Origin of the sequence: Mesorhizobium sp. CC13 (genome assembly GCF_039907765.1) — a bacterium.
GTDB lineage: Bacteria > Pseudomonadota > Alphaproteobacteria > Rhizobiales > Rhizobiaceae > Aminobacter.
The window spans coordinates 1-109,506 of sequence record NZ_JARDJI010000018.1; the positions used below are offsets into that span (position 1 = coordinate 1).

Here is a 109,506-nt window from a genome sequence, read left to right on the forward strand (position 1 = left end):
ACCCAGCCAGCATCTTGAATCACAATCTGCTCAAAACAGGAATCCCAAATGATTCAATCAATCAGAAATCCGCTCTAGGCGCCGGAAGGAAGCAGCAGCGTCCCTCCGGGGGCGCCGCTACATAGGCAAGGTCGACTCAGCAGACGGCATGAGCACGATCTGGTAGGACGCGTCTGCGGATAGTTGCCAAGCGACCAGTCGCGAAGCCGGCATTGTCCAATACGAGGCCAGTTCCATAAGATAGATTATGCGGCAAGTGCCGCTCGCATTCGGTTGCCTAGGGGCAATCGTGGGCTGTCGGCATTCCGACAGCTCCTATTCACATGTGCGTCTGAGCAGCCTCGGGTACACGCCAAATCCCCGGCCTGGCATCGGTTCCGCTTTGTCTGCTCTGGCGATGAGCTACCGTTCCGCCTACTCCTCAAAGCGGCCCGTGGCGTCACGATCGTGCTCGTATCGTCTTGCGAGCGGAAACGGCGGCAACCAGGACTCGCGACGGACGGTCCAGAGTTCGTAGGTTGGCATCAGTTGGTCAGGGGCATCCAGGGATCCCAGGTTCACTTCCATTTCGTCTGCAGTGCGTGCGAAAATGGACGAGCCGCAGCGGGGACAGAAAAACCGCCCGGCGTAGTCGCGTGTTTCGCCATCGATCGTCACCGCATCCTGTGGGAACACCGCGGAAGCGTGAAAAAGAGCCCCGTGATGCTTGCGGCAGTCGAGACAGTGACAAAGGCCGACTCGGTATGGGCGGCCCAATGCCACAATTCGGACGTTGCCGCACAGGCAACCGCCGGTGAAACGGTCCATGCCGCGTTTCCTCCAAGATCAGCGGTCGGAACGTTAGCAACGAACCTCGTCGGGCGTCCATGGAAGATGCGCCCAGCCTTGCCTGCAGCAGCGTTGCGGCGTCGAGAAGGAGCGTCCTGACCGCGACGGAAGCGCCGATCGGGCGCAAGCGGGTCGGGGCGCGCAAGCCTGATCGGCGGCGGTCCTGTAGGTGTTCGATCCCGGTATCTGCTGGAGCGGTTGCGGTTGAAACATTGCAGGTGAAGTTGTTTCTGCGATACCAATCCATTGCTGTAGTGTGGTCGTGTTTGCCGACCAAAGGTTATGGTGAATTCGAGTGAAGCCGGCTGCGAGTGCTTCGGTAATTGCTTACAGTCGCTCCCTGAAACGTACGATGCACTGTGCGGTCCTGCTCTCACGAAGTTGTGATGAAGCGCTAACGGATGAAAAACTGTCGGGGACCAGACTGTCTTTCATGAAGTCCATGTATCTGGCTCGGTCGTTGTTGGGGCTGGTCGTCGTACTGGCGCTGTCGCTGCATCTTGCGGTGCCAGCTTCGGCCGCGGTCCTGAGTACGGTTCAAGCCAAGCACGCAGTGATCGAGACGGGCGGATGCGGTCAGGCCGGGCCCTCCAATCCCCTGCCCGCTTCGGGATGCCATTCCGTGCATGCCTTCACCGGCATCGTCCAGTTCGGCGCGCCCGTGCAGATCCGCCAACATAGCCAACCGACGGCAGCATTGACGCTCGCCGGCATCGACCCTGTCAGAGACGATCGACCACCCAGCGACGAGGCGATCTCCTAGCCCTTTTCGCAAAATTCTCTCTCACAGGTGCATCATGATAAATCGTCGTTCCCTCATGCTCGGTGTGGCCGCCCTGTTTGCGGCGCCGTCCGTGGCCACAGCACAGAAGGCGAAGGCCAAGGCCTTCGTCCTCGATCCGAAGTTCCAACCGCAACTCGTGGATTTCGAACCGCAATATTCTCCGGGAACGGTCGTGGTCGATCCCAAGAACCGGTTTCTCTATCTGGTGGAGGAAACTGGGGTCGCCCGCCGCTACGGGGTTGGCGTCGGCCGCGCCGGCCTGGCTTGGTCGGGAACGGCCGAAGTCGCCCGCAAGGCGAAGTGGCCGACCTGGACACCGACCAAGAACATGATCAAGCGCAATCCGGAGAAATACGCCAAATATGCCGATGGCGTCCCGGGCGGACAGTCCAATCCGCTGGGCGCACGGGCCTTGTATCTCTACCGCAATGGCCGCGATACCTACTATCGCATCCATGGCACCAACGAACCCTGGACGATCGGGCGGGCAGTGTCGAATGGTTGCATCCGCATGACCAACGAGCACGTCCAGGATCTCTACGAGCGCGTGCCGGTCGGGGCTACCGTCGTGGTGCTGAGTTGAGGCTTTGCCAACGCCAGCCCGCCGGTGCTGATGCCGCGGGCAGGCCCGGCGTTACCTGTCGGTGACGACGGCATCCATCGGAATGTCGTGGGCCTGCGGGTAGATGGTGCGAATGCGGCTTTCCGCATAGCCGATGCCAATCGCCAGCGGCCGCTTCGGCGCGGCCGCGAGCGTGCGGTCGAAGAAGCCGCCGCCATAACCCAGCCGGTAGTTTGCCGCGTCGAAGCCCACGACCGGGGCGATGACGACGTCGGGTTGCACGGCAGAGCCATGCGCGGGGACGAGGATGTTCCAGACGCCGCGCTCGAGCGGATCGCCCGGCGACCAGCCACGGAATTCCAGCGGCCATGCCTTCCTGATGACGACCGGCAGGGCGATGCGGCCGCCCCGGGCGATGACGCTGACGGCCCAGTTGCGAAGATCCGGCTCGCCGCGGAACGGCCAATAGACGCTGATGAGCCGCCCGCCCACCTTGCCGATGGCCAGGTCGAGCGCCGAAGCGATCCTTTCCGACCTGGCCTTTCGCTCGTCCGCGCCGACGGTCAGGCGCTGTTCGATCAGGCGCGCTCTTTCCACCTTCCGCCAGCCTGCAACTTCGGGCCAGTTGTCCTTATGGACCGACGCGGTGCCCGGGTCCGGCTCGAATTCGTGCATGTAGCATGGCGGGGACGCATATTCGGCTGGCTCATGGGGCGGATCGTTCTTGTCCGACATCGTGTTCCCTCTCCCGTCGCAGCACGACGATGGCGTCGCCTCGAGAGGCTGGGCCGATCCAGGCCGGAAGGCAAACGGAATTAAATGCTGGATTACTGCAAAAATTTTGCATTCAATTGATGCCATGGATATCGACCGCGCCCGCACTTTCCTCGAAATCGTCCAGGGCGGCAGCTTTCTCAAGGCTGCCGAGCGCCTGCATGTGACGCAGACCACGGTCAGTGCGCGGATCCGCACGCTCGAGCAGGAACTCGGGCGCCAGCTGTTCGTCCGCAATCGAAGCGGTGCGCAACTGACGGCTGCGGGACGGGACTTCGAACGCTATGCGCAGTCCTTCGTGCAGGTCTGGGAGCGTGCCCGCCATCAGCTTGCCGTCCCCTCGGGGCGAACGAGCCTGCTGGCGGTCGGCGGCGAGCTGAGCCTGTGGAATCCGCTGCTGCTCGACTGGCTGGTCTGGATGAGGCAGGCGAACCCCGAGATTGCCATCCGCGCCCATGTCGGGGTCCCGGACCAGTTGCTCGACCAGCTGCGTACGGGCGTGCTCGATATCGCCATGCTCTACGCACCGAAGCTGCTGCCCGGCTTCAAGGTCGAGATCCTGCAGGAGGAGCAACTCGTGCTGGTCAGGACCACCCCGAAGGAGGGCAGGCGGGATCCGGCGGAGAACTATGTCTATGTCGACTGGGGCCCGACATTTGCCGCCCAGCACGATGCCGGGTCCAATCCGTTCGGCGAGCCCGGCCTGTTCGTCGGCCTCGGCCCGCTCGGCCTGAACTACATCCTCAGGGCCGGGGGCATGGGCTATTTTCGCAGGGGCGTTGTCGCGCCGCTGGTCGCGGCGGGCGAACTCGAGCGGGTCGAAGGCGCGCCGGAATTCACCTATCCGGTCTATGCCGTCTATCCCGAGGCGATGGAGGCGCGGCCCGATCTGCAGGCTGCATTGCTCGGTCTGGGGCGGGCCATGCACGAGGCCGCCTGAGGCGCCTGTCGCCTTCGGGATTCTGAGCGATGGAGGTGCCGCATCCACAGACGCCGGACGGGGCTCCAATCGGCGCAGTTGAATTGTGGCGCGCTGGCCCGGCTCTATTCTGCCAGCAGAACCCTGGTCAAAGGATGCCTTTCATCCATCAGTCCGTCGATGACGCTGAAATGATGACGGTCGGGCTCGACCACCGCTGACGTCGTGGCGCCGAGGCCGGTCCAGATATTGGCGAGAAGGTCGTTCTGGCGCAGGAACTCGGCGCGCTCGCCGCCGCCGACCCAACAGGTGATGCGGGTGCCGGCAACCGGCCGCAGCAAGGCCGGGCTTTCGGCCAGGGCCTCGGTCTCGTCGATGTGGAGCGTCTTGTTCATGCCGGTGTTCATCAGCGGCCTGAGGTCATGGACGCCGGACAGCGAGACGACATGGCGAATGCGCGCCAGGACTTCTGACGCGAGCGGCGAGCCCGATGCGGCCATGCGCGACACCAGATGCCCGCCGGCGGAATGTCCGGTCAGCATGATGGGTCCATCGATCAGTGTGGCCGCCTTGCCGATGGCCGCACCGACTTCGCGGACGATGTCGCCGATCCGCGCCTCTGGGCACAGCGTGTAGGACGGTATGGCGACCGCATAGCCGCTGTCGACCGAGCCCTTGGCGAGATGCGACCAGTAGCTCTTGTCGAGCGCCATCCAGTAGCCGCCATGAACGAAGACGACGAGGCCCTTGGCCTTGCCCTCGGGCAGGAACAGGTCGAGCCGGTTGCGGGCCCGCTCGCCATAGGAAATGTCGAGGTGCTGCCGGCCGGCAGCCGCGAGGCTGTCGCGGAACGCATTCGCAGGCTCCACCCAGGCCGCCGGCCAGCGGTCGCCGCCGGCGATATTGGCGCCGTTGGTGTAGGCGTTGTCCCAGTCGGCGATATGACGTTCGAGCACCGGCGCCCTCCTATGGCGGTATCGTTCGTGGAGCACAGACATGGCGGGCGTGCCGGCCGGCGTCAATGTACCAGCGGCCAAAAACTTTAGGCTTGAAATAAATTTTGTCTGATGCGATGCTTGGCCATCAGTGAGAATGGGAGGTCTCGCTGCGCCGAAAGCCGGTCAAATCGTCGACTGTGCGAAGGTGTCGCCGGAAATGCGGCCTGACTGGAACCGGTGCTCGACCTCCCCTCTAAAATTCAAGAACGCAAGCGCGGCGATGCAGTCGTTGCGATGGGCATAGGGGGCAGAATGCTTGGACCGTCAGCGCATACCGACACGTTCACGCGCGACAACCTGCCCCCTCAGGAGCAGTGGCCAGATTTCCTCCTCGACAGCTTCCAGTATCCCGACCATATCAATGCGGGCGTCGAACTAACCGATCGCCTGGTCGAAAAAGGCTTCGGCGATCACACCGCCCTTATCGGCAACGGCCGGCGCCGCACCTACAAGGAGCTGTCGGACTGGACCAACCGTCTGGCGCATGCGCTGGTCGAGAATTACGGCGTAAGACCAGGTAATCGCGTGCTTATCCGTTCGGCCAACAACCCCGCCATGGTCGCCTGCTGGCTCGCCGCCACCAAGGCCGGCGCCGTGGTGGTCAACACCATGCCGATGCTGCGCGCCGGCGAACTCGCCAAGATCGTCGACAAGGCCGAAATCTCGCTGGCGCTGTGCGACACGCGCCTGATGGACGAAATGGTGGCCTGCGCCAAGGACAGCAAGTTCCTCAAGAAGGTCATCGGCTTCGACGGTACGGCCAACCACGACGCCGAGCTCGACCGCATCGCCCTCGACAAATCGGTGATCTTCGAAGCCGTGAAGACCGGCCGCGACGACGTCGCCCTGCTCGGCTTCACCTCGGGTACGACGGGCGTGCCGAAGGCGACGATGCATTTCCACCGCGACCTGCTGATCATCGCGGACGCCTATGCCAAGGAAGTGCTCGAGGTCACACCCGACGACGTGTTCGTCGGCTCGCCGCCGCTGGCCTTCACCTTTGGCCTGGGCGGCCTTGCCATCTTCCCGCTGCGTTTCGGGGCGGCCGCGACGCTGCTCGAGCATGCGACGCCGCCGAACATGATCCACATCATCGAGACCTACAAGGCGACGATCTCGTTCACCGCCCCCACCGCTTACCGCGCCATGATGAAGGCCATGGACGAGGGCGCTGACCTGTCTTCGCTGCGCGTCGCCGTCTCCGCTGGCGAGACCCTGCCCGGCCCGGTATTCGAGGAATGGACGGCAAAGACCGGCAAGCCCATCCTCGACGGCATCGGTGCTACCGAGATGCTGCACATCTTCATTTCCAACCGCTTCGAAGACCGCAAGCCCGCCTCCACCGGCAAGCCGGTGGGCGGCTATGAGGCGCGCATCGTCGACGCTGACATGAACGAGCTGCCGCGCGGCACGGTCGGCCGGCTCGCCGTGCGTGGCCCCACCGGCTGCCGCTATATGGCCGACGACCGCCAGCTCGAATATGTCCGCGGCGGCTGGAACCTGACCGGCGACGCCTTCTTCCAGGACGTGGACGGCTTCTTCCATTTCGCTGCCCGCTCCGACGACATGATCGTCAGCGCCGGCTACAACATCGCCGGCCCCGAGGTGGAGGCGGCGCTGTTCTCGCACCCCGATGTCGCCGAATGCGCCGTCATCGGCGCCGAGGACGGCGAGCGCGGCCAGATCGTCGAGGCCTATGTCGTGCTGGTCGAGGGCGTCGCCCGCGACGGCGCGACGATCAAGCGTCTGCAGGACCATGTGAAAGCGACGATCGCTCCCTATAAGTACCCGCGATCGGTGAAGTTCATCGACGCCCTGCCAAAAACCCAGACCGGCAAGATCCAGCGCTTCCGGCTGCGTGCGGAGAAGGCAAATTGAGCAAGCCCTACGATCCCTCGGCCGAGGGTGCGCAGATGTCGTTCAAGGACCGCATGTCCTACAGCGACTACCTGCACCTCGAGAAGGTGCTGGACGCGCAGGCGCCGCTGTCGGCGGCCCATGACGAAATGCTGTTCATCATCCAGCACCAGACATCGGAGCTGTGGATGAAGCTGGCGCTACACGAGATCGGCGCCGCCATCCGCTCGATCCGCGCCGACAAGCTGGAGCCTTCCTTCAAGATGCTGACGCGTGTGTCGCGCATCTTCGAACAGCTCAACAGCGCCTGGGATGTGCTCAGGACGATGACGCCGAGCGAATATACCGAGTTCCGCAACTCTCTCGGCCAGTCGTCGGGCTTCCAGTCCTGGCAGTACCGCGCCATCGAGTTCATGGCCGGTAACCGCAACCTCGCCATGCTGCGCCCGCACGCGCACGAACCGGAACTGACGGCGCGGCTGGAGGCGATCCTCGCCCAGCCGTCGCTCTACGACGAGGCAATCCTTTTGCTTTCCCGCAACGGCTTCGATGTCGGCGCCGAGGCGAAGAAGACCGACTGGCGCGAGACGCGCAGCGAAAGCGAGGAAGTTCTGGCCGCCTGGCAGACGATCTACCGCGAGCCGCAGCGCTACTGGATGTTCTACGAGCTGGCCGAGAAGCTGGTCGATTTCGAGGACTACTTCCGCCGCTGGCGCTTCAACCACGTCACGACGGTCGAACGCATCATCGGCATGAAACGCGGCACCGGTGGAACGTCCGGCGCTTCGTATCTCAAGAAGATGCTGGAGGTTGAACTGTTCCCCGAACTCTGGAAAGTTCGCACCCGGCTCTGAAGCTTTTTGAATTTCAAATAAAACACTGGGAGGGAGAACCCGATGAAGAAGATTATTGCGGCCGGCATCTTCGGCCTTTCGCTGGCGACGTCCAACCTCGCCTATGCCGAGCCGGTGAAGATCGGCGTCATCACCACGCTGTCGGGTGGCGGCGCCGGCCTTGGCGTCGACATGCGCGATGCCTTTACGCTCGCCATGAAGAAGTCGGGCAACAAGGACGTCGAACTCGTCATCGAGGACGATGCACAGAAGCCCGAGATCGCCGTGCAGCTGGCCGAGAAGATGATCCAGAGCGACAAGGTCGACCTGCTCACCGGCATCATCTGGTCGAACCTCGCCATGGCGGTGGTGCCGAACGCGGTGGCGCAGGACATCATCTACCTGTCGCCCAATGCCGGCCCGTCGGCCCTTGCCGGCGCCAAGTGCAATCCGAACTACTTCAATGTCGCCTACCAGAACGACAACTTCCACGAGGCGATGGGGCAGTACGCCAACAAGGACTACAAGAAGACCTTCATCCTCGCCCCGAACTATCCGGCCGGCAAGGATTCCTTGACCGGCTTCAAGCGCTACTACAAGGGCGAGCTGGCCGGCGAGATCTACACCCAGGTCGGTCAGACCGACTATGCCGCCGAGATCGCCCAGATTCGCGATTCCGGCGCCGACTCGGTGTTCTTCTTCCTGCCCGGCGGCATGGGCATCGCCTTCATGAAGCAGTACGCCCAGTCGGGCGTGAAGATCCCGGTCATGGGCCCGGGCTTCTCCTTCGACCAGGACATCCTGCCGGCGGTGGGTGACGCTGCGCTCGGCGTCAAGAATTCGGCCAGTTGGTCCAAGGATCTCGACAACGCCGCCAACAAGGAATTCGTCGAAGCCTTCAAGGCCGAATACAACCGCCTGCCGTCGGTCTATGCTGCCCAGAGCTGGGACACGGCCAACCTGATCCTGTCGGCGCTGGGCAAGGCCAGCGTCAAGGACAAGGACGCCTTCCGGGCAGCACTGAAGGCCGCCGACTTCAAGTCGGTGCGCGGCGACTTCACCTTCAACACCAACAACCATCCGATCCAGAACATCTATGTTCGCGAGGTGGTGAAGGAAGGCGACGTGCTGACCAACAAGATCGTCGGTACCGCATTCGAGAAGCGCGGCGACGCCTACGCCGAGCAGTGCAAGATGTGAGTTAGGCGATCCTGCCGATAGCAAGGTAGTCTTAGACGGATTGTCAGCCCCCCACTCCGCCTCGCTGCGCTCGGCACCTCTCCCCTTCAAAAGGGGAGAGAAAAGGTGCCAAGTCCAGGCTGGCTTCCTCTCCCCCGTCGACCGGGGGAGAGGTGGTTTGCGAAGCAAACCGGAGTGGGGGTCGACTTCCCAAAACCGCCCTAACTTTCACAGGCATTACGCCGCATCACCCCCACACCAGCCAGCGAAAGTATCCGCTTGTCCATTGCACTGCTCATCGAGCAACTCCTCAACGGCCTGCAGCTCGGGGTGATGCTGTTCCTCATGGCCGCCGGTCTGACGCTGATCTTCGGCGTGATGGGGCTGATCAACCTCGCCCACGGCTCGCTCTACATGGTCGGCGCCTTTGCCTGTGCGGCCGTGGCTGCCGCCACCGGTTCGTTCTGGATCGGCCTTGTCGCCAGCCTCATCGCCGCAGCCGCGGCCGGCGCGATCGTCGAGGTGACCGTCATCCGCAGGCTCTACGACCGGGACCATCTCGACCAGGTGCTGGCCACCTTCGCGCTGATCCTGATGTTCTCGGAAGGCACGCGCTGGCTCTTCGGCTCCTTCCCGCTCTATCTCGACATCCCGCCGCTGCTGCAGGGCGCGGTGCCGCTACCCGGCGGCGGACAGTATCAGCTCTATCGCCTCGCCATCATCGGCGTCGGCATCGTGGTCGCCGTCGGGCTGTACTTTCTGATCTCGCGCACCCGCCTCGGCATGCGTATCCGTGCCGGCGAGTCCGACCGCGAGATGATCGCAGCGCTCGGCGTCGACATCCGCACGCTCTACACCGTCGTCTTCGCGCTTGGGGCGGCGCTCGCCGGCCTCGCCGGCGCCATGGTCGGCGCGCTGCAATCGGTGCAGGTCGGCATGGGCGAGCCGGCGCTGATCCTCGCCTTCGTCGTCATCGTCATCGGCGGCATCGGCTCGATCAAGGGCGCGCTGTTCGGCGCCATCCTCGTCGGCATCGTCGACACGATGGGCCGCTTCCTTTTGCCCAAGGTGCTGGCGCTCGGCATGCCGGCGGCCGAAGCCGGTCCCATAGGTGCCGCCCTCGCCTCCATGCTGATCTACATCGTCATGGCGCTCATCCTCGCCTTCAGGCCGAGCGGCCTGTTTGCGGCGCAGTCGTGAGGCGGCCATGACCAACGCACCCTTCATGACCCGCGAAACCACCGTCAATTCGGCGCTGGCGCTGCTGCTGCTCGGCTTCCCGCTGGCCGCGCAGGCGATGGGCGAACCGTTCTACATCACGCTCGCCACCCGCATCGCGGTGTTGGCGCTCGCAGCGGTCGGCCTCAACATCGCGCTCGGCCTCGGCGGGCTTGTGTCCTTCGGCCACGCCGCCTTCTTCGGCCTCGGCGGCTATGCCGCCGGCATCCTGGCGACGCACGCCTTCAACGCCGAGCCAGTGCTGTTCGGTTTCGAGGGCACTACCTCAATGCCGATGATCTGGCTGGCAGCAATCGTCGTCTGCGGGCTCATCGCCCTGCCCATCGGCGCGATCAGCCTGCGCACGGCGGGTGTGTACTTCATCATGATCACGCTCGCCTTCGCGCAGATGATCTACTATTTCGCCGTGTCCTGGCCGGCCTATGGCGGCGAGGACGGGCTGTCGATCTATGTGCGCAACGAGTTCCCCGGCCTGAACACGGCGCAGCCACTGCCCTTCTTCCTGATCTGTTATGTCCTGCTGCTTGCGGCACTCGCGCTCTTCTGGATGCTGCGCGGCTCGCGCTTCGGCGCCGCACTGGAAGCCGCCCGCCAGAACCCCGTTCGCCTGTCTGCCGTCGGCATCGCCCCCTTTAACATCCGCCTCGTCGCCTTCGTGATATCGGCGATGGTGACGGGCGTCGCGGGCGCGCTCTTCGCCGACCTAAACAAGTTCGTGAGCCCGTCGATGCTGTCCTGGCAGATGTCGGGCGAGCTCATCGTGCTGATCATCCTCGGCGGCAAGGGTCGGCTGTTCGGCCCGGTCGCCGGCGCCATGCTCTATGTGCTGATCGAGTATGTGCTCGGTGGCATCACCGAGCGCTGGCAGTTCTTCCTCGGGCTGATCCTTCTCGCGGTCGTGCTGTTTGCGCGCGGCGGCTTGCTTGGCCTCCTGGCCGGAAAGGCGCGTCATGGCTGAGCCGGTCCTCGAAATCCGCGAACTTCGCAAGACCTTCGGTGCGCTGAATGCTACGGACGGCGTCAGCCTGAAGCTGATGCCCGGCGAGATCCATGCCCTGATCGGCCCCAATGGCGCTGGCAAGAGCACGCTGATCCACCAGATCTCCGGTTCGATCCGCCCTGACAGTGGCTCAATCCGCTTCCTCGGCCAGGACATGGCCGGGCTCGACATGGCCGCCCGCGCCCGCCTCGGCCTCGGCCGCAGCTTCCAGATCTCGTCGCTGGCGCCGGAATTTTCGGCGTTGCGCAACGTCATGCTGGCGGCACAGGCGCGGCAGGGCTCGAGCTTCCGCTTTTTCAAGCCCGTGATGGGCGATGCGAGCCTGACCGGGCCGGCCATGGCCATGCTCGAACGCGTCGGCCTGGCCTCCCGCGCTCACTTGCCGGCGGCGGAGCTGTCGCATGGCGAGCGCCGGCAGCTCGAGATCGCCATTGCGCTGGCGCTGGGTTCAAAGGCGTTCCTGTTCGACGAGCCGATGGCCGGCATGGGGCCTGAGGGCTCCAAGGCGCTGACCGGGTTCCTCGACGGCCTGCGCCGGGAAGCACCGATCCTTTTGGTCGAGCACGACATGGATGCCGTCTTCGCGCTCGCCGACCGCATCTCGGTGCTGGTCTATGGCCGCGTCATCGCCACCGGCAGCGTCGACGAGATCCGCAACGATCCCGAAGTCCGCCGCGCCTATCTCGGAGAAGCCGCGTGAGCCTGCTCGAACTCAAGGGCGTCGAGACCTTCTACGGCGCATCGCAGGCACTGTTCGGCGTGACGCTCGACGTGCGCGAGGGCGAAGTCGTGGCGCTCATGGGCCGCAACGGCATGGGCAAGACCACGACCATCGGTTCGGTGCTCGGACTGGTGCGTCCGCGCGGTGGTTCGATCCGCTTTGGCGGCCGCGAGATATCGGGCCAGCGGCCGCACCGCATCGCCCGCCTTGGGCTCGGACTGGTGCCGGAAGGGCGGCGCTGTTTCCCCAACCTCACAGTGTTCGAGAACCTCGTCGCCGCCGCGCGCGGCAGCGACTGGACCTACGACAAGGTGGTCGACCTGTTCCCCCGCCTCGGCGAACGCCGTGAACAGTATGCCAACACGCTCTCGGGCGGCGAGCAGCAGATGCTGGCCGTCGGCCGCGCGCTGATGACCAATCCAAGCCTTTTGATCCTCGACGAGGCGACCGAAGGGCTGGCGCCCGTCATCCGCCACGATATCTGGGCGGCGATCCGCAAGCTCAAGGCCGCCGGCCAGTCGATCCTCGTGGTCGACAAGACGCTGTCGGAACTGCTGCCGGTGGCTGACCGCTGCTTCGTGCTGGAAAAGGGCGTGACGGTGTTCGAGGGCGCGCCCGAGGCGCTCACGCCCGACATCCAGGACCGTTATCTCGGCGTATGAAAAGAGGGCGGCAATGCCGCCCTTTTTTGATTTCCATTCGACCTGAGGTCAGGTCACCGCCGACTTTACGGCAAAACGCGCGTCCTTCCAGGCGCCGGTGCGCAGGATTTCCTCCAGCACCCCGACCGCCTGCCAGACGTCCTTGTAGCCGATGTAGAGCGGCGTGAAGCCGAAGCGGATGGTGGCCGGCGCGCGGAAGTCGCCGATCACGCCGCGCTCGATCAGCGCCTGCATGACCGCGTAGGCGTTCTCATGCTCGAACGACACCTGGCTGCCGCGCTTCGTGCCGTCGCGCGGGCTTTCGAGCTTGAGCCCATGGCCGGCGCACCTGGTCTCGACCAACTGGATGAACAGGTCAGTCAGGGCGATGCTCTTCTTGCGCAGCGCCTGCATGTCGACGTCGTCCCAGATGTCGAGCGCGCCCTTCAGCGCGCGCAGCGACAGGATGCCCTGCGTGCCGCACTGGAAGCGGCGGATGCCGGCGTCACCCGCGTAACCCTGCTCGAAGGCGAAGGGCCGGGCATGACCCCACCAACCGCTGAGGGGCTGCTCGGCCTTGCCGAGATGGCGCTCGGCCACATAGATGAAGGCCGGGGCCCCGGGGCCGCCATTGATGTACTTGTAGGTGCAGCCGATGGCGAAGTCGGCATTCGCGCCGTCGAGATCGACTGGCAGCGCGCCCGCCGTGTGGCAGAGGTCCCAGACCACCAGCGCGCCGGCGTCATGCGCACGCCTGGTCAGCGCCGCCATGTCGCGCAGTTCGCCCGACTTGTAGTTGACGTGGTTGACCAGGACCACTGCGACATGATCGTCGATCAGCTCCTCGATGGTCGGCGCATCGACGCCCTCCAGCCGCAGCACGGCCCCCGGACGGGTCGAGACCACGCCTTCGGCCATGTAGAGGTCGGTCGGGAAGCTGCCGGCCTCGGCGACGATGACATTGCGGTCCGGGCGCAGGCCCATGGCCGCATGCAGCGCCTTGTAGACGTTGATCGAGGTGGTGTCGGTGACCACGGTCTGGCCGGCAGCCGCGCCGATCAGGCGACCGATGCGGTCGCCGAGCGCGACGGGCATGTCGAACCAGCCGGCCTTGTTCCAGCTGCGGATGAGGTCCTGTCCCCATTCCTCCCTGGCGGCCTTTTCAACCTCCGCATAGGCGGCCGGCGAGGCCGCCCCCAGCGAATTGCCGTCGAGATAGATCACTCCTTCCGGCAGGACGAAGCGGTCACGCATCGAACGCAGCGGATCGGCGGCATCCATCGCCTCGACGGCGGCGAGATCGGGAATTCCAGTCATTTCGAGCAATCCTGGTCCTGGTTATTCGCGGACGGTTTCGCGGGCTGGCAGCGGGCCACGGCTGCGCTTGAGGCTCGGCAGAGCCAGCATGGCGAGCACGAACAGGCCGGTCGCGAGCTTGAGATCGGGGGGCGGCATGCCGGCGGCAAGGCAGAACGAGACCAGCTGGTAATAGACGATGGCACCGACGAACGGGGCCGCGAGCTGGCGGAACACGGTCTGCTTGCCGACGATTGCCTCGCCGATCATCAGCGCGGCAAGGCCGTTGATGAGGATACCGAGGCCCATGTTGACGTCGGCAAAGCCCTGCGACTGCACCATCAGCGCACCGCTGGTGGCGGAGAACGCGCTGGCGAGGCCGACGCCGCTTATGGTGGCGACCCAGACGTTGATGCCCTGTGCTTCGGCCATGTCGGGGTTGGCGCCGACGGCGCGGATGGCCGTGCCCTTCTCGGTCTTGAAGAACAGGTTGAGCAGGATGAAGACGACAGCGCCGATGATGCCGGCGATGATGATCTTGGCCGCCGGGAAGCCGGGCTGGACGAAGGGCGCCCAGTCGAAGACGGTGGGCTCGCCGAACACCGACAGGTTGGACTTGCCCATGATGCGCAGATTGATGCTGTAGAGCATCGTCATCATCAGGATGCCGGCCAGAAGCGTGTGGATGCGGAAGCGCAGGTGGATGAAGGCCGTGCAGCAGCCGGCGAGGAAGCCGGCGAGCAGCGCAACCGCAAGCGCGGTCAGCGGCGAGGCGCCGCTTGCCAGCAGCACGCCGCAGACGCAACCGCCCAGCGGGAACGCGCCTTCGCTGGTGAGGTCGGGGAAGTTCAGCGTGCGGAACGGGATCATGATGCCCAGCACGACGAAAGCCAGGATCAGGCTCTGCGCCAGCGTGACGGGGATAAGCGAGACGAAGCTCGAGAATATGGTCTGGATAAAGTCCATTGGTCAGCTCGCCAGCAGCATGCGGTCGGTCTTGACGGAGAAATGGCCGATCAGGTCTGGGACCGTGACCTTGGCCTTCTCCTCGCCGGTGATCTCGAGGCGGAGCTTGCCGGCATCGAGCATGATGACGCTATGGCCGAAATCGACGGCGTGCTGCATGTTGTGGGTCACCATCAGCGTGGTGAGTTTCAGCGCATCGACGGCGCGCACGGTCGCCCGCATGACGATGTCGGCGGTGCGCGGGTCGAGGGCCGCGGTGTGTTCGTCGAGCAGCAGGAGTTCGGGCTGGCCGCCGACCGCCATGATCAGCGACAGCGACTGGCGCTGGCCGCCGGAAAGCAGTTCGACGCGGGTGTCGAGACGGTTTTCGAGGCCGAGGCCGAGCAGCGACAGCCGCTCCTTGTAGTCGGCGAGGCGCTTGGCGTTGAGGCCCTGCCGCAGGCTGCGCTTCTTGCTGCGCAGTTCGGCCAGCAGCATATTCTCGGCCACCGTCATGGAGGCGGCGGTGCCCTTCATCGGGTCCTGGAACACGCGGGCGAGCCGCATGGCGCGCTTGTGCACCGGCATGTCGGTGACGTTGTCGCCGTTGATGATGATCTGGCCGGAATCGAGCACCAGCGCGCCTGAAATGGCATTGAGCATGCTGCTCTTGCCGGCCCCGTTGGAGCCGATGACGACGCCGAATTCGCCGGTGGCGAGCTTCAGGTTGAGGCCGTCGAGGGCAACCTTCTCGTCGGGTTGTCCCTTGTAGAATACCTTGCGTGCAGATCGGATTTCGAGCATCCGTCCCTCCCGAAATGGCGACGGCGCCTGGAGCGCCGCCACCTGTTTGACGAAGCCGAAGATCAGTCGACGATGCAGCCGCAGTCGGCCATCGACTCGGGGATCTCGATACCGAAGGCAGCCATGGCCTTCTTCGAGATCGTCGCAGCGTGGTCCTCGTACGCAGGACGCGACGGAGCGATGGTCTTCGGGTCCTTGCCCTTCAGTACCTCGGCGGCGATCTTGCCGGCGTTGACGCCGACCTGCTCGTAATTCACCGCGAAGCTCGCCGGCACGACGCCGTCGCGCACGGCGTTGTCGTCGGCGTTGACGACAGGGATGCCGGCCTGGCGGGCGGCGGCGGCGACGGCCGGGATGGCCGGCTGGATCAGGTTCGAGGTCGGGCCATAGATCACGTCGACCTTGCCGGCGAGCGAAGCGATGCGCTGCTGGATGTCGTTGACGTTGTCGATGCCGACTTCAACCACCTCGAAGCCGGCGGCCGGTGCCGCTTCCTTGATCTTCTCGATGAGGGCGACGTCGTTGGCTTCACCCGGGTTGTACGGCACGCCGAAACGCTTGGCGTTCGGCAGCAGCTTCTTGGTAAACTCCATGACCGCCTTGACGTCCTGCAGGTCGGTGGCGCCGGTCATGCCGTCGTCGCCAGATTCCCACGACGGCACCAGCTTGGCGGCGACCGGGTCGGTGACGGCGGCGAAGACCACCGGGATGCCCGAGCCGGCGAGCGCCTTCTTGGCGATCTGCGAGACCGGAGTGGTGATGGTGTAGAGCATCTTCGGGTTTTCGGCCTGCAGCTTGGCGATCATCTGCGGCACCAGCGAGGCGTCGAAATTGGTGTGGCTCTCGGTGTAGACCACGTCCTTGCCCTCGACGAAGCCGTTTTCGGCCAGCGCCTTCTTGAAGCCGGCGATCGAGGCGTTGAGCTGTGGGTGTTCGCCGAAATTGGCGATGCCGATCTTGATCGGCTCGGCAATGGCGGCGCCGAGGCTGGCAGCGAGCGCGCCGGCCAGCACCAGGCCCGACAGCAGGCCGGACTTCAGGTTTCTCATCTATTCCTCCCAGATTTGACAAGGCGCCGCACATCCCGGCGGCGGCTGGCGCGGATCATGCGCAGTCCGGGGGCTCCTGTCAAACGATTATATATAATTCTTGCCATGGCCCGGCATGATATATAATCCTGAGTCTCAAGCGGTGCTGCGGAGGACAGCGATGCAGGATGACGAAGACCATTCGACAAAGACGGAAGCGGCCTACCGGCTGCTGCGCCGGGACATCCTGACCACGCGCCTGTTGCCGGGCGCCCCGCTCAAGCTCAGCACATTGCGCCAAACCTACGGCGTCGGCTGGACGCCGCTGCGCGAGGCGCTGTCGCGCCTCGAGGCCGAGCGCCTGGTCACCGCCATTTCCAACCGCGGCTTCACCGTGGCCCCCGTTTCGCGCCAGGAGCTGGAAGATCTCGCCCGCGCCAGGATGGTGGTCGAGCTGCCGCTCCTGCTGGAATCGATCGACAAGGGCGGCAGCGACTGGGAAGACGCACTTGTGACCGCGCATTACCGCCTGTCGCGCTGCAAGACCGCCGTCGAGGACCCGTCCGACGAGGCGGTCGACGCCTGGGACGAGAAGCACGAGGCCTTCCACGCCGCCCTGCTCAGCGCCGCCGATTCGAGCTGGCTGCTGCGCTTTCGCGCGACCATTTCCGACCAGCTGCGACGGCATCACCGTTTCCTCGGCCTCGCCCCAACCCTGCGCGCCGCCGCCGGACAGAAGGACGGCTTCGAGGAAGCCATGGCCGCGCTTCAGGAGGCGCAATCGATCGGTCCGCACACGGCCCTCATGGAAGCCGCGCTCGACCGCGACCTCGAACGTGCCAAGGCGCTGATGATCGACCACATCGGTTACACGCTGCATGTGTATGTGCACACCGAGGACTACAGCGGCAGCCGCCACGCCGCCCGCCCCGGCAGCCTCAGGTCCCGGTCGGCGGCCGAATGAGCATGCCCCATCGTCCGTCGCTGGACGAGATCGCCACTGCGCGCGCTCTGATCGCGCCCTACGTTCCGCGCACGCCGCTGGTGCGCCTCGATCTCGGCCTGCCCGACCGGCAGATTTTCCTCAAGCTCGAAACACTGTCGCCCATCGGCGCCTTCAAGCTCCGGCCGGCGCTCAGCGCGCTTCTTTCGCGGAACCGAGCAGCTCTTGAGAAGGGCGTCGCCACCCCGAGTTCCGGCAACATGGCCTATGGCATGGCCTGGGCCGCCAACAGGCTCGGCGTGCCGATGGCCGCCTACATGTATTCGAGCGCGCCACAGACCAAGATCGACGGCGTGCGCCGCCTCGGCGGCGAGGTGCGCTTCATCTCCATGGAAATGTGGTGGCAATACATCATCGGCGCCGATCGGCCCGATTTCCCGGAATTGCTGATCAATCCGGTAACCGACCAGGCGGTTCTTTCCGGCAACGGCTCGATCGGTCTGGAGGTCGTCGAGGACCTGCCGGAAGTCGATGTCGTACTGACGCCCTATGGCGGCGGGTCGATGACCACGGGTGTCGCCAGCGCCGTGAAGGCGCTGCGCCCCATGGCAAAAGTGTACGCCGTCGAAGACGAGAATGCGGCGCCGGTGACTGCGGCATTGGCCGCGGGCCGCATCGTCGACATCGAACCGAGACCTTCCTTCATCAAGAGCATCGGCGGGCCCTCGCTGGTGCCGCAGCTTTGGCCGGTGGCGCGCGATCTGATCGACGGCGCTGTGACAGTCAGCCTCCAACAGGTCGCCGACGCCATGCGCTTTTTGTTCGCCAAGGCCAAGGTGGTGGCGGAGGGCGCGGGAGCAGCTTCGCTCGCCGCGGCGCTGACCAGCGACCACGCCAGGGGCAACGTCGTCTGCGTGATCTCCGGCGGCAACATCGACGCCGATGCCTATGCCGAGATCCTTGCTGGAAACATTCCCGAGCCGTGAACCTTCAAGCTTGTAATAACCGGCGAAACGGCACTACAACTGCCGGGTCGAACCGGACCTTGCGGTTCGCGAGGTGAGGAATGACCGGGCACAAGATGGACGAGCTCAAAGAAACGGCGAACGCCGGCGGATGGGTCGACGGCGAGACCAAGGTGCTGGAAGCGCCTGCCGATCACGGCACCGAGCTGCGCCTGTGGCTGCGGCTGCTCACATGCTCGACGCTGGTCGAGACCGAGGTGCGGCGCCGCCTGCGTGAAGAATTCGATTCCACCCTGCCCCGCTTCGACCTGATGGCGCAGCTCGAGCGCGCGCCCGACGGCATGGTGCTGGGTGAGGTGTCAAAGCGCATGATGGTGTCGCCCGGCAACATCACCGTTCTGGTCGAACGCCTGGCCGAGAGCGGCCACATCAGCCGCACCACCTCGCCGACCGACCGCCGGGTCCAGATCATCGCGCTGACGCCCTTCGGCCGCGCCGAATTCGAGAAGATGGCGGCCGCACATGCCGACTGGATTGGCGACCTGTTCGGCACCCTTTCGGCCAAGGACGGCGGCATCTTGCTCGACGAACTCGGCAAGCTGAAGCGCTCGATCGTCGCGTCGCTGGCCAAGGGCAGCTAGCGCATCTCGATTCCGGACGGTGTGGCACCCTACGCGCGGAACCGGGCGCGATAGTCGCTCGGCGTCAGGCCGACGATGCGGGCAAAGACCTTGCGGAACGCGCCGGGGTCGCCATAGCCGACCTCCCACGCCACCTTGTCGACCGACTGCGTGGTGAACTGCAGAAGCTCGCGCGCCTTGCCGACGCGCAGCCGCTGTCCGTATTCGGTGGTCGTCAGCCCCGTCGCCCTCTGGAAGCGGCGCAGGAAGGTGCGCTCTTCCAGCCCGGCCAGCGCCGCCAGCGTGGCGAGGTTCAGGTCCTTGCCCTCGCCCGCCTGCAGCCAGTGCTGCACCTTGAGGATCGCCGCGTCGCCGTGGCTGAGGCGCGGCGCGAAGGCGCTGTAGTAGCGCTGCTCCCGGCCGGGTGGGTCGAGCGCCAGGATGCGGGCGGTCTCGATCATCACGGTCGGCCCGAGGAAGCGGTCGACGAGCTTCAGCCCGAGATCGGTCCAGGCCATCAGGCTGCCGGCGGTGATGATGTCGCCGTCGTCGATGAGCAGCCGGTCGGTGTCAAGCCTCGCCTCGGGAAAGCGCGTCCGGAACGCCTCGTCATACACCCAGTTGGTCGTCACCGCCCGACCGGCCAAGAGCCCGGTCTCGCCAAGCACGAAGGCGCCGGCGCAGACCGAGGCCAGCACCCCGCCGCTGGCATGGCGCTGGCGCAGCCAGCCGGCCACGGGCGCGGCATGTTCGGGCGAGATCGGATCGCCGAGCGCCGGCGGCACGACATAGACCTCGGGAACCCCGGGCGCCTCGGGGTGCGTGTCGAACACCCTCGTCGGGGCTCGTCCCGTTTGCTCCGCCCGCCAGTGGCTGACGCGCAGGACGGAAGGAGGCGCACCAAGGCTCTTGCGCCCGGCGGTGCGGTTGGCGAGCTCGAACAGGTCGGTCATGCCGAGCACCGCCGACATCTGCGCACCCGGATAGAACACCAGCCCGATTTCGTTGACGCCGGCCCTCGCCATTTGTCGAAATCACCCCTTGTTATGTCGATATCGCCAATGGGCCGGCACCATAATCCATTGCATCTTCCGTGCAACATCCATCCCCACAGCAAAGGCATAAGGGACATGAGCAAGCGCGCGGTGATCGCCATCGACATCCAGAACGAATATTTCCCCGGGGGCCGCATGCCGCTCGTCGGCATAGAGCAGGCAACGGCCAATGCCGCCCGGGTCCTCGAGGCGTCGCGCGCCAAGGGTGACACCGTCATCCATGTTCGCCACCTCTCCAAGGCCGCCGACGCGCCGATCTTCGCGCCCGGCACCCCGGGCATCGAGATCAACGCCGCCGTCGCCCCGGCAGCCGGCGAAAAGGTCATCACCAAGAACTACGTCAACTCGTTCCGCGAGACCGATCTCAAGGCAACGCTCGACGCCGGCGGCATCGACGAGGTGGTGATCGTCGGCGCGATGAGCCACATGTGCGTCGAGGGCGCCACCCGCGCCGCCACCGACTTCGGCTACAAGACTGTTGTCGTCCACGATGCCTGCGCCACCCGCGACCTCGAGTTCAACGGCAAGACCGTGCCGGCAGCCCAGGTCCACGACGCCGTCATGGCGGCAATCGCCTTCGGCTATGGCGAACTCGTGGATACGGCGACCTATCTGGCGCGATAGCACGCCCACTTCTTCTCCGCCCCGGTCGCGCCGACGCCGACCGGGGTGTCTCTGCGTCCGGTTCCAAAAATAACTTTAAGCTTGAAGTTTTTTTGGAATGCGTCCATGGTGCCCGCATGGTCAGGGTCGGGCACGCATGTCCTTCTGATCGTACGGCTTCAGGAGGAGGACGGCATGCGCATTGTCTGTATCGGTGGCGGACCGGCCGGTCTCTACTTTGCCCTGCTGATGAAGAAGCAGCATCCCGGCCATCACGTCACCGTCGTCGAGCGCAACCGTCCCTTCGACACTTTCGGCTGGGGCGTGGTCTTTTCCGACGCCACCATGCAGTCGATGCGCCAGTGGGATCCGGCGACCGCCGAGTCCATCGAGGACGCCTTCAACCACTGGGACGATATCGAGCTGGTGTTCAAGGGCCGCAAGATCCGCACCACCGGCCACGGCTTCGTCGGCATCGGCCGCAAGAAGATGCTGAACATCCTGCAGGAGCGCTGCATCGAGCTCGGCGTCGAGCTGGTGTTCGAGACGGACGTGCAGGGCGACCAGGAATTCCCCGACGCCGACCTCATCATCTCGTCTGACGGCGTCAATTCGCGCATCCGGCACAAATATGCCGACGTGTTCAAGCCCGACATGGTGATGCGGCCCAACCGCTACATCTGGCTTGGCACCGACAAGCGTTTCGACGCCTTCACCTTCGATTTCCAGCGCACCGAGCACGGCTGGTTCCAGGCCCACATCTATCGTTTCGACGACAACACCTCGACCTTCATCGTCGAGACCACCGACGACGTGTTCAAGGCGCACGGCATCGACGAGATGGACCAGGACCAGTCGATCGCCTTCTGCGAGAAGCTGTTCGCCGAGACGCTGGACGGCCACAGACTGATGACCAATGCGCGCCATTTGCGCGGCTCGGCCTGGCTGAATTTCGGCCGCCTGATCTGCGACAAGTGGAGCCATTTCAACGGCAACAGCCATGTCGTCTTGATGGGCGACAGCGCCCACACCGCCCATTTCGCCATCGGCTCGGGCACCAAGCTCGCCATCGACGACGCCATCGAGCTGACCCGCCAGTTCGACCTGATCGGCCACGACAAGGCCAGCATTCCGGCCGTGCTCGACGCCTATGAGGAAATCCGCCGCGTCGACGTCGCCCGCATCCAGAACGCGGCGCGCAACGCCATGGAATGGTTCGAGGTGGTGGGCAAGCGCTATGCCGACACGCTGGAGCCGGAGCAGTTCATGTATTCGATGCTGACGCGCTCGCAGCGCATCAGCCACGAGAATTTGCGCCTGCGCGACAAGGATTGGCTGGAGGGCTACGAGCGCTGGTTCGCCGAGCGCGCCGGCGTCAACCCGGCCCCCAACGGCTCGGTGCCGCCGCCGATGTTCACGCCCTTCACCATTCGCGGTATGACGCTGAAGAACCGCATCGTGATGTCGCCGATGGCGATGTATTCGGCGACCGACGGCCTGCCCGACGATTTCCACCTCGTCCATATCGGCGCCCGCGCCATGGGTGGCGCGGCACTCGTATTCCCGGAGATGACCTGTGTGTCGCCTGACGCGCGCATCACGCCCGGCTGCCTCGGGCTGTGGAACGACGAGCAGGCCAGGGCCTTCAAGCGCATGGTCGACTTCGTCCACCAGCAGACGCCGGCCAAGATCGGCATCCAGATCGGCCATGCCGGCCGCAAGGGCGCGACCAGGGTGCCGTGGGAGGGAATCGACCAGCCGGTCGAACAAGGCGGCTGGCCGCTGATCTCGGCATCCGCCCTGCCCTATCTCAAGCATTCCGACATGCCGCGCGAAATGACCCGCGCGGACATGGACCGGGTGCTGGCGGATTTTGTGAGCGCTACGATGCGCGCGAGCGACCTCGGCTTCGACATCCTCGAACTGCACGCAGCGCACGGCTACCTCTTGTCGTCCTTCCTGTCGCCGCTGACCAACCTGCGCGACGACGAGTATGGCGGCAGCCACGAGAACCGGGCGCGCTATCCGCTCGAAGTGTTCCGCGCCATTCGTGGCGTGTGGCCCGAGGACAAGCCGATCTCGGTGCGCCTGTCGACGCACGACTGGTACGAGGGTGGCAATACGCCCGAGGATGCCGCGATCTTCGCCCAGATGTTCAAGGAAGCCGGCGCCGACATGATCGACTGCTCGTCGGGCCAGGTGGTCAAGGAAGAGCAGCCGGTCTATGGCCGCCTGTTCCAGACGCCCTTCTCCGACAAGATCCGCAATGAGATCCAGGTGCCGACCATTGCCGTCGGCGCGATCTCGGAGGCCGACCACGCCAATTCGATCATCGCCGCCGGCCGCGCCGACCTCTGCGCGGTTGCCCGCCCGCATCTCGCCGACCCGGCCTTCGTGCTGCACGAGGCGGCGAAGATCGGCTACGACGAGCAGGAATGGCCGAAGCAGTACCGCTCGGGCCGCCAGCAGTATGTGACCAACCTGCAGCGCGCCCAGCAGGCCGCCGCCCCCACCGGCAAGGCCTGAGCATGGCAAAGCGTCACGCCCTAGTCACCGGCGCCGGCAGCGGCATCGGCAAGGCCATCGCCCTGGCGCTGGCGGCCGAAGGCCGTGGCGTCAGCCTGTGCGGCCGCAGGGCCGCCCCGCTCGAAGCCGTGCGCGACGAGATCGCCAAGGCAGGCGGCGAGGCAGTGGTACTCGACGGTTTCGACGTCACCGACCCGGCCTCCATCGAAGCCGGTGTCGCCAAGGCGATCGAACGCTTCGGCGACATCGCCGTGCTGGTCAATTGCGCCGGCGAAGCGCCGTCCGCCCCCTTCGAAAAGACCGATCTTGCGCTGTGGAGCAGGGTGATCGGCATCAACCTCACCGGCACGTTCCTGGTGACCCAGGCAGCGCTCGCCTCGGTCAGGCGCGCCGGCAAGGGCCGCATCGTCAATGTGGCGAGCACCGCCGGCCTGACCGGCTATCCTTACGTCTCGGCCTACTGCGCCTCCAAGCACGGCGTGGTCGGAATGACCCGGGCGCTGGCACTGGAGCTTGCCCGCACCGACGTCACCGTCAACGCCGTCTGCCCCGGCTTCACCGACACGCCGCTGCTCGATGGCGCGGTCGAAACCATCACCGGCAAGACGGGCCGTTCGGCGGAGGAAGCCCGCGCCACGCTCGCCCGCGCCAACCCGCAGGGGCGGCTGGTGAGCCCTGAGGAAGTGGCAAACACCGTGCTCTGGCTCGCCTCGGAAAAGGCGACCGCAATCACAGGCCAGGCGATCCCGGTCGCCGGCGGCGAAGTTCTGGGAGGATGACGATGACCAACCCGATGCAGGACAAGAAGCGTCCCTTCCAGGGCTATCAGGCGAAGCACTTCAAGTTCGAGACCGATGTCGACGGCAAGGTCGCGACGATCACGCTGAAGCGCCCCGAAAAGAAGAACCCGCTGACCTTCGAAAGCTACGAGGAATTGGGCAACCTGTTCCGCGCCCTGCACAGGGCCAGCGACGTGCGCGCCATCGTCATCACCGGCGCCGAGAACAATTTCTGCTCCGGCGGCGACGTGTTCGAGATCATCGAGCCGCTGACCCGCATGCCGATGCCCGACCTGCTCGACTTCACGCGCCTCACCGGCGACCTGGTGCGCCAGATGCGCGCCTGCCCGCAGCTGATCATCTCGGCCGTCGACGGCATCTGCGCCGGCGCCGGCGCGATCATCGCCATGTCCTCCGACTACCGTGTCGCCACCCCCGAAGCCAAGACCGCCTTCCTGTTCACCCGGGTCGGCCTTGCCGGCGCCGACATGGGCGCCTGCGGCATCCTTCCGCGCATCATCGGCCAGGGCCGCGCCGCAGAGCTTTTGTTCACCGGCCGCGTCATGACGTCGGCCGAAGGCCATGCCTGGGGCTTCTACAACGCGCTGCACGAGCGCACAGCACTGCTCGCCGAGGCGCAGAAATTCGCCCGCAACCTGGCCGACGGCCCGTGGTTCGCGCACGCCATGACCAAGAAGATGCTCGACCAGGAATGGGCGATGGGCATCGATCAGCTGATCGAATCGGAAGCCCAGGCACAGGCGATCTGCATGGCGACCGGCGATTTCCGCCGCGCCTTCGAGGCATTCGCCGCCAAGGCCAAGCCCGAATTCAAGGGGAACTGAGCCATGGCCGCGCATCTGATGCCTGCCAGCGCGCCGGACCGCGACCACCTTGACTGGCCGTTCTTCGCCGACAGCCACCGGGCGCTTGCGGCCGAACTCGACGGCTTCATCGCCAGGGGCGGCCTGGGCGAGATCGACCATGCCGACGCCGACAGCGCCTGCAAGAAGCTGGTCAAGGCGCTGGGTGCTGCCGGCTTTCTGCGCAACTGCGTGCCGGCGGCCTATGGCGGCGTGTCGGAGGTGATCGACAGCCGCTCGCTCTGCCTGATCCGCGAAACGCTCGCCTATGCTGACGGCCTCGCCGACTTCGCCTTTGCCATGCAGGGCCTGGGAACCGGCGCGATCAGCCTGTCGGGCTCGGACGCGCTCAAGCAGGCGATCCTGCCGAAAATCGCTCGCGGCGAGCTGATCTCGGCCTTCGCGCTGACCGAGCCGGAAGCCGGCTCCGATGTCACCGCGATGGCGACTTCCGCCCGCCGCGACGGCGACCACTTCGTGCTCGACGGCGAGAAGATCTTCATCTCCAACGGCGGCATCGCCGACGTCTACACCGTCTTTGCCCGCACCGGCGAAGCGCCAGGCACGCGCGGCATCTCGGCCTTCGTCGTCTATGCCGAAACGCCCGGCTTCTCGATCGCCGAACGCATCGAGACGATTGCACCGCATCCGCTGGCCCGCATCCGTTTCGACAATTGCCGCATCCCGGCATCCCAGCTTCTCGGAGAGCCGGGCGAAGGTTTCAAGATCGCGATGCGGACGCTCGACATCTTCCGCCCGTCGGTGGCGGCAGCCGCCCTTGGCTTCGCCCGCCGCGCGCTCGATGAGGCCGTCGCGCACGCCAAGTCGCGAAAAATGTTCGGGGCGACGCTGTCCGACCTGCCGACGGCACAGAGCACGTTGGGCGAGATGGCAACCGCCATCGACGCTGCGTCGCTGCTGACCGTGCGCACCGCCTGGCGCCGCGACGTGCAGAAGCTGCCGATCACCCGCGAGGCCGCCATGGCCAAGATGACGGCGACGGAAAACGCCCAATGGGTCATCGACCAGGCGCTGCAGCTGTTCGGCGGCCGCGGCGTGCGCGTCGGCGAGATCACCGAGCGGCTCTACCGCGAGATCCGCGCGCTGCGCATCTATGAGGGCGCAACCGAAGTGCAGAAGCTGATCATCGGCCGCGAGCTGATGAAGGCCGCGAAGTAGGAGCGCTGCCGTGCCCTTCCGCACCTCACGGCCGCTGCGTTTCGGGGACTGCGATCCCTCGGGCATCGCCTTTTTCCCGTCCTACCTGAACATCCTCGTCGGTGTTCTCGAGGAGTTTTTCGCATCGGTCGGTGCGCCGTGGAAAGAGCTCGTCGGCGAACGCCGCATCGGCACGCCGACTGTCAGGCTCGACCTCACCTTCACCCATCCGGGCTTCCACGGCGACATGCTCGACTTCGAGCTGTTCGTCCGCCGCGTCGGCCGCTCGTCGCTCGACCTCGAGCATAAAGTTTCGGCCGCCGGCGCGCTGCTGTGGAGCGCCCGCCACAGCGTGGTTGCCACCTCGCTCGACACCCACAAATCTCTCGCCTGGCCGGATGACCTCCGCGCCGCGCTCGAAAGCCGCCTGGAGACATCAGATGCATGAGATCCTGCAACCCGAGGGCTGGGCCAAGCCGATCGGCTATGCCAACGGCGTCGCGGCCAGCGGCCGCACCATCTTCGTCGGCGGCCAGATCGGCTGGAACGCGCAGTGCCAGTTCGAGACCGACGACTTCGTCGGCCAGGTGCGCCAGACGCTGGAAAACGTCGTCGCCGTGCTGAAGGCCGGCGGCGCCGAGCCGCACCACATCACCACGATGACCTGGTACTTCACCGACAAGAAGGAATACACCGAGAACCTGCGCGGGCTCGGCCAGGCCTATCGCGACGTGATCGGCCGCCACTTCCCGGCCATGGCTGCCATGCAGGTGGTGGCGCTGGTCGAGGACCGCGCCAAGATCGAGATTCAGGCCACCGCCGTCGTTCCGGAATAAGCGATGAGCACGATACGGTTTTCGGAGAGCGTTTCGGGCAGCATCCGCGGCGGCGTGCTCGTCGTCACCATCGACAATGCGCCCGTCAACGCCACCTCTGCGCATGTCCGGCAGGGGCTTGTGAAGGCGCTCGAACATGCGACAGCCCTCGGCACGGTGACCGGCATCGTCATCACCGGCGCCGGCCACACCTTCGTCGGCGGCGCCGACATCAAGGAGTTCGGCAAGCCGCCCGTCGAGCCGACGCTGCCCGAGGTCATGGAGCGCATCGAGAATTGCGGCAAGCCGGTGGTCGCGGCCGTCAATGGTGCTGCCCTCGGCGGCGGTTGTGAGATCGCACTCGCCTGCCACGGTCGCATCGCCGGCGAGGCCGCGAGCTTCGGCATGCCTGAGGTCAAGCTCGGCATAGTGCCCGGCGCCGGCGGCACGCAGCGTTTGCCGCGCCTCGTCGGCATCGTCGCTGCCATCGACCTGATCGGCAGCGGCCGTACGGTGAAGCCGGCCGAAGCCCTCAAGCTCGGGCTGATCGACGGTATCGCCGCCGACCATTTGTCCACAGCAATCGCGCTGGCGCGCGGCATGGCCGCCGATCCGCTGCGGCGCACGGGTGGCATCCAGATCGCTGGGGCTGATGCTGCGGCGGTCGAGATTGCCACGAAGAAGGTGCTGGCCAAGGCGCGTGGCCAGGCCGCGCCCGCCGAGGCCGTGCGCCTGGTCCGGAAGGCATCCGAGGCGAGCCTCGAGGACGCCCTCGCCGACGAGCGCGCCACCTTCATGCGGCTGCGCGATTCCCGCGAGGCCGCAGCCCTGCGCCACGTCTTCTTCGCCGAGCGGCAGGCCGGCAAGGTCGGCAAGCTCGACGGCGTCGCCCCGCGCAAGCTGGAAACGATCGGCATCGTCGGCACCGGTCTGATGGGCGCCGGCATCGCGGTGGCGGCGTTGACAGCTGGCTGCCGCCTCGTCGGCGTCGAGCAGACTGAAGATGCCGCCGCAAAGGGGCGCGAGCGCATTTCGGAAACGCTCGACAAGGCCGTGCAATCGGGCCGCCTCGCCGATGCTACCCGCAACGAATGCCTGGCCCGGCTCGACGTCACGTCAGAAATCAGCAGGCTCGCCACGGCCGATCTCGTCATCGAGGCCGTGTTCGACGATCTCGCCGTCAAGACCGAGCTGTTCCAGCGGCTCGACGGTATCGTCCGGCCCGACGCGATCCTCGCTACCAACACCAGCTATCTGAACCCCGACGAGATCGCGGCGGCGACCGCGCATCCCGGCCGCGTCGTCGGCCTGCACTTCTTCTCGCCCGCCAACATCATGCGGCTGGTCGAGGTCGTCGACTGCAAGGCGACATTACCCGACGTGCTCGCCACCGTGCTCGCCTTTGCCAGGAAGCTCGGCAAGCTGCCTGTGGTCTGCGGCGTGACAGAGGGTTTCATCGGCAACCGCATCTTCTCGGCCTATCGCCGCGAGGCGGAGTTCATGGTCGAGGACGGCGCCTCGCCGGCCGACGTTGACGCAGCGCTCGAAGCCTACGGCTTCCCGATGGGCATCTTCACCGTCTACGACATGGCCGGCCTGGAAATCGCCTGGGCCCGGCGCAAGCGCCAGGCAGCGACGCGCGATCCCAACGCGCGTTATGTCGAGATCGCCGACAAGCTTTGTGAAGCCGGCCGCTTCGGTCGCAAGACGGGCAAAGGCTGGTACGACTATTCGTCGGGCGAAAAGGCCGTTGATCCTGAGGTTGCGGCGCTGATTGCGGAGGCGCGGACGGCAAAGGGAATTGTCCCGCGCGGCTTCACGCCGGAGGAGATCGTCCGCCGCCTGCTGCGCGCCATGGCCGAGGAGGGCAAGGCCCTGCTCGACGAGGGTATCGCGGCGCGGTCGAGCGACATCGACCTGGTGATGATCAACGGCTATGGCTTTCCGGCCCACAAGGGTGGGCCGATGTTTGCCGCGGAAGGCAACGCGTAGCCACTGCGGACGCGCTTCCTCCGTCTTGAGATCAGGTGCGCGGTGCCGCGTCTCCGCCCGGCTGCTGCCGCCGGCTGGCCTTGGCGTGCCAGTCGAAGTCGATCGACCCCTCCTCGGCCTTGTGGAAATACTGCGAACAGACCAGCCAGCCCTTCAGCGGCCGCAACAGCGCCATGCAGCTCAGTATGGTCAGCGGCAGGGTGGTGAACAGGTGCACCCACAGCGGCAGGCCGAAGGTCATCTGGAACCAGACGCCGAAGCCGAGCGCGGGCACTGCGGCGATGGTCATGGCGAAGAAGGCCGGGCCGTCGGCGGGATCGGCGAAGGAATAGTCGAGGCCGCAGACTTCGCACCGCGGCGCAAGCTTCAGAAATCCCGAGAACAGGTGCCCCATCTGGCAGCGGGGGCAAAGCCCTCTGATGCCGGTCTTCATCGGGTTGTCGGTGGGCGTGAAGCCCTCAGCGGAAAATTGCGATTTTGACATCCTCGCCTCCTGTGCAGGGATCTCGAATTTGTTGCCGTCGCCCGGGCGGGCTTCTGCCTGCCGTATACATAGGGCCCAACGCACTTGCGCGCAAGAAGCATTATGCATATAATTAGCATACACTCCATTCAATATTGATTGAGTGAGTGGATTGTATGGATATCCAGCATGCCGACGCCTCCATGGGTCAATATGTCCGCGTCGACTTTTGGTGCCGCCGCGATCAGGATGGCGCAATTGTGGGAGGATGAATACTATCCGCCGGAAGGCTGCGGTACTTTCGGCGCCGTCCAACCGTGGCGAGCAGCGTATTTGTGCTTGCAGAGAGGTCCTAGATGTTTGGCCTGACAGCGCTGGAACTGGCTCGCATTCAGTTCGGCTTCACCATTTCCTTCCACATCATCTTTCCGGCCATCACCATCGGCCTTGCGAGCTACCTTGCGGTGCTGGAAGGGCTGTGGCTCTGGAAACGCGACACCGTCTATCGCGACCTCTACCATTTCTGGTCGAAGATTTTCGCCGTCAACTTCGCCATGGGCGTCGTCTCGGGGCTGGTGATGGCCTACCAGTTCGGCACCAACTGGAGTTACTACTCGGCCTTCGCCGGCAGCGTGACCGGCCCCCTGCTCGCCTATGAAGTGCTGACCGCCTTTTTCCTCGAGGCCGGCTTCCTGGGTGTCATGTTGTTCGGCTGGAACAAGGTCGGGCCGGGCCTGCATTTCTTTTCGACCGTCATGGTGGCGATCGGCACGCTGATCTCGGCCACCTGGATCCTCGCCTCCAACAGCTGGATGCAGACCCCCCAGGGCTTCGAGATCGTCAACAATGTCGTCGTGCCGGTGAACTGGTTCGAGGTGATCTTCAATCCCTCCTTCCCCTACCGCCTGGCGCACATGACGGTGGCGGCGTTCCTGGCGACCGCGCTCTTCGTCGGCGCCTCGGGCGCCTGGCACCTGCTGCGCGGCAACGACAACAGCCGCGTGCGCACCATGCTGTCCATGGCCATGTGGATGCTGCTCTTCACCGCGCCGGTGCAGATCGTCATTGGCGACCTCCATGGGCTGAACACGCTCAAGTACCAGCCCGCCAAGATCGCCGCGATAGAGGGTCATTGGGAAAACAAGCCCGGCGAGGGCGTGCCGCTGATCCTGTTCGGCTGGCCCGACATGAAGAACGAGACGACGCGGTTTGCCCTGGAGGTGCCAAATCTCGGCAGCCTCATCCTGACACGGAAGTGGGACGGCCAGTTCCCCGGCTTGAAGGAATTCGCGCCGGAGGACCGGCCGAACTCGACCGTCGTCTTCTGGAGCTTCCGCATCATGGTCGGCCTCGGCATGCTGATGCTTCTGCTCGGCGTCTGGGGTGCGTGGCTGCGCTGGCGCAACCGGATGTACGAGGCCAGGTTCTTCCTGCGCTTCGCCATCTGGATGGGACCGGCGGGGCTGATCGCCATCCTTGCCGGCTGGTACACGACCGAGATCGGCCGCCAGCCCTGGATCGTCTACGGCGTCATGCGCACCGCCGACGCGGTCTCGAACCAGTCCGCGCTGTCGATGAGCGTCACGCTGATCGTCTTCATCGTGGTCTACTTCATCGTCTTCGGGACCGGCGTCCGCTACATGCTGAAGCTGGTCGGCAAGGGGCCGGAGGACCACGAGCAGGAGTCGCCGGACGATACCGGCCGCCCGGCCCGGCCGCTGTCGGCGGCGCCGGATCAGATGGACATGTTTGCGGCCGCGCATCAGGACAAGAGAGGCTGACACGATGGGCATCGATCTTCCCGTAGTCTGGGCCGTCATCATCGCCTTCGGCCTCATGATGTATGTCGTGATGGACGGTTTCGATCTCGGCATCGGCATCCTGTTTCCCTTCGTGCGCGATCGCGAGGACCGCGACGTCATGGTCAACACAGTGGCCCCGGTGTGGGACGGCAACGAGACCTGGCTGGTGCTGGGCGGTGCGGCGCTGATGGCGGCCTTCCCGCTGGCCTACGCGGTCGTGCTCAGCGCGCTCTATCTGCCGCTCGTGCTCATGCTGCTCGGCCTTATTTGGCGCGGCGTCGCCTTCGAGTTCCGCTTCAAGGCCGACGAGCACCACAAGCCGTTCTGGGACAAAGCCTTTGCGGGCGGATCCTACGTCGCCACGTTCTTCCAGGGCGTGTCGCTCGGCGCCTTTCTCGACGGCTTTCCTGTCGCCGACGGTGCCTATGCGGGCGGTGCGCTGGACTGGATCACCCCGTTCAGCCTGTTCACCGGAGCCGGCCTGATCGTCGCCTATGCGCTGCTCGGCTGCACCTGGCTCATCATCAAGACGGAAGGCGCGCTCTACCAGCGCATGGTGAGCCTCGCGCGCCCGGTTACGCTCGCCCTGCTTGGCGTCATCGGCATCGTCAGCCTGTGGACGCCATTCGCTCACCCGGACATCGCCGAGCGCTGGTTCAGCTTCCCGAACATCGTCTTCTTCTCGCCGGTCCCGGTCCTGGTTCTGGTCAGTGGCTGGCTGATCCTGCGCAGCCTGCAGGGGGCGCCGCATGCGGGACCCTTCATGCTGGTTCTGTTCCTGCTGTTCCTCGGCTACAGCGGGCTCGGCATCAGCCTCTGGCCCAACATCATCCCGCCGGACATCACCATCCGCGAGGCGGCAGCCCCCGTTCAGAGCATGGGCTTCGCGCTCGTCGGGGCGCTTTTGATCATCCCCTTCATTCTCGGATACACGGCCTGGTCCTATTACGTCTTCCGCGGCAAGGTGAAGGCCGGGGAGGGATATCACTGATGGCGGTTCCGTCTCAGGCACCGGCCTCCTGGCCGAAACGGATCAGCTGGCTGGTCTTCATCTGGACCGCGAGTGTGCTCGCCCTCGGCGCAGTGGCGCTGGCGTTTCGCCTGCTGATGAACCTTGCCGGACTGACCGTCTGATCCCGAGGGAAAGCCTCATGTACACGAACGTCCAGCCGGCGTTTTCGCCGCGCGACTTCCACGACCGGGTCTATGCGGGCGAGGTGCTCCGCTTCGCCACGCTTCGGCCAATGCGGGACCTGGCCGAATTCACGCGGGGGTTCCTGGAAGATGCATTCGCGCCCTTCAAGCCGGTCGAGATCCACCGCCACCTCAGCCACGAAGAGCAGGCCGAGAGCTTTGCGCAACGGCAGCGCGATTTCGCGCGTCTGCCGGAGGTCCGGCGACTTTGGCGTGCCGTGTTCGAGGCGATTGGGCTCGACGCCGGGGGGTTGGCGCGCGATAGCCTCTATCTGCGTTTCCAGCCGCATCAGGATCCAGGCGCGGTCGTGCCGCGCGCCCGCGCCACCGCGACGATCGCCTTCCACCGCGATACCTGGGGCTCGAACCTCTACGCCCAGACCAACTGGTGGGCGCCCATCTACGACATCACCGAAGGCCGTACCTTTGCCATCTATCCGTCATTGTGGGATCGGCCGGTGGCCAACACGAGCGCCGACTTCGACCTGGCCGCCGTCCTCGATCGGTCCAGGACCGGAGGACGCAACGCAAACGATGCCGATGCGGCGATCCCGCATCTGACCGAACAGCTCGAAGTCGCCGATGCCACGCCGGTGGTCATCGCCCCCGGCGAGCTGATCGCGTTCTCCAGCGCGCATGCTCATGCCGGCGTCCCCAATTCGACGGGCCTGACGCGTATTTCGCTCGAGACGCGCACGCTATGGATCGACGACCTGCGCTCGGGGCGCGGCGCCCCCAATGTCGACGGATTTGCAAAGTGGATGTCGCCCGGCATGTTCCGGCGCGTCAGCGACGAGGTGGCGCTCAATGACCTGCTAGGGTTGAAGCGCCTGGAGCCCTTTGCCGGCCCCTTCGCGCCGGCGCGTCAGACCACCATAGCCGACAATGCCGACCGCTGATTGATGAGGCTGGCGATGGCCTGGAGGCTGGCCTCCAGCGCAGCGTGATCGGGCGCGGCGCCGAGCCCGAGACGCACAGCCTCGGGAACCTGGTCGGCACGTGAAAAGGCATCGCTGGTGACCACGCCGACGCCGGCCGAACGCAAGCGTGCGGCGAACTCGCTGCGGTTCCAGTGGCCCGGCAGCCGCAGCCAGGCGTGAAACCCTTCGGGGTCGGCCTGGACCAGCTCGGCCGGCAGGATGTCGGCCACCATTGCCTGCCGTTGCCGCGCGTCGGTGCGGATCGCGGCGAGCACTGCCTGGGCGATGCCTGTCTCGATCCAGCGGGTCGCGATCGCGGCGGTGAGCGGCGACGCCATGCCCGAGGTGGCGCGGACGGCTGCCGTCAGCTGTGCCGTACGGCGTGCCTCCGGGGTGACCAGATAGGCAACCCTCAGCGATGGAGCCACGCACTTGGCGAGACCCGCCACGTGATAGACGATGTCGGGCGCAAGCGCGGCGAACGGCGCCACGGGCTTGGCCGGCAAGGCGCCGTAGGCGTCGTCCTCGATGATCGGCACGTTGTGCTTGCGGGCGATCGAGACGATCGCTTCCCGGCGTTCCAGCGGCAGCGTCGCCGTCGTCGGGTTGTGAAGCGTGGGATTGCTGTAGAGCGCCTTGGGCGGCGCCTTGCGGCAGATCTCGGCGAAGGCTTCGGGGATGATTCCGGCCGAGTCCATCGCGACCGCGCTGACGCGGATGCGCAGATGCTCGGCGGCGGCAAGCAGGCCGGGATAGGTCAAGGCTTCGGCGCAGATCGTCTCGCCCGGGCCGGCCAGGGTGCCAAGCAGGGAAAGCAGCGCGCCCTGTGCGCCGGGGCAGACGAGCAGCCGGCCCGTGGCGATCTCGCCGAGGCGCGGCGCCAGCCAGGTGCCACCGGCCGCCCGGTCGCGCGAGGTGCCGCCGGCCTCCTGGTAGCGCATCAGGAGTTCCAGCCCGTTGTCGCCCCTGAGGTCGCTGATCTCGTCCCACATTCGGGTAGCCAGGTCGAGCTCGTCGAACCGGGGCGGCAGGTTCATGCTCATGTCGACCAGGCCGCTCGGGGTCGATGCCGTACCGGCAGGCCGCCGGGAACGGACATAGGTCCCCTGCCCGACCCGGCCTTCGATCAGGCCACGCCGACGCGCTTCGGTGTAGGCACGGCTCACGGTGGTGAAGTCGATGCCGAGCTGTTCGGCCAGGGTTCTTTGCGGTGGCAGGCGCGTCCCGGCCGGCAGGCGCCCGGACGCGATGTCGACCGCCAGCGCATCGGCAATGGTGAGGTAGAGCGGTCCCGATGCCTTGGAGATCGAGGGTGACCAGGTTGACGCGGTCATGAGCCTATCGCGATACAGTTTTCCATATATATGGATAATGTATGCTCCTTGCGGCAAATTCAAGCCCACAATGGCCGGTTGGGCAGCGCCATACGGCTTTGCGAGACCAAATCCCGGAATGCCAGCAATTTGGATCGAGAAGGGAGCATCCGCGGCCGTGGCCCTGACCGCGGATGATTTTCGACGCCTAGAAGCTCACGGCGAGCTTTGCGTCGATGCCGTGGTCGGACACGCCCGAGGCGAGCTGCCCGGTATAGCTGATGCCGAGCGTCGCCTTCGGGGCGATGTCGAAGTCGATGCCTGCGCCCAGAACCGCCGCATCCCTGGCAATCGGTGCGCCGGTGATGTCGAACCCGCCGCTGCCGTCGAAGGCGAAGGACGAGGTTGGCGCCACGTCGCCGAAGGCGTGCCGCCAGCCGAGCGCTCCGTGGATCGTGGCGCTGGCCGTGCCCAACCCGAGATCGGTCGAGCCGCGCACGCCGAGGGTGGTGAAGGTCACGTCGCTGCTCGTCGCCGCGCTGGACAGCGCGGCAGCGCCTCCCGTTTCAGTGAAGGCGTCGGTGCGCAGGTTCACATAGGTTAGGTTCGAGAAGCCCTCGACGGTGAAGCGTCCGGCATCCAGCCTGTAGCTGGCTTCGCCGAAGACTTGGGCCGTGCCGCCGTCATATTTGGCCGACAGCGCGTCGCTGAAGCCGGCAAAGTCGACCGCACGAGACGTGTCGAAACGGTGCCAGACATAGCCCGCCCCGACCGTCAGGCCGAAAGGTCCGGCTCTCGTGCCGGCATGGATGCCGACATGATAGTTGTCGCTCTCGCCGCTGGAGCCGCCATTGGACGTCTCGAAGGACGAACGGCTGTAGCCGCCGATCACGCCGACGCGCCAGGCATCGCCCACCAGCGCATCGCCGCCGACCAGGAGGCCGCCGGTGCTGCGGTCGAAGCCGACACTACCGGCATCCGCCTTGCTGTCGCCCCATGAGCCAAAGGCGCGGGTCCACAGTACGAAGCGGTCGGTGTCCGCTGGCGCAAGCTCGAGGCCGTCGTCGCCATAGGCCATGACCGGCATGCTCGCCGCACTCGCCTCGCCGAAGGCTTGGCCGATGCGGCTTGCCGCGACGTCCAGCATGATGTTGCCATCCTGGATCATCATGCCCTTGGCCGAAGAATGCACCTCGCCCGACATCTGCTCGAAGGCTTGCTGCGCGCCGGCTTCGTCGAGGTTGACCACCGCGGCGTAAGCCGCGTTGCCGAAGCCCAGGCCTTCGAGCGCCGCAGCCGTGGCCGCCTGGTTCGGCGTCGCTCCGACGTCGGCGAAGCTGATGTCGTTGCGGCTGAGCGTCAGCGTCACGTCGTTGGCGCCATAGGCGAGCGTCGGGTCGAGGAAGGCGAGGCTGGAGCTCACATCCGCGAAGGTGCCGGTCACGCCGCCGTCGGCGGTGACGATCCTGTAGCTGGTCTGCGGCGCATAGTCGTTGCCGCTCGCCAGCGTCAGCACCGAACCGCCCGCGAGCATGGCCTTGCCGGTTGCCGCGACCTTGTCGCTCTCGCCCTTGTCGTTGGCTTCCACCTCGAAGCGTGAGCCCGCCTCGAAGGCGATGTCGCCGGCGATGTTGATGGTGCCGATCGAGTTGCCCGGCTTCAGCGTGCCACCGGAGGCGACGACCGTGTTGCCGAGCGTGCCGGACCCGCCGAGTACTGCGCCCGAGCCGATCGTCGTCAGCTTCGACGAGGCGATCGAGCCGTTCACGGCCAGCGTGCCGGCATTGACGGTCGTCTCGCCGGTGTAGCTGTGGGTGCCGTCGAGCACGAGGCCGCCGAGGCCGATCTTGGTGAGATTGCCGGTGCCTGAGATCTCCTTGCCGATGACGACGACATTGCCGGCGTCGGCGATGTCGAGCGAGCCGCCGCCCGCTTCGAGCATGACGTTGCGGTTGAGGCTCGTCATGTCCTTGCCGACGATGCGCAGGCTAGCGCCATCGAGCCGGAGCTTCGCCTGTTCGCCGCCGAGGGCCGCATCCTCCTCGACGACGACGGTGCCGCCATCGGCCACCTTGAGCTCGCCGATGAAGCTGTGGTCGTCGATGCAATAGTCGCGGATCGCCTGCTGGAAGCGCGGGTCCGTGCTCTTGCAGTCGAGCAGGGTCTTCTTCTCGGCGTCGGTGAGGCCGGCCAGGATCGGCAGGCCGTTTTCGTCGGAGATCTGGCCGAGATAGATGTCGTCGCGCATGTTGTTGCGGGTGAGGAAGAACTCCTTGCCTTTTTCGGCAAAGGTCGAGGCATCCTTGCCCCAGACGACGCGCGTCTTCTGCGTCCCGTTGTCGTCATAGGTTTCGAGCTGCGGCCCGACCCAGCGCACTGTGTGCGCCACCGGTTCGTGGTCGGAGAGCGGCTTCCTGGTCCCGTCGGGCAAGGTGACGTAGCTCACGTCGGTGATGACGCCGAGATAGGGATCGTTCTCGTCGTCATTGATCTGCCACCACTTGCCGAAGGGGCGCGAGGCCAGGAAATGGTCGATCTTGACGCGGTGCCAGGAGGCCCAGGTGTTGGTGGCATCCTCGCCATGCGAGGGCCAGGTCACGCTGCCGTCGTTCAGCGCGTGCGGCGAGAACTGCTCGCGTTCGCTCGGCAGCTGCAGCAACTGGTACTGCTTCTTCAGGATGTTCATGGTCTGCGGCAGGTTGCCGGCCACCGGATATGTCTCGTCAGCGAACAGATCCGGCGGAATTGGCGCCGCGGCGATCTCGGCGGCCGTCTTGCCCTTCCACTGGGCGATATAGGCATCGAGTGCAGCCTGGTCCTTGGCGTACTGGCGCAGCAGGCTGAGATAGAAACTGTTGCTCGCGGTCCTGACGTAGGTCCTCAGCAGCAGCTGCTGCTGGCTGATCGAATGCAGGCCGCGCTCGGACACGTCACCGGCATTGAAGTCGCCGGTCAGGATGATCGGCGCCGAGGCGGACGCCGCCCACTGGTTCAAACCCTTGGCCTCGTTGATGCGATTGGTGGACGGATCGTAGTAGTTGAGGTGGGTCGTCGCGACATAGCTCTTCGGCCGGCTTTTCGTGGCGTCCAGCAGCACATAGCTCGCGGTGTCGCCCAGCCTGTTGGCGCCATATGTTCCGGGCAGGCGCGAGAACAGGCCGACGTCGCCGTCCTGTCGCGTCCCATAGGTGCCGAGCCCGGCTCCGCTCAGGATGCCGGGAATGTCACGGACATAGGTGCTGTTGGCCCCAAGCTCCTGAAAGGTCAGGATGTCGTAATTGCCCTTGATGAAGAAGTCCGACATCACGCTCGGATTGGCCTTGAACCTGTCCACCCAGGTGTTGAGCGTGAGGATTCTCAGCGAATCCTCGGCCGCATGCACTGCTGTTGCCGAGATGGCAAGCGCGGTGCCGCACAGAAGGCCGGCCACGGTGTCGCGCAAGCGGCTGCGCGGCTGGCGGCTTTTTGAGGGCGGGGCTCCTGCAGTGCAGCCTTCGGGGGTCGTCATCGCGTAACTCCTTTTGTGTGCGATGCGACAGCAACTGTCACGAAACGGCCAAGGCAGCCGTGCGAATGACATGTTGTTGTCGTCAAAAAGTACGGAATCGGACATTAGTGACTGCAGATGTCACTTTTACAACATTTTCCCCAGAGCCGATTTCATCGCGGCGCATCTCCTGAATGGGGTGAACACGGTGCGTGAATTTGCTAGCAGGGCTACAAGAGGGTGGGGATTTCAGGCAGGGGCGGCGAGCAGGCTCGACATGGCGAAAGACAGCAAGAAGTCGGGTCGGCAGGCGCACCTGCTCAGTCATCTCGAGCAGAACCATTACGTCTCGATCGAGGAGATCACCGCGCTTTACGGGGTGACGACGCAGACGGCGCGGCGTGACATCATGGCCCTCGAAGAGCAGGGCAAGGTGCGCCGCCTGCACGGGGGGGCGACGATCTCGACGCCGGTCGAGCCTTCGGTGCTGCGCCAGAGGCGAGTCGACAACGCCACCGCCAAGGAACGCATCGGGCTGCTCACGGCCGAGCTCATTCCCGACGGCTCGGCCGTCTTCATCGACACCGGCACCACCTGCGAGGCGGTGGCGCGCGCACTGGTCAAGCGGCGAGACCTGCGCGTCGTCACCTACAGCCTCAGGGTCGCGACCACGCTCAGTGAAAGCACCGACTTCGCCATTGCCGTGCCCGGCGGCTTCGTGCGCCAGGTCGACGGCGGCGTCTTCCGCGAGGAGACCGCCGAATACATCAGGCGCTTCAAGTTCGACGTCGCCATCATCTCGGTCAGCGGCATCGACCACGAAGGCGACATCGGCGACGACGACCACGCCGAGGTCGCTGCCGTCTCGGCGGCCATGGCGCAGGCGGGCCGGGTGATCCTGGCCGTCGACAGTTCCAAGTTCGGCCGGCGTGCGCTGGTGCGGCTCGCTTCGCTCCGCGACATCCACACGCTCGTCACCGAGACGCTGCCGCCGGAGCCCCTGCTGGGGCGTCTGCACCGAAGCAACGTGCAGATCCACACATAGTCCCGTTTGCGCCGGGTTCCGGCCGAAAGGCCCTTGACCTTCCCGTGTGGGAAGGCCGCATGGTCCGCCTCGTGTTTAAGGGCAAACAGGAGGTCCACTATGTGCTCTAGTCACCAGCATCACGACGACGTCGCTGCCGACGCCTCGGTCAAGGGCGTTACCTTCAAGGTCGACGACATGACCTGCGGCCACTGCGCAGGCACGATCAAGAAGGCGATCGAGCACACGCTGCCCGGCGCTGCGTTCTCGATCGACCTGGAAAACAGGAAGGTGACCGTCGCCGGCGACGCGGCGATTGCCGAGAAGGCGATCCAGACGGCCGGCTACCAGCCCGAGCGTCTCGCTCACTAACTCTACTGCGCCGGTCTTTTTGGGGCCGGCGCAGCCTTTTTCCTGGCTACGGTATCCACCTTTGCCATCCGTTGGACCCGCATGCAGCAGGCCGACGCGATGGGTTGCGCCGCTTGTTCCCCTGCCCGTCAGTTTCTGGTGATGTTGCCCAGGAACGCCTTGGCCCGGTCGGTGCAGGGGCAGTCGAAGAACTCGCCTGGCTCGCCCGTCTCGATGATGCTTCCCTTGTCCATGAACACGACGCGGCCGGCGACCCGCCGGGCGAAGCCCATTTCGTGGGTCACGACCACCATGGTTGTGCCGGAGCGCGCGAGGTCGATCATGACGTCGAGCACCTCCTTAACCGACTCCGGATCCAGCGCCGATGTCGGCTCGTCGAATAGCAACACGTTCGGCCGCATCGCCAGCGCACGCGCGATCGCGACGCGCTGCTGCTGGCCGCCGGACAGCGCCGACGGTAGCTTGGCGGCGTGCTGGGCAACGCCGACGCGCTCCAGCAACTGCATCGCGTGCTCTTCGGTCTCCCGCCGGCTACGGCGGCGAACGATGCGCGGCGCGAGCGTGACGTTGTCCAGCACCGACAGGTGCGGGAACAGGTTGAAGCTCTGGAACACCATGCCCACGTCGCGGCGCAACCTGCGCAATTCCCGCGCCTTGTAGCCGACCGCGACCCCGCCGATCGCGACGTCGCCCTCCTGCCACTCCTCGAGACCGTTCAGGCACCTGAGCAGGGTCGACTTGCCCGAGCCCGACGGGCCGCAAAGCACCGTGCAGGTGCCGCCGTCGATGTCCAGCGACACGTCGCGAAGCGCCCGCCAGGAACCGTACCATTTGGACAGCGAGCGGACGGCGATGGATGCGTTGGCTGTCATTGTGCTTTCCTTCCGCCATTCGGCGCACGCGATTGTGCCCGCTCGGAATCGCGCTCCATTCGGGCGCTTACCTGGGACAGGCCGAAACAGAGGCTCCAAAATACCACCCCGACGAAGACATAGCCTTCGGTTGCGAGCCCCAGCCAGGCTGGGTCCGACAGGGCTGCGGTGACGATGTTGAGCAGGTCGAACAGGCCCACCACCATCACGTAGGTGGTGTCCTTGAGCAGCGAGATCGCCGAGTTGACGATGCCCGGCAGCACCGCGCGCAGCGCCTGCGGCATGATGATGTAGCCCTGCATCGCCCAGAAGCCGAAGCCGAGCGCGTTGGCGGCCTCGCTCTGGCCGCGGCCGACGCTTTGCAGGCCACCGCGGGCGACCTCGGCCAGGTAGGCTGCCGAATAGAGCGTGATGCCGGTCATGGCGAGCGTCAGGCGCGGGAACTCGACGCCCGGCGGCAGGAACAGCGGCAGCATGATCACCGACATGAACAGGATGGCGATGAGCGGCATGCCGCGCCAGGACTCGATGAAGCCGGTGGCGATCAGCCGGATGGCCGGCAGCTTCGAGGCGCGGCCGAGCGCCAGCAAGATGGCGATGGGGAAGGAGAACACGAAGGCTCCGATGCCGACCACCATCGTCAGCAGCAGGCCGCCCCACTTCTCCGAAGGAACGGGCGCAAGACCGAGCACGCCGCCGGAGAGCAGGATGAAAGACGCGACCGGATAGGCGCAGAAGCCGCCGACCAGGAGCTTGCGCCGGCCCGGAAAGTCCGGTGCCATTGCCAGGAGCAGCAACAGCGGCGGGGTGATCAGCACGATCCATGCGCGCCAGCGTTCGGCCTCCGGGTAGAAGCCGAAGGCGAATTGCGGCAGGCGGTTGACGATGAAGGCCCAGCAGGCCCCGTCAGGATTGCAGCCGGCACGGTCCGAAGCCACCCAGGTGGCATTGACGAATGCCCAGTCGATGATCCGAAAGCCGAGCGTCCAGGCGAGATAGGCGAGGCCGAGGCTGACAGCCGTGCCGAAGGGGTTGGCGACCACGGTAGCCAGCAACCTGCGGATGGCGGTGGTGGGCACGAGCGGGCTCGAAGTTCCGGAAACGGAAGAATGGGCCATGGCTCAACGCTCCACCAGTTTGACGCGACGCCCATAGGCGCTGGTCGCCAGCGCCACCGTCGTGCTGAGGGCCAGATAGACACAGGCGGTGATGACCACGATCTCGACCGCCCTGCCCGTCTGGTTGAGCGAGGTTCCGAGGAAGACGTTCACGAGATCGGGGAAGCCGACGACGGTCGCGAGCGCCGAGGCCTTGATGAGATGCGTATACTGGTTCGCCAGCGGCGGGATGATCACCCGCATCGCCTGGGGGACGATGACCAGTCGCAGGATCAGCTTCGGCGGCAGCCCGAGGGCGAGCGCCGCCTCCCGCTGCCCGCGTCCCACCGACTGCACGCCGGCGCGCACGATCTCCGCGACGAAAGCGGAATTGTAGATCGTGAGCGCGGCGACCAACGAAACGAACTCGGGCATGAGCTTGAGCCCGCCGCGGTAATCGAAGCCTGCGAGCACGGGCATTTGCCAGTCGAGCGTGGCGATCGCAACGGCGTTGGCGATAAGCCCTCCGGCGATGAGCACCAGGCCGAAGCGCGGGGGAGATTCGCCGCGCGCCTGGGCACGGCCGCGGGTCATCCATCCCGCAACGATTGCGGCGATGCCGGCCGTGACGACCATGGCGACGGCGATCGCCATGGCGTCGCCGGCGACCGGCGCCGGCAGATAGAGGCCGCGGTTGCTGAGGAAGCCGAAACCGCCGAGGCCGATCGCCTCCCGCACCGTGGGCAGCGACCGCAGCACCACCGCCTGCCAAAGCAGAAGATGCAGCAGAAGCGGTAGGTTGCGGACAATTTCGACGTAACCGCGAGCCACGTACCTGACCGGGGCGCTGGGCGACACCCGCGCAAGCCCGACCGCGAACCCCAGGATCGTGGCGGCGGTAATTGCCAGGGCCGCCACGAGCAGGGAGTTCAAAAGGCCTGCGAGGAAGACCCGGCCATAGGTAGAGGTCGGGTCTATGGAGATCAGGCTGAAGGCCATCTGGAAGCCGGCTTCCTGCCAGAGGAAGTCGAAGCCGGAGGCGAGCCCGCGCGCCTGCAGGTTGACGACGGTGTTGCGTATGGCGAACACCGCCAGTGCAGCGACGAGCAGCAGGACCGCCGCCTGCTGCAGGATCGCCTTGCGTCGTGCCCACCGTTGCCTCGGACCGAGATGCGGCTGGGCGTCAGCCTCGTCGCTTTCCGCGCCGCTCCAGATGCCGGTGGCCATGTTCTGGTCCGAGACAGCCATTGGTCGACCTCAGCGTACTGGCGGAGCGTAGAGCAGGCCGCCCTTCGACCACAACTCGTTCTGGCCGCGTGCCAGCTTGACCGGGCTGCCGGCGCCGAGGTTGCGGTCGAAGATCTCGCCGTAATTGCCGACCGACGAGATCACCTTCACCACCCAGTCGTTGGCGAGGCCGAGCTTGGCACCGAAGTCGCCGGTCTTGCCCAGCATGCGTTGGATCTCCGGGTTCTCGGAACTGGAGGCCATTTCCGCCACGTTCTTCGAAGTAATGCCCTTCTCCTCGGAGTTGATCAGCGTGAACAGGGTCCAGGCCGCGACGTCGCGGAAGGCCGGGTCGTCCTGCTGCACGATCGGGCCAAGCGGTTCCTTGGCGATGATCTCGTCCAGGATCACGTAATCATCGGGCGCCGACAGGCCCAGGCGGCTCGCTGCCAGCCCGCCGCGCTCGTTGGTGTAGGCGTCGCAGCGGCCGGCCTCGAGATTGGCGAGGTTCTGCTCGCGGCTGTTGGTGACGATGGGCGTGTATTCGAGCTTGTTCGTGCGGAAATAGTCGGACAGGTTGAGTTCGGTCGTGGTGCCGGCGGAAACGCAGATCGAGGCGCCGTTCAGGTCGGCGAGCTTGGTGACGCCGAGGCTCTTCTTCACCAGGAAGCCCTGGCCGTCATACATATAGACGCCGGCATAGTCGAACTTCATTTCGGTGTCGCGGGTGTAGGTCCAGGCGGCGGCGCGGGCCAGCATGTCGACGCTGCCCGACTGCAGGGCGGCGAATGCGTTCTTGAATTCCAGCGGCGCGAACTTGACCTTTTCGGGATCGCCGAACATGGCGGCGGCCACTGCGCGGCAATAGTCGACCTCCAGGCCGGCCCACTTGCCCGAGGCGTCGAGCGTGCTCAGGCCGATGGTCGTGCCGGTGCTCGTGCCGCAGATGAGTTCGCCGCGGTCCTTGATGGCCTTGACCCTGTCGCCTTCGCCGGCGAGCGCCGAGGTGGCCACCACGCTCAATCCGACGATTCCCCAAAGCATAGTTTTCGTCATGGCAAATCTCCTCCTGCCGTTTTGGTCTTTTGGTTGTGTCCTGTCGCCGGGGGCCTCCCGGCATCCGGTTATTCTGCCGCCGCTTCCCGATCGAAACCGTAGCGGTCAAGCCCGATCTCGATGTCCTCCAGAAGGTCGTCGGCATGTTCGAGGCCGATGCTGAAGCGCAGCAGGGGCCCCTTCTCGCGCCACGGCGCAACGGTGCGGGCTCCCTCGAGCTGCACCGGTGCCACGAGACTGTGCAGGCCGCCCCAGCTTGCGCCGATGCGGAACAGCCTGAGTTCCTCGATGAAGCTCGACAGCCTACGCATGTCCCGTGGTTGCAGTACCACCGAGAAGACGCCGCAGGAGCCCTGGAAATCGCGCCGCCAGATGGCATGGCCGGCGTCGCCGGGCAGCGGCGGATAGAGGACGCGGTCGACGCTGGGATGCTCGGCCAGGCGGCTGGCGATCTTCAGCGCCGAGGTGCTCTGGCGTTCCAGGCGCGCGGCGAGCGTGCCGAGACCACGCAGCGCCAGGTAGCAATCCTCCGGCGAGACACCGAGGCCGAGGAAGCGGGCGGCGTCCTTGACGCGCCGGAAAAGCTCCTCCGTGGCGACGGTGACGCTGCCGAGCAAAAGGTCCGAATGCCCGCCGACATGTTTCGACAGCGCCTGCACGGCGATATCAGCGCCGAGACTCAGTGCCTTGAAGCCGAGCGGCGAGGCCCAGGTGCCGTCGACCGCGACAAGCGCGCCATGTGCATGGGCGGCTTTTGCGATCGCCGGAAGATCCTGGACTTCCATGGTGAACGAGGCGGGCGATTCCACCCAGACCAGGCGGGTGTTCGGGCGCATGAGAGCGGCGATGCCGGCGCCGGCCAGTGCATCGTAGAAGGTCGCTTCGACACCAAGGCCCGACATGAATTTCTCGGCCGACGAACGCGATGGCCCGTAGACGGGATCCGGCAGCAGGACATGGTCGCCGGCGCGAAGCAAGGCAAAGTTGGTGACCATGATCGCCGCCATGCCGGACGGCACGATCAGGCTGCGGGCGCCGCCTTCGAGCGCGGCGATCTGGGTTGCCAGGTTCCGCGACGCCGGATGACCGTAGAGACCGTAGGAATAGCCGTCGTAGAACTGGGTGTGGCGGGAAAGGAAGCTCTCCACCGTCGGAAACACGATCGTCGAAGCGCGATGGACCGCCTGCGTCAACGCATTGAAGGGCAGGTCGTCGACGGCGGTGTGAAGGAGACGGGTTTCGTCGTGCATTCGAGCCTCTTGGTGGAATTCAGTCCGTAGCTTGCCGCTGCTGTCTCGCAGCCGAAGGCATTCGCCGCGCGGCCTGTGCGCGGACGTGCCCCTTCGAGCATTGTTGCTGCCGGTTCCCCGGCGGATTGCATCAGCGGGCGAGACGTTCCGGCTGATAGCCGGCCGTCAGGATCGCTTTCTCGGCGATTGCCGCGTCGCCGGCGACGGTCACCTGCCTGCTTTCCAGGTCGATCGAGAAGGCCGCGCCGGGCAGCGTGTGCTCGATCGCCTTGCTGATCGTGCCGGCGCAATGGCCGCAGGTCATGTCCTCGACTTTGAAGGTCACGCCCTTGACCGCGGCGTCTGCGACGACGTCGTCGTGATGCTGGTGGCTAGAGCACATTCGATCCTCCCCCGAGTAACTCTTCCGTGATCTGGACCTTGCACCCTTCCAGCACTGGAAGGTCAAGCGCCATTTCGGGGGAAAATTAGAGGCCTCTCGGGCGTCGGTTCTCGGTTGTCAGGCGGCGGCGCGGAGTTTGCTCGGCAGCACCCGGAAATGATCTCGGAAACTCTTCGAAAAATGCGAGGACGAGACGAAGCCGCAGGCGACGGCGACGTCCATGATCGGCATGGCAGTGAGTTCGATCAGTTGCCGCGCCTTGGCGAGCCGGAGCCCGAGATAGTGCTGCCAGGGCGTCGTCGAAAGGTGGCGCTCGAACAGCCGCTCGATCTGGCGGCGCGACAGCGACACACGCGCCGAGATTTCCTCCAGCGACAGCGGCTCCTCGATGTTCTGTTCCATCAGCCGGATGATGCGCAGGAGCTTCTTGCCCGTGTTGCCATAGCGCAGGCCCGGCGGCACCGATTGGCAACTCGCGCCGTCACGCCAGCGGTCGGCGGTGACGTGTTGGCAGATGCTTCGTGCAAGCTCGGCGCCGCAGCGCTCCTGCACCAGGTCAATGGCGAGATCGAAGGCGGCGAGCTCGCCGGCGCAGGTGACGATCTGGCCGTCGCGGACGAACAGCGCGTCGTCCGTGGCGAGGTCGTAGAAAGTTTCGGAAAGCGCGGCCATCTTGGTCCAATGGATGGTGCAGCGGGCCTCGCTCAGCAGGCCCGCGTCGGCCAATAGCCAGGTCGCGGTGCCGAGCGCCTGGATCGGTAGCTGGGCGCGCGCGGCGCGCCGCAGCAAGGCCCGCAGCTCATGCGAGCTATGGCGCTCGACCCCCTCGCCGGCGCAGATCGTGAATGTCGACTGCGGCTCATAGAGCGCCGCGCTGGCCGCTTCGGCAAAGCAGCCGGAGACTTCGACGGTAATGCCGCTGGCGCTTGCGACCGACCGGCCGTCGAGGCTGGTCAGTTTCCAGTGGAACAGGTCGCGGCCGGACAGCATATTGGCGAGCCGCAGCGGATCGACCAGCGACGACAGGCAAAGTTGGGAAAAGCCTGGCAGCAACAGCACCAGGAATTCCGCCGGCGCGGCCTGTTGTCTCGTGGGCTGCGCGATTCTGGCGCCTTGCCGGTAGGCCGCGATCCTGAAGACCGTGTGCTTGCTCGGTGCGTTCATCTGCCCCTCCCTGCGCGGCGGCGATGGGCGGACAACGACCGCCCGAACGTCAATTGTCACAAAATGGCAAAAATAAACACAAAATGCAACATCACAATAATGCCGGTCAGGAGGCGGACGGCCGAGGGTTGCTTCAGGCCAGCCCGAGATAGGTCGTGAGCTCTCGCGCCGCTGCACCTCCGGCGCGGTTGGCGCCGATGGTCGAGGCGGAGGGGCCGTAGCCAACCAGGTGGACGCGCGGATCCTTGGCAACCTGCGTCGCGAGCCTGCCTGCCATGACGATGCCGCCGTTCTCCTCGCGCAGCTGCAACGGCGCGAGGTGGTCGAGTGAGCTGCGGAAACCGGTTGCCCACACGATCACGTCCGCTTCCAACTCCGTGCCGTCGGCCCAGCGGATACCGTGCGGCATGATCTCGCTGAACATGGGCAGCCGATCGAGCAGGCCGCGTTGGCGCGCCGCCTGAAGCGCCGGCGTCAGCGGAATCCCGGTCACGGAGACGACCGAACCGGGTACGAGGCCGCGCCGCACGCGGTCCTCGACGACCGCGACTGCCGCGCGTCCGTCATCCTGCGTGAATGGCCCTTCGCGGAACCGCGGCTCGCTGCGGGTCACCCAGGTCGTGGTGGTCACCTTGGAGATCTCGTCCAGCAACTGCAGCGCCGAGATGCCGCCGCCCACCACCACGACATGCTTTCCGGCGAATTCCTCGGCCGTGTGGTAGTCGCGCGAGTGCAGCTGTCGCCCGGCAAAGCCGTCGCGGCCCGGAAAATCCGGGATGAAGGGCGATTCCCAGGTGCCGGTCGCATTGACGATGCCGCGCGCCGAAAAGGTCTCGCGGTCGGTCTCGACGCGGAAACGGCCGTTGCGCTGGCAGACCACCTTCACCGTCACGGGACGGTAGACGGGCAGCTCGAAGCTTCGCTCGTAGGCGGCGTAATATTTCGGCACGGCGTCGGAGGCCTTCACCTCCGTCGATTCCAGCTCGACCGCCTCGGCGAACTGCATGCCCGGCAGATCGTGCAGGCGGTTAACCGTGTTCAGGGTCAGGTAGGGCGGCCGGAACTGCCAGGCGCCCCCGGGTTCGGGCGCCTTGTCCAGCACCAGAAAATTGCGCCCCGGCGCCAACCCCAGCTTCTTCAGATGATAGGCGGTGGAGAGCCCGGCCTGGCCGGCACCGATGACCACGATGTCGACCTTGTAGGCGGCGCGCAGCGATGGCTCGTCCAACGGGCGTTCAGGGGAGCGGGTCGATTGATCGTGGTCGGGCGCTTCGGTCGTCATGTCGCCGAACGTGGGCCGCGTTCGTTGCAAGTTCAAGTGGCCGCTCCGGCGGGCAGCCATGCCCGGGGCGCGGTGCTCAGCCTTCGGCGGTCGCGGCCGGTCGAACCATGCTCATCAGCCAGTCGCGGAAAGCGACCACCTTCGGCGTCCTGGCCTTCTGCGGCGTCGCCAGAAACCAGTAGGAGCCGGCGCCCTGCAGGCGCTGTTCGAACGGCGCGACGAGCAGGCCGGTCGCGAGCTCGCGCTCGATCAGCGCCGTCCGGCCGAGCAGCACGCCCTTGCCTTCGACCGCCGCGCGGATGCCCATGATCGACTGGTCGAAGAACGACCCCGCCGAGGTGTCGATGCCGGTGACGCCGACATGGGCGAGCCAGGTGTCCCAGTCCTCGTCATAGCCGGGCACATGCAGCAGGTCGCGAGGCCGGAGATCCTCAGGCGAATTCAACGTCTCGGCATATTTCGGCGTACAGACCGGGAAGGTCTCGTCGCGCAGCAACAGCGTCGCCTCGCGCTTCGGCCAGTTGCCCCAGCCGAATTCGATCGCCGCATCGACCTTGCCCTCGCCATGGTCGAGCGCGGTGAGCCTCAGGTCGATGGTCGGATGCTGGACACGGAACAGGTCGAGCCGTGGCGCGATCCATTGGCTGGCAAAGGATGTCGGTACGTGCACCACCAGCATCTCGCGGGTGCTGCGCCCGGCGATCCGTGCGGTCGCCTCGTCGATCAGGGCGAAGGCGCGGCCAAGCTCCTCGGCATAGCGGCGGCCACGGTCGGTGAGCCGGACGCCGTTGGCGTGGCGGTCGAACAGCTCCTTGCCGAGCCTGAGCTCGAGCGCCCGGATGTGCTGCGATATGGCCGAGGGGGTGACGTTCAGCTCGGTGCCGGCGGCAGCGAAGCTGCCGAGCCTTGCCGCGGCCTCGAAGGCACGTAGCCAGTTCAGGGGTGGTCGGGCGGCGGTCATGGCACCATTAGATTTTCTTGCGCTACCCCCAAGGTAATCGCGTTTGCTCGGCCAGGCAAGAAAGGTTCCAATCCCCCCAGTTCAGCATCTGGGAGGCTCCGTCATGAACGTCCACTGGCTCCAGGGCTATCGCCCCGGCTACGGTCTACCGCGCCCTTTCTACACCGACCCCGAGATCTTCGCCGAGGAGCAGGCGCGCATCTTTCGTAACAACTGGTTCTTCGCCGGCCATTCGATCGAGCTGCCCAAGGCGGGCGACTACATGACGCTCGATGTCGGCGGCGCACCCGTCGTCGTGGTGCGCGACCGCGACGGCAAGGTGCATGCCCATCACAATGTCTGCCGCCATCGCGGCTCGATCATCTGCACCAAGGAGAAGGGCAAGGCAGCACGTCTCGTCTGTCCCTATCACTCCTGGTCCTATGCCCATGACGGTACCCTGATCGGCGCGCCGATGATGGGCGAGGAATTCGACAAGGCTCAGCACGGTCTGAAGCGGGCACATGCGGAAGAATTCGACGGGCTGATCTTCGTCAACCTGTCGGAGGCCCCCTCCCCGTTCCACGAGCTGCGCGACCACCTCTCGCCGATCCTCAAGTCGCAGGGCATGGCCAAGGCCAAGATCGCGCTCGTCCGCGACTACGAGCTCGACGTGAACTGGAAGATCGTCGTCGAGAACAACCGCGAGTGCTACCACTGCGAGGCCAACCACCACGGCTATGTCTCGGTGCAATACGACACCGAGAACGACAATCCCGACCTCAAGGACGAGATCGCCGAGCGGCTTGGCGACTGCCGTATCCGCTGGGAGAAGGCGGGGCTCGACACGGCCCGCGTCAACACCTCGTCCAACAACACGTCGGAGTGGTTCCGCGCCAACCGCACGCCGGTGCGCAAGGGCATGGTCACCGAGAGCCCCGACGGGCAGTTGGTCTGCGACGTCCTGATGGCCGGCTTCACCGATCCCGACATGGGCACGGCGCGCGCCAACACCAACATCAACTTCTGGTGCCACGCCAATTCCGACTATGCCCACACCGTGCGCATCACGCCGGTGTCGCCGACCAGGACAATCGTGCGCGGCTACTGGCTGGTCGACGAGAATGCCGTCGAGGGCCGCGACTACGATCCGGAGAAGATCGCCGCCTTCCACCACGAGGTCATGTCGGAGGACTGGGAGATCTGCCGCCGCCAGTGGATCGGCATCACCTCGCCCGGCTTCGAGCCCGGCCCCTATTCGCCGACCAAGGAAGCCAATGTCGACCGCTATGTCAGGTGGTACGCGAGCCAGATGACGGCGTAGGCGAAGCTCGGCGCCGGTGTCCTCCCTCCCCCTTGTGGGGAGGGATCGAGGGTGGGGTATCTCCCGGCCTCATCCTGCAAGGCCGTGCCGTCAGGTACCCCCACCCCTAACCCCTCCCCACAAGGGGGAGGGGGTCGTCTGCGGCTCGCTCAGGGACAACACAAAAGATGCTCTCCAGGCCGGAAATTCTCCTGCAGGTCGCCGAGATCAAGGTGATGACGCCACGCGTGTCGGCCTACCGGCTGGTGTCGCCCCATGGCGAGCGTCTGCCGGCCTGGAGCGCGGGCGCGCATCTCCACTTCCGCCTGCCGAGCGGCCGGGGGCGCTGCTACTCGCTGTGCGGCGACCCTGCCCAATCCGCCGAATATTGGGTGGCCGTACAGCGCGAGGAGAACGGCGAGGGCGGCTCGCTCGAGGTGGCCGAGACCTTTTCGCGCGGCGTGGTGGTGCGCGCCGACCCGCCGCGCAACGGCTTTCCGCTGGCGGATAGCGCGCGGCACCATGTGCTGATCGCCGGCGGCATCGGCATCACGCCCATTATCGCCATGATCCACCATCTCCGCCGCACAAGGGCGAGCTATTACGTTCATGTCTGCGCTCGCTCGCTGAAGGAGGTGGCGTTTCGCGACCTGATCCAGGCCGAAGTCGCGGCGGGACGCGCGGCACTCCATCTCGACGGCAACGATCCGGCGCGACGGCCCGACCTGGTGGCGATCGTCGGCGCAACGGCAGAGAGCACGCATGTCTATGCTTGCGGTCCGGCAGGGCTGCTCAAGGCCTTCGCCCACGCCACCGAAAGCTGGCCGCAAGAGCAAATCCATGTCGAGAGCTTCGCGCCGGAGGCCAAGCAGACTGACAGCGATCGGCCTTTCGACGTCACCATCGCCTCGACCGGCAAAACCATCCACGTTGCTGTGGGCACGACCCTACTAGCCGCGCTCAAGGCCGCCGGCCACGACATCGCGACCAGCTGCCGGCAGGGCATCTGCGGCTCGTGCATGGTTCCCTACCGCGACGGCGAACCCGACCACCGCGACCAGGCTCTCACCGATGACGAGCGCCGCGAATTCCTCACCGTCTGTTGCTCGCGCGCCCACTCGCCGAGCCTGACCCTCGATCTCTGAACGGGCCGGCATGCGCCGGCGCACCCAAACCCGCAGTACCTCGCGCCACGCGAGGCCAGTCCCGAAAGGCCACTATGTCCAAGCTTCCCTCGCATGCCCGCATCGTCATCGTCGGCGGCGGCGCCATCGGCACCTCCATCGCCTACCACCTCGCCAAGATGGGCGAAAAGGACGTGCTGCTGCTCGAAAAGAACCAGCTGACAGCCGGCTCGACCTGGCATGCCGCCGGCCTGATGGGCCAGCTGCGCAGCAAGGTGAACCTCACACGCCTGATGCAGTATAGCGCCGACCTGTGCGCCAAGATCGGCGCCGAGACCGGCCAGGATGTCGGCTGGAAGAATGTCGGCAGCCTGCGCCTCGCCGCCTCCGACGCGCGCTGGGAAGAGCTCAAGCGGGCGCACACGGCCGCCAGGAGCTACGGCTTCGACATGGAACTGGTCGGCCCCGACGAGGTGAAGCGGCTGTTCCCGCTCGTCGACACCAAGGACCTGCGCGGCGCCACCTGGATCGCGTCCGACGGCCATGTCGACCCCTATTCGCTGACCCATGCCTATGCCAAGGGCGCGCGCACGGGCGGCGTGCGCATCGTCGAGGGCGTCACCGTCACCGGCTTTGCCATCAAGGATCGTCGCATCACGGCGGTAAAGACCGCCGACGGGGATGTCGGCTGCGAGATCGTCGTCAATGCCGCCGGCCTGTGGGCGCGCCAGCTCGGCGAACTCGCCGGCATCGACCTGCCGATCACCGTCGTCGAACACGAATATTTCGTCACCGAGAAGTCGCCGATGGTGCCGGACGACCTGCCGACGCTGCGCGACCCGGACGCCAATTTCTACGTCAAGCCGGAGCCGGGCGCGATGGCGATCGGCGGCTGGGAAAAGGAGACCCGCGCCGCCTATGGGCTCGGCAAGCTGCCGATGAGCTTCGGCCAGGAATTGTTCCCCGATGATCTCGAGCGCATCGCCGAGGTCATCGAAGGCGCTGCCAACCGCATCCCGATCTTGGGCGAACTCGGCGTGCGCGCCGTGGTCAACGGACCGATCCCGATTTCGGCCGACGGCGAGCCGGTGATGGGCCTTGCCGGCGACTACGAGAATTTCTTCGTCGCCTGCGGCTTCACCTCGGGCATCGCCGCCTCGGGCGGCGCCGGCCGCGCCATGGCCAACTGGATCGTCGAGGGCGACCCCGGCATGGACCTCTGGGCCTTCGACCTGCGCCGCTTCGGCCATCCGCATGGCGGCCTCGCTTATCTCCGCGACAGCGCCATCGAGGCCTATTCGAAATATTACGCCATCGCCTGGCCGGAAGAGGAACGCTCGGCCTGCCGGCCGCTGCGCCGCTCGCCGCTCTACCAGACCTTGACGGCGCAAGGTGCGGTCAACGGCGTCAAGTTCGGCTGGGAGCGGCCGAACTATTTCCTCAGGCCGGGCGAGGCCAAGCCGCCGCTCGAAACCTTCGAGCGCGCGCCTTATGCCCAGGTCATCGGCCGCGAGCACAAGATCGTGCGCGAGGGGGTGGCCCTAGTCGACCAGTCGTCCTTCTCCAAGTTCGAAGTTTCGGGGACCGGCGCGCTTGCCTATCTGCAGTGGCTGGCGGCCGCCAATGTCGACAAGGGCGACAACGCAGTCATCTACACCCAGCTGCTCAACAAGCGCGGCGGCATCGAGGCCGATCTCACCATCATGCGACGAGGCGAACAAAGGTTCCATGTCGTCACCGGTTCCGCCTTCGGCACCCGCGACGGCGGCTGGATCCGCCACCATATGCCGCGCGACGGCTCGGTGTCGGTGCATGACGTGACCGGAGCCTACGGTGTCATCAACCTGTGCGGTCCGCTGGCGCGCGAGGTGCTGGCCAAGGTCAGCGAGCACGACGTCTCCAACGACGCCTTCCCCTACATGACCTGCCGCGAGATCCGCGTCGGCTGGGCACCGGTCTTCGCCGCGCGCGTCACCTATGTCGGTGAACTCGGCTGGGAGCTGCATGTGCCCACCGAATACATGGCCTATGTCTACGAGGTGCTGCGCGAGGCGGGTGCGCCGTTCGGCATCGCCGATGTCGGCTACAAGGCGATCTCCAGCCTGCGTATGGAAAAGCGCTATCTCTACTGGGGCGCCGACATCACCCCTGATGACACCCCGCTGGAGGCCGGACTCGGCTTTGCGGTTGCCATGAAGAAGGGCGACTTCCACGGCCGCGACGCGCTTGCCGCCCAGAAGGAGCGCGGCATTACCCGCAAGCTCGCCTGCTTCCGGCTCGACGAACCGCTGCCCGTCTATGGCGGCGAGGCGATGTCGGTGAACGGCCGCGTCGTCGGCATGACCACCAGCGGCGACTTCGGCCACACGGTCGGCGCGTCCCTCGTCTTCGGCTATCTCAAGGGCGACGACATGGGCCTCAAGGAGATCGAGGTCGAGGCCTTCGGCCGCCGCAGCCGCGCGACGGTGGTGGAGCGCTGCGCCTACGATCCGGCGGGCGAGCGCGTCCGGCTCTAGCATCCAGTTCCAACCGGGCCGCTTGCAAGCGAGCTCGGTTGTTTCCAACAGACGCCGCGCTACCGAAAAGGGGCGCGGCGTTCCGATGTGGTGGGAGGTGACCCATGCCACATATTGCAACATCCGCTTGCCAATCCGACGGCATTGCCGCCACATTGGCGCATGTCCGACTCGCAGAACCACAAGGCGCTCGCGCCGCGCCGCCACGACGAGATCCTGAGGCGACTGGCCGCCGACGGCTCGGTCGGCATCACCGAGCTCGCCGCCTTCTTCGACGTCTCGCGCGAGACCATCAGACGCGACATGAAGTTCCTGGCCGAGCGCGGCCAGCTCGATCTTGTCCATGGCGGGGCGACGCTGTTCGAGGCGACCGAGCCGGCGCTGACGCTGCGCAGCCAGGAGAATGCCGGCGGCAAGGCCGCCATAGGCCGGGCCGCTGCCGCGCTCGTCGAGGACGGCATGGTGGTGTTCCTCGATTCCGGCACCACCACGCTAGCGGTCGCCCATGCGCTCGCCGGCAAGCAGAACCTGACCGTCTGCACCACCAGCCTGACGATCGCCCTGCACATGTGCCGCCAGCCGCATGTGCGCGTCCACATGCTGGGCGGCGAGATCGACCCATCGGAGGAGGCCGCGGTCGGCATCGACGCGCTCGACGCCATCGACCGCTTCCGCATCGACGTTGCCTTCCTCGGTGGCGGCGCGCTGTCGCCCGACGGCGAGGTTACCGACTTCACCCGCAACGGCGCCGAGCAGCGCTCGCGCATGGCCGCCACCGCCGCCCGCGCCTATTTCGTGCTCGACAGTTCCAAGTTCGGCCGGCTGACCCCGCTGCGCATCCCGCGCTTCGAACTCGCCGCCGGCGTCATCGTCGACGCCCCTCCCCCGCCAGCCATGGTCGAAGCCCTGGAACGCAAGGGACCCAAGGTGATTGTCGGGGAGTGACGCGGAATCGGCGAGGCGGCAAAGCTGCCGCCCGAACCGTTTTGCCCGGGTATCAGGTCAGCTTCCGCCGCCGTTCCAGCTCCGCGTCCGTCGGCGTCTCGAATTCGAACGAGCCGGTGACGATGTTGCCGTCGCGGACGTATTTGTTGACCGTCACACCTGTTCTGGAAACCTTGGACGACACCAGCTTCAGCGCCGACGGCAGGGCAGCTTCGCCGAACAGGCGCTTGCCCTTGCCCAACACCAGCGGGAAGATGAAGATGTTGAGTTCGTCGACCAGGTCGCTGGCGAGGAGGGTCTTGAGGAAATCGGTCGAACCCTGGGTCAGAAGGTCGGGTCCATCCTCTGATTTCAGCTTGCGCACGGCGGAAACGGCGTCCGGGCCGAGCGAATGGCTGTTCTGCCAGCCGAGCTTCAGATCGGGATTGCGGGTCGCGACATATTTGTTGATCCTGTCGAACAGCGGGCCGATGGGATCGTCGGCGTCGACATAGGGCCAGTGCGCGGCAAAGATATCCCAGGTCTTGCGCCCGAGCAGCAGGTCGAAGGGCTTGGCGAACATCTCGCCTACCGCCTCTTCCAGTGTCTTGTCGAAATAGGGGGCGACCCAGCCGCCATATTTGAAGCCGCCGATCGGGTCCTCGTCCGGTCCGCCCGGCGCCTGCATGACGCCGTCGAGGCTCATGAATGCACCCACCACGATCTTTCTCATGTCGTTCTCCTTCATCGTCGCCGCCATGATCACATAAGCAAGACGTTCGGCGTGAGCCTGTTCCGACAGCAGGCGAAAAATTCCGTCGGCTACCTGCCATGGCGCGGAGGGTTCGCACTGCCTCGCCGTCAGCCTGGATTTCGACATGTGATTATTTGTTGCATTTGATGTTGCATTTTGTTGCGATGGCGATATGGTTATGACCATCACCTTTGGGAGGTCTCATCACCATGGCGCAGGAATTCCCGACGCAGGCTCGCGTCGTCATCGTCGGCGGCGGCATCATCGGCTGCTCGGTCGCCTATCACCTGACAAAGCTCGGCTGGACCGATGTCGTGCTGCTCGAGCAGGGCCAGCTCAGCGGCGGCACCACCTGGCATGCCGCCGGCCTCGTCGGGCAGCTGCGCAGCCACGCCAACATGACGAGCCTGATCAAATATTCGACCCAGCTCTACAGCGAACTCGAGGTCGAGACGGGCCTCGCCACCGGCTGGAAGAACTGCGGCTCGCTGTCGGTCGCCCGCAGCGCCGACCGCATGACGGTGCTGAAGCGCACCGCGGCGTCCGCCCGCGCCCAGGGCGTCGACATCGAGGTGATCTCGGCCAGGGAAGCGCAGGAGAAGTGGCCGGTCATGGCGATCGACGATCTCGTCGGCGCGGTCTGGCTGCCGGGCGACGGCAAGGCCAACCCGACCGACCTCACCCAATCGCTGGCCAAGGGCGCGCGCAATCGCGGTGCACGGGTCATCGAGCGCGTCCGCGTCACCGGCATCAAGACCAAGGACGGCCGGACGACGGGCGTTTCCACCGACAAGGGCGAAATCGCCGCCGAGATCGTGGTCAACTGTGCCGGACAGTGGGCGCGCAAGGTCGGCGCGATGTGCGGGGTGACGGTGCCGCTGCATTCGGCCGAGCACATGTACATCGTCACCGGCAAGATCGAGGGCGTGCACCCCGACCTGCCGGTGCTGCGCGATCCCGACGGCTACATCTACTTCAAGGAAGAGGTCGGCGGCCTGGTCATGGGCGGCTTCGAGCCCGAGGCCAAGCCGTGGGGCATGAACGGCATCCCCGACGATTTCGAATTCGCGCTCCTGCCCGACGACTGGGATCAGTTCGAGATCCTGATGCAGAACGCGTTGGTGCGCGTGCCGCAGTTGGAGACCTCCGAGGTCAAGAAATTCTACAACGGCCCCGAAAGCTTTACCGCCGACAACAACTTCATCCTCGGCGAGGCGCCGGAACTCAAGAACTTCTACGTCGGCGCCGGCTTCAACTCGATGGGCATCGCCAGCGCCGGCGGCGCCGGCCGGGCACTGGCCGAGTGGATCGTCAACGGTGCTGCGACCATGGACCTGTGGCCGGTCGACATCAGGCGTTTTGCCGGCTTCAACAACAATCCGCGCTGGCTGCACGACCGCGTTAAGGAAACGCTCGGCCTGCACTACGCCATGCCGTGGCCGAACCGCGAGCTCGACACCGCCCGCCCCTTCCGCCGCTCGGCGCTCTATGACCGGCTGGCCGCCAAGGGCGCCTGCTTCGGCTCCAAGATGGGCTGGGAGCGCGCCAACTGGTTTGCGGCGCCGGGCGAGAAGCCGGAGACCGAATATTCCTTCGGCCGCCAGAACTGGCATGGCGCGGTGCAGCGCGAGATGAAGGCAACCCGCGAGGCCGCCGGCATCTTCGACCAGACCTCGTTCGCCAAGATCATGGTGCAGGGCCGCGACGCGGCCTCCGTGCTCAATCGCATCTGCGCCGCCGACATCGACGTCGAGGTCGGCCGCTCCATCTATACCGGCCTGCTCAACGAGCGTGGCGGCTACGAGAGCGATCTGACCGTGATGCGCCTCGGCCGCGACAAATTCCTGATCGTCACCGGTTCGGCCCAGGCCGTGCACGACGCCGACTGGATTTCGAAAAACATCCCTGACGACTCGCATGTCACGCTGACCGACGTCACCTCGTCCTACTCGGTGCTGGCGCTGATGGGGCCGCGCTCGCGCGACATCCTGGCCAAGCTCACCTCGGCCGACCTGTCCAACGCCGGCTTCCCCTTCGCCACCATCCGCGAAATCGACATCGGTTATGCCACCGCCTACGCCAACCGCATGACCTATGTCGGCGAGCTCGGCTGGGAGTTGATCGTGCCGACCGAGTTTGCCGCTAGCGTCTATGAGGCTCTGCACGAGGCGGGTCGCGAGCACGGGCTGACCGATTGCGGCTACTACGCGCTCGAGGCGCTGCGCATCGAAAAGGGTTTTAGGGCCTGGAGCCGGGAACTCACCCCCGACATCAACCCTTATGAAGCCGGCCTCGCCTTCGCGGTATCCATGGACAAGCCTGGCGGCTTTATCGGCAAGGAGGCGCTGGCCGCCGCCAAGGCCACGGGCAAGCTCACCCGCCGCATCGTGCAGTTCACGCTCGACGACGCGGCCCCTATGCTCTGGGGCGGCGAGCTGATCCTGCGGAATGGCAAGCCCGTCGGCGAGGTGCGCTCGGCATCCTACGGCCATACGCTCGGCCGCTCGGTGGCGCTCGGCCTGCTGCACAACGAGGCAGGCGTCGACAAGGACTTCATCGAAAGCGGCCGCTTCGAGATCGACCTTGCCGGCGAATGCCACACGGCGACCGCGCACCTAAAGGCGCCCTACGATCCCAAGTCGGAGCGCGTGAAGGCCTGAAACGGCCAATCGGAACCCTCCCCCGAGCTGCCCCTCCCTCGCAGGAGGGGGGCGTTTTTAGATGCGGGAGTCGGCGACCGTGCCGCGGATAGGGCCAGGCATGGCGCCGGCTGCGTTGCAGGTCAGGCCGGTGACGAAGGCGCGGCCAGTACCTTGGCTATGAAGTCGGCGCCGAGCTCCGCGCCTTGCGCCGTGATGGTGTGCCCGACGCCCGGCAGAATGACGCCTTGTGCTTCGAGCCCATGTTCGCGCAACGTTGCCGCAGCTTCGGTCGAGCTTGCCGCGGGGATCACCGCATCGGCCGCGCCATGCACCAGGAGCGCGCGCGTCGAGCCGGTTGGTGCCAACGGACGCGGCGACGCGAGCTTGCCTGAATAGGCTACGAGCGCGGCAACCGGCCAACGCCCCGAAGCCACTGCATCGAGTGCCATGATGGAGCCTTGCGAGAAGCCGACGAGGGCGACGCGATCGAGCCGTTGCGACAGTCCGTGCTGGTCGATGATGTTGGCGAGGACATCGTCGAAGGCCGGCCTTGCGGCAGCGATGCGCTGCGGTCGGTTGGCCTCCGTCACGCCGGCGACGCTGAACCATTGCCGGCCCTGGCCGCCGCCGTCGAAGGCGGACGGGCCGTCCGGCGCCGCAAAGTCCGCGAGCAGGACGTGCTGCCAGCTCTGGGCAAGGGGCATGAGGTCGGCGCCGCGGCTGCCGACGCCGTGCAGGAAGATGACGAGACTGTTGGCGGGCGACGAGGTCATGGGAGGTTTCCTGCTGCTTTCGGCTTCGTAGGTCAAAGGCTCAGATCGGCCAGGTCGGGCCCGTCCGGAACGATGCCGTTCGGGTTGAGCGACTTGATGGAATAGTAGCCTGTCTTGATGTGGCCGATATTGACCGTGGAGCGGACGCCGGAAATGGCGAGCACGCGCTTGGTGTAGGCCGTCAGGTTTCGATATTCGGAGAGGCGGCGAAGGTTGCACTTGAACAGGCCGTGATAGGCGGCGTCGAAGCGGACCAGCGTTACGAAGAGGCGGATGTCGGCCTCCGTGAATCGTGCGCCGAACAGGAAGGGGCCGTTGGCCAGCCGCGCCTCCAGCTCGTCCAGCATGGCAAACACGCCGCGATAGCCCTCCTGATAGGCCAGTTGCGTGGTGGCGAAGCCTGCCCGGTAAACGCCGTTGTTGAGGGCCGGATAGATGCGCTCGTTAAGCGCGTCGATGTCGTCGCGCAAGGGGGCGGGGTAGAGGTCGACACTCTCGTCGGCCAGCGCTCCGAACCCGGAATTGAACATGCGGACGATGTCTGCGGACTCGTTGTTGACGATCGTCCCCAGCCTCTTGTCCCACAGGACGGGCACTGTCGCACGGCCGGTGAAATCGTCGTCGGCCAGGCTGTAGAGTTCGTGCAGGTAGGTGGCGCCGTTGAGGTCATCTCGGTCGGCCCCGGGATGGTCGCCGAAACGCCAGCCCTGGTCGGTCAATGCCGGCTCCACCACGGACACCGAAACGATGCCTTCGAGTTTCTTGAGCTTGCGGGCGATCAGTGTGCGCGAAGCCCATGGGCAGATCAATGCGACGTAGAGGTGGTAACGTCCCGGCTCGGCGGCAAAGCCGGCCGCGCCGGTCTGGCCGGCGCTTCCGTCGGGTGTGATCCAGTTGCGGAAGCTCGAAGCTTGGCGGACGAAACCGCCCTTGGCGTCCTTTGCCTGGACCGGTTGCCAGTCTTCGGTCCACTTGCCGTTCACGAGCATCATGCGTCTCCGTTCGCGAATTGGTCGGCCGGCGGCACCTGACTGCAGGGGCCGCCGCCCAGGGTTAGATCAGGTGCGCGCCTTCTGCAGCGCGTAGGCGCCGTTGCCGAGCAGCGCCAGCGAAGCGAGCGCGACGGCCCAGAACGCCGGGAATTCCCAGCCGCCATTGGGATTGCTGAAGAAGAAGCCGGCCGCGCCGTGCGGGGCATAGATCGATCCGAGCAGGATCGGGATCAGCGCGACCGAGACCCAGCGGGTCCAGACGCCGGCGATGAGGGCAAGGCCGCCGAGCAGCTCGGCCGCAATGACCAGATAGGCAAGCGGGCCGGGAAAGCCGATGCTTTCGAAGAAGCCGGCGGTGCCCGCCGGGGTGAAGACGAAGATCTTCAGGCCGGCATGGGCCAGGAACAGGATGCCCATGCTGACGCGCAGCAGGAGGGCGGCAAGGTTGGCGTTATTGGTCATGGTTCGTGTCCTCTATGTTGGTTGATTGAGATGTCAGGCCGCGGTCTGCCAGGCAGGCGCGATATCGGTGCCGAGGCCGCGCATGTAGCCGAGCACGATGTTGAGGCCTGCGACCGGCTCGATGTAACGGGCGACGCCGAGGCCGCCGACCTGAAGGGGGATGAAACCGGACTTGGCGACCAGTGCCTCGACCGCCTCGGTCGCGTCCTTGTCGTCGCCGGCGATGAACACCGTGGCGGGCCTGCCGCCGATGTTGCCGCCCGACTGGAGCACCGAGGCGAATATCGTGTTGAACGCCTTCACCACCTTGGCCCTGGGGGCGAGCTTCTGGATCTCCTCGCCGGCGCTGGTGGAATGGCCGATGGTCAGGCCGGCATAGTCGGCGGTCAGGGGATTGGTGATGTCGATGACGATCTTGCCGTCGAGGCCGCCGGCCGCGGCAATCGTTTCGCCGGCCGCGTCGAACGGAATGGCGAGGACGACGATGTCGGCGCTGCCGACCGCGGAGGGGATGTCGGTGCCCGTCACGTTGACGCCAGCCGAACGGGCGGTTTCTTCAGCCTTGGAAGCGTCGCGCGAACCAAGCGCGACCGAGTAGCCCGCCTTGGAAAATACGCCGGCGAGGCCCTTGGCCATGTTGCCGGTTCCGATGATCGCAATGGTCATGATCCTGTCTCCTGGTGCAACGCGCTGGTCAGCGCCGATGGCAAGGAGATAGAGGATTTCCTGCGCGGACATTATCCGCGCAATGAGCATTTCATTGCTTCCAAAATGGAAAGAAAGCTACCAGCCCTGGTCCCACTCGGGGACGCCGCGGAACTGCTCCACCAGGAAGTCGACGAAGACCCTGACCTTAATGGCGAGATGGCGTCCGGGCGGGTAAAGCGCGTAGATGGTGAGCGGCGATGGCTCGAAGCTGGCGAGCAGCGGCACCAGCAGCCGGTCGCGCAGGCGTGGACCGGCCATGAAACTGGGGGCCCTGGCTATGCCGAGCCCGGCCTCGGCCGCCGAAAGCGCCACATCGGCGTTGGAAAAGTGCAGCCTGCCGGACACCCCTACCGAGGTATCGCTGCCGTCCGGGTTGCGAAAGGCCCAGCTGCCCGGCTCGCGGAAATTGGTGTCGATGATGCACTCGTGCGGCGCGAGTCCTTCGGGGTCGGCCGGCGCTCCGTGCTGCGCCAGATAGTCTTGCGATGCGCACAACACGATGCGCGCCTCGCAGAGGCGGCGGGCGACCAGGCTGGTATCGGCGGGGTTGCCGATGCGGATGGCGACGTCGAACCCCTCGTCCACCACGTTGACCACCCGGTCGGAAAAGCTGACGTCGAGTTCGATCTGCGGAAACTGCCGGGCGAATGCGACGAAGAGCGGCGCCAACTGGCGCGCGCCGAAGGACACAGGCGCGGTGACCCTGAGGCGGCCACGCGGCGTGCCGGAAACGTTGCGGACCGCATCGTCCAGGGTATCGAACTCGGAGAGCAGAACCCGCACGCGCTCGAAATATGCCTGCCCGGCCTCTGTCGCCGCGAGCGCCCTGGTGGTGCGGTTGAGCAGGCGGACGCCGAGATCGGCTTCGAGCCGGGACACCAGCTTTGAGGCCTGTCCGGCGCTGGTGCGCAGCCGTGAGGCGGCCCGGGCAAAACTGCCCGTCTCCATAACCGCCACAAACATCCTGTCGCATTCGAGCCTGTCCATGCGCAACTTTCTAGCGGCAGACGGCTCGCTATCCAAGCTGGCAGACAGACTGCCCCTCCCTTTCGGGAGGGGACTGTTTCTAGCCCGGCGCGAGCTTGAGCATGGCGATGCCGGCGAGCACGGCGGCGATGCCGCCGAGCCGCAGCGGCGTCAGTTGCTCGCCGAACAGCACCGCGCCCATGATGACGGTGCCGGCGGCGCCTATGCCGGTCCAGACTGCATAGGCGGTACCGACTGGCAGCGCCTCAAGCACCTTGCCGAGCAGGTAGACGAAGGCCGCCAGCAGCAGCACCGAGATGACCGACCAGCCGGGCCGGGTGTAGCCTTCGGCATATTTCATCGACACCGCCCAGCCGACGTCGAGAACCCCGGCGATCACGAGCAGGCTCCAGGCAAGGCCCCTGGCTCATGGTCAGGCCGCTAGCTTCATGCCTTCAGCCTGCATCGCCGCGCGCACCTTGGGCCGCGCACCGACGCGTTCCATGTAGGCGCGAAGGCGCGGGAAGGCGGAGAGATCGACCTTGGCGTAGCCGGACCAGCCGACGATGGTGAAGAGATAGGCGTCGGCGACGGTGAAGGTCGCGCCCATCAGCCAGGGGCCGCTGCCCTCCAGATGCCTTTCGACATGGTCGAGACGCTCGGCGATCTTACCGCGCGCCACCTCCTGCGCCTGGGTGCCGTATTCGGGATGGAACAGCCACGGGCTGTACATCTTGTGCAGTTCGGTGGCGACGAAGTTGAGCCAGGACTGCAGCTGGTAGCGTTCGCGCGTGTCGGCCGCAGGTGCCAGTTTCGCCTCCGGCTTGAGGTCGGCGAGATACTGCACGATCGCAGCCCCTTCGGTCAGCAGCGTGCCATCGTCGAGTTCGAGCACCGGCACGTAGCCGTTCGGATTGACCTTGGTGAAGTCGCGGCCAGCGCCGGTGACATGCGGCTGCTTGAAGATGTCGACGCGCTCGATGTCGAGCGCAATGCCGGCCTCGAGCGCCACGATATGGGGCGAGAGCGAGCAGGTGCCGGTGGCGTAGTAGAGTTTCATGATCTGTCCTTTCGGGTTGATGACCGTGTGGTCGTTGTGTCCGAGGACAAAGCTAGATGTTGCGCGATCGCAATGCTCGTTGGGTGTTTGCCAGTGACGCTTGCATGGCTGCAAGCCTCCGTCATGCTACAAGGCACGCATGGAAGACTGGAACGAACTCAGGCTGGTGCTCGCCGTGGCCCGCGCCGGCAGCCTGACAGCGGCGGCCGGCCTGCTCGGCATCGACCATTCGACGGTGTTTCGCCGGCTCAATGCGTTCGAGCAACGGCTGGCGGTGCGCCTGTTCGAGCGCCTGCCCGGCGGCGTCTACCAGCTGACCTCTCCCGGCGAGCGCATGGCGGCGGCGGCCGAGCGCATGGAGGACGAGGCGCTGGCGCTGGCCCGCGACATCGCCGGCGCCGACGGCCGGCTCTCGGGGCGGCTGCGCGTCACCTCTTCGGAAACGCTCGCCTATTCCAGGCTGACGAAACATCTGGCCGAGTTCCGCACCGTCCATCCCGGCATCGTCGTCGAACTCGCCATCGAGAACCGGGTTTTGTCGCTGTCGCGCCGTGAGGCGGACGTCGCGCTGCGGCCGATTCGGCCGAAGGAAGGCGATCTCTGGGGGCGCAAGCTGGCCGGCGTCGCCTGGACGTTCTTCGCGGCAAAGGCCTATCTCGATGCGCATGGCGGCCCGATCCCGGCAGCCAGTGCGCTGGGCGCACGTTCGCTGGTCGGCTGGGAAGAAACCGCAGGCGGCATCATGGCCGCCGACTGGCTGGAGCGGAACGTCTCGCCCGAGAACTTCGTCTACCGCACCAACAGCCTGGTCAACCAGTCGGTGGCGGCGTGCGCCGGCATCGGGCTGGCGCTCCTGCCCTGCTATCTCGGCGACAACGAGCCGGGCCTCGTGCGTGCGTTGTCCGAGCCCATCGCGGAACTGGCCGGCGAGCTGTGGATCGTCACCCACCAGGACCTGAAAGGCACGGCCCGGGTCCGCGCGTTCTTCGACGTCGTCGGCGAAGGGCTGGCGCGCGAGCGCGACCTGTTCGAAGGCCGCGCCGGCTAGTTCACCCGATCAGTGCCGCAGGCCCGGCGCTTCCTGGCCGGTGCGCTCGACATATTCGACATAGCCGCCGCCATAGGTGTGGATGCCATCGGGCGTCAGTTCCAGCACGCGGTTGGAGAGGGCCGCGAGGAAATGGCGGTCGTGCGAGACGAACAGCATGGTGCCCTCGTATTGGGAGAGCGCCTCGATCAGCATTTCCTTGGTGGCGATGTCCAGGTGGTTGGTCGGCTCGTCGAGCACCAAAAGGTTCGGCGGATCGAACAGCATGATCGCCATCACCAGGCGAGCCTTCTCGCCGCCCGAGAGCACGCGGCACTTCTTCTCGATTTCGTCGCCGGAGAAGCCGAAGCAGCCGGCCAGCGCGCGCAGCGGCGCCTGTCCTGCCTGCGGGAAGGAATGCTCCAGCTGCTCGAACACGGTGAGGTCGCCGTCGAGCAGGTCCATGGCGTGCTGGGCGAAATAGCCCATCTTGACGCTCGGCCCGCGCGCCACCGTGCCCTGGTCGGGCTCGGAAGCACCGGCGACCAGCTTGAGCAGCGTCGACTTGCCGGCGCCGTTGACGCCCATGATGCACCAGCGCTCGCGGCGGCGGACCTGGAAGTCGAGGCCCTCGTAGATGGTCTTGCTGCCGTAGCTCTTGTGCACGTTCTTGATCGTGACCACGTCCTCGCCAGAGCGCGGCGCCTGCTGGAACTCGAAGGCCACCGTCTGGCGACGCTTGGGCGGCTCGACGCGATCGATCTTGTCGAGCTTCTTGACCCGGCTCTGCACCTGGGCGGCATGCGAGGCGCGCGCCTTGAAGCGCTCGATGAACTTGATCTCCTTGGCCAGCATCGCCTGCTGGCGCTCGAACTGCGCCTGCTGCTGCTTGTCGGCCAGCTGGCGCTGCTGCTCGTAGAACTCGTAATCGCCGGAATAGGTGGTCAGCGAGCCGCCGTCGATCTCGATGATCTTGTTGACGATGCGGTTCATGAAGGCGCGGTCGTGCGAGGTCATGAGCAGCGCGCCGTCATAGCCCTTGAGGAAGTCCTCGAGCCAGATCAGGCTTTCGATGTCGAGATGGTTCGATGGTTCGTCGAGCAGCATCACGTCGGGACGCATCAAAAGGATGCGGGCGAGCGCCACGCGCATCTTCCAGCCGCCGGACAGCTTGCCGACGTCGCCATCCATCATTTCCTGGGTGAAGCTCAGGCCGTCGAGCACCTCGCGGGCGCGGCCGTCGAGCGAATAGCCGTCGAGCTCCTCGTAGCGCGCCTGCACCTCGCCATAGCGTTCGATGATGGCGTCCATCTCGTCGGCACGATCGGGGTCGACCATCGCCGCTTCCAGTTCGCGCAGCTCGGCGGCGACCTCGCTGACCGGGCCGGCCCCTTCCATCACCTCGGCGACGGCGCTGCGGCCGGACATCTCGCCGACATCCTGGTTGAAATAGCCGATGGTGATGCCGCGCTCGCTCGACACCTGGCCCTCGTCGGGCAGTTCCGCACCGGTGATCATGCGGAACAGCGTCGTCTTGCCGGCGCCGTTGGGGCCGACGAGGCCGATCTTCTCCTGCTTCTGCAGGGTGGCCGAAGCCTCGACGAAGAGCAGCCGGTGGCTGTTCTGCTTGCTGATGTTCTCGATACGGATCATGGAAACCAGGGTCAGGAAGGGGAGGAGTTGCGGCGGCTTATGGCACGCGCGCGCGCCGAGTGCGAGTGCTCTCTTGCGGGCATGGCAGCGCATGGGCAAGCGAGCCCCGTGGACCGGCTTGCCCGCCGGCAGCCGAAGCCAATAGTCTGCCCCGGCGAAAACCGAGATGCACACGCAAGGGAGAGGCAGCAATGTTGTACGCAATCCTGGCTTATCACGCCGAGGGCGTGGTCGAATCCTGGACCGAGGAGGAGGATGCGGCCCTGATGAAGGACCTGCTCGAGGTCAACGACCGCCTCGTCCGCGAGAAGCATCTTGGTCCGGCGGCCCGCCTCGGACCGACTGACAGCGCGGTCACCCTGAGGGGAAAAGGGCTCGGTCTCGTCACCGACGGTCCCTTTGCCGAGACCAAGGAGCAGTTGCTCGGCTTCTACGTCGTGGACTACCCGACGATGGACGCGGCCGTCGCCGCGGCGCGCGAACTGCGCTCCGCCAACCCGACAGCCGTGTACGAGATCCGGCCGATCCTGCTCTATGTCCCGGGCGCCCCTGTGGCAGGCCGGGAGGAGCGATAGGGGCATATCTGCCGGAGGCGTTGGGCAGCTGGCGAGGCATTGTGCCGTCCGATTGCCTGCGCTAGCCTCGGCCGACAGTCGATCCCACGCCGTCCATCGCCATGGAAATTCTCTACGCGTTCGGGTTCCTACTCCTTTTCAGCGCGGCCGCCATCGGCGGGGTGGCGCTGCGAGCCCGCCTTCATGAGGACCACCTGTCGCAGGCCAACATGGATGCCTTGCGGCTGGTGACGGGGCTGCTCGTCACCTTTGCGGCGCTGGTCCTGAGCCTGCAGCTGTCCACGGCGAAGCAGGCCTTCGACGCGGCCAACAAGGACCGTTCCCTCTATGCGGCGCGGCTGGCCCGCCTCGACCAGTGCCTGCGCAACCTCGGCAGCGAGACGGAGCCGGCAAGGCGCATCCTTCGCCAATACACCGCAGCCGTCATAGCCAGCACCTGGACGACGGAGAAAGCGCCCGTCGTCGAAGGCATGCCGGATGTCCGCAGCATGGCGGCAAGCGGTGAAGATCCGGGCCTGAATGCCCTCATGAACGAGGTCGGATTGATCGTCGACGCCCTGGCGCCTGCCGATGCGGTTCGCGCCAACAGGGCCGCCAGATGCCGCGCCGACTACACGATGGTTCAGGAAAGCCGCTGGGCGGTCATCGAAGACGCGACCGGCGTTGCCCGAGGCTCGTTCGTCGGCATCGTCAGCTTCTGGCTGGCGTTGGTGTTCCTGAGCTTCGGGCTTCAGATCCCGCGCCGTGTGCTGGGCGCTGTCGTGCTCTCCATCGGCGTGGTGGTGGTCACCAGCGTCATGTTCGTCATCATCGACCTGCACATTCCCTCCGGGGGAATGTTCGGGATCACCAGTTCGGCGATGCGCGGGGCATTGGCCGACATGGCGCGCTAGGTCGGTCCGTCAAACCGGGCAACATCCATCGCGTGACATCGGGAAACCCCCGTTTATTCGAACCCGCGCGAACCCAAGGTCTGGACGCTCGATTCCTCGCGCTGAGCGCGCCAGTACGATGGCGGGACGCCCAGTTGGCGCTTGAAGGCGCGCGTGAACGCCGACTCCGACCCATAGCCGGAATCGAAGGCGATTTGCGCCACCGGCTCATGGGTGGCGCGCAGCCGCTCGGCAGCTGACCGCAGCCGCTGTTTCGCCAGGTAGTGCATCGGTGGATCGCCCATCAGGCGCGTGAAACGATCGGCAAAGGCGGATCGCGACAGTCCGACCTCTGCTGCTAGATCCTCGACCGTCCAGGCCTGGCGCTTGCGTGCGTGGAGAAGAGCCAGCGCGCGGCCCACGACCGGGTCGCCCAGTCCGGCGAGCCATGTACCCTGGGAGGGTGGCAAGGAATCCAGGTGCCGCCGGACCGCTTCCACGAACAGGCATTCGGCAAGCCGGGCCAGCATGGCATGAGACCCCGCATGCCAAGACGTCATCTCCTGGGCTGCATAACGCAGCGTGCTTTCGATCCAGTCGACGGCGGCGCCCTGCTGCACCTCCAGCCGAAGCACATCGGGCAGGATTTCGAGCACGGGATCGCACGGCGCATCGGCACCGAGGAAACCGCACAGGATGTGTGTCCGTTCGCCGCCGCCGCCATGCTCGATCCTGGCCAGTTCGCCGTTCTGCGGTGGCGCGACCAGTGCTGCCGCGTCCACTGCCTCGACCGTGAGGTCGCTGCCGAGCCTGTGGGCATTGTTGGAAGGGAAGAGCACGATCTCGCCGGCCTTGATGCGGAAGGGATCCCGCTGGTCCACCTTCAGCAACAGGTTGCCCTGGGTGACGTAGTGATAGGCGATCACATGCGCGGGCAGCGGCGCCATCAGCAGGCCGACATCGTCCGGTCCGATCGGGGTGGCGGTAACGCACCAGGGGGCCGTGAATTCGCAATCCAGAAAGATGCCACTGCTCAGTCGAAGCGTGCGCAACAGATCGAGGACTGCGTTCATTGTCGCACCTCCCGTTCGGGGCGCCGGGCAAGAAATCCGGCGTTGCGGTCATTCACCAGCCGCCCCGGTAGAGAGTATCATGAATCCACCACCCAGCGGCAGAGTGGGCAGTCGTTGCCAACCGGGCCAGGCCCGAGGCGTCCGCCCGGCAGGCACGGCGGTGAAATTGGTCCTTTCGTAGGAGGGTGACATGGAGGTCCAGACCGACAATCTCGTGCAGCAGTTGCGGCGTAGCGGCTTCAAGGGACAGATCATCCACGCCGGCAACGCGAGCTATGACGAGGCCAGGGCCATCTTCAACGCCATGATCGACCGCCGCCCTGCGGTGATCGCGCAATGCCTCGATGTCGAGGACGTGACAAGCGCCGTCCGTTTCGGGCGGGAAGTCGGCTTCGAAATCTCGGTTCGCGGCGGCGGGCATGGGGTGGCCGGCAAGGCCTTGAATGACGGCGGGCTGGTGATTGACCTTCGTCACATGAACCAGGTGGTCGTCGACGCCGAAAAGCGCCTGGCAATCGTTTCGGGCGGCGCGACGATGAGCCATCTCGACCGCGCCACCCAACCGCACGGGTTGGCGACGACCGGCGGGCGCGTCTCGACGACCGGCGTGGGCGGCTTCACGCTCGGCGGCGGCTCGGGCTGGCTCGACCGCAAGTTCGGCCTTGCCTGCGACAATCTCGTTTCGGCCGAGGTCGTCTGCGCGGACGGGAGCGTGCTCCGCGCCAGCGAAACCGAGAACCCCGACCTGTTCTGGGCACTGCACGGCGGCGGCGGCAATTTCGGCGTCGCCACTTCGTTCACCTTCCGGCTGCATCCGCTTTCGGTGGTGACGGCGGCCTTGCTGTTCTGGCCGCCTGCGGCCGGACCGGACATCCTGCGGCACTACCGCGACTTCATGGATGCCGCACCCGACGAAGTCAGCGGCGGCTTCCTCTATGTCACCGCGCCGAACGAAGAGTTCGTGCCGCAACACCTTGTGGGCAAGCTCAGCTGCCTCGCGGTGCTCATCTATGCGGGGCCGGAGGACGAGGCGCGCAGGGTTCTCGCGCCCGTTCTGGCACTCAAGCCTGCAGGCACGATGGTCGCCGAAATGCCCTATGCCGATCTCCAGTGCCTGATCGACGACCCGCCTGGCTATCGCAACTATTGGTCCGCCGAGCATCTCGGACAATTGCCCGACGCAGCCATCGACCTGTTCTGCGCCCGCGCCGGCGATATGATCGTCCCCTCGCCTTCGCAGCACGTGCTCTTCCCGCAAGGCGGAGCGGCCGGGCGCAATGGCGATCGCTATCCCGTTCCGTGGCGGCGCGCGGCCTGGACCGTGCATCCTTTCGGCCTGTGGTCGGCCCCCGAAGACGATGAACGCGGGAAACGCTGGACCCGAGACATCAGGGCCGATCTGCAGCCCTGGGCCATGGGCGCCGTCTACCTCAATTTCATCGGCGACGAGGGTGAGGACAGGGTGCTGGCCGGGTTCGGGCGCGAGAATTACGCGAGGCTGGTCGCCGTCAAATCTCGCTATGATCCCGACAATGTCTTCCGGTCGAACCACAATATCCGGCCGGAGTAGAGCCAGTATTGGTCTGGGCCACGCCTGCCGGTTCGACATGACGGGCATCCGGTCGTCGTGATCCCGATCGGTTTCGACCGGGAGCTGCTGATCGGCCCCAGCTCGTCGGGCGCAGGCATTTCGACCTGCGGTTGCCGGCTGTTGCAAAGGCCCTGGTTCGCCTGACCGATGGCTTTGTCAGGCCACCAGGGTTCTGACCGAGGCGGGATGCCTTGACCTACGCGATGCTCTCGCCGCCGTCGATCACCAGCGCCTGGCCGGTCATGAACGACGAGCGGTCGGAGACCAGGAACAGGATCGCCTCGGCGATCTCCTCCGCCGTTGCCCAGCGCTGCATCGGGATCTTGGTCCGCACATAATCTTCGATCGCCTGGCGTCCGCCCATCTGGGCGATGAAGGGATCGTTGAAGGGGGTGTCGACCCAGCCCGGGCACAGCGCGTTCACCCGCACGTTGTATTTGGCGTAGTCGATCGACATCTGCCGCGTCATAGCCACCACCGCATGCTTGGACGTGGCATAGGCGATCATCTCGTGGTCGTAGAAGACGCCGGAATTCGATGCCGTGTTGACGATCACCCCGCCGCCCTGCGCGATCATCGCCGGCATGGCGAGCTTCGATGCCAGGAAATGGGCGCGGACGTTGATGCGCCAGGAAGCGTCCATGCCTTCGCTGCCGACCTCCGTCAGCGGGCCGCCGACCTGGATGCCGGCGTGGTTGTGCAGGATGTCGATACGGCCATGGCGTTCGAGTGTGGTGCCGATCATGCGCTCGATCTGGCCGTCGTCGGATACGTCGGTGCAGATCGCCTCGGCGCGTCCCCCGCCAGCGCGGATTGCCTCCGCTGCTGCCTCGCCGGATGCCCTATCGCGGTCGGCGATGACTACCACCGCGCCCTCCCTCCCCATCATCAGCGCGCCGGCCCGGCCGATGCCGGAACCCGCGCCCGTGACGACGGCAATACGATCCTTGAGCAGCATGATGGGCCTTTCAGTGGGAGGGTTTGCGCTTGCGCAGCAGGAGCTGCGCCGCCGCCACGATCAGCACTGAGGCGCAGAGCACGATGGTGGCGATGGCGTTGATTTCGGGGGTCACGCCGCGACGGATGGAGGCAAAAACGTAGATGGGCAGCGTCGTCTGGGCGCCCGCGACGAAGAAGGCGATGATGAAATCGTCGAAGGAGAAGGTGAAGGCGAGCAGGAAGCCGGCCAGGATCGCGGGCATGATCTGCGGCAGGACGATCGACCGGAAGGTGGTCAGCGGCGTGGCGTAGAGGTCGCTCGACGCTTCCACCAGGTTGCGGTCGAGGCTGCCCAGGCGGGTACGCACGATCATCGTCACCAGCGCCATCGAGAACAGGCCGTGCGCGGCGATGATCGAACCGTAGCCTAGCGCGAGGCGTGGCGGCTCGCTTCCGGGCCAGACCGAGGCGAGGAACGGATTGACCACTGCAAACAATTGCACCAGCGCGACGAGCGTGGAAATGCCGATGACGACGCCCGGCACCACGATGGCGGCGCCTAAGAGCACGTCGAATACGGTGCGCGTCCTGATGCCGACGCGGGCAAGACCGAGCGCGGCGGCAGTGCCGAACACCGCCGCGAGCGAGGCGCTGGTGGTGGCAATGAACAGGCTGTTCCTGAGCGCTTCCATCAGGAACGGGTTGGCAAGGGCCTTGCCGTACCACTGGGTCGAAAGCCCGGTGAGTTCGCTCGCATGCCGGCCCGCGTTGAAGGAAAACAGCACGACCAGCGCGATCGGCAGATACAGGAAGGCGAAGACCGCGACGATGAAGGCACGCATCAGATAAGGTCCACCTGGCGGGCGCCCGAGTAGCGGGCCGAAACGCGGTTTGCGATGACCAGGACGATCACCGAGACAAGCACCAGGGTTACCGCGATGGCCGAGCCGAACGGCCAGTTGCGCGACTGCAGGAACAGGTCCACCAGCGCATTGCCGATGAAGAAGACCTTGCCGCCGCCCAGCAGCGTCGGGATGAGATATTCGCCGAGAAGCAGGATCATGACGAGCGAGAAGCCGGTCATCACGCCCGGCAGCGAGAGCCTGAGCGTGACCCCGAAGAAGGTCGACAAAGGGGTGGCGCCGAGGTCGGCCGAAGCCTCCAGCAGCCTTCGGTCGAGCCGTTCGAGGCTGACATAGATCGGCAGGATCATCAGCGGCAGGTAGCCGTAGACGATGCCGAGCAGCACGGCGCCCGGCGTGTTGATGAGCCGTAGGTCCTCGATGCCGACATAGGAGAGCAGCGCCGGAATGCCACGGCCGCCCAGCAGATACATCCAGGCATAGGTGCGGATCAGGAGGCTCGTCCAGAACGGGATGACGATCAGCGCAAGCAGGACGAGGCGCCAGCGTTCCGGCACTCGCAAGGCAATGTAGTAGGCCACCGGATAGGCGACGAGCAGGCAGGCGAAGGCCCCGACCGGGGCGAGGATCAGCGTGTTCCAGAAGGCGGTGGCACGAGCCGGCAGGTTTGCGTATTGCGCCAAGGTCAGGGCGGCCTGGTAGCCGCCTTCCGGCGCCCTTTCGCCGACGCTGAAGACGACGATGGCGACGAAGGGCAGCACAAGGAACACGACCAGCCACGCCGTGGCCGGCGCGAGCAGCAGGGCGGTCAGCAATTTATGGCGAAAGGCGCTCGGCTGCATCCGGACGGCTCCAGGGTCCGACGGCGCGCACTCGGGCGCGGCCGTCGGCGGAGTTGGTTTTTTCGATCTCGCCGGCTCAGGCCGACTTGAAACGGGCCATCAGTTCGGCCCGCGCCGGGTCGGTCAGCGTCGCCGCGGCACCGAACTCGAGCGGCGTCAGCAGATCGGCCGCCGGATAGAGGATCGGGTTGTCCAACACTTCCTTGGGAAGCAGCGCGTTGACGCGGGCGTCGGTGGACGGCGCGCCATTGGCGAGATGCTCCTTGACCGCGACCTGCGGGTTCATCAGGTGGTTGAGCAGCGCGTAGCCGGCGGGCTTGTTCGGAGCATCCTTGGGAATGGCGTAGAAGTCGGTCCAGATCTCGCCGCCTTCCTTGCCGAGCACATAGGCGATTTCGGGGATGTCGCGGTTGAGCTGGGCACCGTCATTGGTCCAGCACATGGTCATCCAGGCGTCGTTCGCGCGCATAGGCGGCTGGTAGTCGCTGGAGACCGCGAAAAGATGCGGCTTGACCTTGATGAGCAGCTCCTCTGCCTTGGCGAGTTCGTCCGGCTTCAGCGAGTTGAACGAGAAGCCGAAATATTTGAGCGCATTGCCGATGGTGGTGAGCTGGTAGTCGTGCACCATCGTGCGGCCTTCGCCTTCGGCCATGGCCGTGTCCCAGAATTCCTTCCAGGTAGTTATCGGCTTCGTCAGCTTCTTGGTGTTCACGGCGAATCCGGTGGTGCCCCAGTTCTTCGGCACCGCATAGACGACGCCGTCGATCGCGCCTTCGGCGGTGAAGCGTGTATCCTCCGACTTGGCGTCGAAATTGGTGAGCTTGGCCATGTCGAGCGGATCGATGAGGTCGAGCTTCTTGTAGGTCGAGATCGTGTAGTTGGTCGGCACGAACAGGCTCCAGCCCGAGCCGCCGGCCTGCAGCTTGGCGAGCATCTCCTCGTTCGAGCCGAACACGTTGACCTCGACGGCGACGCCCGTCTCCTTGGTGAAGTTCTCGAAGGTCGCGGGGTCGTGGTAGTTGGGCCAGGTGGCGATGGACATGCGGTCGCCGAGGTTTTCGGCGGCGCGCGCCGGCGTCGGCGACAGGCCGAGCTCACGGCCGAGAACGGCGGTGGCGATGCCGAGCCCGGTCAGGCCCAGGAAGTCGCGCCGGCCGATCGAGCCGCGCTTCAGGCGCATGAGCTGATGGACAAATTCCTCCGTTGTGACGGGCTGGCCGTCACGATACGATTTCGACATTTTTCGTTTCCCTCTGTTTTGGCCCGTTGTCTCTTGCGCCCGCGAACGCCAGCGGCGCTCCCGGTGCAAAGCCGATGGCGACGGGCTCGCCCGGCTCGAATAGGTCGACCTGCCCGAACTGCTGGTCGGCGGTGGCGAGCAGCGTGCCGATCGCCGGAACCTCGATGGCGTATTCGGCCACGGAACCGAGGAAGATGCGGTTGCGTACGATACCCGTGATCCCGCCCTGTCCCTGCGGCCCGAGGCGCAACGCCTCGGGCCGCAGGCTGATCGAGACGGCTTCGCCGCCCGCGAGTTCGTTGCGGCTGCGCGCGGGGATGACAGATCCGTCGGCAAGCTTGACCTCGAAGAGGTCGCCGGAGCGGCCGGCCACGTTGCCGCTCAGGAGGTTGGTCTTGCCCACGAAGTCGGCGACGAAGAGGTCTGCCGGCTCATGGTAGATTTCGCTCGGCGTGCCGACCTGGACGATGCCGCCGCGGTTCATCACGCAGACGAAATCGCTCATCGAAAGCGCTTCTTCCTGGTCGTGGGTGACCAGCACGAAGGTGATGCCCAGCTCGCGCTGCAGGTTCTGCAGTTCGATCTGCATGTTGGTGCGCAGCTTCTTGTCGAGCGCGGCCAGCGGCTCGTCGAGGAGCAGCACGGCCGGCTTGTTGACCAGTGCCCGCGCCAGCGCCACGCGCTGCTGCTGTCCGCCCGAGAGTTCGTGGATCTTGCGGCGGCCGTAGCCGGCGAGCTGGACCATCGCCAGGGCGTCGCCAGCCCGTCGGCTTATCTCGCGTGCCGACAGGCGCGGCCGCTGCTGGCGCAGGCCGTAGGAGACGTTGTCCTCCACGTCGAGATGCGGAAACAGTGCATATTGCTGGAAGACCATGTTGACCGGGCGCCGATAGGGCGGCGTGCCCGCCATGTCCTGGCCGCGGATGAGGACCTTGCCCTCGCTCGGCTGCTCGAACCCCCCGATCATGCGCAGGCAGGTCGTCTTGCCGCAGCCCGACGGGCCAAGCAGGGCCACGAAGGCTGCCGGCGGGATCGATAGGTCGACGCCGCTGACGGCGGTGACGGCGCCATAGCGCTTGGCGACTCCGCGAAACTCGATGTCGGGAACGGGCGCTGCGGTCAATCGGCTGCCTCCAGGGCGCAAACGGCGTCACTGCCCCGAACGCTAGCAGAAAATCCTGCCTAGTATATACCTCACAGGTGGTATATCGGTGCTATTTATCGAAATGGAGTGGTATCACGTTGAAAGGACGAACCTCCCGTGGCGACGATTTCGGCGACCTGGCGGCGGTGGTCGCCGCGACCCGGGAGGCCAGTGGCGATCGCTTCGGCGAGGCGCTGGTCGCCTGGCTAAGCCGGCATGTGTCCTTCGACCATTGCGTGGTCTTCGGCTATCGCGGGGCAGCGCGCCCGCCGATGCTGTTCGAGACGTTTTCGCCCAGCGAAAGCCACGTCTTCGTCGCCCTCTATCAGGAGGGGCCCTACCTGCTCGATCCGTTCCACCACGCGGCGGTCGAGCGCAAGGAAGGCTTCTGGCGGATGCGGGAACTGGCGCCCGACCGGTTCTATGCGAGCGAATATTTCCGCTCCTACTACAGCCAGACGAAACTCGCCGAGGAGGTGGGCTTCTTCGTGCCGCTGCCCGGCAAGGATGCGGTGGTGCTGTCGCTGATGCGGCTGAAGGCATCGGGACCGTTCGGCACGGCCGACGCGCGCAAGCTGCGCGACATGGCGCCGCTGGTCATCGAACTCTGCCGCCAGCGCTGGCCGGAACTGCCGGAAACGGAACAGCCCGCACCGGCGGAAAAAAACGCGCCGGCGCCTGTCAACGAGTTCGACCGGACGCATATCTGGGAGAGCCTTTCGCTCACCGTGCGCGAGATGCATGTCGTCGACATGGTGCTGCAGGGCCATTCGACCGAATCCATCGCCCGCTCGCTCGGCGTCGCCCCGGGCACCGTCAAGGTCCACCGCCGCAACATCCATCGCAAGCTCGGCATCAACTCGCAGGCCGAGCTGTTCGCGCGCTTCATCCAGATCATCGAGAAGCGTCGCTGAGCGACGGCGGAGACGATGGCTGCCCGCTTGGCCTGTGCTCACCCCGTCGCCATCGACCTGGCGATGTCGAGGAAGACCCGCACCAGCTTGCCACCGCTGCGTTCGCGCAGGCAGATGAGCGCCTCGTCCATCAGCATCTCGGGTGCCGCGATCGGGATCTGCACCAGCCGGGCGTCCTGGCCGAACTCGGCGGCCGAGACGAAACCGACGCCGGCACCGGACGCCACGATCTCGCGCACCGCCTCGCGCCCCTCTGCCTCGATCGCCGGCTTGAACTGGAAGCCTTCCTTGGACGCGAGATCCTCCAGCTTGGCGCGCGTCTTCGAGCCGCGCTCGCGCATGACAAGCGGAAGCAGGGACAGTTCGTGCAGCGACAGCGACTTGGCCCTGGCCATCGGATGATCGGTCGAGACGAAGGCGACGACCGGCGTCGAGTTCAGCTTCACCACCTCGAAGTCGCGGCCGGTGGGGATCTCGCCGAGCACGCCGATGTCGGCCTCGTAGCTGTAGAGACTGGAAATGACCGTCTCGGTGTTGCCGGCGCGGACCGAGACCTGGATGCCCGGATATTTCTGCCGGAACTGGCCGAGGATATGCAGCAGGTGGTGGGCGGCATCCGCCACGATGCGCAGCGTGCCCGAACGCAGGGCGCGCGATTCCGACAAAAGCTCCAGCGCCTGCTGCTCGGTGTCGAACATGCGGCGGGTGATCTCGAGCAGCTTGTTTCCGGCCTCTGTCGGCGTCACCTGCTTCTTGTGGCGGTTGAACAGGAGCACGTCATACTCTTCCTCCAGCTTGCGCACCTGGTCGGAAATCGCCGGCTGGGTGAGGAACAGCATCTCGGCGGCCCGCGAAAAGCCGCCGCACACCGCGACATAGTGAAAAGCCCTGAGCTGTACGTACCGCATGCCTGCTCCCTAGCGTGGATAGGTGATCCCGGGCGAAAAGCCGCTTCGCACCTGTCCTGGATTGCGCCAGCAGGTAGTACCCCCACCCCTAACCCCTCCCCACAAGGGGGAGGGGAATTTCGCTGCCGCCAGCGCCGAACGTCGAGGACATTGGCAACACGGGTGACAGAAGTCCCCCTCCCCCTTGTGGGGAGGGGTTAGGGGTGGGGGTAAACCCCCTGACGTTGCGGCAGAGTATCAATAAACGCTACCGATAGAAATATAGAAACTAACGATTTGATTTATGGCTTGCCATGCCGAGGATGAGGCAGGCGCCACCCTTGCGCGCCGCGCGACGGGAGTCACGGCCAATGCACCTTCTTTATGTCCTTCTGCAGCTGGCCGGCGCCATCATGCTGCTGCTCTGGGCCGTGCGCATGGTGCGCACCGGGGTCGAGCGGGCGCATGGCGCATTGCTGCGCGAGGCGCTGCGCGGCGCAACCAGGGGCCGGATGCGGGCGGCTGCGGCCGGCACCGTGCTCGCCGTCATGCTGCAGAGCGCAACCGCGGTTGCCGTACTCGCCGCAGGTTTCGCGGCGACCGGTGTCATGACCGTCTCGGGCGGGCTCGCCGTCATGCTTGGCGCCGATGTCGGCTCGGCATTTGTGGTGCAGGCGCTGTCCTTCGATCTCAGCTGGCTGGTGCCGCTGCTGCTGTTTGCCGGCGCTACGATGTTCCTCAAGGTAGAAGCGCGCATCGTCAAGCAGACGGGGCGAACGCTGCTCGGCATCGCCTTCATCCTGATCTCGCTGCGCATGGTTGGCGAGGCCACGGCACCCATGCGCCACAGCTCGCTCCTGCCGATGGCGGTCGACTATCTGCGCGGCGATCCGGTGACGGCCTTCGGCGCCGCAGCCCTGTTCACCTGGCTGATCCACTCCAGCGTCGCCTCGGTGCTTTTGTTCATGTCGATGGCGGCCCAGGGCGTGCTGCCGGCCGAGGTCGCGTTGCCGATGATCCTCGGCGTCAATCTCGGCGCCGGGCTTGTCGCCGTCGGGCTGACCCGCGGCCAGGCAATCGAGGCGCGGCGCGTCCCGCTCGGCAACCTGATCTTCCGGGCGACGGCTGCCGTCGTGATCCTGCTCGGCCTGCAGGTCGCAAACTTGCCGATGTCATGGTTCGGCGAGAATGCTGCGCGCCAGGTCGTCAACCTGCACCTCGCCTTCAACCTTGCGCTGCTGGTCGCCTGCCTGCCCTTCACCACGGCGATGGAAAGGCTGGCGCGGCTGATCCTGCCCGATGCACCGGCGGGCGGGGAGGCATTCGACCTGATGTCGCGCCGCAAGAGCGCGCTCGACCGCACCGTCATCAAGATGCCGAGCGTCGCGCTCGCCAGCGCTACCCGCGAGGTGCTGCGCATGGCCGAGACGGTGGAGATCATGCTGCGGCCCGTGATGGAGCTGTTCGAGAGCGGCGACAAGGCGCGCGTGGCGCAGCTGCGCCGGCTCGACGAGGAGGTCAACCGCGCCCACACCGACATCAAGCTCTACATCGCCGAGGTCAATCGCGGCACGATGAGCCAGGACGAGGCGCGACGCGGCATCGAGCTCACCGACCTCGCCATCAATCTCGAACATGCCGGCGACATCATCGCCAAAAACCTCCTGGTGCTGGCCGAGGAGAAGAGCGACAAGAGGCTGAGTTTCTCGCGCGAAGGCTGGTCGGAGCTGACAGCCCTGCACGACCAGGTGCTGGCCAACATGCAGATCGCCATGAACGTGCTTGTTTCAGGTGACCTCGAGGCGGCTCGCCAGCTGGTGGTGGAGAAGGAACGCATGCGCAAGTTGGAGCGTGACAGCCACGAACGCCACCTCAAGCGGCTGCAGTCGGGCACGCCGCAAAGCATCGAGACCAGCGACATCCACCTCGAAGCTGTGCGGGCGCTGAAGGAGTTCAATTCGCTGCTGGTCTCGGTCGCCTATCCGATCCTGACCCAGAGCGGCGACCTGCTCGAAAGCCGGCTTGCCAAGACAGCCTGAGCGGATTCGCGACTGTCATTCGAACATCATCACTCAGACTTATCATTGGATACGAAATAACGATTGTACATATGGATCAGGGGATTCCAAGGTGAGCCATAGGCAATTTCAGGATGACGGCGAGGAGACGAAAATGCTGTCCGAACATAAGCTTGCGGCTCCGGCCCCCTTCCCTGCTCCGGCCCCCTTCCCTGCTCCGGCATTGGGCGAGCCCTACCTGCTCACCCCCGGGCCGCTGACCACCTCCTATGCCGTCAAGCAGGCGATGCTGCGCGATTGGGGCTCATGGGACGGCGACTTCCGGGCGATGACGGCGGAGATGCGCCAGCGCCTGCTCGCCATGCTCGGCGACGCCAACAACGAGTTCGACTGCGTGCCGATGCAGGGCTCGGGCACTTTCGCCGTGGAAGCGATGCTCGGCTCCTTCGTGCCGCGTGACGGCAAGGCGCTGGTGCTGGTCAACGGCGCCTATGGCCAGCGCATCGTCCAGACGCTTGGCTATCTCGGCCGCGACCATGTCGCCATCGACAAGGGCGACTACATGCCGCCGCGCGGCGACGAGGTTGCCAAGGCGCTGGACGCAGACCCTGCCATCACCCACGTCGTCCTGGTCCACTGCGAAACCAGCTCCGGCATCCTCAACCCGGTCGCCGAGATTTCCGAGGTGGTCTACGCCAAGGGTCGCAAGTTCCTGGTCGACTCGATGAGCGCCTTCGGCGCCATCCCGCTCAACGTCAGCGATATCCGCTACGAGGCGATGGTGTCCTCCGCCAACAAGTGCATCGAAGGTGTGCCCGGCTTCGGCTTCATCATCGCCCGCAAGAGCGAGCTCGAAGCCGCCAAGGGCCGCAGCCATTCGCTCAGCCTCGACGTTCACGCCCAGTGGGCGCACATGAACAAGACCGGCCAGTGGCGCTACACGCCGCCGACGCATGTGGTTGCCGCCTTCCTCGAGGCGCTGCGCCAGCATGAGGCAGAAGGCGGCGTCGCCGGCCGAGGCGCTCGCTACATCCGCAATCGCGACGTGATGGTGGCAGGCATGCGCGAACTCGGCTTCGAGACGCTGCTCAAGGACCGCTGGCTGTCGCCGATCATCGTCACCTTCTTCTGCCCGGCCCATCCGGACTTCGCCTTCGACCGCTTCTACGAGCTGATGAAGGAAAAGGGCTTCATCATTTATCCGGGTAAGCTGACGGTGGTGGACAGCTTCCGCGTCGGTTGCATCGGGCGGATGGACGAACACGTCATGCGCAAGGTGGTCGACGCCGCCGGCCAGTCGCTGCGTGAAATGGGCGTCGATACGGCTGCTCCGCCTGCCGCCGCAATCGCCGAGCGCGCCAAGCTCGCCGCCTGACAACAAGAAGATTACAAAGGACCTTCCTCCATGAACAAGATGACCACGATCAACGTCAGCGCCAACGGCCGCAGCTACGAGTGGCCGCGCGTGCCGGCGATTGCCATCTGCCTCGACGGCTGCGAGCCGGCCTATCTCGACGAGGCGATCAAGGCTGGCCTGATGCCGAACCTGGTGAAGGTCCGCGCCAAGGGCACCGAGCGTACCGCCCACTCGGTCATCCCGAGCTTCACCAACCCGAACAATCTGTCGATCGCCACCGGCCGTCCGCCTGCAGTCCACGGCATCTGCGGCAACTATCTCTACGAGCGCGAGACCGGCAAGGAAGTGATGATGAACGATCCGCGCTTCCTGCGCGCGCCGACCGTCTTCCAGGCCTTCTACGACGCCGGCGCTCGGGTTGCGGTCGTCACCGCCAAGGACAAGCTGCGCGCCCTTCTCGGCAGCGGCCTGAAGTTCGACGAAGGCCGCGCCATCTGCTTCTCGTCGGAGAAGTCTGACGTTTCGACCAAGGCCGAACACGGTATCGACAATGCCTCCGCCTGGCTCGGCAAGCCGGTGCCGGAAGTCTATTCGGCCGAACTGTCGGAGTTCGTCTTTGCCGCCGGCGTCAAGCTGCTCAAGGAATTCCGTCCCGACGTGATGTACCTGACCACCACTGACTACGTGCAGCACAAATATGCGCCCGGGGTGCCGCAGGCCAACGCCTTCTACGAGATGTTCGACAAGTATCTCGGCGAATTCGACGCGCTGGGTGCCGCCATCGTGATCACCGCCGACCACGGCATGAAGCCCAAGCACAAGGCCGACGGTTCGCCCGACGTGGTCTATGTCCAGGACGTGCTCGATGAGTGGCTGGGCAAGGACGCCGCCCGCGTCATCCTGCCGATCACCGACCCCTACGTCGTCCATCACGGCGCGCTGGGCTCGTTCGCCACCGCCTACCTGCCCGAGGGCGCCGACCAGGCCGACATCATGAAGCGCCTCGCCGCCATCGACGGCATCGATGTGGTCATCGACAACGCCACCGCCTGCGAACGCTTCGAACTGCCCTCCGACCGCATCGGCGATATCGTGCTGGTGTCCTCGGAGAACAAGACGATCGGCACCAGCGAGCATCGCCATGACCTCGCCGCCCTCAACGAGCCGCTGCGCTCGCATGGCGGGCTGACCGAGCAGGCGGTTCCGTTCATCGTCAACCGCAAGCTGCCGACGCTGCCGAACGAGCCGGTCCTGCGCAACTTCGATGCGTTCTACTACGCCGCCATGGCGGCAGCGCTGGCCTGACCTTCATGTCGACCCCCACTCCGCCTCGCTACGCTCGGCACCTCTCCCCCGCTCGACGGGGGAGAGGAAAGGCGCCGGACGTTCGTTGTCCGACATACTGTCGCGCAGAGGCCTGCGCCGAGTTGACGGGCAGCGTTCCTCTCCCCCGTCGAACGGGGGAGAGGTGGCCCGAAGGGCCGGAGTGGGGGTCGACCGCTTCTTGTGCCACCGTGCCCGCCGACCCGCTGGAGCAGAACCAATGACCAAAATCGAAACTTCCATAAAAGTCCGACACGAGCCGATGCGCATCGCCGGACGCAAGGTCGATGCCGAGGGCGTCGTCAACGTCCACTATCCCTACACCGATGCCGTCATCGGCACGGTGCCGGCGGGGCGTGCCGAGCACGCCCGCCAGGCCTTCGAGATCGCGGCCAACTACAAGCCGAAGCTGACGCGCTACGAGCGCCAGCAGATCCTGTTCCGCACCGCAGAAGCCCTGGCCGCGCGCAAGGAGGAGATCTCCGACGTCATCACGCTGGAACTCGGCATCTCCAAGGCCGACTCCCTCTACGAGGTCGGCCGCGCCTATGACGTGTTCACGCTGTCGGCGCAGATGTGCATCCAGGACGACGGCCAGATCTTCTCCTGCGACCTGACCCCGCACGGCAAGGCGCGCAAGATCTTCACCACGCGCGAGCCGCTCAGGGCGATCTCGGCGATCACGCCGTTCAACCACCCGCTCAACATGGTTGCCCACAAGGTGGCGCCGGCGATTGCCACCAACAACTGCGTGGTGGTGAAGCCGACGGAGCTCACGCCGATGACGGCGCTGATCCTGGCCGACATCCTCTACGAGGCCGGCCTGCCGCCGGAGATGCTGTCGGTCGTCACCGGCATGCCCGCCGACATCGGCGCCGAGATGATCACCAACGACAACATCGAGCTGATCACCTTCACCGGCGGCGTGCCGGTGGGCAAGCTGATCGCCCGCACCGCCGGCTACAAGCGCCAGGTGCTGGAGCTCGGCGGAAACGACCCGCTGATCATCCTCAACGATCTCTCCGACGACGACCTCGCCAAGGCGGCCGATCTCGCCGTTGCCGGTGCCACCAAGAACTCCGGCCAGCGCTGCACGGCGGTCAAGCGCATCCTGTGCCAGGAGAGCGTCGCCGACCGCTTCGTGCCGATGGTGCTCGAGCGGGCGAAGAAGCTCAGGTTCGGCGACCCGATGGACCGCTCGACCGACCTCGGCACCGTGGTGCACGAAAAGGCCGCGACCCTCTTCGAAAAGCGCGTCTACATGGCCGCCGAGCAGGGCGCGGAAGTGCTTTATGACCCCGGCCGCAAGGGTGCCCTGCTGCCGCCGATCGTCGTCGACCGCGTGCCGCACACCTCGGAACTGGTCATGGAGGAGACCTTCGGCCCGATCATCCCGATCGTGCGCGCGCCAGACAATGACGACGAGCTGATCGCGCTCTCCAACTCCACCGCCTTCGGCCTGTCGTCGGGCGTCTGCACCAACGACTTCCGCCGCATGCAGAAATACATCGCCGGCCTGCAAGTCGGCACCGTGAATATCTGGGAAGTCCCCGGATATCGCATCGAGATGTCGCCATTTGGCGGGATCAAGGACTCTGGCAACGGCTACAAGGAAGGCGTCATCGAAGCGATGAAAAGCTTCACCAACGTCAAGACCTTCTCTTTGCCCTGGGCTTGAGCCACTTGTCTTGAGCCGGCAAATCAGATGAGTTCGATGAGGGGGCCTTGCGCTCCCTCATTTGCGTGGAGGGGAAATGTTGATGCGGACTGTCAGGGCGTCTCCGACTGGCATGTCGCCCTCTTCCCTTCTTCGACTGCCCTCTGCGAAAGCCTGATCGCATGTCCGGTTTCGCACTCACCATCGTGCTGGTGGCGGCCTTCCTGCATGCGAGCTGGAACGCCGTCGTCAAGGCGGCGACCGACCGCGCTATCGTGCTTGCCGCCGTGTCTGCGACCCATGCCACGCTGGGGGTTGCGCTGGTACTGTTCGCCACGCCGCCTTCTCCGGCAAGCTGGCTCTACATCTTCCTCTCGACCATCATTCACTACGGCTATTACGTCTTTCTGTTCCAGTCCTATCGGCTGGGCGACCTCAGCCAGGTCTATCCGATCGCCCGTGGCCTCGCCCCTGCCCTCGTCGCGTTCGGCGCCTATGTGCTGATCGGCGAAACCTTGCCGCCGCTGGGCTGGGCCGGGCTTGCGAGCATTACCTTCGGCATCGCCTTTCTCGCTTTCCAGCGGGGGGCCGCGAACGCCGATCCGCGTGCGGTAGGAGCAGCGGCGATCAACGGCGTGCTGATCGCCTCCTACTCGGTCGTCGACGGCATCGGCGTGCGCCTGTCCGACAGCCCGTTCGGCTACATGGGCTGGCTGTTCCTGCTCGAATTCCCGGTGACACTGTTCGTTCTGTTCCGGCGGCGCCACGATCCGCTCAGCATCGACCGAAAGACGGTCCTGCTGGGTTTCATCGGCGGCCTCGGAGCGGTCACCGCTTATGGCCTGGTGATTTACGCCAAGACCATCGCGCCGCTGGGTGCGGTATCGGCGGTGCGCGAGTCCAGCGTCATCATCGCCGCCCTCATCGGCCTGTTCGTCTTTGGCGAAAGGCCCTGGCTGGCGCGCATCGTCTCGGCTGTGATCGTCGCCTGCGGAGTGATCGCGCTCGCCTTCTCAGGCTGACAGCCCGACGTATTTTCGCGCCTCCGGTGCGAATTTCAGCACTGCTGCGCATGCATGCGGCGGCCCTGTCACTCGCCTGTCGCAACCCTGTGCATCGCATAAGCTCAGCCTACCAGATCATAAAAAGAATAGATTTTACTTATTGACCCCCCGTTCCCACTATCGACCATGGACGAGGCGCAAACGGGCACAGGCTGACAACGCGACCCGGCAGGACCTCTCCCAATCAGAACGTGCCTAAGCGATTCAAATGGGAGCCATTTCAATGAACCAGAAGAAAACCTTCGCGCTTGCCGCCTTTGCGACGATGCTCATGTCATCGGCGGCCTGGGCGGAGACCGAGCTCACGGTCTACACGGCCATCGAGGCCGAAGACCTCAAGCGCTACGCCGAGACGTTCAACCAGGACCACCCCGACATCAAGCTCAACTTCATCCGCGACTCGACCGGCGTCATCACCGCCAAGCTGCTCGCCGAGAAGGACAACCCGCAGGCCGACGTGGTCTGGGGCCTCGCCGCCACCTCGCTTCTGGTTCTCAAGGCGGAAGGCATGCTGGAAGCCTATGCGCCCAAGGGCGCCGACCAGCTGAAGCCCAATTTCGTCGACAGCGACAGCCCGCCCAGCTGGGTCGGCATGGATGCCTGGGCGGCATCGATCTGCTTCAACACCGTCGAGGGCCAGAAGCTCGGCCTGACCGCGCCGAAGAGCTGGAAGGACCTCACCAAGCCCGAATACAAGGGCCGTGTGGTGATGCCGAACCCCGCATCGTCGGGCACCGGCTACCTCGACGTATCGAGCTGGCTGCAGCTGTTCGGCGAAGAGGACGGCTGGGCCTATATGGACGGCTTGCACCAGAACGTCGCCACCTACACCCATTCCGGCTCCAAGCCGTGCAAGATGGCGGCCGCCGGCGAGACGGTGATCGGCATCTCCTTCGAGTTCCGCGCCGCCAAGTCGAAGGCCGACGGCGCGCCGATCGACATCATCATTCCCGAGGAAGGCATCGGCTGGGACATGGAAGCGTCCGCCATCGTCGCCGGCACGTCCAAGGAAGAAGCGGCCAAGACGCTGCTCGACTGGTCGGTCTCGAAGAAAGCCAACGAGATGTACAACGTCGGCTACGCGGTCGTCGCCATGCCCGGCGTCGCCAAGCCGGTGCCGCACCTGCCCGCCGACATCGAATCCAAGATGATCAAGAACGACTTCGAATGGGCGGCCAACAAGCGCAATGCCATCCTCGAGGAATGGACCAAGCGCTACGACTCGAAGTCCGAGCCGAAGAGCTGACACTTCGCCACCTCGACAGTCGGGCGCCGCCTCGTGCTGCGCCCGCACCCTTGCCCCCAAGCCGGATGGTTACGATGAGACACGAAACCCTCGCCGGGCAGCCGCGAATTCCGACTGAAGTGAGCGCCATGACCGCCGCCAGCCAGAACGTGAAGCCAGCCTATCTCAAGATCGCAAACGTCTGGAAAGCCTTCGGCGACTTCCATGCGCTGAAGGATATTTCGCTCGACATCAGCGAGGGCGAATTCATCTGCTTCCTCGGCCCGTCGGGCTGCGGCAAGACCACACTTCTGCGCGCCGTCGCCGGCCTCGACCTGCAGACGCGCGGCTCGATCCACCAGGGCGGACGCGACGTCTCGACGCTGCCGCCGTCGCAGCGCGACTACGGCATCGTCTTCCAGTCCTACGCGCTGTTCCCCAACCTGACGATCGCCAGGAACATCGCCTTCGGCCTCGAGAACACCAGGCGCCCGCGCCCCGAGATCGAGGCCCGCGTGGACGAGCTGCTCAAGCTCGTCGGTCTGCCCGACCAGGGCAACAAGTACCCGGCCCAGCTGTCCGGCGGCCAGCAGCAGCGCATCGCGCTTGCCCGCGCCATTGCCATTTCACCCGGCCTTCTGCTGCTCGACGAGCCGCTGTCGGCGCTCGACGCCAAGGTGCGCACCCATTTGCGCCACGAGATCAAGGAACTGCAGCGCAAGCTCGGCGTCACCACCATCATGGTCACCCACGACCAGGAGGAAGCGCTGTCGATGGCCGATCGCATCGTGGTGATGAACCACGGCGTCATCGAGCAGATCGGCACGCCGACCGAGATCTACCGCCACCCGGCGACGTTGTTCGTGGCCGACTTCATCGGCGAGGCCAACAAGTTCCAGGCGAAGGCTGACAAAGGCGCCGTCGGCTTCGGTGCCGCGAGTTTCCACTGCGCACCGCATGGCTTCGACGATGGCGCGCCCGTCATCGCGGCGATCCGTCCGGAGGACGTCATCCCTCACGCCGCGGGCTCGCTCGCCAACGGTGCTGCCGCCAACGCCATCGACGTCACCATCAGCGAAATGGAATTCCTGGGTTCGTTCTGGCGCACCCGCCTGCATGGCCATGCGCTGGGCAACGAGACGCTGATCGCCGACTTCTCCATCAACGCCGCGCGCCGCCTGTCGCTGGTGCAGGGCGGGGCGCTGACGGTCGAGCTGCCGGCCGAACGGCTGCTGATCTACCCCAGGGGCGCCTGACATGGCGATGGCAATCGACACCGCCCTGCCCGTCGGCCGCGCACTCCGCTTGAGACTCGACCGCGACGAACTGATCAAGCGCGGCCTGATGGTGGTGATCGCGCTCTACCTCGTGGTGGCGCTGGCAGCACCGCTGGCGATCATGCTGTCCAAGTCGTTCTCGACCTACAGCTTCAACCTCGCCACTTTCGAGCTCCAGGTCAGCGACAAGGACGGCAACTGGGGCGAGGCGATCACGGCCGCCGCGTTGAACGAGAAGCTCAACGCCCTGCCGCCGGCCAAGCTTGCCACCAATGCGGACGGTCGCCTGCAGGCGACAGCGCTCTTCCCGGACTTCAGCTTCCGCAGCCCGGTGAAATACAAGATCCGCGGCACCACGTCCGACGCCACCTACCTGATCGGCCTCAAGCCGCAGTCCGGCACGGAGTGGCAGGAGTTTACCTCCAACGATTTTCGCCGCGTGATGCTGCGGCCGTCGCGCGCGCTCGGCCTTGAAAACTACGCCGCCTATTTCTCGACGCCGACGCTGTTCCGATCGATCGAGAACTCGGTCTTCATCGCCCTGATCAGCACCGTCGTCACGGTGGGTCTGGCCTTCGGTTTCGCCTATGCGCTGAACCGCAGCTGCATGCGCTTCAAGGATGCCTTCAAGCTCGTCGCCATGGTGCCGATCCTGGTGCCGTCGCTGTTGCCCGGCATCGCCCTGATCTATCTCTTCGGCAACCAGGGCATGCTCAGGGACCTGCTGATGGGGGCCTCGATCTACGGCCCATTGGGCATCGTCGTCGGCTCGATCTTCTTTGCCTTCCCGCATGCGATGATCATCATCTCGACGGCGCTCGCCATCTCCGACCAGCGCCACTACGAGGCAGCCGCGTCGCTGCGCGCCAGCCGCTGGCGCACCTTCTGGACGGTCACCATTCCCGGCGCGCGCTACGGCTTGATCTCGGCGGCCTTCGTCGTCTTCACCCTCGTCATCACCGACTTCGGCCTGCCCAAGGTGATCGGCGGCCAGTACAACGTGCTTGCCGTCGACATCTACAAGCAGGTCATCGGCCAGCAGAATTTCGAGATGGGCGCGGTGGTCTCGGTCATCCTGCTCATCCCCGCCATCGCCGCCTTCGTCGTCGACCGCATGGTGACCAAGAAGCAGGTGGCGCTGTTGTCGGCGCGCTCGGTGCCATATCAGCCCAAGCCCAACCGCGGCTTCGACACATTGTGCCTTGCCTGGTGTTCGCTGATCGCGGTCTTCATCCTCGGCATCATGGCGACCAGCCAGTTCGCCGCGCTGGTCAAGCTCTGGCCCTACGACCTCAGCCTCAGCTTCAAGCACTTCGCCTTCGACCGCATGGACGGCGGCGGCTGGGGTTCCTACTACAACTCGATCCGGCTGGCGGCGCTGACGGCGGTCGTCGGCACGGTCATCATCTTCGTCGGCGCCTACATGGTCGAGAAGACCGACGGCTTCCGCTCTGGCCGCACGGCGTTCCAGTTCCTGGCCATGCTGCCCATGGCTGTGCCCGGCATGGTGCTCGGCCTCGCCTACATCTTCTTCTTCAACGACCCGGCCAATCCGCTGCACGCCATCTATGGCACCATGACCATCCTGGTGGTCTGCACCATCACCCACTTCTACACGGTGGGACACCTGACCGCGCTGACCGCGCTCAAGCAGATCGACCAGGAGTTCGAGCCGGTGGCGGCCTCGCTCAAGCAGCCCTTCTACAAGCTGTTCGCGCGCGTCACCGTGCCGGTCTGCCTGCCCGCCATCCTCGACATCTCGATCTACATGTTCGTCAACGCGATGACGACGGTGTCGGCGGTGGTGTTCCTCTATTCCAAGGACACGACCTTGGCGTCGGTCGCGGTGCTCAACATGGACGACGCCGGCGACGTGGCGCCCGCTGCGGCCATGGCGATGATGATCTTCTACACGAACGCCGCCGCCCGCCTGATCCATCTGTTCCTGTCGCGGGTGCTGATCAAGCGGACGCAGGCTTGGCGGGCGCGGTAGGGCGGGATTGTGTGAGGTTACCCCCAACCCTAACCCCTCCCCACAAGGGGGAGGGGGATTCTGGTGCCAAGCACCTGCCACACGAGACCTACGTCACATCCTCGACAAGGCAATGGAGCTGACATAGTCCCCCTCCCCCTTGTGGGAGGGGTTAGGGGTGGGGGTAGTTCGCGCTCCGGGCTAACCGCCTTCATCTCAGCCTTTGGCCCGGTCCGGATGCGCCCTGGCAAATGCCTCGAGGCCCTCACAGCGCCCCGATATCTCCAACACCCGCTTAAGGCCCGAAATGTCGACGTTCCAGCGCCGGGCATTATAGACCTGCGGCACCAGGCAGATGTCGGCCATGGTCGGGCTGTCGCCATGGCAGAAGGCGCCAGTGGCCGGATTGTCGAGCAGCTTTTCGAAGGCAACCAGGCCGTCGCCGATGAACTTCTGCATCCAGGCATTGCGCGCCGCCTCGCCATCGGGGGCGATCCGCATCAGCTCGGCGACGACGCCGGTGTTGCAGACGGCGTGGATCTCCATGGCAATGGCATAGGACAGCTGGCGAACCCGCTGCCGTCCCAACGGATCGGACGGCAGGAAACCCGCATGCCGGGTCTCGTCGAGATATTCGATGATCGCCAGCGACTGCGTGAAGGCATGGCCGTCGATGTCGAGCACCGGCACCAGCCCCTGCGGATTGCGTGCCAGATGCTCGGGCGCCTTCTGCGCCTTGGCCAGCAGGTCGACCGAGACGGAGCGAAACTCCTGCCCCAGCATGTTGAGCGCAATACGGACGCGATAGCTCGCCGACGAGCGCCAGTAATCGAACAGGACGGTCTCGCTCATGGCGGCTCAGGCCCTCTCGTATTTCGTCACGGTCTGTTCGATGGCGCCGAAGATCGAGTGGCCGGTCTCGTCGTGCATCTCGATGCGCACCTGGTCGCCGAACTTCAGGAACGGCGTCTTCGGTTCGCCCTTCTCCAGCGTTTCGACCGTGCGGATTTCAGCGATGCAGGAATAGCCCGCCCCGCCCTCTGCTGCCGGCTTGCCCGGGCCGCCGTCCAGCTTGTTGGAAACCGTGCCCGAACCGATGATCGAGCCGGCGACCAGTGGCCGGGTTTTGGCGGTATGCGCCACCAGCTGGCCGAAATCGAAGGTCATGTCGATGCCGGCATTGGCACGGCCGAACGGCTTGCCGTTGATGCTGGTGAGAAGCGGCAGATGCAGCTTGCCGCCGTCCCAGGCCACGCCCAGCTCGTCGGGCGATACCGCCACCGGCGAAAACGCCGTCGAGGGCTTGGACTGGAAGAAGCCGAACCCCTTGGCGAGTTCGGCCGGGATCAGGCCGCGCAGCGACACGTCGTTGACCAGCATGATGAGCCGGATCGCGGCATGGGCTTCGTCGCGGCTGGCACCCATCGGCACGTCGTCGACGATGACGGCAACCTCGGCCTCGAGGTCGATGCCCCAGGCCTCGTCGGCCATGGCGATGGCATCGCGTGGGCCGAGGAAGGAATCCGAGCCGCCCTGGTACATCAACGGGTCGGTCCAGAAGCTCGCGGGCATCTCGGCGCCCCTCGCCTTCCGGACCAGCTCGACATGGTTCACATAGGCCGAGCCGTCGGCCCACTGGAAGGCGCGCGGCAAAGGCGAGGCAGCATCATGCTCGTGGAAGCGCATGGTCGGCTGCGAGCCGGTCTCGATGCCCTCGGCGACATTGGCGAGGCGCGGACCGACATGGGCCCAGTCGTCGAGTGCGGCCTGCAGAGTGCGGGCGATGTGGCCGACCTCGGAGCAGCGGGTGAGGTCTTTCGACACCACGACCAGGCGGCCGTCGCGGGTGGAATCCTTCAGCGTGGCGAGCTTCATCTAAGTCCTCACTTGATGCTTCACTTGATACCGGGCGTGCCGTCGAACTTGCGCTCAAGCCCGTCCCAGCAGTCGATGTAGTTGTCCTGCAGCGTCTCCAGTTCGGCGGCGAACTTCGTCAGCTGCTGGGGGAAGCGGGTCTCGAACATGAAGGCCATGGTGTGGTCGAGCTTGACAGGCTTGAGCTCGACATTCGAGGCCTTTTCGAAGCCCATCGCGTCCGGCCCATGCGGCAGCATCATGTTGTGCAGGCTCATGCCGCCGGGCACGAAGCCCTCCTCCTTGGCGTCGTACTGGCCGTGGATCAGGCCCATGAACTCGCTCATGATGTTGCGATGGTACCAGGGCGGACGGAAGCTGTGCTCGGCCACCAGCCAGCGCGGCGGGAAGATGACGAAGTCGACATTGGCCGTGCCCTCCTCGCCCGACGGCGCCGTCAGCACCGTGAAGATCGACGGATCCGGATGGTCGAACAGGATGGCGCCGACGGGCGAGAAGGTCCTGAGATCGTATTTGAACGGCGCATAATTGCCGTGCCAGGCGACGACGTCGAGCGGCGAATGGCCGATCTCCGTGACGTAGAACTTGCCGCACCATTTGACGTGCACGCGGGCCGCCGTCTCCTTGTCCTCGTATGCGGCGACGGGCGTCTTGAAGTCGCGCGGGTTGGCAAGGCAGTTGGCGCCGATCGGGCCGCGGTCCGGCAAGGTGAACTTGGCGCCGTAGTTCTCGCAGATGTAGCCGCGGTGGAAGGCGGCGTCGCCCAGGCGCGAGACCTTGAACATCATGCCGCGCGGCACAAGGCAGAGCTCCGACGGCTCGACGTCGATGATGCCCATCTCGGTGAAGATGCGAATGGTGCCTATCTGCGGCACGACCATCAGCTCGCCGTCGGCGTTGAAGAAATAGTCGTCCACCATGTCGTCGTTGAAGATGTAGGCGTGCGCCGCCATGCCCACCTGGGTCATCGCGTCGCCCGCCGTCGTCATGGTGCGGATGCCCTGGATGAAGTTCAGCTTCTCCTGCGGCTCCGGCAGTGGGTTCCAGCGCAGCTGGCCGAGTGGCAGCGAATGGTCGTCGAGGCAGGGCGCGGTCTTCCAGTGCGGATAGCTGGCGTTGGAAAAGCGCTTGGTGTGCCGGACGCTCGGGCGGATGCGGTAGAGCCACGAGCGCTCGTTGGTGCCGCGCGGCGCGGTGAATGGCGAGCCCGACAGCTGCTCGGCATAGAGACCGTAGTTGCATTTCTGCGGGCTGTTCTGGCCCTGCGGCAGCGCGCCCGGCAGCGCCTCGGTCTCGAAGTCGTTGCCGAAGCCCGGCATGTAGCCGGCCGTCGCCGCTTGCGTGATGGTCTTGTCCAGCATGGCTTGCACCTCCCTGAAGGACGTGGGAATGTCGAGATGGTTGCAAGTGTAACCATTGATTTTGTAACTATCAAAGGCTGCGCGATGGCCGACGGCTTCGACTTGGAGAGCTTCCTGCCCTACCGGCTGAACCGGGCGGCGGAACTGATCAGCCTGAGCTTTTCCAGGGAATACAAGCAGCGCTTCCAGATGACGCGGCCGGAATGGCGGGCGCTCGCCGCCCTCGGCAGCGTCGGCCGCATGACCGCGACTGAGATCGGCACGCACTCCAACATGCACAAGACCAAGGTGAGCCGCGCGGTAGCCGCGCTGGAGGAGCGCCGTTGGCTGAAGCGCCGCGAAAACGAGACGGACCGCAGGGTCGAGCATCTCGAACTCACCGCCGCAGGCCTCAAGGCCTATCGCGAGATATCCGACCTCGCCCAAGCCTATCAGGCAAGCCTGGAGCAGGCGCTCGGCGCCGGCGCCGTCGAGCGCATCGAGGCAGGGCTGGCGGATGTCGAGCGGGCTTTGATGAGCAAGCGGCGATAGTTCCTCTCCCCCTTGTGGGGAGGGGCTAGGGGTGGGGGTATTTCCCTCCGAATGTCTTGGGCATCGCCGATATGCGCCGTCGTACCCCCACCCTGTATCCCTCCCCACAAGGGGGAGGGAGGGCGTCTACGTCCGGCATCCCGCCCCTACTCGATGGGCAGCGGACCATGCTGCTTAAGCGTGTTCAGCACGATCGCCGTCTTCACGTGCTGCACGGAATCGTGCGGCAAAAGCACCTCGTTGACGAAGCGCGACAGGTCCGACAGGCCGCGCACCACGACCTTGATGTGGTAGTCCATCTCGCCGGTCAGCGAATAGGCCTCGAGCACCTCGGGCAGGTCGTTCACAAGCCGAGCGAAACGCTGGGCGTTGTCGCGGTTGTGGGTGGCGAGCGTCACTGAGATGACCACGAGGAGATCGAGCCCCAGCCGCTCGCGGTCGAGCATCGCCTGGTAGCCGCGGATGAAGCCCTCCGCTTCCAGCCGGGCGCGCCGGCGCGAGCATTGCGAGGCCGAGAGCGCGATCTTCTCCGACAGCTCGTTGTTGGTCAGCCGGCCGTCGAGCTGCAGCTCGCGCAGGATCTTGAGGTCGAACTGGTCAAGCGCCTCATTCATTGCATGCAGCTCCATATCCATGCACGTTCCGCGCATAGATCGACCCATATGAGCCCAGAATGCAAGCACATTGCATGAAATCGGGGGCACAATATGCGTCACCCGTTTTCTGAGGAGGATTTGCCATGGGTCCGTTCCCGCACGATTCGCCGCCGGCCAGGATCAGCGCGAAAAACCCCGCCGGCACCGACGGCTTCGAGTTCGTCGAGTTCGCGCATCCCGAGCCCGAGAAGCTGGAAGAACTCTTCACCCGAATGGGCTACCAGCCGGTCGCCCGCCACAAGACCAAGAACATCACCGTCTGGCGGCAGGGCGACATCAACTACATCGTCAACGCCGAGCCGGGCAGCCACGCCATGCGCTTCGTCGACGAGCACGGCCCCTGCGCCGCTTCGATGGCCTGGCGGGTGGTCGATGCCAAGCATGCCTTCGATCACGCCTTATCGAAGGGTGCCACACCTTATACCGGCGCCGACAAGGCGCTCGACGTGCCAGCCATCGTCGGCATCGGCGGTTCGCTGCTCTATTTCGTCGACAAGTACGGCACCAAGGGATCGGCCTATGACGCCGAGTTCGAATGGCTCGGCGAGCGCAACCCGAAGCCCGAGGGTGTCGGCTTCTATTATCTCGATCACCTGACCCACAACGTCTATCGCGGCAACATGGATAAGTGGTGGGATTTCTACCGCGAGCTGTTCGGCTTCAAGCAGATCCACTTCTTCAACATCGACGGCCGCATCACCGGGCTGGTCAGCCGCGCGATCACCTCGCCCTGCGGCAAGATCCGCATCCCGTTGAACGAGTCCAAGGACGACACCAGCCAGATCGAGGAATATCTCAGGAAGTACAAGGGCGAAGGGATCCAGCACATCGCCGTCGGCACCGACGACATCTATGCCGCCACCGACAGAATCGCGGATCGTGGCCTCAAGTTCATGCCTGGCCCGCCCGACACCTACTACGAGATGTCGCACGAGCGCGTGCACGGCCATGACGAGCCGATCGAACGCATGAAGCAGCACGGCATCCTGATCGACGGCGAAGGCGTGGTCGACGGTGGCACGACCAAGATCCTGCTGCAGATCTTCTCGAAGACCGTCATCGGCCCGATCTTCTTCGAGTTCATCCAGCGCAAGGGCGACGAAGGCTTCGGCGAGGGCAACTTCCGCGCGCTGTTCGAATCCATCGAGGAAGACCAGATCCGCCGCGGCGTGATCTCGGAGAGCGCTGCCTGAGCCGCGACATCGAAACCTCCTGCGGGGCGGATTGCTGCGAAGCGATCCGCCCGTTTCTTTCTTGCCGCGAGGTTGATCCAGGACAAGGAATGCCGCCGCCCAGCCTGCCACAGTTGCGCCTGAAGGCAGGTTCCCAAGGGAGGCAGCAGCAATGGGTATGGTTCCGCGAGCTTATGAACTATGGCACTCGGCCGTGCTCGGCTTTCAGGATTGGCGCCGGCGCCGTGCGGCGGTGAGCGAGATCGAGGCGCTTGGTCGCGACGAGGGCGGGCGGGTGCTCGCCGAATGCGGGCTGTCGCAGGCGGAGTTCAAATGGGCCATGCGCCAAGCCTTCGCCTCGAAGCTCCTGCTGCCCGAGGCGATGAAGTCCAGAGGCATCGACGCCGAGGTCTTCGAGAACCGCCACCCGGAATGGAGCCGCGACATGCGCCGGACCTGCATGCTCTGCCCCGAGCGCCGCCGTTGCAGCACCTGGCTCGCGGTCGGAGAGTTCGAAGCTTCCTATCGGAGTTTCTGTCCCAACGCAGGCGATATCGACGCCCTGGCTGAACGCGGCGACTGCCGGCTGCCCGGCTGAGAGGTCAGGCCTTGGGAGCCATCGCGGCGCGCACCCGCGCACGGCGATAGGCGTCGGGGATCGACAGCGCCCAGACGAACAGCCCGCCGGCGTGGCGGCCGATGAAGGATTGCTCGGGCGTGGTCGTCGCATAGGTCAGCACGGAAAAGAAGACGACGAAGAACGCGAAGATCAACCCGCGCATGGCATCGCGCACCGCGACATGACCCGCACCCGGCAGAACGATCGCCAGTGCCAGCACCAGATAGGGATTGATCGGCTTGGCCATGGGCATCCTCATGCGGCTTCGCAGACAGGGCTGGCCGGCTCGTCGGCCAGGATGGCGCCTAGCGTCTCGACTTCGGCGATTGCCTGGCGGACCAGACCGGTCGGGATCGCCGCCAGCGAAAAATAGGCTTGGCGCAGCAGCATATGCGCGCCGCGCTCGCCCTGTGCCGCCTGCCGGATGACGCGCGCTCCGCGAGGGGTGATCACCGCCTCCTTCACCTGCGGGTCGGAGAACAGGGAGTGGAACATGGCAGACATGCGCACTGCCTGTTGCTGCGTTGCAGTGCCGTCGCCGCGCACCAGCAGGGCTGCGTCGGTCTCGGGTGGTGTCATCCAAACGGGCATGTCGTGGACGAGCGAATAATATTCGGCGCCCGTCGGGCGGGCGAGCGCGCCGATGGTCGGCCTGGCGCAGGCCGTCTTCTCGCTGACGGTTACCCTCAGCCAGAGCTGCGGCAGGCGCCGCGTCACCATGGTGTCGGCGATGAGCTCGATCTTGGCCGGCCTGCCGTCCTCGAGGCGGCCGGTCAGGATCGGAAACTGGTCTGCTGAATGGCCGATGCGGGCTTCTTGCAACAGTTCGGCAGCTGCATCGAGCAGCCCGCGCCGGCCCGCGAGCGCGGCCCGATGATCGCCGGCCGCACGAACGCCTATCCAGGCGCAAGACGCGGCAACGAAGGCGGAAAAGGCGATGGTGGTGATCATCGGAGGCGCGCCGGAGAGCGGAGCGGCGGCGCTGTGTGCGCCGCCGTCGGTTGCGTCAATAGCCCTGCGGTCTCGGCCAGGGCATGGTGAACTGGTCGCCGCGGCGCACGAACTGGTAGCGCCGGAAGTGGAACCAGAGCGAGGCCACGATGTAGAAGCACATCATCGCGCTGAGCTGCGTGCCGTAGCCGAGGAACACGGCGAAGTACGCGGTCGAGCACAGGATGAGCAGCACGATCGTCGGCAGCGGATGGAACGGATGCACGTAGCCGCGCTTGATCGTATCGAGCGGCCACTTGTTCCGGAACATCACCATGTTGAAGGTCATGAAGGTGTAGCCGAGCAGGCCCGACAGGATCGAGAAGGTTACGACCTGGTCGAGCGGCGCGCCGAGTGCGAAGATCAGTGCGATCGGCACCAGGAAGACGATGGCGCGGTATGGCGTGCGGTAGACCGGATGCACTGCGCCGAACCAGCTCGGCAGGTAACGGTCGCGGCCCATCGAGAACCACGCGCGCGAGGCGTCGTTGATGCAGCCGTTGGCCGAGGCCAGCGTGGCGAAGGCAGTACCCACGAAGAGAAGGACCATCAGCCCCGTGCTGCCGGTGACGCGGGCGGCGTCGAACAGCGGCGTGCCGGCCTGGCCGAGATATTCCCACGGCACGAGGCCCGAGGACACGTACCAGGTCATGGTCGCGGCGATAAGCAGCGTCATGATGCCGGCCATGGTGCCGTAGGGCAGCGAGCGGGCGGGCGAACGCACCTCCTCGGCCGCCTGGCAGGTGCCCTCGATGCCGAGGTAGTACCAGAGGCCGAAATGCAGGGCCGCCACGATGCCGACCCAGCCATAGGGCAGCGGATCGGAGGTGATGGCCGAGAAGTCGAGCGGCACCGCCGATGCGCCGAACTGCACCGATACGAACAGCGTGACGATGGCCAGGAAGGCGATTGCGGTGATGACCAGGTTGAAGGTCAGCGTCGCCAGCACGCCGCGATAGTTGAGCCACGCAAGGAACATGATCGCGAGGATGATGAAGGGCTGCTGGTTGAGCCCGGAATGGCCCTGCATGGCGGCCACCGTGTCGAGCAGGAAGCCGACGGTGATGGCGTTGGCCGCTTCCAGCATGGTATAGGCCATGACCAGGAACAGGCCGACATTGAAGGCCATCAGCGGGCCGACGATGTGCTTGGCCTGGGCGTATTGGCCACCGGCTGCCGCGACCGTCGAGGTCACCTCGGAATCGATCATGGCGACGCAGGTATAGAGCAGGCCGGCCACCCAGCAGGCGATCAGGCCGGCGATCATGCCGCCTTTGCCGACCGAGAAGTTCCAGCCCATATATTCGCCGACCAGCACGATGCCGACGCCGAGCGCCCAGATATGGGCCGGGCCGAGCACCCGCAGCAGCTGCAGCCGTTCGGGCTCGGCCGCGGTTGAATTCACGTTTGCCATCGCTGTTCCCCTCAGATCTCGTGGCGCTCTGCGGTCGCCTCGATCTCGCCTTCGCGAGAGGAGATCAGCAGTTCGTTGTCGTAGGTGGAATCGATGCGGATGAGGTCGATGAGCATCAAGACGCCGAACATGGCGGAAAGTGCCCAGGCCACATATTCGAGAATGTTCCAGCTATCCATTGCGACCTCTCCTAGCGCTTCTTGCCGAAGCGTTCTTCGATGACTTCGCGGTATTCCCTGTCGGACAGCCGCACGACCATGACGAAGTAGCCGATCACCAGGACGGCCATGACGATGAGAGCGGGCCAGCTGAAGCTGTAGTCGAAGCGTGCGGTGATGATGTCGTTGGCGGCTGCCGGGTCGGTGATGCCGAGCGCTGCCCATTGCTGCTGCTCGGTGGCGTTCTGGCCGAGTGTTTCCCAGGTCGGATTGGCGATCGGGTTCGGCACCTTGGCGGCGCCTGCGAGGCCCATGTAAAGCGGTATGTAGAGTGCGCCGACGGTTAGCACCAGAAGCGTGGCGACGTCGAAGATCTGCCCGACGAGGCCTTGTTTCGGAGGTTGGTAAGCCATTTTTCCGCCCCCCTTCAGCGTTTGCGCCGGCGCATCTCGTCGAGATGCTTGAGGTCGAGGCCGTAGATGAAGTGCTTGTCTTCCTCGTAGTGACGGAGCATCGCAACGATCGCCGCCGTGTTGAAGACCAGCACCAGGCCGCCGGCGACGGCGAGGATGATGCCGATAGCCGGTGTCGAGATGTAGGACCAGACGCTGAACAGCGCGAACAGCAGTGTCGCCCACAGCACCACGACGAAGGCCACGAGGCCTGCACGGTCGCGTCCGTGCATTTTGGCGATGCGCTGGTCGAGACTCGAATCCGCGCCTTGATGAGCTAGTGTCGCTTCCATTTCCTCCTCCAGGTGGCCGTTTTCGGCTTCATTGTGCGGGAAATTAATTTCCCCTGAGGAATGTCCGGCAAACTTAAATTACTGTCAAGGGATGGATGTGCGCACATGTCGCATCCGGCCCGGACGTTGCTGCGCAAAGCACTTGAATCGGCTTGGATTTTGGCAATTTCCTTTGGTGTCGGAATTTTTATCTGATAGGTCGCATTCGAGCTTGATGCAGGGATGCGAAGGGCTTCCTGAGCTCCTTCGCCGCGACCATCTGGTGCCGGCGCGGCAGAGTCGGGCGGGTCTGTAACTCGCCCCGAGGACTGCCGCGCCATCTCCGCCGCTCGCCTTTCCGGCTGGCGGCACGCGAAGCGACTTCAGCTTCCGGGCTTGACGGAAATGAGCACGAATTGCGTCGCCGGCGTCTCCTTCCTGGTCTTGTCGGTGACCACCAGGTAGAGCTCGTCCGACAGCCGTGCCATGCCTTCGAAATTGTCGTTCAGCAGGTTGCTGGATCCCGGCTCGAGGTTTTCGACCTGGCATGGCTGCGCTTCCCCGCAGGACTTCGGGTCGACCACCCGCAGCCGGCCGATGCTCGGTCCGCCCTTTTGTTCGCGCGTGCGTTCGAGCACGAGCAGGCGGCCGTCGGGCATGGGTTCGATCGCCTTGAGATTGCTGCGCTTGGGCTGGAACGTCGCGAACGTCCAGCTGCCTCCGGCAAGGCCATGGATGGTGTGGGTGTCGCCCGGCTCTCCCTGCATCGCCTCCTCGGGCGCGGTGATGATGCCCTCGCCCGTGGCTGCGACCGCCTCGAGCCGGCTGTTCGGTTCGTTGTAACTGGCCGCGTCGGCGAGCTCGGGCGGCAACTGCACCGGGCCGAGCGGCGTGCCGTCCGGCCGGAAGCGGTGGATTGCGGGGCCGTCCTCGAAGGCGACCAGCAGTTCCGTGTCGCCGCCCTGTCCATTGTCGCCATTGACCGCGGCGAGGCCCTCCGCATTGACCACGGCGGGCGTCGTGCCGACCTTCAGCGGCACCGACAGGACGGGCTCCAGCCTGGCGATCTTGCCGCCTTCCACGTCCAGCCTGAAGTGGTGCAGGAGGCCGTCGTCGGACACCGCATAGAGCAGCTTCTCGTCGGGGTCCCAGGCAAGCCCGGAGAGTTCATTGATGGATATGCCGCCCGGTCCGGCCGCTGGCGCGGAGGTGCCGTCGAGCACGGTGAGTTCGAGCGGCTGGGCCGTGGCTGTGGGCGCGAAACCGAAGATCGAGGCGCCGACCATGAGCGCTGCGGTGATAGTCTTGATCATGTGTCTTGCTCCTATTGGAAATTTGCCGGCGCGACGGGCGTGCGGGCGGGAGTGCCCAGCTTGCGCAAGGCGGGCAGGAAGCGGTTGTGCTTGGTGGCTGGGTCGAGCAGTGCCGTCGCCACGCAGTATTTCGAGCAGCGCTTGGTTGGGTGCTGGTGCAGCGCCCTCAATATCCCGTCGGCGACGCCGTTGCCGTTCGCCGACTTGGTCTCGAGGATGAAGAGGTCGTCGTCGACGGCGTGCTCGGCGGCGGCGGCGAAGAACTTCAGGCCGCTGTCGATGGTCATGCGCTCGCCGCCCTGCTTGGCCACTAGGGTCATGCGGCGGTAGCGCATGTCGATCACCCGCGACAGCGCATGCGGGAACGGCATGCCGTACTGCGCCCGGAAGACGCTGTCGACGTAGGCAAGGGCGGCGGCGTCCAGCGTGCCGAAGGTGGCCGGGTCCCGGTCGAGGCGCTTCTTGACCGTGACCCCGCGCTTGTCCTTGAGCTTGACCTCGAGGAAGCACAGGCCGGCCTCGACATAGCGGCGGATGCGTATCTTGGCCCGCTGCCGCCGGCCCTGGTGGTGGTCGAAATAGCTGCGGCGTTCGACGTCGTCGAAATAGCAGGTCTCGTAGGTGAAGGCGCGCAGGCCATCGATCTCGAGCATGTCGAAGGCGCGGGCCAGGTCGCCGGCGGCATGCCGCAGCACGGAGCCGTCGACGACATACTTGTTGTCCAGCCGCTCCAGCATTGCGGCCTTGTCGTTCAAAGCCTTCAGGCTGATGGGAGCAAACCCTTTGGATATCAGGGCATCAGTGCTTGCGATAATGGACATTGAGCTTCGCCATTTCCGTGATGTAGTCGAGCTGCAGGACCTGGTAGGACAGCACGTCCACGCCCAGCCTTTCGGAGAGTTCGGCGCGCATGGAGGCGGGATCCGCCAGCAGCGCGAGGTTGATCTTGTCGAGCGACACCTTGGTGCCGCTGACCGACTGCAGCATCTTCGGATGATCGATCACATAGGCGCCGAGCAGGACGAAGAGCACGGTCGAGGCCACGAAGGGGACGGTCGTCCCCTGTACTGAGCAGATGACGGCGATCGCCACGCTGCCGAAGAAATAGGTCATCTCGGTCTTGGAAAGCGGCTCCGAGCGCAGCGTGAACAGCGCCAGGATGGCAAACAGGCCGAAGCCGGCGGCCACGCCGAACTGCACCGCCGACAGCACGGTGAGCACCGCGAACACGAAGATGTTAAAGAGTGCGGCGGCGGTGACAAGTTCCTTGTCGCGATAGCGCCGGTAGTACATGCCGAACAGAAGGATCGACATGCCTGTGAGGTTCGCGCCGAAGCGTACGGCCTCGAGGGCGAGGGGGTGCTGCAACAGTTGCGCGATCATCGACCCCTCCCCTTCCGCGAGGCGTGGCGCCGTGGCGCCTGTGTCGACATCTGTGTGGGTCGCATTTCGGTTCTCCTGACTTTCACCGCATGGCGGCGACGTCAGGAAGAACGGGCGTGCTTTGGGTCTATTCCGTCGCCGGCAAAGTATTTTGTTGTTTCAGTAAGCGGAATGAACGCAATCGGTTAGCGGGTGGTGACGCGCCAGCCGCGCATCAGCCCTGGCAGATGGCGCGGCCGTTGAGCAGGCCCCAGCCATAGACCGGATCCTTGCCCGGTGCGCCGAGGTCCTCGGCGTTGCGCTGCAGGATCTTTTCGATCTCGCTGGCGGTAAGTGCCGGGTTCGATGCCTTCAGGATGGCCGCGGCGGCTGAGACGAACGGCGCGGCGAAAGACGTGCCGGTCCGCGGCTGCCCCCCCTTCACCGAGGCGGCGGTCCAGACCCGGACCCCTGGCGCGGCGATGTCGATATGCGCGCCCGAGCCGGCGCGCCTGTAAGCATTCTTGCTCCGGTCGATCGCCGTCACCGCGATAGCCCCGTCATAGGCGGCGGGATAGAGGGGCGCCGCGCTGGGGCCGTCGTTGCCGGCTGCAGCGACCATGAGGATGTCGCGCTGGTTGGCCTGCCGCACGGTTCTTTCCAGCAGCGGGTTGGCCGGTCCGGTGAGGCTCATGTTGATCACCTTGACGCCGCGCGACGCGAGGATGTCGATGGCGCGCACCAGATCGTAGACCGCCGACCTGTCGTCATTGCCCTTGCCGCGATGAAAGGCGTCGACGGCGATCAGTTCGCTGCCCGGCAGAAGTCCCGGCGTGCGGCTCTCCCTGGAGCCGACGAGCAGGGCAGCGACGGCCGTACCGTGCTGGCGCCCCGAAGCGGGAAGGCTGCCCTGGCCGATCCGGATCGTCTCGACCTGTCCGCCGGCGAAGGCGAGGTGGTCGCCATTGATGGCCGTGTCGATGAGGCCGATCCTGCCTCCGACCGTGCATCGGTCGACCAGGGTATCGGCCGGCGGCCAGCCGACCACGTCCCGCGCGAGGCAGAGCCCCTCGCTGCATGGTTCGGCGCCGGCCTGTTCGGGTCGATAGTAGTGGTTCAGGTCGACCACTGCACCTTGTGCCAGCGCTGCTGCGCGCGTCCGTGCCGCCTCCAGGCTTACGCCGCGGGGTATGCCGAGCCTGACGAGACCGGCGCCGCCCTCGGTCGCCAGCGCCACGCGCTCGCGCACCTCGTAGCCCTCAGCCACCAGCCTGTCCTCGGCCGCCTCGTCGAGGCCGAGCGCAACGATCTCCCGCGGCGCGTGCCGCGGCAGTTGGCGCTGCGGCGCGGGTCGGGGCTGCGGGCGGATCGCCTGGCGTCGGAAGATGGTCAGCGGATTGCCGCCGTTCCCGGCCGAAGGCCCCGTCCTGTCGGATGGGGCGCTGCCGCTGTCATCGTCGTCGTCGTCGCTATCGTCGCCGTCGTCGTCATCGGCCAATGCCTGGCCGATGCCCAGGACGGACCCTTGCCAGGGGCCATCGATCGGCGCGCCGAAGGTTGCAAGCAGGACAGAAATCAGGGCCGCGGTCAGGCCGCTCGAAACTTGTGCAGGCATGGTCGGCTCCTTATCCGCAAAGGCGGCGGCAATGCAATTGTTAGCGTTCCACATAAGACTTCCGACAACCCATATCATTTCGACGGCATTTGTGCATTTTGGGGCAACGGACGGAGGTCCGATCTATTCCCCAGACGATCAGGACAGGGCTGCATGAAAGGTGACGATGTTCAGGTGAGCGACCGGCTGGTTGCCTTCCTGCCCAATCTGCGCCGCTTCGCCATATCGTTGTGCCGCTCGCGCGATCTCGCCGACGATCTGGTGCAGGCCGCCTGCGAGCGCGCACTTGCCGGCCAGGAGCGGTTCGAGCCGGGTACGCGTTTCGATGCCTGGATGTTCCGCATCCTGCGCAACCTCTGGATCGACCACGTCCGCCGGGCAAAGACTGCGGGACCGACCGAGGACATCACCGAAAGCCACGACATTGCCGGTGACACCGGCGAGCGCGAGGCCGAAGCCCGGCTGACGCTGAAGAGTGTCGCGGAAGCCATCGACGAACTGCCCGACGAACACCGCGAGGTGCTGCTGCTCGTCTGCGTCGAGGATCTGTCCTACAAGGAGGCCGCCGAGGTTCTGGCCATTCCCATCGGCACGGTGATGAGCCGGCTTGCCCGCGCCCGCAAGAATCTCGCGGAAGCAGCCGGAATAAACCCCGCGGTCGACCGTTCACCCGCAAAAGGGCGAAATCCATGAGCAGCCACAACTTCGACGACGAGACACTGATGGCCTTCGCCGACGGAGAGCTGGACGCCGAGACGTCCGCGCGCGTCGAAGCGGCCATGGAGACCGACGACGAGCTGGTGATGCGGGTGGCGAGCTTCATCGAAAGCCGCGCCCAGGCCGCGGCGGCGCTGAAGCCGCTCATCGACGAGGCCGTCCCGGAAGCGCTGACGCGCGCGGTAGAGAAGATGATCGAGGAAAAGCGAGCGTCTGAGACCGCGCCGGCACGGAAAGACAACGTCGTCGCCTTCGGCCCGGCGGCTCGGCCGGTTCGTTCGAGCTGGATACTGCCCCTGGCGGCATCGCTGGCAGCGGCCGTGTTCGGCCTCGGCGGCTACCTTGCCGGCCAGGCGAACGCGCCGCAGCCGTCCCTCGCCTTCGCCGCCATCGCCGATCCGGAGATGCTCAGGGTACTCGACGCCGCGCCGTCGGGCTCGCAGTCGACCGTCGCCGCAGGGGCGGTCAAGCTGGTTTCGAGCTTCCGCGACGGCTCCGGCGCGCTCTGCCGCGAGTTCGAGCTGGCCGAGGCGGCGGGCGGGACGACCGTGACGGTGGCCTGCCGGGCGCAACAGAGCTGGTCGGTAAGGCTTGCGGTCGCGGCTGCGGCCTCGGGCGGTGCGGACTATGCGCCGGCCGGTGCGGCAGAAACGGTCGACGCCTTCCTGGCGACGATAGGCGCCGGCGCGCCGCTTTCGGAGGCGGACGAGAAGGCCGCGCTCGCCAGGCCTTGAGCTATCTGGCCGTGAGCTGCGGCCCGCGCTTCTTCTCGCTGGCATAGAGCGCCACCGCCATGGCGCGGTTGCGGACCCCCAGCTTGTCGTAGAGATTCTTGAGGTGATACTTCACCGTGTTCTCCGAGATCCCCGTGCGGGTGGCGATCTGCAGGTTTGTCCAGCCGTCGGCGAGCACGGCCAGGAGTTCCAGCTCGCGCACGGTCAGCCGCGACAGCGGCGTCTCGTTGATCTTGGCGACGTCGACATAGGGGATGCAGATGCGGCCGTTGGCGACGGCCAAAAGCGTGTCGAACAATATGCAGGGATCGTCGAACTGGTAGCAGTAGCCCTGCGCCCCGAGCCGCACGCATTGCTTCAGGATGCCGATGTCGTGGTCGTTGGAGAAGATGACGATGCGGGCGGCAAGCTGGCGCCGCTGCAGCTCGGACAGCACGTCGGCAGCGTCCATGTCGGACAGTTTCCAGCCGACTATGGCGACGTCGAAGGCGAGCTCCCCGTCGGCCACTGCCTGCACGAAAGCGTCGCCCGCCTGCACGCCCTCGGCAAAGGCGAAGCGTTCGTCGCGATCCAGAAGGTCGCGAAGGGCCGAGATCACCAGCGGATTGCGCTCGGCAATCAGAACCTTGAGCTTCTTGTTTTGCGCCATGGGCTCGCCATCGAGTTCGTGCCTGGCGCATTCCACTTGAGAACGCGGGCTTGCGCCCGCGCTCCAGCGACACAAATCAGTCGTAGATTCGGAATTTCGCGACCAGATCGCGGACTTCCTCGCGCACGGCCGACTCGATCGCGGCGTTTCCGGCCTCGCCATTGGCCGCCAACCCGTCGATGACGCTCATCGTCAGGCGGCCGACCTGACGGAACTCGTCGGCCAGGAAACCGCGCGTGGTGCAGGCCGGCGTGCCGAGGCGGACGCCCGATGTGACCATCGGCCCCTGCGGGTCGAACGGGATGCCGTTCTTGTTGCAGGTGATGTGGGCGCGGCCGAGCGATGCTTCCACAGCCTTGCCTGTCAGATTCTTGCGGCGGAGATCGACCAGCATCAGATGCGTGTCGGTGCCGCCCGAGACGATGTCGACGCCGCCCTCCTGCAGCGTTTCGGCCAGCACCTTGGCGTTGGCGACGACATTCGCGGCATAGATCTTGAACTCGGGCGTGAGCGCCTCGCCGAAGGCAACCGCCTTGGCGGCGATGACGTGCATCAGCGGCCCGCCCTGCAGGCCCGGGAACACCGCGGAGTTGATCTTCTTGCCGATCTCCTCGTCGTTGGAGAGCACCATGCCGCCGCGCGGGCCACGCAGGGTCTTGTGCGTGGTGGTGGTCACCACATGGGCATGGTCGAGCGGGTTGGGGTGCACGCCGCCCGCAACCAGGCCGGCAAAGTGCGCCATGTCGACGAAGAGCTTGGCGCCGACCTCGTCGGCGATCTCGCGGAAAGCCTTGAAGTCGATGATGCGCGGATAGGCCGAGCCGCCGGCGAGGATCACCTTCGGCCGGTGCTTCTTGGCCAGGTCGCGCACCTCGTCCATGTCGATGCGATGGGTATCGGTGCGCACGCCGTAGGACACGACGTTGAACCACTTGCCCGACTGGTTGACCGGCGCGCCGTGGGTGAGATGCCCGCCGGCGGCGAGGTTGAGACCGAGGAAGGTGTCGCCCGGCTGCATCAGGGCCATGAACACCGACTGGTTGGCCTGGCTGCCGGAATTCGGCTGCACGTTGGCGAAGCTGCAGTTGAACATAGCCTTGGCGCGCTCGCGGGCGAGATCCTCGACCTCGTCGACATACTGGCAGCCGCCATAGTAGCGGCGGCCGGGATAGCCCTCGGCATATTTGTTGGTCAGCACGGAGCCCTGTGCTTCCAGTACCGCCTTGGAGACGATGTTCTCCGAGGCGATCAGTTCGATCTCGTCGCGCTGGCGGTTGAGCTCGCGACCGATCGCGTCGGCCACGGCGGGGTCGGCCTGGGCCACGCCAGTGCGGAAGAAGTGGCGGGGGCTGCCGATGCCGGGTCTGGTTGGGATGTTCATTGGGCTCCTCCTGAGGGCGCGAACGGGCGCCTGAAATTTCGTGGTCATCCGGTCCAGCCGAGGCCGGCCGAAATGCAGTTGATGGAAAGCAGCAGCGCATTGACCGCGCGCTTGGGCTTGGCGGTGGCGCCGTCCTTGCTGCGCACCTCGCGCAGCAGCTGCACCTGCAGCCGGTGGATCGAGTCCATCTGCGGGCGGATGCGGTCGAAATGGCGCTTGAAGGCCGGGAAGCGCTCCGAGAGCTTCAGGCCGCCATTGACCTCGGAGATCATCTTGCGGGTCAGCGCATATTCGGCGGCGATCTTGCGGTAGATGCGCTCGCCGGTCTCGTGGTCCTGCACCAGTCCGGCATAGAGGCGGCCGATGTCCATGTCGGTCTGGTAGAGACCCTTGTCGACCTCGTCGACGACGAGGCGGAAGAAGCGCGAGCGCTCGAACATCTGCCGCAGGAGGTCGAGGCCGGCCTCGCCGCGGACGTTGACGAAGGAATTCAGCGCGCTGCCGATGCCGTACCAGTTGGTGAGCAGGTGCCGGTTCTGGCTCCAGGCGAAGACCCACGGGATGGCGCGCAGGTCGGAGATGTCGCGGGCGCCGAAGCGGCGTGCCGGGCGCGAGCCGATCTTGAGCAGCGACAGCTCCTCGACCGGGCTCGCCTGGTTGAAGTAGTCGATGAAGCCCGGCTCGTTGATCAGGCCCGAATAGGAGGCCTGCGACATGCCGGTCAGTGCTTCCAGCGCCTCGCTGAACTCGGGATTGTCCTTGAGCTCGGCTTCGTTCTGCGACTTGACCGAATGGGCAAAGACGCTCGCGGCCAGGATCTCCAGCTGGTAGAGGCCGGTGCCGCGATTGGCGAATTTCGACGACACCACCTCGCCCTGCTCGGTGACGCGCATGGCGCCGCCGATGGTGCCCGCCGGCTGGGCGGCGATCGCCCGGCCCGTCGGCGCGCCGCCGCGGCTGACCGAGCCGCCGCGACCGTGGAAGAAGCTGATCTTCAGCTTGCGCTTTTCGGCGAGCGCAGTGATGCGCCGCTGCGCCTTGTTCAGCTCCCAGTTGGAGGCGAGGAAGCCGCCGTCCTTGTTTGAGTCGGAATAGCCGAGCATCACCTCCTGGCGGTTGCCGAAGTCGCGCACCGAGCGCCGGACGATGGACACGCCGAGCAGCTGGTCGAGGATGTCGGGCGCGGCGCGCAGGTCGGCGATGGTCTCGAACAGCGGCACGACGCGCAGGCCGATGGTGCCGCTGCCGTCGAGCGCGGTCGCCAGCCCCGAATATTGCGCCAAGAGGTAGACGGCGAGCAGGTCGTCGCTCGACCGAGTCATGGACAGGATGAAGGCACCGACCGCGCCGCCGTTCATGCCGGCGGAGGTGTCGCGGATCACGTCGAACAGGTCGAGCAGTTCGCGCGCCTCCTCCGACAGCTTCTGCCTGTCGGCATCGAGCTGTTCGCCTGAATGCAGGGCTGCGCGGATACGCACGCCCCAGGCGGGGGAGTCGGCAGCGGGTGCAGCGTCACCGTCGGCCGCCTTGAACAGCTCGCCCAGCACGCGGTTGACGACCGTGGAGTTCTGCCGGATGTCGAGCGAAACGGTGCGGAACCCGAAGCTTTCGACCTGCTGGCGCAGCGGCCGCACGAAGCGGCGCGCCACCAGGGTGCCGCCGATCCTGCCAAGCACGTTCTCAAGATCGCGCAGGTCCGCCTTGAAGGCCTCGGCCCGTGCGTAGGGCTTGGCCGCAGCCTCGCCGCGCATGGCCAGCAGCCTTTCCAGCATCGCGGCGGCGAACTGGCGCAGCGGCTCGTCGGGATTGCGTCCGACGATCTCGGAGGCGGCGTGGGTGCGGTGCAGTGCCCGCGCCAGTGCCTTGGAGAAGTCCTCGGGAATGTCGACGACATTGGCGCTGACGCTGAGCACGGTGATCAGCCGGCGAACCTGGCCGATATACCAGCCGACGATCGCCTGGCGGCATTCGGTCAGCGCATAGGCCGTGATCTTGGCAGTCACGTTGGGGTTGCCGTCGCGGTCGCCGCCGATCCACGACGCATAGCGCATGAAGGACGGCACCTTGACGTCATATTCGGGATAATGGCGTGCCAGCGCGTCCTCGACCGCGTCATAGAGCTTGGGCGTCGCCTCGAAGATCACTTCACGGAAGAAGTGCAGGCCCCAGGCGATCTCGCGCTCGACGGAGGGGCGCTCGAGCCTGAGCTCGCCCGACATCCAGAGGATCTCGATCTCGCTCTTGAGGTCGTCGATCAGCTGCTCGCGCTCGCGCGGCGACCAGCGCTGCTGCTCGAGCTCGGTGAGCTTGCGGTAGATGCGGCGGTGGATTTCGAGAACGGTGACGCGCTTGGCCTCGGTCGGGTGCGCGGTCATCGTCGGGCCGACGCTGAGTGCGTCGAGGGTAGCCTGGATGTCCTCGGCCGGGTAGCCGGCGGCGGCGATCTCGCCGAGCACGTTGGAGAAGGACCCGATCACGTGGTCGGCGCCGCCCATCTGCTCGAGTTCGCGGCGCGAGCGCATGGCGAGCAGCTCGTTGGCGATTGCCGCGAGCTGGAACCAGATGCCGGTCGCCTGCAGCGCCGCAATGCGCTGTGCCGAGGCGAGCGCATCGAGGTTCAGGCGGCCGGTAAGGACATCGGCTACGCCCGGTTCGCGCTCGCTGACCACGGAGACAAGCAGCCTGAACAGCAGGCTGCGGACGTCCTCGCGGAAACTGAGTGGCCTGCTCTCCTCCAAAGCGACACCCCGTTGATCTGGTGTTGGTCCGGGCGGGCCCCGGACGAGCCGCTTCTCCGGAATGCTGTTTTCCCGAGGTGAAGCAGACAGGCTTTGCGCGGTTTTGAAAACGCCCGGACGGGTAGATTTCCTATTCGTTCGGGTGGTGCCGCGATTGGCCGAACGATGATCATCGGGGCCTGTCCGCACTACCTTCGCCGGCGGAAAGACAGTGTCTTCCGACGCGTTGATCCAGCATGTTTTCCAGTGGACGCATCTTAACTCATGTGCAACTATATTGCCTGTTATGCAAATACGGGAGGCGCATGAAAGTGAGGTCCGATACCGCAATCCGCCACGCCGCAGCACGAAACAAACGCCGTTGAAGAGGGACATCGACATGCAGAAAGTGCTGCCGGAGCTTTATGAGGGCCATGCCCCCATCACCCTCCACAATGCCTTCCATGAAGCGCTCGAGGCGCTTGAGGAATGGAAGGAAGGAAACGAGGAGCCGCTCGTGGTTGTGGACGGCTACAACGTTCCCATCAGCCACGTCTTCGCCCGCATGAGCGCCTGCACCGACCTGTTGCCGCTGAGGACGCGCGACGTGCTGGAAACGATCGTCGACAAGGGCTCCTTCCGCGCGTCGGGCGGTTCGCTCTATGCCGACGGCGCCAGGCTTGTGATGCCCATCTGCGTCGAGCGCCTGACGCTGTCGCTGCTGCGCCCGACCGCGTCGCTCGCCCAGTTGCGCAAGGCCTGCGCCGAAGCCTGAAGCGTCGGGTTTCGGTCGATACCCATGGTGTCCGGATGGTCGGGATATTCCCGGCCATCGGCATTTCCACGGTCGACTCGATCTTTCTCTAAATGAAAATTTCTTGCATTAAGGTTGACTCGGCTGCTGGCAGCTGTTATGCAATCCACTAGGGAGTATCCGCTGCACAAACTGTCTGGACGCCAGTCCGGAGTGGAGCCCCGGGGCAATCGCCTCGGGATCGGTGGTGCGCGCCAAGGGAAGAGAGTCATGGCCGAATTCAAGACCGACATCGAGATCGCGCGCGGCGCCAAGAAGAAGCCGATCCAGGAGATCGGGGCGAAGATCGGCATCCCGTCGGAGCATCTTTTGCCCTACGGCCACGACAAGGCGAAAATCTCGGCCGAGTTCATCGCCAATGCCCGCAAGAACAAGGACGGCAAGCTGGTCCTGGT

105 protein-coding genes are annotated in these 109,506 nt (G+C 65.6%); 52 read left to right on the forward strand and 53 right to left on the reverse strand.

Annotated features, from left to right (window positions below; all coding sequences use genetic code 11):
• Positions 1-414: 414 nt before the first annotated feature.
• Entirely contained in the window at positions 415-807 is a 393-nt protein-coding gene (locus tag PV773_RS19955; RefSeq protein WP_347968033.1) for a GFA family protein, read from the reverse strand.
• 454 nt (positions 808-1,261) lie between these two features.
• On the opposite strand from PV773_RS19955, the gene PV773_RS19960 reads away from it, so the two are divergent.
• Both PV773_RS19960 and PV773_RS19965 read left to right on the forward strand, forming a co-directional pair.
• Complete coding sequence (locus tag PV773_RS19960) at positions 1,262-1,591, forward strand: hypothetical protein (RefSeq protein WP_347968034.1); 330 nt, start codon at positions 1,262-1,264, stop codon at positions 1,589-1,591.
• A gap of 34 nt (positions 1,592-1,625) precedes the next feature.
• Complete coding sequence (locus PV773_RS19965; RefSeq protein ID WP_347968035.1) at positions 1,626-2,195, forward strand: L,D-transpeptidase; 570 nt, start codon at positions 1,626-1,628, stop codon at positions 2,193-2,195.
• A gap of 51 nt (positions 2,196-2,246) precedes the next feature.
• Here PV773_RS19965 and PV773_RS19970 read toward each other — a convergent pair whose 3' ends face one another.
• Positions 2,247-2,909 carry a 5-formyltetrahydrofolate cyclo-ligase gene (locus PV773_RS19970; RefSeq protein ID WP_347968036.1) on the reverse strand — a complete coding sequence of 221 codons (663 nt, stop codon included), beginning with the start codon at positions 2,907-2,909 and terminating at the stop codon, positions 2,247-2,249.
• Between the two features lie 124 nt (positions 2,910-3,033).
• Between PV773_RS19970 and PV773_RS19975 the strand changes: the two genes are divergently transcribed.
• The gene (locus tag PV773_RS19975) at positions 3,034-3,888 is read left to right on the forward strand and encodes a LysR family transcriptional regulator (RefSeq protein ID WP_347968037.1); all 855 of its coding nucleotides are present in this window, start codon (positions 3,034-3,036) and stop codon (positions 3,886-3,888) included.
• Positions 3,889-3,992: 104 nt separating this feature from the next.
• Here PV773_RS19975 and PV773_RS19980 read toward each other — a convergent pair whose 3' ends face one another.
• Entirely contained in the window at positions 3,993-4,823 is an 831-nt protein-coding gene (locus PV773_RS19980; protein ID WP_347968038.1) for an alpha/beta hydrolase, read from the reverse strand.
• 294 nt (positions 4,824-5,117) lie between these two features.
• Here PV773_RS19980 and PV773_RS19985 point away from each other — a divergent pair, with 294 nt between their 5' ends.
• The 7 genes from PV773_RS19985 to PV773_RS20015 all read left to right on the forward strand — a co-directional run bounded on the left by PV773_RS19985 (position 5,118) and on the right by PV773_RS20015 (position 12,356).
• Positions 5,118-6,743, forward strand: coding sequence for an AMP-binding protein (locus PV773_RS19985; RefSeq protein ID WP_347968039.1), 1,626 nt, complete (start codon positions 5,118-5,120; stop codon positions 6,741-6,743).
• On the forward strand, positions 6,740-7,576 hold the full coding sequence (gene kynA, locus PV773_RS19990) for a tryptophan 2,3-dioxygenase (RefSeq protein ID WP_347968040.1): 837 nt from the start codon (positions 6,740-6,742) through the stop codon (positions 7,574-7,576). The genes PV773_RS19985 and kynA overlap by 4 nt, the downstream gene beginning before the upstream one ends.
• A gap of 42 nt (positions 7,577-7,618) precedes the next feature.
• The gene (locus PV773_RS19995) at positions 7,619-8,755 is read left to right on the forward strand and encodes an ABC transporter substrate-binding protein (RefSeq protein WP_347968041.1); all 1,137 of its coding nucleotides are present in this window, start codon (positions 7,619-7,621) and stop codon (positions 8,753-8,755) included.
• A 258-nt stretch (positions 8,756-9,013) separates the two neighbouring features.
• On the forward strand, positions 9,014-9,934 hold the full coding sequence (locus PV773_RS20000) for a branched-chain amino acid ABC transporter permease (RefSeq protein WP_347968042.1): 921 nt from the start codon (positions 9,014-9,016) through the stop codon (positions 9,932-9,934).
• 25 nt (positions 9,935-9,959) lie between these two features.
• A complete protein-coding gene (locus PV773_RS20005) occupies positions 9,960-10,931 on the forward strand; it encodes a branched-chain amino acid ABC transporter permease (protein WP_347968133.1) in 972 nt (323 codons plus the stop codon).
• Complete coding sequence (locus PV773_RS20010; RefSeq protein ID WP_347968043.1) at positions 10,924-11,673, forward strand: ABC transporter ATP-binding protein; 750 nt, start codon at positions 10,924-10,926, stop codon at positions 11,671-11,673. Before PV773_RS20005 ends, PV773_RS20010 begins: the two co-directional genes overlap by 8 nt.
• Entirely contained in the window at positions 11,670-12,356 is a 687-nt protein-coding gene (locus PV773_RS20015; protein ID WP_347968044.1) for an ABC transporter ATP-binding protein, read from the forward strand. The genes PV773_RS20010 and PV773_RS20015 overlap by 4 nt, the downstream gene beginning before the upstream one ends.
• 48 nt (positions 12,357-12,404) lie before the next feature.
• Here PV773_RS20015 and kynU read toward each other — a convergent pair whose 3' ends face one another.
• The 4 genes from kynU to PV773_RS20035 all read right to left on the reverse strand — a co-directional run bounded on the left by kynU (position 12,405) and on the right by PV773_RS20035 (position 16,429).
• The gene (kynU, locus tag PV773_RS20020; RefSeq protein ID WP_347968045.1) at positions 12,405-13,652 is read right to left on the reverse strand and encodes a kynureninase; all 1,248 of its coding nucleotides are present in this window, start codon (positions 13,650-13,652) and stop codon (positions 12,405-12,407) included.
• Positions 13,653-13,673: 21 nt separating this feature from the next.
• Positions 13,674-14,597: an ABC transporter permease gene (locus tag PV773_RS20025; protein ID WP_347968046.1), complete on the reverse strand. Its 924-nt coding sequence runs from the start codon at positions 14,595-14,597 to the stop codon at positions 13,674-13,676.
• Positions 14,598-14,600: 3 nt separating this feature from the next.
• Complete coding sequence (locus PV773_RS20030) at positions 14,601-15,380, reverse strand: ABC transporter ATP-binding protein (protein ID WP_347968047.1); 780 nt, start codon at positions 15,378-15,380, stop codon at positions 14,601-14,603.
• A 62-nt stretch (positions 15,381-15,442) separates the two neighbouring features.
• Positions 15,443-16,429: an ABC transporter substrate-binding protein gene (locus PV773_RS20035; protein ID WP_347968048.1), complete on the reverse strand. Its 987-nt coding sequence runs from the start codon at positions 16,427-16,429 to the stop codon at positions 15,443-15,445.
• 160 nt (positions 16,430-16,589) lie between these two features.
• On the opposite strand from PV773_RS20035, the gene PV773_RS20040 reads away from it, so the two are divergent.
• The 3 genes from PV773_RS20040 to PV773_RS20050 all read left to right on the forward strand — a co-directional run bounded on the left by PV773_RS20040 (position 16,590) and on the right by PV773_RS20050 (position 18,957).
• The gene (locus PV773_RS20040; RefSeq protein ID WP_347968049.1) at positions 16,590-17,372 is read left to right on the forward strand and encodes a GntR family transcriptional regulator; all 783 of its coding nucleotides are present in this window, start codon (positions 16,590-16,592) and stop codon (positions 17,370-17,372) included.
• Positions 17,369-18,337, forward strand: a complete 969-nt coding sequence (locus tag PV773_RS20045) for a pyridoxal-phosphate dependent enzyme (RefSeq protein ID WP_347968050.1) — start codon at positions 17,369-17,371, stop codon at positions 18,335-18,337. The genes PV773_RS20040 and PV773_RS20045 overlap by 4 nt, the downstream gene beginning before the upstream one ends.
• Before the next feature lie 80 nt (positions 18,338-18,417).
• On the forward strand, positions 18,418-18,957 hold the full coding sequence (locus PV773_RS20050; RefSeq protein ID WP_347968051.1) for a MarR family transcriptional regulator: 540 nt from the start codon (positions 18,418-18,420) through the stop codon (positions 18,955-18,957).
• Positions 18,958-18,986: 29 nt separating this feature from the next.
• Here the strand turns inward: PV773_RS20050 and PV773_RS20055 are convergent, their stop codons facing one another.
• The gene (locus PV773_RS20055) at positions 18,987-19,961 is read right to left on the reverse strand and encodes a helix-turn-helix domain-containing protein (protein ID WP_347968052.1); all 975 of its coding nucleotides are present in this window, start codon (positions 19,959-19,961) and stop codon (positions 18,987-18,989) included.
• Between the two features lie 105 nt (positions 19,962-20,066).
• Here PV773_RS20055 and PV773_RS20060 point away from each other — a divergent pair, with 105 nt between their 5' ends.
• From PV773_RS20060 to PV773_RS20095, 8 genes are all read left to right on the forward strand, one after another.
• The gene (locus PV773_RS20060; protein WP_347968053.1) at positions 20,067-20,615 is read left to right on the forward strand and encodes a cysteine hydrolase family protein; all 549 of its coding nucleotides are present in this window, start codon (positions 20,067-20,069) and stop codon (positions 20,613-20,615) included.
• A gap of 174 nt (positions 20,616-20,789) precedes the next feature.
• Positions 20,790-23,120, forward strand: a complete 2,331-nt coding sequence (locus tag PV773_RS20065; RefSeq protein ID WP_347968054.1) for a bifunctional salicylyl-CoA 5-hydroxylase/oxidoreductase — start codon at positions 20,790-20,792, stop codon at positions 23,118-23,120.
• Positions 23,121-23,122: 2 nt separating this feature from the next.
• Positions 23,123-23,899, forward strand: coding sequence for an SDR family NAD(P)-dependent oxidoreductase (locus PV773_RS20070; RefSeq protein ID WP_347968055.1), 777 nt, complete (start codon positions 23,123-23,125; stop codon positions 23,897-23,899).
• Entirely contained in the window at positions 23,896-24,744 is an 849-nt protein-coding gene (locus tag PV773_RS20075) for an enoyl-CoA hydratase family protein (protein WP_347968056.1), read from the forward strand. The genes PV773_RS20070 and PV773_RS20075 overlap by 4 nt, the downstream gene beginning before the upstream one ends.
• Positions 24,745-24,762: 18 nt before the next feature.
• A complete protein-coding gene (locus tag PV773_RS20080; RefSeq protein WP_347968134.1) occupies positions 24,763-25,941 on the forward strand; it encodes an acyl-CoA dehydrogenase family protein in 1,179 nt (392 codons plus the stop codon).
• A gap of 10 nt (positions 25,942-25,951) precedes the next feature.
• The gene (locus PV773_RS20085) at positions 25,952-26,368 is read left to right on the forward strand and encodes a thioesterase family protein (RefSeq protein WP_347968057.1); all 417 of its coding nucleotides are present in this window, start codon (positions 25,952-25,954) and stop codon (positions 26,366-26,368) included.
• Positions 26,361-26,756, forward strand: a complete 396-nt coding sequence (locus PV773_RS20090) for a RidA family protein (protein WP_347968058.1) — start codon at positions 26,361-26,363, stop codon at positions 26,754-26,756. Before PV773_RS20085 ends, PV773_RS20090 begins: the two co-directional genes overlap by 8 nt.
• A 3-nt stretch (positions 26,757-26,759) precedes the next feature.
• A complete protein-coding gene (locus PV773_RS20095; RefSeq protein ID WP_347968059.1) occupies positions 26,760-28,727 on the forward strand; it encodes a 3-hydroxyacyl-CoA dehydrogenase NAD-binding domain-containing protein in 1,968 nt (655 codons plus the stop codon).
• Between the two features lie 31 nt (positions 28,728-28,758).
• Here the strand turns inward: PV773_RS20095 and PV773_RS20100 are convergent, their stop codons facing one another.
• Complete coding sequence (locus PV773_RS20100) at positions 28,759-29,211, reverse strand: DUF983 domain-containing protein (RefSeq protein ID WP_347968060.1); 453 nt, start codon at positions 29,209-29,211, stop codon at positions 28,759-28,761.
• 335 nt (positions 29,212-29,546) lie between these two features.
• Here PV773_RS20100 and PV773_RS20105 point away from each other — a divergent pair, with 335 nt between their 5' ends.
• From PV773_RS20105 to PV773_RS20120, 4 genes are read left to right on the forward strand one after another with little or no spacing between them, the layout of a single operon-like run.
• Entirely contained in the window at positions 29,547-30,971 is a 1,425-nt protein-coding gene (locus PV773_RS20105) for a cytochrome ubiquinol oxidase subunit I (protein WP_347968061.1), read from the forward strand.
• A gap of 4 nt (positions 30,972-30,975) precedes the next feature.
• Positions 30,976-31,983: a cytochrome d ubiquinol oxidase subunit II gene (cydB, locus tag PV773_RS20110; protein ID WP_347968062.1), complete on the forward strand. Its 1,008-nt coding sequence runs from the start codon at positions 30,976-30,978 to the stop codon at positions 31,981-31,983.
• Entirely contained in the window at positions 31,983-32,126 is a 144-nt protein-coding gene (locus PV773_RS20115; RefSeq protein WP_347968063.1) for a DUF2474 domain-containing protein, read from the forward strand. The genes cydB and PV773_RS20115 overlap by 1 nt, the downstream gene beginning before the upstream one ends.
• Positions 32,127-32,143: 17 nt before the next feature.
• Positions 32,144-33,085 (forward strand): hypothetical protein, encoded by a 942-nt coding sequence (locus tag PV773_RS20120; protein WP_347968064.1) that lies wholly within the window; start codon positions 32,144-32,146, stop codon positions 33,083-33,085.
• Here the strand turns inward: PV773_RS20120 and PV773_RS20125 are convergent.
• Together PV773_RS20125 and PV773_RS20130 are read right to left on the reverse strand one after the other, a co-directional pair.
• Positions 33,052-34,440 carry a PLP-dependent aminotransferase family protein gene (locus PV773_RS20125; protein ID WP_347968065.1) on the reverse strand — a complete coding sequence of 463 codons (1,389 nt, stop codon included), beginning with the start codon at positions 34,438-34,440 and terminating at the stop codon, positions 33,052-33,054. The genes PV773_RS20120 and PV773_RS20125 overlap by 34 nt on opposite strands.
• Positions 34,441-34,627: 187 nt before the next feature.
• Complete coding sequence (locus tag PV773_RS20130) at positions 34,628-37,927, reverse strand: autotransporter domain-containing protein (protein ID WP_347968066.1); 3,300 nt, start codon at positions 37,925-37,927, stop codon at positions 34,628-34,630.
• Positions 37,928-38,183: 256 nt separating this feature from the next.
• On the opposite strand from PV773_RS20130, the gene PV773_RS20135 reads away from it, so the two are divergent.
• Both PV773_RS20135 and PV773_RS20140 read left to right on the forward strand, forming a co-directional pair.
• Positions 38,184-38,951, forward strand: a complete 768-nt coding sequence (locus PV773_RS20135) for a DeoR/GlpR family DNA-binding transcription regulator (protein ID WP_347968067.1) — start codon at positions 38,184-38,186, stop codon at positions 38,949-38,951.
• Between the two features lie 99 nt (positions 38,952-39,050).
• Positions 39,051-39,302 carry a heavy-metal-associated domain-containing protein gene (locus tag PV773_RS20140; RefSeq protein ID WP_347968068.1) on the forward strand — a complete coding sequence of 84 codons (252 nt, stop codon included), beginning with the start codon at positions 39,051-39,053 and terminating at the stop codon, positions 39,300-39,302.
• 128 nt (positions 39,303-39,430) lie between these two features.
• Here the strand turns inward: PV773_RS20140 and PV773_RS20145 are convergent, their stop codons facing one another.
• The 9 genes from PV773_RS20145 to gcvA all read right to left on the reverse strand — a co-directional run bounded on the left by PV773_RS20145 (position 39,431) and on the right by gcvA (position 48,593).
• The gene (locus PV773_RS20145; protein WP_347968069.1) at positions 39,431-40,174 is read right to left on the reverse strand and encodes an amino acid ABC transporter ATP-binding protein; all 744 of its coding nucleotides are present in this window, start codon (positions 40,172-40,174) and stop codon (positions 39,431-39,433) included.
• The gene (locus tag PV773_RS20150) at positions 40,171-41,292 is read right to left on the reverse strand and encodes an amino acid ABC transporter permease (protein ID WP_347968070.1); all 1,122 of its coding nucleotides are present in this window, start codon (positions 41,290-41,292) and stop codon (positions 40,171-40,173) included. The genes PV773_RS20145 and PV773_RS20150 overlap by 4 nt, the downstream gene beginning before the upstream one ends.
• Before the next feature lie 3 nt (positions 41,293-41,295).
• Positions 41,296-42,519, reverse strand: coding sequence for an ABC transporter permease subunit (locus tag PV773_RS20155; protein ID WP_347968071.1), 1,224 nt, complete (start codon positions 42,517-42,519; stop codon positions 41,296-41,298).
• A gap of 9 nt (positions 42,520-42,528) precedes the next feature.
• On the reverse strand, positions 42,529-43,554 hold the full coding sequence (locus PV773_RS20160; protein ID WP_347968072.1) for an amino acid ABC transporter substrate-binding protein: 1,026 nt from the start codon (positions 43,552-43,554) through the stop codon (positions 42,529-42,531).
• Positions 43,555-43,622: 68 nt separating this feature from the next.
• A complete protein-coding gene (metC, locus tag PV773_RS20165) occupies positions 43,623-44,804 on the reverse strand; it encodes a cystathionine beta-lyase (protein ID WP_347968073.1) in 1,182 nt (393 codons plus the stop codon).
• A gap of 130 nt (positions 44,805-44,934) precedes the next feature.
• Positions 44,935-45,186: a heavy-metal-associated domain-containing protein gene (locus PV773_RS20170; protein WP_347968074.1), complete on the reverse strand. Its 252-nt coding sequence runs from the start codon at positions 45,184-45,186 to the stop codon at positions 44,935-44,937.
• 117 nt (positions 45,187-45,303) lie between these two features.
• A complete protein-coding gene (locus PV773_RS20175; RefSeq protein WP_347968075.1) occupies positions 45,304-46,350 on the reverse strand; it encodes a GlxA family transcriptional regulator in 1,047 nt (348 codons plus the stop codon).
• Positions 46,351-46,483: 133 nt separating this feature from the next.
• A complete protein-coding gene (locus PV773_RS20180) occupies positions 46,484-47,668 on the reverse strand; it encodes an FAD-dependent oxidoreductase (RefSeq protein WP_347968076.1) in 1,185 nt (394 codons plus the stop codon).
• Positions 47,669-47,708: 40 nt separating this feature from the next.
• A complete protein-coding gene (gcvA, locus tag PV773_RS20185; RefSeq protein WP_347968077.1) occupies positions 47,709-48,593 on the reverse strand; it encodes a transcriptional regulator GcvA in 885 nt (294 codons plus the stop codon).
• 103 nt (positions 48,594-48,696) lie between these two features.
• Between gcvA and PV773_RS20190 the strand changes: the two genes are divergently transcribed.
• The 4 genes from PV773_RS20190 to PV773_RS20205 all read left to right on the forward strand — a co-directional run bounded on the left by PV773_RS20190 (position 48,697) and on the right by PV773_RS20205 (position 54,460).
• Positions 48,697-49,896 (forward strand): aromatic ring-hydroxylating dioxygenase subunit alpha, encoded by a 1,200-nt coding sequence (locus tag PV773_RS20190; RefSeq protein WP_347968078.1) that lies wholly within the window; start codon positions 48,697-48,699, stop codon positions 49,894-49,896.
• A 167-nt stretch (positions 49,897-50,063) separates the two neighbouring features.
• Positions 50,064-51,020 carry a PDR/VanB family oxidoreductase gene (locus PV773_RS20195; protein WP_347968079.1) on the forward strand — a complete coding sequence of 319 codons (957 nt, stop codon included), beginning with the start codon at positions 50,064-50,066 and terminating at the stop codon, positions 51,018-51,020.
• 74 nt (positions 51,021-51,094) lie between these two features.
• On the forward strand, positions 51,095-53,515 hold the full coding sequence (locus PV773_RS20200) for an FAD-dependent oxidoreductase (protein ID WP_347968080.1): 2,421 nt from the start codon (positions 51,095-51,097) through the stop codon (positions 53,513-53,515).
• A gap of 162 nt (positions 53,516-53,677) precedes the next feature.
• Entirely contained in the window at positions 53,678-54,460 is a 783-nt protein-coding gene (locus PV773_RS20205; protein WP_347968081.1) for a DeoR/GlpR family DNA-binding transcription regulator, read from the forward strand.
• 52 nt (positions 54,461-54,512) lie between these two features.
• On the opposite strand, the gene PV773_RS20210 is transcribed toward PV773_RS20205, so the two are convergent.
• Positions 54,513-55,172 carry a dihydrofolate reductase family protein gene (locus PV773_RS20210; protein ID WP_347968082.1) on the reverse strand — a complete coding sequence of 220 codons (660 nt, stop codon included), beginning with the start codon at positions 55,170-55,172 and terminating at the stop codon, positions 54,513-54,515.
• Between the two features lie 230 nt (positions 55,173-55,402).
• On the opposite strand from PV773_RS20210, the gene PV773_RS20215 reads away from it, so the two are divergent.
• A complete protein-coding gene (locus PV773_RS20215; RefSeq protein WP_347968083.1) occupies positions 55,403-57,853 on the forward strand; it encodes an FAD-dependent oxidoreductase in 2,451 nt (816 codons plus the stop codon).
• Positions 57,854-57,975: 122 nt separating this feature from the next.
• Here PV773_RS20215 and PV773_RS20220 read toward each other — a convergent pair whose 3' ends face one another.
• From PV773_RS20220 to gstA, 7 genes are all read right to left on the reverse strand, one after another.
• Positions 57,976-58,608 (reverse strand): dienelactone hydrolase family protein, encoded by a 633-nt coding sequence (locus PV773_RS20220; protein ID WP_347968084.1) that lies wholly within the window; start codon positions 58,606-58,608, stop codon positions 57,976-57,978.
• Between the two features lie 32 nt (positions 58,609-58,640).
• Complete coding sequence (locus tag PV773_RS20225) at positions 58,641-59,597, reverse strand: glutathione S-transferase family protein (RefSeq protein WP_347968135.1); 957 nt, start codon at positions 59,595-59,597, stop codon at positions 58,641-58,643.
• Positions 59,598-59,666: 69 nt separating this feature from the next.
• Complete coding sequence (locus PV773_RS20230; RefSeq protein WP_347968085.1) at positions 59,667-60,062, reverse strand: DoxX family protein; 396 nt, start codon at positions 60,060-60,062, stop codon at positions 59,667-59,669.
• Positions 60,063-60,095: 33 nt separating this feature from the next.
• Entirely contained in the window at positions 60,096-60,728 is a 633-nt protein-coding gene (locus PV773_RS20235; protein WP_347968086.1) for an NADPH-dependent F420 reductase, read from the reverse strand.
• A gap of 117 nt (positions 60,729-60,845) precedes the next feature.
• Positions 60,846-61,757 carry a LysR substrate-binding domain-containing protein gene (locus PV773_RS20240; RefSeq protein WP_347968087.1) on the reverse strand — a complete coding sequence of 304 codons (912 nt, stop codon included), beginning with the start codon at positions 61,755-61,757 and terminating at the stop codon, positions 60,846-60,848.
• A 79-nt stretch (positions 61,758-61,836) separates the two neighbouring features.
• A complete protein-coding gene (locus PV773_RS20245; RefSeq protein ID WP_347968136.1) occupies positions 61,837-62,142 on the reverse strand; it encodes a multidrug efflux SMR transporter in 306 nt (101 codons plus the stop codon).
• 27 nt (positions 62,143-62,169) lie between these two features.
• On the reverse strand, positions 62,170-62,796 hold the full coding sequence (gene gstA / locus PV773_RS20250; RefSeq protein ID WP_347968088.1) for a glutathione transferase GstA: 627 nt from the start codon (positions 62,794-62,796) through the stop codon (positions 62,170-62,172).
• A 139-nt stretch (positions 62,797-62,935) separates the two neighbouring features.
• On the opposite strand from gstA, the gene PV773_RS20255 reads away from it, so the two are divergent.
• Positions 62,936-63,844 (forward strand): LysR family transcriptional regulator, encoded by a 909-nt coding sequence (locus PV773_RS20255; RefSeq protein ID WP_347968089.1) that lies wholly within the window; start codon positions 62,936-62,938, stop codon positions 63,842-63,844.
• A 9-nt stretch (positions 63,845-63,853) separates the two neighbouring features.
• On the opposite strand, the gene PV773_RS20260 is transcribed toward PV773_RS20255, so the two are convergent.
• Positions 63,854-65,476, reverse strand: coding sequence for an ABC-F family ATP-binding cassette domain-containing protein (locus tag PV773_RS20260; protein WP_347968090.1), 1,623 nt, complete (start codon positions 65,474-65,476; stop codon positions 63,854-63,856).
• A gap of 191 nt (positions 65,477-65,667) precedes the next feature.
• On the opposite strand from PV773_RS20260, the gene PV773_RS20265 reads away from it, so the two are divergent.
• Positions 65,668-66,051, forward strand: a complete 384-nt coding sequence (locus tag PV773_RS20265) for a YciI family protein (RefSeq protein ID WP_347968091.1) — start codon at positions 65,668-65,670, stop codon at positions 66,049-66,051.
• Positions 66,052-66,152: 101 nt separating this feature from the next.
• Positions 66,153-66,944, forward strand: coding sequence for a hypothetical protein (locus PV773_RS20270; RefSeq protein WP_347968092.1), 792 nt, complete (start codon positions 66,153-66,155; stop codon positions 66,942-66,944).
• A gap of 53 nt (positions 66,945-66,997) precedes the next feature.
• Here the strand turns inward: PV773_RS20270 and PV773_RS20275 are convergent, their stop codons facing one another.
• Positions 66,998-67,996, reverse strand: a complete 999-nt coding sequence (locus PV773_RS20275) for an AraC family transcriptional regulator (protein WP_347968093.1) — start codon at positions 67,994-67,996, stop codon at positions 66,998-67,000.
• Between the two features lie 190 nt (positions 67,997-68,186).
• On the opposite strand from PV773_RS20275, the gene PV773_RS20280 reads away from it, so the two are divergent.
• Complete coding sequence (locus PV773_RS20280) at positions 68,187-69,566, forward strand: FAD-binding oxidoreductase (protein ID WP_347968094.1); 1,380 nt, start codon at positions 68,187-68,189, stop codon at positions 69,564-69,566.
• A gap of 217 nt (positions 69,567-69,783) precedes the next feature.
• Here PV773_RS20280 and PV773_RS20285 read toward each other — a convergent pair whose 3' ends face one another.
• The 5 genes from PV773_RS20285 to PV773_RS20305 form a co-directional block, all read right to left on the reverse strand.
• The gene (locus PV773_RS20285) at positions 69,784-70,545 is read right to left on the reverse strand and encodes an SDR family oxidoreductase (protein ID WP_347968095.1); all 762 of its coding nucleotides are present in this window, start codon (positions 70,543-70,545) and stop codon (positions 69,784-69,786) included.
• A gap of 10 nt (positions 70,546-70,555) precedes the next feature.
• Positions 70,556-71,368 (reverse strand): ABC transporter permease, encoded by an 813-nt coding sequence (locus tag PV773_RS20290; protein WP_347968096.1) that lies wholly within the window; start codon positions 71,366-71,368, stop codon positions 70,556-70,558.
• Positions 71,368-72,231 (reverse strand): ABC transporter permease, encoded by an 864-nt coding sequence (locus tag PV773_RS20295; protein ID WP_347968097.1) that lies wholly within the window; start codon positions 72,229-72,231, stop codon positions 71,368-71,370. The genes PV773_RS20290 and PV773_RS20295 overlap by 1 nt, the downstream gene beginning before the upstream one ends.
• 76 nt (positions 72,232-72,307) lie before the next feature.
• Positions 72,308-73,471, reverse strand: a complete 1,164-nt coding sequence (locus PV773_RS20300) for a spermidine/putrescine ABC transporter substrate-binding protein (protein WP_347968098.1) — start codon at positions 73,469-73,471, stop codon at positions 72,308-72,310.
• Positions 73,452-74,594 (reverse strand): ABC transporter ATP-binding protein, encoded by a 1,143-nt coding sequence (locus PV773_RS20305; RefSeq protein WP_347968099.1) that lies wholly within the window; start codon positions 74,592-74,594, stop codon positions 73,452-73,454. The genes PV773_RS20300 and PV773_RS20305 overlap by 20 nt, the downstream gene beginning before the upstream one ends.
• Positions 74,595-74,713: 119 nt before the next feature.
• Here PV773_RS20305 and PV773_RS20310 point away from each other — a divergent pair, with 119 nt between their 5' ends.
• On the forward strand, positions 74,714-75,529 hold the full coding sequence (locus PV773_RS20310) for a helix-turn-helix transcriptional regulator (RefSeq protein WP_347968100.1): 816 nt from the start codon (positions 74,714-74,716) through the stop codon (positions 75,527-75,529).
• 38 nt (positions 75,530-75,567) lie between these two features.
• On the opposite strand, the gene PV773_RS20315 is transcribed toward PV773_RS20310, so the two are convergent.
• A complete protein-coding gene (locus PV773_RS20315; protein ID WP_347968101.1) occupies positions 75,568-76,437 on the reverse strand; it encodes a LysR substrate-binding domain-containing protein in 870 nt (289 codons plus the stop codon).
• A gap of 350 nt (positions 76,438-76,787) precedes the next feature.
• Here PV773_RS20315 and PV773_RS20320 point away from each other — a divergent pair, with 350 nt between their 5' ends.
• From PV773_RS20320 to PV773_RS20355, 8 genes are all read left to right on the forward strand, one after another.
• Entirely contained in the window at positions 76,788-78,455 is a 1,668-nt protein-coding gene (locus PV773_RS20320) for a Na/Pi cotransporter family protein (protein WP_347968102.1), read from the forward strand.
• A gap of 133 nt (positions 78,456-78,588) precedes the next feature.
• Positions 78,589-79,809 carry a 2-aminoethylphosphonate--pyruvate transaminase gene (locus tag PV773_RS20325; protein ID WP_347968103.1) on the forward strand — a complete coding sequence of 407 codons (1,221 nt, stop codon included), beginning with the start codon at positions 78,589-78,591 and terminating at the stop codon, positions 79,807-79,809.
• 30 nt (positions 79,810-79,839) lie between these two features.
• Complete coding sequence (gene phnA, locus PV773_RS20330; protein WP_347968104.1) at positions 79,840-81,096, forward strand: phosphonoacetate hydrolase; 1,257 nt, start codon at positions 79,840-79,842, stop codon at positions 81,094-81,096.
• A gap of 238 nt (positions 81,097-81,334) precedes the next feature.
• The gene (gene phnY, locus PV773_RS20335; protein WP_347968105.1) at positions 81,335-82,792 is read left to right on the forward strand and encodes a phosphonoacetaldehyde dehydrogenase; all 1,458 of its coding nucleotides are present in this window, start codon (positions 81,335-81,337) and stop codon (positions 82,790-82,792) included.
• A gap of 161 nt (positions 82,793-82,953) precedes the next feature.
• On the forward strand, positions 82,954-83,793 hold the full coding sequence (locus PV773_RS20340) for a DMT family transporter (RefSeq protein WP_347968106.1): 840 nt from the start codon (positions 82,954-82,956) through the stop codon (positions 83,791-83,793).
• A gap of 265 nt (positions 83,794-84,058) precedes the next feature.
• A complete protein-coding gene (locus PV773_RS20345) occupies positions 84,059-85,081 on the forward strand; it encodes a putative 2-aminoethylphosphonate ABC transporter substrate-binding protein (RefSeq protein WP_347968107.1) in 1,023 nt (340 codons plus the stop codon).
• Positions 85,082-85,155: 74 nt separating this feature from the next.
• Entirely contained in the window at positions 85,156-86,316 is a 1,161-nt protein-coding gene (locus tag PV773_RS20350) for a putative 2-aminoethylphosphonate ABC transporter ATP-binding protein (RefSeq protein ID WP_347968108.1), read from the forward strand.
• A 1-nt stretch (position 86,317) separates the two neighbouring features.
• Positions 86,318-88,330, forward strand: a complete 2,013-nt coding sequence (locus PV773_RS20355; protein ID WP_347968109.1) for a putative 2-aminoethylphosphonate ABC transporter permease subunit — start codon at positions 86,318-86,320, stop codon at positions 88,328-88,330.
• Positions 88,331-88,525: 195 nt separating this feature from the next.
• Here PV773_RS20355 and maiA read toward each other — a convergent pair whose 3' ends face one another.
• The 3 genes from maiA to hmgA are packed head-to-tail and all read right to left on the reverse strand — an operon-like array spanning position 88,526 to position 91,545.
• The gene (gene maiA, locus PV773_RS20360) at positions 88,526-89,161 is read right to left on the reverse strand and encodes a maleylacetoacetate isomerase (protein ID WP_347968110.1); all 636 of its coding nucleotides are present in this window, start codon (positions 89,159-89,161) and stop codon (positions 88,526-88,528) included.
• 6 nt (positions 89,162-89,167) lie between these two features.
• Positions 89,168-90,184, reverse strand: coding sequence for a fumarylacetoacetate hydrolase family protein (locus PV773_RS20365; protein ID WP_347968111.1), 1,017 nt, complete (start codon positions 90,182-90,184; stop codon positions 89,168-89,170).
• 20 nt (positions 90,185-90,204) lie between these two features.
• Entirely contained in the window at positions 90,205-91,545 is a 1,341-nt protein-coding gene (hmgA, locus tag PV773_RS20370; RefSeq protein ID WP_347968112.1) for a homogentisate 1,2-dioxygenase, read from the reverse strand.
• An 84-nt stretch (positions 91,546-91,629) separates the two neighbouring features.
• Here hmgA and PV773_RS20375 point away from each other — a divergent pair, with 84 nt between their 5' ends.
• Entirely contained in the window at positions 91,630-92,076 is a 447-nt protein-coding gene (locus PV773_RS20375; protein WP_347968113.1) for a MarR family transcriptional regulator, read from the forward strand.
• A gap of 146 nt (positions 92,077-92,222) precedes the next feature.
• On the opposite strand, the gene PV773_RS20380 is transcribed toward PV773_RS20375, so the two are convergent.
• The gene (locus tag PV773_RS20380; RefSeq protein ID WP_347968114.1) at positions 92,223-92,690 is read right to left on the reverse strand and encodes an Lrp/AsnC family transcriptional regulator; all 468 of its coding nucleotides are present in this window, start codon (positions 92,688-92,690) and stop codon (positions 92,223-92,225) included.
• Between the two features lie 125 nt (positions 92,691-92,815).
• On the opposite strand from PV773_RS20380, the gene hppD reads away from it, so the two are divergent.
• Positions 92,816-93,925 carry a 4-hydroxyphenylpyruvate dioxygenase gene (gene hppD, locus PV773_RS20385; protein ID WP_347968115.1) on the forward strand — a complete coding sequence of 370 codons (1,110 nt, stop codon included), beginning with the start codon at positions 92,816-92,818 and terminating at the stop codon, positions 93,923-93,925.
• A gap of 193 nt (positions 93,926-94,118) precedes the next feature.
• Entirely contained in the window at positions 94,119-94,502 is a 384-nt protein-coding gene (locus tag PV773_RS20390; RefSeq protein ID WP_347968116.1) for a hypothetical protein, read from the forward strand.
• A gap of 4 nt (positions 94,503-94,506) precedes the next feature.
• Here PV773_RS20390 and PV773_RS20395 read toward each other — a convergent pair whose 3' ends face one another.
• The 10 genes from PV773_RS20395 to PV773_RS20440 form a co-directional block, all read right to left on the reverse strand.
• Positions 94,507-94,770 carry a hypothetical protein gene (locus tag PV773_RS20395; protein ID WP_347968117.1) on the reverse strand — a complete coding sequence of 88 codons (264 nt, stop codon included), beginning with the start codon at positions 94,768-94,770 and terminating at the stop codon, positions 94,507-94,509.
• 8 nt (positions 94,771-94,778) lie between these two features.
• On the reverse strand, positions 94,779-95,474 hold the full coding sequence (locus PV773_RS20400) for a hypothetical protein (protein WP_347968118.1): 696 nt from the start codon (positions 95,472-95,474) through the stop codon (positions 94,779-94,781).
• Between the two features lie 55 nt (positions 95,475-95,529).
• Entirely contained in the window at positions 95,530-96,927 is a 1,398-nt protein-coding gene (locus PV773_RS20405; protein ID WP_347968119.1) for an amino acid permease, read from the reverse strand.
• A gap of 11 nt (positions 96,928-96,938) precedes the next feature.
• The gene (locus tag PV773_RS20410) at positions 96,939-97,106 is read right to left on the reverse strand and encodes a hypothetical protein (RefSeq protein ID WP_340037290.1); all 168 of its coding nucleotides are present in this window, start codon (positions 97,104-97,106) and stop codon (positions 96,939-96,941) included.
• Between the two features lie 11 nt (positions 97,107-97,117).
• Positions 97,118-97,498 carry a hypothetical protein gene (locus PV773_RS20415; protein ID WP_347968120.1) on the reverse strand — a complete coding sequence of 127 codons (381 nt, stop codon included), beginning with the start codon at positions 97,496-97,498 and terminating at the stop codon, positions 97,118-97,120.
• Between the two features lie 14 nt (positions 97,499-97,512).
• Positions 97,513-97,830 carry a hypothetical protein gene (locus PV773_RS20420; protein ID WP_347968121.1) on the reverse strand — a complete coding sequence of 106 codons (318 nt, stop codon included), beginning with the start codon at positions 97,828-97,830 and terminating at the stop codon, positions 97,513-97,515.
• A 362-nt stretch (positions 97,831-98,192) separates the two neighbouring features.
• The gene (locus tag PV773_RS20425; RefSeq protein WP_347968122.1) at positions 98,193-99,122 is read right to left on the reverse strand and encodes an esterase-like activity of phytase family protein; all 930 of its coding nucleotides are present in this window, start codon (positions 99,120-99,122) and stop codon (positions 98,193-98,195) included.
• A gap of 11 nt (positions 99,123-99,133) precedes the next feature.
• Complete coding sequence (locus tag PV773_RS20430; protein WP_347968123.1) at positions 99,134-99,943, reverse strand: polyphosphate polymerase domain-containing protein; 810 nt, start codon at positions 99,941-99,943, stop codon at positions 99,134-99,136.
• Positions 99,921-100,505 (reverse strand): DUF4956 domain-containing protein, encoded by a 585-nt coding sequence (locus PV773_RS20435; protein WP_347968124.1) that lies wholly within the window; start codon positions 100,503-100,505, stop codon positions 99,921-99,923. Before PV773_RS20435 ends, PV773_RS20430 begins: the two co-directional genes overlap by 23 nt.
• 214 nt (positions 100,506-100,719) lie before the next feature.
• Positions 100,720-102,099: a S8 family serine peptidase gene (locus tag PV773_RS20440; RefSeq protein WP_347968125.1), complete on the reverse strand. Its 1,380-nt coding sequence runs from the start codon at positions 102,097-102,099 to the stop codon at positions 100,720-100,722.
• A 153-nt stretch (positions 102,100-102,252) separates the two neighbouring features.
• Between PV773_RS20440 and PV773_RS20445 the strand changes: the two genes are divergently transcribed.
• Positions 102,253-102,792, forward strand: a complete 540-nt coding sequence (locus tag PV773_RS20445) for an RNA polymerase sigma factor (protein WP_347968126.1) — start codon at positions 102,253-102,255, stop codon at positions 102,790-102,792.
• A complete protein-coding gene (locus PV773_RS20450) occupies positions 102,789-103,550 on the forward strand; it encodes an anti-sigma factor (RefSeq protein WP_347968127.1) in 762 nt (253 codons plus the stop codon). The genes PV773_RS20445 and PV773_RS20450 overlap by 4 nt, the downstream gene beginning before the upstream one ends.
• Position 103,551: 1 nt before the next feature.
• On the opposite strand, the gene PV773_RS20455 is transcribed toward PV773_RS20450, so the two are convergent.
• From PV773_RS20455 to PV773_RS20465, 3 genes are all read right to left on the reverse strand, one after another.
• The gene (locus PV773_RS20455; RefSeq protein ID WP_347968128.1) at positions 103,552-104,199 is read right to left on the reverse strand and encodes a response regulator transcription factor; all 648 of its coding nucleotides are present in this window, start codon (positions 104,197-104,199) and stop codon (positions 103,552-103,554) included.
• 76 nt (positions 104,200-104,275) lie between these two features.
• Positions 104,276-105,580 (reverse strand): serine hydroxymethyltransferase, encoded by a 1,305-nt coding sequence (glyA, locus tag PV773_RS20460; protein WP_347968129.1) that lies wholly within the window; start codon positions 105,578-105,580, stop codon positions 104,276-104,278.
• A 44-nt stretch (positions 105,581-105,624) separates the two neighbouring features.
• Positions 105,625-108,318, reverse strand: a complete 2,694-nt coding sequence (locus PV773_RS20465; protein ID WP_347968130.1) for a phosphoenolpyruvate carboxylase — start codon at positions 108,316-108,318, stop codon at positions 105,625-105,627.
• Positions 108,319-108,697: 379 nt separating this feature from the next.
• Here PV773_RS20465 and PV773_RS20470 point away from each other — a divergent pair, with 379 nt between their 5' ends.
• Both PV773_RS20470 and PV773_RS20475 read left to right on the forward strand, forming a co-directional pair.
• Positions 108,698-109,072, forward strand: a complete 375-nt coding sequence (locus tag PV773_RS20470; RefSeq protein WP_347968131.1) for a hypothetical protein — start codon at positions 108,698-108,700, stop codon at positions 109,070-109,072.
• Positions 109,073-109,321: 249 nt separating this feature from the next.
• Positions 109,322-109,506: formate--tetrahydrofolate ligase (locus PV773_RS20475; protein ID WP_347968132.1), on the forward strand; the 185-nt coding region annotated here is incomplete at its 3' end.

What these genes read in the sequence shown, in the direction of transcription:
- PV773_RS20295 (WP_347968097.1), bottom strand. Translation starts at nt 72,231, where the DNA reads ATGCAGCCGAGCGCCTTTCGCCATAAATTGCTGACCGCCCTGCTGCTC.
- PV773_RS20090 (WP_347968058.1), top strand. Translation starts at nt 26,361, where the DNA reads ATGCATGAGATCCTGCAACCCGAGGGCTGGGCCAAGCCGATCGGCTAT.
- PV773_RS20255 (WP_347968089.1), top strand. Translation starts at nt 62,936, where the DNA reads ATGGAAGACTGGAACGAACTCAGGCTGGTGCTCGCCGTGGCCCGCGCC.
- PV773_RS19970 (WP_347968036.1), bottom strand. Translation starts at nt 2,909, where the DNA reads ATGTCGGACAAGAACGATCCGCCCCATGAGCCAGCCGAATATGCGTCC.
- PV773_RS20345 (WP_347968107.1), top strand. Translation starts at nt 84,059, where the DNA reads ATGAACCAGAAGAAAACCTTCGCGCTTGCCGCCTTTGCGACGATGCTC.
- PV773_RS20240 (WP_347968087.1), bottom strand. Translation starts at nt 61,757, where the DNA reads ATGGACAGGCTCGAATGCGACAGGATGTTTGTGGCGGTTATGGAGACG.
- PV773_RS20260 (WP_347968090.1), bottom strand. Translation starts at nt 65,476, where the DNA reads ATGATCCGTATCGAGAACATCAGCAAGCAGAACAGCCACCGGCTGCTC.
- PV773_RS20155 (WP_347968071.1), bottom strand. Translation starts at nt 42,519, where the DNA reads ATGGCTGTCTCGGACCAGAACATGGCCACCGGCATCTGGAGCGGCGCG.
- PV773_RS20075 (WP_347968056.1), top strand. Translation starts at nt 23,896, where the DNA reads ATGACGATGACCAACCCGATGCAGGACAAGAAGCGTCCCTTCCAGGGC.
- cydB (WP_347968062.1), top strand. Translation starts at nt 30,976, where the DNA reads ATGGGCATCGATCTTCCCGTAGTCTGGGCCGTCATCATCGCCTTCGGC.
- PV773_RS20150 (WP_347968070.1), bottom strand. Translation starts at nt 41,292, where the DNA reads ATGGCCCATTCTTCCGTTTCCGGAACTTCGAGCCCGCTCGTGCCCACC.
- PV773_RS19965 (WP_347968035.1), top strand. Translation starts at nt 1,626, where the DNA reads ATGATAAATCGTCGTTCCCTCATGCTCGGTGTGGCCGCCCTGTTTGCG.
- PV773_RS20315 (WP_347968101.1), bottom strand. Translation starts at nt 76,437, where the DNA reads ATGCGGTACGTACAGCTCAGGGCTTTTCACTATGTCGCGGTGTGCGGC.
- PV773_RS20140 (WP_347968068.1), top strand. Translation starts at nt 39,051, where the DNA reads ATGTGCTCTAGTCACCAGCATCACGACGACGTCGCTGCCGACGCCTCG.
- PV773_RS20095 (WP_347968059.1), top strand. Translation starts at nt 26,760, where the DNA reads ATGAGCACGATACGGTTTTCGGAGAGCGTTTCGGGCAGCATCCGCGGC.
- PV773_RS20350 (WP_347968108.1), top strand. Translation starts at nt 85,156, where the DNA reads ATGAGACACGAAACCCTCGCCGGGCAGCCGCGAATTCCGACTGAAGTG.
- PV773_RS20405 (WP_347968119.1), bottom strand. Translation starts at nt 96,927, where the DNA reads ATGGCAAACGTGAATTCAACCGCGGCCGAGCCCGAACGGCTGCAGCTG.
- PV773_RS20395 (WP_347968117.1), bottom strand. Translation starts at nt 94,770, where the DNA reads ATGGCCAAGCCGATCAATCCCTATCTGGTGCTGGCACTGGCGATCGTT.
- PV773_RS20070 (WP_347968055.1), top strand. Translation starts at nt 23,123, where the DNA reads ATGGCAAAGCGTCACGCCCTAGTCACCGGCGCCGGCAGCGGCATCGGC.
- PV773_RS20270 (WP_347968092.1), top strand. Translation starts at nt 66,153, where the DNA reads ATGGAAATTCTCTACGCGTTCGGGTTCCTACTCCTTTTCAGCGCGGCC.
- PV773_RS19995 (WP_347968041.1), top strand. Translation starts at nt 7,619, where the DNA reads ATGAAGAAGATTATTGCGGCCGGCATCTTCGGCCTTTCGCTGGCGACG.
- PV773_RS20340 (WP_347968106.1), top strand. Translation starts at nt 82,954, where the DNA reads ATGTCCGGTTTCGCACTCACCATCGTGCTGGTGGCGGCCTTCCTGCAT.
- PV773_RS20450 (WP_347968127.1), top strand. Translation starts at nt 102,789, where the DNA reads ATGAGCAGCCACAACTTCGACGACGAGACACTGATGGCCTTCGCCGAC.
- PV773_RS20175 (WP_347968075.1), bottom strand. Translation starts at nt 46,350, where the DNA reads ATGAACGCACCGAGCAAGCACACGGTCTTCAGGATCGCGGCCTACCGG.
- PV773_RS20190 (WP_347968078.1), top strand. Translation starts at nt 48,697, where the DNA reads ATGAACGTCCACTGGCTCCAGGGCTATCGCCCCGGCTACGGTCTACCG.
- PV773_RS20225 (WP_347968135.1), bottom strand. Translation starts at nt 59,597, where the DNA reads ATGCTCGTGAACGGCAAGTGGACCGAAGACTGGCAACCGGTCCAGGCA.
- gcvA (WP_347968077.1), bottom strand. Translation starts at nt 48,593, where the DNA reads ATGACCGCCGCCCGACCACCCCTGAACTGGCTACGTGCCTTCGAGGCC.
- hmgA (WP_347968112.1), bottom strand. Translation starts at nt 91,545, where the DNA reads ATGCTGGACAAGACCATCACGCAAGCGGCGACGGCCGGCTACATGCCG.
- PV773_RS20375 (WP_347968113.1), top strand. Translation starts at nt 91,630, where the DNA reads ATGGCCGACGGCTTCGACTTGGAGAGCTTCCTGCCCTACCGGCTGAAC.
- PV773_RS20145 (WP_347968069.1), bottom strand. Translation starts at nt 40,174, where the DNA reads ATGACAGCCAACGCATCCATCGCCGTCCGCTCGCTGTCCAAATGGTAC.
- maiA (WP_347968110.1), bottom strand. Translation starts at nt 89,161, where the DNA reads ATGAGCGAGACCGTCCTGTTCGATTACTGGCGCTCGTCGGCGAGCTAT.
- phnA (WP_347968104.1), top strand. Translation starts at nt 79,840, where the DNA reads ATGAACAAGATGACCACGATCAACGTCAGCGCCAACGGCCGCAGCTAC.
- PV773_RS20030 (WP_347968047.1), bottom strand. Translation starts at nt 15,380, where the DNA reads ATGCTCGAAATCCGATCTGCACGCAAGGTATTCTACAAGGGACAACCC.
- PV773_RS20230 (WP_347968085.1), bottom strand. Translation starts at nt 60,062, where the DNA reads ATGACCAATAACGCCAACCTTGCCGCCCTCCTGCTGCGCGTCAGCATG.
- PV773_RS20380 (WP_347968114.1), bottom strand. Translation starts at nt 92,690, where the DNA reads ATGAATGAGGCGCTTGACCAGTTCGACCTCAAGATCCTGCGCGAGCTG.
- PV773_RS20420 (WP_347968121.1), bottom strand. Translation starts at nt 97,830, where the DNA reads ATGGAAGCGACACTAGCTCATCAAGGCGCGGATTCGAGTCTCGACCAG.
- PV773_RS20105 (WP_347968061.1), top strand. Translation starts at nt 29,547, where the DNA reads ATGTTTGGCCTGACAGCGCTGGAACTGGCTCGCATTCAGTTCGGCTTC.
- PV773_RS20400 (WP_347968118.1), bottom strand. Translation starts at nt 95,474, where the DNA reads ATGATCACCACCATCGCCTTTTCCGCCTTCGTTGCCGCGTCTTGCGCC.
- PV773_RS20050 (WP_347968051.1), top strand. Translation starts at nt 18,418, where the DNA reads ATGACCGGGCACAAGATGGACGAGCTCAAAGAAACGGCGAACGCCGGC.
- PV773_RS20455 (WP_347968128.1), bottom strand. Translation starts at nt 104,199, where the DNA reads ATGGCGCAAAACAAGAAGCTCAAGGTTCTGATTGCCGAGCGCAATCCG.
- PV773_RS20425 (WP_347968122.1), bottom strand. Translation starts at nt 99,122, where the DNA reads ATGATCAAGACTATCACCGCAGCGCTCATGGTCGGCGCCTCGATCTTC.
- PV773_RS20205 (WP_347968081.1), top strand. Translation starts at nt 53,678, where the DNA reads ATGTCCGACTCGCAGAACCACAAGGCGCTCGCGCCGCGCCGCCACGAC.
- PV773_RS20055 (WP_347968052.1), bottom strand. Translation starts at nt 19,961, where the DNA reads ATGGCGAGGGCCGGCGTCAACGAAATCGGGCTGGTGTTCTATCCGGGT.
- PV773_RS20060 (WP_347968053.1), top strand. Translation starts at nt 20,067, where the DNA reads ATGAGCAAGCGCGCGGTGATCGCCATCGACATCCAGAACGAATATTTC.
- PV773_RS20100 (WP_347968060.1), bottom strand. Translation starts at nt 29,211, where the DNA reads ATGTCAAAATCGCAATTTTCCGCTGAGGGCTTCACGCCCACCGACAAC.
- PV773_RS20235 (WP_347968086.1), bottom strand. Translation starts at nt 60,728, where the DNA reads ATGACCATTGCGATCATCGGAACCGGCAACATGGCCAAGGGCCTCGCC.
- PV773_RS20430 (WP_347968123.1), bottom strand. Translation starts at nt 99,943, where the DNA reads ATGTCCATTATCGCAAGCACTGATGCCCTGATATCCAAAGGGTTTGCT.
- PV773_RS20435 (WP_347968124.1), bottom strand. Translation starts at nt 100,505, where the DNA reads ATGATCGCGCAACTGTTGCAGCACCCCCTCGCCCTCGAGGCCGTACGC.
- hppD (WP_347968115.1), top strand. Translation starts at nt 92,816, where the DNA reads ATGGGTCCGTTCCCGCACGATTCGCCGCCGGCCAGGATCAGCGCGAAA.
- PV773_RS20200 (WP_347968080.1), top strand. Translation starts at nt 51,095, where the DNA reads ATGTCCAAGCTTCCCTCGCATGCCCGCATCGTCATCGTCGGCGGCGGC.
- PV773_RS20005 (WP_347968133.1), top strand. Translation starts at nt 9,960, where the DNA reads ATGACCCGCGAAACCACCGTCAATTCGGCGCTGGCGCTGCTGCTGCTC.
- PV773_RS20440 (WP_347968125.1), bottom strand. Translation starts at nt 102,099, where the DNA reads ATGCCTGCACAAGTTTCGAGCGGCCTGACCGCGGCCCTGATTTCTGTC.
- PV773_RS20445 (WP_347968126.1), top strand. Translation starts at nt 102,253, where the DNA reads ATGAAAGGTGACGATGTTCAGGTGAGCGACCGGCTGGTTGCCTTCCTG.
- PV773_RS20115 (WP_347968063.1), top strand. Translation starts at nt 31,983, where the DNA reads ATGGCGGTTCCGTCTCAGGCACCGGCCTCCTGGCCGAAACGGATCAGC.
- PV773_RS20120 (WP_347968064.1), top strand. Translation starts at nt 32,144, where the DNA reads ATGTACACGAACGTCCAGCCGGCGTTTTCGCCGCGCGACTTCCACGAC.
- PV773_RS20410 (WP_340037290.1), bottom strand. Translation starts at nt 97,106, where the DNA reads ATGGATAGCTGGAACATTCTCGAATATGTGGCCTGGGCACTTTCCGCC.
- PV773_RS20040 (WP_347968049.1), top strand. Translation starts at nt 16,590, where the DNA reads ATGCAGGATGACGAAGACCATTCGACAAAGACGGAAGCGGCCTACCGG.
- PV773_RS20065 (WP_347968054.1), top strand. Translation starts at nt 20,790, where the DNA reads ATGCGCATTGTCTGTATCGGTGGCGGACCGGCCGGTCTCTACTTTGCC.
- PV773_RS19955 (WP_347968033.1), bottom strand. Translation starts at nt 807, where the DNA reads ATGGACCGTTTCACCGGCGGTTGCCTGTGCGGCAACGTCCGAATTGTG.
- PV773_RS20325 (WP_347968103.1), top strand. Translation starts at nt 78,589, where the DNA reads ATGCTGTCCGAACATAAGCTTGCGGCTCCGGCCCCCTTCCCTGCTCCG.
- PV773_RS20415 (WP_347968120.1), bottom strand. Translation starts at nt 97,498, where the DNA reads ATGGCTTACCAACCTCCGAAACAAGGCCTCGTCGGGCAGATCTTCGAC.
- metC (WP_347968073.1), bottom strand. Translation starts at nt 44,804, where the DNA reads ATGCACGACGAAACCCGTCTCCTTCACACCGCCGTCGACGACCTGCCC.
- PV773_RS20130 (WP_347968066.1), bottom strand. Translation starts at nt 37,927, where the DNA reads ATGACGACCCCCGAAGGCTGCACTGCAGGAGCCCCGCCCTCAAAAAGC.
- PV773_RS20215 (WP_347968083.1), top strand. Translation starts at nt 55,403, where the DNA reads ATGGCGCAGGAATTCCCGACGCAGGCTCGCGTCGTCATCGTCGGCGGC.
- glyA (WP_347968129.1), bottom strand. Translation starts at nt 105,580, where the DNA reads ATGAACATCCCAACCAGACCCGGCATCGGCAGCCCCCGCCACTTCTTC.
- PV773_RS20195 (WP_347968079.1), top strand. Translation starts at nt 50,064, where the DNA reads ATGCTCTCCAGGCCGGAAATTCTCCTGCAGGTCGCCGAGATCAAGGTG.
- PV773_RS20355 (WP_347968109.1), top strand. Translation starts at nt 86,318, where the DNA reads ATGGCGATGGCAATCGACACCGCCCTGCCCGTCGGCCGCGCACTCCGC.
- PV773_RS20080 (WP_347968134.1), top strand. Translation starts at nt 24,763, where the DNA reads ATGCCTGCCAGCGCGCCGGACCGCGACCACCTTGACTGGCCGTTCTTC.
- PV773_RS20035 (WP_347968048.1), bottom strand. Translation starts at nt 16,429, where the DNA reads ATGAGAAACCTGAAGTCCGGCCTGCTGTCGGGCCTGGTGCTGGCCGGC.
- gstA (WP_347968088.1), bottom strand. Translation starts at nt 62,796, where the DNA reads ATGAAACTCTACTACGCCACCGGCACCTGCTCGCTCTCGCCCCATATC.
- phnY (WP_347968105.1), top strand. Translation starts at nt 81,335, where the DNA reads ATGACCAAAATCGAAACTTCCATAAAAGTCCGACACGAGCCGATGCGC.
- PV773_RS20125 (WP_347968065.1), bottom strand. Translation starts at nt 34,440, where the DNA reads ATGACCGCGTCAACCTGGTCACCCTCGATCTCCAAGGCATCGGGACCG.
- PV773_RS20470 (WP_347968131.1), top strand. Translation starts at nt 108,698, where the DNA reads ATGCAGAAAGTGCTGCCGGAGCTTTATGAGGGCCATGCCCCCATCACC.
- PV773_RS20025 (WP_347968046.1), bottom strand. Translation starts at nt 14,597, where the DNA reads ATGGACTTTATCCAGACCATATTCTCGAGCTTCGTCTCGCTTATCCCC.
- PV773_RS20280 (WP_347968094.1), top strand. Translation starts at nt 68,187, where the DNA reads ATGGAGGTCCAGACCGACAATCTCGTGCAGCAGTTGCGGCGTAGCGGC.
- PV773_RS20285 (WP_347968095.1), bottom strand. Translation starts at nt 70,545, where the DNA reads ATGCTGCTCAAGGATCGTATTGCCGTCGTCACGGGCGCGGGTTCCGGC.
- PV773_RS20365 (WP_347968111.1), bottom strand. Translation starts at nt 90,184, where the DNA reads ATGAAGCTCGCCACGCTGAAGGATTCCACCCGCGACGGCCGCCTGGTC.
- PV773_RS20290 (WP_347968096.1), bottom strand. Translation starts at nt 71,368, where the DNA reads ATGCGTGCCTTCATCGTCGCGGTCTTCGCCTTCCTGTATCTGCCGATC.
- PV773_RS20010 (WP_347968043.1), top strand. Translation starts at nt 10,924, where the DNA reads ATGGCTGAGCCGGTCCTCGAAATCCGCGAACTTCGCAAGACCTTCGGT.
- PV773_RS20220 (WP_347968084.1), bottom strand. Translation starts at nt 58,608, where the DNA reads ATGACCTCGTCGCCCGCCAACAGTCTCGTCATCTTCCTGCACGGCGTC.
- PV773_RS20160 (WP_347968072.1), bottom strand. Translation starts at nt 43,554, where the DNA reads ATGACGAAAACTATGCTTTGGGGAATCGTCGGATTGAGCGTGGTGGCC.
- kynU (WP_347968045.1), bottom strand. Translation starts at nt 13,652, where the DNA reads ATGACTGGAATTCCCGATCTCGCCGCCGTCGAGGCGATGGATGCCGCC.
- PV773_RS20275 (WP_347968093.1), bottom strand. Translation starts at nt 67,996, where the DNA reads ATGAACGCAGTCCTCGATCTGTTGCGCACGCTTCGACTGAGCAGTGGC.
- PV773_RS20320 (WP_347968102.1), top strand. Translation starts at nt 76,788, where the DNA reads ATGCACCTTCTTTATGTCCTTCTGCAGCTGGCCGGCGCCATCATGCTG.
- PV773_RS19960 (WP_347968034.1), top strand. Translation starts at nt 1,262, where the DNA reads ATGAAGTCCATGTATCTGGCTCGGTCGTTGTTGGGGCTGGTCGTCGTA.
- PV773_RS20210 (WP_347968082.1), bottom strand. Translation starts at nt 55,172, where the DNA reads ATGAGAAAGATCGTGGTGGGTGCATTCATGAGCCTCGACGGCGTCATG.
- PV773_RS19985 (WP_347968039.1), top strand. Translation starts at nt 5,118, where the DNA reads ATGCTTGGACCGTCAGCGCATACCGACACGTTCACGCGCGACAACCTG.
- PV773_RS20265 (WP_347968091.1), top strand. Translation starts at nt 65,668, where the DNA reads ATGTTGTACGCAATCCTGGCTTATCACGCCGAGGGCGTGGTCGAATCC.
- PV773_RS19975 (WP_347968037.1), top strand. Translation starts at nt 3,034, where the DNA reads ATGGATATCGACCGCGCCCGCACTTTCCTCGAAATCGTCCAGGGCGGC.
- PV773_RS20170 (WP_347968074.1), bottom strand. Translation starts at nt 45,186, where the DNA reads ATGTGCTCTAGCCACCAGCATCACGACGACGTCGTCGCAGACGCCGCG.
- PV773_RS20045 (WP_347968050.1), top strand. Translation starts at nt 17,369, where the DNA reads ATGAGCATGCCCCATCGTCCGTCGCTGGACGAGATCGCCACTGCGCGC.
- PV773_RS20300 (WP_347968098.1), bottom strand. Translation starts at nt 73,471, where the DNA reads ATGTCGAAATCGTATCGTGACGGCCAGCCCGTCACAACGGAGGAATTT.
- PV773_RS20135 (WP_347968067.1), top strand. Translation starts at nt 38,184, where the DNA reads ATGGCGAAAGACAGCAAGAAGTCGGGTCGGCAGGCGCACCTGCTCAGT.